Origin of the sequence: Myxococcus sp. AS-1-15 (genome assembly GCF_020037055.1) — a bacterium.
GTDB classification, from domain to species: domain Bacteria; phylum Myxococcota; class Myxococcia; order Myxococcales; family Myxococcaceae; genus Myxococcus; species Myxococcus fulvus.
Map to the genome: position 1 here is coordinate 169552 of NZ_JAIQDF010000008.1, position 113741 is coordinate 283292.

A 113741-nucleotide genomic window follows, 5' to 3' on the forward strand; every position below is an offset into this window, starting at 1 on the left:
TCCTCGCCGCCTGGGTGTATTGACGATACGCCCTGCAAGTTCGTGCACCGGACGGAGTGCGGAGAGGAGACGAGGAGGCGGTGCTGCTATCCGGTCGATATTCCTGGAAGCTGCGTCTGCTTGGGGCGATGGCAGTGCGATCCGGATTGGCCGTAGCGGGTTGGCCTGTAAGTGATTGAGTCGGGCACCTCGAGTGAGCGATTCGAGTGTTCGCCCGGGGTGTCTTTCATGGGCGGGACTGTTCTTCCGGTCGCTGGCTCGCCGCGCGAGAAGCCACGCGGCGAGGAACGGGCGACGCTCAGAAACCGCAGCAGGTGATGTACTGGTCCTGGCACAAAGCGCGGCACGCGGTGTCGCCGTTGCAGCCGGCGACACAGGCGACCCGGGCCGGGCCGCAGTACGAGGGGCACGCGGCCGTGGGGCCCGGAGGCACCAGCTCCTGCGCGGTGTGCGCGGCGACACAGACCTGCTCGCTGGCATCCAGGTTCGTCACCTCGGCACCGCTCGTGGCGACGACGCCCATCAGGCCCACCAGCATCACCACCGCGGACATGAACATCTTGTTCAGCATGGGGCTACCTCCAGGTTGTGTGGAACCGCGCCTGCGCTGCCTCACGTGAGCCCGAGGGACTCACGCGTGACTGGCGTTGCGTGCATTCCAGCACAGAGCCCTGCCCTGGAGGGACGGGTGTCCGGAGACTCAGGCCACCTGGGCGCCGGTGTCGGGCGGGGCGTCGTAGGTGGGGGTGAGGTCGACCACGTTCACGGTGACCAGGTGGTAGACGATGACGTTGCTCACCCAGAAGAACATGGCCGCGTAGTGCACGTAGATGAGCGGCGAGCCCGGCCACACCTGGAGGGGGTGGTCGAACATGTTGGCGGCCATGTAGCCACCGAACCACTCGCCCATGAAGCAGGCCACGGCGCCGATGCCCACGCGCGTCCAGACCTTCACGCGGCGCGGGTAGAACCAGAAGTAGTGCAGGGTCCACAAGAGGCCCACGCACCCGGCCCACAGAATCATGCTGCCGAAGGAGAACCAGTGGTACGGCGACTCCGGGTAGTGCCACCCCCAGTCGCCGTTCATCCATCGCCAGGCCACGTTCTGGGACAGCTCCATGAACCAGAACAGCGGTGCCACGTAGAGCACCTGCGTCATGAGGACCCTGAGGAAGCAGCTCAGCGTCTTCCAGAGTCTCACCGTGGACCCGTCGAGCGAAATCATGCCTTTGTCCCCCCCGTGTCTCGGCCTGGTTGACCGAGGGCCGTGCACTTCACAGAACGCAAGAAGTCGCATGTCTTGAGACGAACGTGGGCGACAACCCGTTGTCTCCTGACGCCAAGCCGGTGCGCGCGGATGCCACGATGCACGGCGTGCCCTGTGTCACGCGCGCGTGAAACCCGAGGGGACGCGGGGGCTTACGGTGTCTCGATGGGAAAGGCGCCGTGCGTCAGAAGCCGCGGCTCAATGCCGTGAACGGCCACGGACCTGCAGTAAGCGCGGAGCAGGGCTGTAGCTCGTGATCGAGTGTCCGCGCCGTGGCGGTTCCGAGGATGGTTGCGCCAGCGCTGCCCGGCTGTCTGCGCGCACTGCCTTGTCGTCAGTGTGGATTGCCCGACAGTTCATCCACTGCTCATGGGCCACGAGTTGGAGAGCCCCAGGAGTGGTAGCACCCCAAATGCACGGTCGGCATGGACCAGGAGCGCTGCCGAGCTCGCTGGCGGAGCAACTTGCCAGGAGCGCATGGAGCCTCATGGGTGACGGGTCCGAGTTGAGAGGTCTCTTCGTGCAGAGCGCTCAAGAGTAGGGACATGGCACAGCGCTACTTCGACCTGAGCATGGACGAATACGTCAAGGGGCGGTGGTACCTCGACGACCCGACGTCAGTGACAGGTCAGGCGTTGGAGGATGTCTGGATGTTCTCGGATGGGCGGCCCATCGCGCCACAGGCGCAGCTGAGAGTGCCCATCTCTCGTCCAGGAATACCGCTCGATATCGAGTTTGCCGGAACAGGGTTGGCACCTGTCGTGAGCGGGCGTGTGGCGTCCATCTTCCGCGAGATGGCACCAGACGATGTGCAGTTGTTCCCGGTGGAGGTCGAAGGAGAGTCGAGCCCCTATTTCATTTTGGATGTCGCTCGGACCATTCGCTGTATCGATGATGCAGCTTGCCGTGAGGTGCAGCTCTACACCGCGGACGACAAGCTGCATGCGGACCGGGTGGGCGAGTACCGGTCGGTCATCGGTCTGCGAATCGACCCAGCGAAGGTCGTGAATGCGCGCGTGTTCCGACCCTGGGGATGGCCTGCGGCCCTGATCGTCGACGAGGAACTCAAGGACGCGCTGGAGGCGAACGGTATCTCGGGAGGACGGTTCGACGAGGTCTGAGCTGCCTGGCAACTCGTCGCCGGAGCGGAGCTCCGTCACGGGTCCACGGGCACCCGTGACACAGGGAAGCGACGTACCCGGTTGGCCTGGGGCGGGAAGCACTCCAGAATCGGCGGCATGAAGCGTCTCTCCCACCTGTGTCGCGCCCCCGCCCGGGCCTTGACCCTCCTCCTCGCCCCCCTGCTGTGTGGCCTCGCCATCGAGGCTCGCGCCGAGGTAGCGGTCCAGCGCACCTTCACCAAGCTCGCCTCCTCCAACGGCCACGGCGCCGTGATGCTCGACCTGGAGCAGAAGAAGGTCTCCCACTTCCGCGAGCACCTCTTCGCCACCGAGGAGCCCGTCATCGACGGTGTGGGCAACGACGTCTTCGTCCGCGGCCAGCCCCAGGTCGTCCACGCGCGCGATGTCCTCTTCGACGCGTTCTTCGGCCTGCGCTCCGGCGGCTCCCAGCGCTGGCTGAGCGCCCAGGACGTGGACCTGGACGCGAGCGGCTACGCCCCCTGGGCCTCCGGTGAGAACGGCGGCACGGGCCTCGCGCGCATGGTCCAGCGCGTGGGTACGCTCGAAGTCACCACCTACGTCTTCGCTCCCCAGTCCGTCCCCCACGCCGCCTTCGTCATGGCCCTGCGCGTGCGCAACACCGGCACCGCGCCCTCCACCGGCGTCAGCGTCTTCTCCCTCCAGAACTTCCACCTGGGCTACGGCCGCCCCGGCGTCATGTCCGACATCGACGAGAACGGCGAGACGGTGGAACTGAGCGGCAACGACTTCGTCGAGAAGGGCTTCGCCGGCGTCGTCGTGGGCCGCCCCCTGGGCGCCGTGGCTCGCAAGGCCGCGTGGATCTCCACCGCCACGGGGGCCGCCAATGGCTACAACGTGGTGCAGAGCGGCGGCGGCCAGGACCTGCAGGACTTCACCGCGCAGCCCTCGGCCGCCAAGGGCTGGGCCACCGCCTACCAGTTCAACCTGGGTGACATCGCCGCCGGCGCGGAGAAGTGGGCCGGCGTCGCCTTCGCGCACTTCGGCAACCCCGAGGGCTCCGCCACCGCGCGCCAGTGGCTGTCCGACTACGTGGGCACCTCCGACGCCAAGGCCCTGGTCGACGCCGAGGTCGCCCGCTGGGCCTCCTTCCAGACCGACACCGTGAAGGTCCCCTCCGGCCTGTCCGACAACGAGGAGACCCTGCTGCGCCACTCCGCCGTCGTGATGCACATGGCCCAGGTCCGCTCCAGCGAGGCCTGGCTGCGCGAGTTCCTCTCCCGCGACGGCGAGCCCCGCGCGACGCGCTTCAAGGCCCCCAATGGCTCACCGGCCACGCTGCCCGGCCTGGTGAAGCACGCGGGCAAGGGCGCGGTGCTCGCGAGCCTCCCGCCCGGACAGTGGACCTACGCATGGATTCGCGACGGCGCCTACGCGGCCGCCGCCATGGCCACGCTGGGCATGAACACGGACGCGCGCGAGGCGCTGTCCTACTACCTCAACGCGGACAGCGGCCGGTTCCAGAACTGGCGCGAGCTGCAGCCGTACTCCATGCCGCCCTACATCATCACGCTCACGCGCTACCACGGCTTCGGCGTGGAGGAGACGGACTTCAACGAGGCGGGACCGAACATCGAGTTCGACGGCTTCGGCCTGTTCCTCTGGGCGCTGCGCCACTACGAGCGCACCACCGGAGACGTCACCCTCGTCGACCAGACGTGGCCCACCGTGTCCACGAAGGTGGGTGACGCGCTGGTGGCGCTCATCGACCCGCAGACGGGGCTCATCCGCGCGGACTCGTCCATCTGGGAGACACACTGGAACGGACGGCAGCGCTCGTGGACGTACACGAGCCTCACCGCGGCGCGCGGCCTGTGTGACGCGGCGGCGCTCGCCGAGCGCGTCGGTGACACCGAGCGCGCCACGCGCTACCGCAACGCCGGTGAGTCCATCCGCCGCGCGATGGCGGAGAAGCTGACGGACCACAACTTCGCGCTCGGCTCCAACCTGGAGGAGGTGCGCTCGGGTCGCGGCTACTGGGACGCGGCGGTGCTGGACGCGTTCGCGTTCGAGCTGTTCGACCCGGCGGGGAAGATTGCTCGCGAGACGATTCGCGGACTGGACCTGCGCCTGTCCTCTCCGGCGGGCGCGGGCTGGTCGCGCAACGATGACCGCTATGACCACACGGGCGGCGCGGACCTGAGCCCCTGGGGCGGCGAGTACGACAGCGCGGAGTGGGTCATCGTGAGCCTGCGCGGCGCCATGGCGAAGCGGATGGCCGGAGACCCGGAGCGCGCGGAGCGGGTGCTCAAGTGGGTGACGGACCAGTCGCTGAAGAACTACCTCGCGGTGTCCGAGACGTATGACGAGCTCAATGGCACCTACAAGTACAACTCCCCCATGGTGGGCTTCGGCGCGGGGGCGTATGCGCTCGCGCTGGCGCACCGCGCGGAGGGCACGGCCGACCCGGCGTGCGGCGCGTACCTGGACGAGAGCACCATCACCAAGACGCCCGACGCGGGCCCTGGCATGCCCGACGCCGGCCCGGGGACGCCCGATGCGGGCAACCCCGGCCAGCCCGACTCGGGTTCGTCCGAGGAGCCCCAGGTGACGGGGGGCGGCTGCAGCGCCACGGGCCCCGGCGCGATGGCGCTGTGGCTGATGCTCTCGCTCGCCGGTGTCACCGCGCTCACGCGCCGTCGGCGGGCCTGAGGCTCGCGTCAGTGCGCGCTCCATTCCGCGCGGATGGAGCGCGGCGAACCCCCCATCAGGGAGCCGCCATGAAGCGCCTGAAGAACCACTACGCCTGTTGGGGTCTGTTCCACGATTGGGATGATGCGCGCGCCGACTTCCAGCGGCGAGCCGTGCTCGAGATTCGTGCAGGCAAGCCGTCGGTGCTCGCTCCGCTCCCGCCCGAGAAGCTCGCCGAGCAGCCTGAGGCGTTGGTGGTGATGATGAATCCGGGCTCATCGGCGCCGAAGCCAGGCTTCGGTTCGCGCGAGCATGCGGGGCTCCTGGTGCCCACCAAACCCGACGCGGTCCAGTACCGGATCATGCGTGTCATGGAGGCCGTCGGCATGACCCATGTGCGGGTCGTGAACCTGTCCGATGTTCGCGCGGCCAAGAGCGCCGACCTGTTCGCGCTCATCAGCAAGGGCGCGACCCAGGCGGACCTGGGGTGCGTATTCGCAGAGGCGAATGCGGCGATTGGCACCGACGTGCTGGGCGCGCCGCTCGTCATCTGCGCATGGGGCTTGGACAAGCGGCTCGCGTCGCTCGCAGTCGAAGCGCAAGCCTGGGTCGACGCCCAAGGTGTCGCGACCGCGGGTTGTCGCAGCGACGAGGAGACGGACTTCCCCGCGTGGCGTTATCCGAAGCCGGTTCGCAACTGGGCACTGGCGCGGGCATGGCTGGAGAGCGTGACGGAGCAAGTCTCGGCGCTGTACGCGTCCACGCCGACTTCCGCTCAATCCTGACGACTTCCTCGCCGAGCCTCGTCGGGTTCGGCGAGGCGGTGCGGTGAGCCGAGAAGCTCAGCGGCGCGAGTCCTTGCGCGCCTGCGTGCGCCGGTTGCGACCCTGGACATGGGACGCGCGCCGCATCGAGCTGAAGCCCTGCTGCTTGCGAGCCCCACCCTTGCGGCGCTGGGCCTTCATCTCGCGCACCGAGCCCGTCGCGGTGCGACCCGCGGCGCTCATGCGGCGCACGGGCTTGCGCCCACCCACGGCTCGCGTCGCCGTGCCCGTGCGCGTCCTCCGCGCGCCGCCCGTGGTCCGCGTCGCCGTCCGAGTCCTCCGCGTACTCCCACCCGCGGCCCTCGTCGTCCTCCGGGCCCCCGTGGCCTTCCTCGTGACACGGGCCCGCTTGGCCATCATCGCCTCCTGGCGGTCCAGCATCGCCAGGCGCTTCTCGAAGCGCATCAGCGCCTGACGGAAGTAGGTGGCCTTGCGCCGCGTGTTCGCGTTGCCCTCGGCGCGCTTGGAGCGCGTGGGCGTGCGCCTGCCCAGGGCCTCGCGCCGCTGACGCGTGGCCAGGCCGTCATACTTGTCCATCAGCCGCCGCGCGCGCTGGATGCGACCTCGCAGCTCGCGGCGGGACAGCTCCATCAGATTGCGGGGCGCGCTGGCGAGCACGAGCTGGGCTTCGTTCTCCGTCAGCAGGGACATCTTCTTCTCGGGCGTCGTACGCAAGGGCCTGCTCCTTCGAGGCAATGTGGACTACCTCGCGCAACGTCGACACGTGTCCCCCGGGCAGCAACCTGCTCTCCAGGGCGATGGCCCCTACTCGAACACCGAGAGCTCCGAGAGCGCGGAGATGGGAATCGTCCACGAGCCTCCTCCCGCGAACACCCGCAGGCGCACGAAGCGCACCGGCACCTCCCCCGTCAGCGCCACCTCGACGAAGCGCGCCGGACGCTTCATGTCCAGCGGCCCATCCCCATAGGGGCTGTCCTCCGCCGTGTGGTCGAGCGCGGTGGAGAAGCTCGGGTCTCGTATCTCGACGTCGTCGTAGTTCTCGTACGGCGCGCTCCCCAGCGTCGCCCAGCTCCCTCCATCCAGGCTGCCCTCCACCTGGAAGAGGAGCTGGGGCGTGGCGCTCGAATGCAGCTCCACCTCCCGGATGACGGCGTGCCGGGGACGGATGGGGGCCTCCCACTGGAGCACCACCTCGTTCACGCCGGAGTCCACCTCGCCCTGCGTGGTGCGCACCTTGCGCAGCAGACCATCCGTGTACGGACACGGCTCGCCCACGGGAGCAGGCGTGCACGCGGCCCCTCGGCTCACGGGGTGCAACGTGCCCACGGGCACGGGGACACGCGGACCCCGCCACTCCACGCGGAACGACACCGAGCTGTCATTGGAGGCCAGCGGGCGGAAGATCCACGTGCCCAGGCTCACCGCGCGCACCTGCGCCTCCACCCCGGCGAAGTCCTCCAGTTGATAGGGATTGGGACGCCAGGGCGCCGCCGCGTCATGGACCTCCCAGAGCCTTCCTCCCGGGCCATGCAGCTGGACCACGGGGTAGGGCGTCCACGGCTCGATTGCCACCAGGTCCGGCGAATCGCCCGACTCCCATTGCATCAACCGCCCCGAGGGCGGCAGCGGCGGCACCGGCGGCGCCGCGTCGAACGACAGCGCGAGCCCTTCCGCGCCCCGCCCCACCGTCAGGTTCGGCGCCCACGGGCGCAGGGGAGGAATCTCCACGTCGTCCTCGAAGACGAAGGACGTGTAGACGCCATGCCCCGCCTCGAGCGGCGCGGCCAGCCGGAAGCGGTACTGCGTCCGCTCGTACTCCCCCTCCTCCAGGGCGTCTCCGTGGAGCACCTCCAGCGTGACCTGGCCCCCACCCTCGCTGCGAGCCTCCGTGTAGGGCTTGAAGCCCTCGTTCTCGGGGTGCTCGTAGCTCGGCTGGCGCGTGCGCTCCAACGTCAACGCGACGTCCGGGCGCGGCGAGCCATCCAGGTGTTGCAGGAGGCCGTAGACGAAGACGGGGTCCTCCGGCTTGCGGTCGCAGCCCGTGACGAGCAGCGCGACGAGGGGCAGGCAACGAAGCAGTCGCGGCATGTCAGTAGGTCCCCTTCGCGCCGAGCAGCGGCAGGATGATGGGAAAGCGCGTGGGCTTGCGCTCGGGGCGCAGGGCCTCGTCGAAGCCGTAGTCGTACGCGAACACCTCCTGCCGCGCGGACACGTTGAGGATGTCCAGGTACGCGTCGAGCGTGAAGTCCTCCATCGCCCAGGACTTCGCCACGCGCAGGTCCACGCGGAAGAACGCGTCCAGGCGCTCGGCCTTGTCGCGGTCCTGTCGCACCCAATCCTGCGTCCCGTCCGCGTCCGTCACCAGGCGCTGCGTCAGCGTGGTGATTTCGCCGGACTCGGGGCGGCCGGTGTTGAAGTGCACCACTGTTCCCACCGTCCAGTTGTTGCCGAGCTTGTAGCTGAGCGCCGCGTTGAGCACGTGCGCCTGCTCGAAGGCGAAGGGCAGCGTGCCCTCCACCGTCTCCACCACGCGGTCATCATCCCCGTACCGGTCGAAGCGCACGCGCCGCTTGCTCTGCAGGAAGCTGTAGGAGACCCAGCCGAACCATTCCCCCCCCAAGGGGTGTCGCGCCATCAGGTCGATGCCGTACGCATACCCGCTCGCGGACGGGTCCGGCGTGTCGAGCCCCCGGCGACGGCGGTTCTCCACCACCTGCCGCAGGTCCAGCTCCACCGTGCGGGTGAGCGGGTTGTAGAAGACGTCGCCGCTCAGCTCCAGGCCCTCCATCGCCTTCCACTCGCCGCCCACGTCGAACTGCAGGCCCTCCTGGAGCCCGTGGCGCAGGCTGGACGTGTCCACCGCGGGCAGGTGCACCAGCACCGTGGGCGTCTGGTGGAAGACGCCCGCGCCGCCCTTGAGCACCAGCGCGTCCGTGAGCTGGCGCCGCACCGTGAGCCTCGGCTCCGCCACCGTGTGGTTGATGCCGGGGGACAGGTGGTAGTTGTCCACGCGCACGCCGGGCTGCACCAGCCATCCGGGCGCGGGCAGCCACGTCGCGGAGAGATACGCGCCGGAGAACAGCGCCAGCGAGGACGGGCTCTTGAGCGGGTCCGTCGTCTCGCCGGGCCGGCTGCCGGGAGGAATGCCGGTGCCCCGGATGTCCGTGGCCGCGCGCCGGTGCTCGAGGTCGCCCCCGACGGCGACCTCCAGCGTGTCGCTCAAGCTCCGCTTCCAGCCCGCGCGCGCCGCGAAGGTGAGCTGTTCGAGCGCGTACTCACCGACGTCCTGGTAGTCGATGGCGCCGCTCGCCGTGCGGAAGGACTCCTGGCCGGTGAACCCCAGCGCATCCGTGCCGAAGGTGAAGCCCACCTCCGCGTCGCCGCCCGCGAGCGGGTGCGTGCCGCGCAAATCCACGCGGTGGAAGCGCGAGACGATGCGGCCGCCCGTCATGCCCACCCAGTCGAGCGAGGGCGAGGAGCCCACGTCGTCCGAGCTGCCCAGCGCGAACAGCCGCAGCCGTCCCTGGCCCACCTTCTGCTCGACGCGCGCCTGGTAGTCCCAGAAGTCGGCGTGGAGCTTCTCCGTCTCCGCCGAGCTGAGCAGCTTGGAGCCCAGCGTCATCAACAGCGCCGAATAGCTGAGGCGCCCCGCGACGCTGACGGAGGTGCCTGTGCTCTCGAACGGGTACTCGATGAAGCCGCCGGCGTTGATGGGGTCCACCGAGGCGGTGACGTGCAGCCGGTCCTCGCGCGGACGGCTCAGCCGGCCATCCACCGCGCCGCCCAGCAGCCGGCCGTACTGCACCGGCGGCGTGCCCGGGAAGAAGTCCACGGTGTCGATGAAGTCCGGGTGGAGCACCGCCGGCCCGAGCATCAGGTGGTACAGCATGGGGATGCGCACGCCGTCGAGGAAGAAGCCCGTGGCCGCGGGCTGGCTGCCGCGCACCACCGGGTAGCTGATGCCCGAGGCGAGGCTGCCCACGCCGGGCATCAACATCACCACGCGGAACGGGTCTCCCAACGTGCCGGGCACCTCGCGCAGCTCCTGCTCGTGCAGCGTGATTCGCGTCACCTCCGTGCGCGGGCGCTCGTCGCGCACCACCGTCTCGTACGGATTCACGCGGCCGGGCTGCAGCCGGTAGATGACCTGGAGCGCCTGCCCCTCCGACAGCGTCTCCTCGAACGTGCCCGGTTGATGTCCCGGCGCGCGCACCTCCACGCGGTGGACGCCGGGCGGCAGCGCCAGCGTGAAGCGCCCGTCCGCGCCCACCGCGCCCGAGGGCTCGGTGGCGCCGTCGACGAAGAGCGTGGCGTCCGCGAGGGGACGGCGCGTGCCCCGGGCCCGCACCTCTCCGGAGAGGCTCGCGGCGGAGCGGGGCACGGGTGCGGGCGGCTCGAAGCGATAGACGAAGGGCAGCCGCACCGCCACCGGCGCGCCGGCGAGCACCGCGGGCGTGAAGCGCAGCCCGGCCGCGGCCTGGCGCGCGGCCTCGGTGAGCCGGGGCTCCTGGGGCGCGGCCACGACCTTCACCCCGGCCACCGCGCCCTCCACGTCCACCAGGAGCTCCAGCGTCACCTCGCCTGGCGTGCCCTCCAGCCCCTCGGGCCACGCGGCCGGGGAGGGCGTGACGAGCGTGGGCGGCTGGAGTCGGGCCTCGCGGCCATCCTCGGTGACACCCAAGCGCTCCGCGTCGTCGGCGGAGAGCACGGTGCCGCCGTCGCTGGCCTGGAGCTGGACCTCGATGGCGCGCGCGTCCGACGCGGGCGAGGGGACGCCCTGGGCGTGCGCGAGGACGGACAGCGTGGTGAGGACGAGCAGCGGGAGGAAGACACCGCGTCTGGAACGCATGAGGCCCCCTTCAACACCCGATGACCGCGGAACTGTCACTCCGGCGAGTCCTCAGGTGGGCGCAGCCTCGCCCCGTCCCTCCGGCGCGTCGAATGGTTTGTTCGATTACGCGGGAAGTCATGCATCCCGCGTGCGGTGGGTCCCTCACGGCGAGTCCTGGTCGCCGGGTACGAGTCCGTCGTCGTCCCGAGGACGGCCGGGGCGCACGTTCGTGCGTCCGCGTGTGTGGCAACTCACGGAGGAAGGGCGCGGGCGTGGGGCGCGGGTGGAGGGCCCGGGAGGGCACCATTACCGTTGAGTCCACGCGGGGCTTCTCGTGGGGAAGGAGTCGGGGCGATGCGCGCGCAGAAGGAGCAGCTGCTCTTCCAGGCGATGGAGCAGGGCCTGTCGGGACGCGTCGACGAGGCCACGGCGTCGCTGGGGGCGCTGGAGTCGATGCTGGACGTGGACGCGGTGCCCGAGGACCTGGGCTACCAGCTCTTCGCCACCGCCGTGAGGCATCGCCTGGCGGGCGCGGGTGCGGGGAGCCGCAATCCCTATCTGCACCCCGACGCGAGCGAGCGGCAGATTGATTTGTTCCGCTCGCTGATGGCCCACATGCCGCTGGCGTCCACGGCCGACGCGCTGGCGAACGCGGTGCTGGAGTCGCTGCTGGGGGGACAGGAGGAGGCCACGTTGGTGGACGTGGGCATCGGCCAGGGACGGCAGGCCGTGCGGCTGTTGCAATCCCTGTCACGACGCGGCGCCCTGCCAGGGCGGCTGACGCTGGTGGGCGTGGACCCGAGCGGGGCGAGCCTCGCGCAGGCGGAAGCCACGACCGCGCGCGTGGCCCGTGAGGTGGGCGCGAGCGTGTGCTTCATCGGCGTGGAGTCCCCGGTGGAGGCGCTGAGCGAGGCGACGTGGGCCCGGCTGCGCGCATTGTCGGGACCCCGGGTGGTGAACGCGGCGTTCGCCCTGCACCACGTGGCGGAGGCGCCGGACAGCCAGGGCCCGGCCCGGGACGCGGTGCTGCGGCAGCTGCGCGCGCTGGAGCCCGTGGCGCTGGTGATGTGCGAGCCGAACACGGACCACTTCCAGGCCGCGCCCCTGGAGCGCTTCGGCCACGCGTGGCGGCACTTCACGCACGTCTTCCAGTTGCTGGACTCCCTGGGCGTGCCGGGCGAGGAGCGCGCCGCCATCAAGCGCTTCTTCGGGCGCGAGGTGGAGGACGTGGTGGGCACCGTGGACGAGTCGGCCCGCTGCGAGCGCCACGAGACGGCGCGCATGTGGATGGCGCGGCTGTCGCGCGCGGGCTTCGAGCCCCTGGAGCTGCTCGAGCACCTGGGCCCCGACGGCGTGCACCCGGCGCTGACGCTGGAGCGCGAGCCGGGCGTGGTGGGCCTGCGCTGGAGGGACGAGGTGCTGGTGGCGGTGCTGGCCGTGAAACCCGCGCCTGCCCGGAGTTGAGGCCCGCGGCCCTCCGCGCGAGGATGGCGCGGTGACGCCGCGAAACGACGGACAGGAGCAGTCGCTGGAGGAGCGCGTGCTGGAGCGCTGCCGGAGCGCGGGCGTGCGGCTGGTGCTGGTGGAGGCGTGCACCGGCGGGCTCTTGTGCGGGCGGCTGACGCAGGTGCCCGGGGCCTCGGCGGTGGTGGAGCGCGGCTTCGTGCCGTACTCCGACGAGTCCAAGGTCGAACAGCTCGGCGTCCCGCTCGAGCTGCTCCAGGCGCATGGCTCGGTGAGCGCCGAGGCGGCGGAGGCCCTGGCGCGCGGGGCGCTGGAGCGCTCGCGCGCGGACTGGGCCGTGGCGGAGACGGGCATCGCGGGCCCCGGAGGGGGCACGCCGCACAAGCCCGTGGGCCTGGCCTTCATCGCGGTGATGCGGCGGGGCGGAGCGGCGGCGGTGGAGCGCCACGTCTTCGCCGGGGGCCGGGCCCAGGTGCGCGACGCCGTGGCCCGCCGCGCCTTCGCGCTGTTGCTCGAGCGGCTGAGCGTCGAATCCTGAACCGGACATCCACCCCGCACTCCCGGGTGTCTGGGCTCTCCACCAGCGGGCTCCTACGCTGTGGGGGCGCGCGACGCGCGTGCTGGTGGCGAAGGAGCCCGGGTGTTCCGAATCGACGTCGACAATGCGCACGCCATCGTGGGCTTCGTCCTGGAGGGCTACATCCGGGTGCCGGAGATGGAGGCCTTCGTGACGGAGCTGGAGCGGGCCACCGACTCGCTCGCCGGCCAGGACATCAAAATCCTGGCGGACCTGCGCGCCTTCCGCCCCGCCTCGCCCGAGGCCGCCAACATGATTCGCCGTGTGCAGGAGTACGGCCTGCGCTCGGGCGTGGTGCGCGTGGCGGAGCTGGTGGAGAGCGAAATCGTCGCCCTCCAGCTCAACCGCGTGGCCCAGAACAGCCGCACGGACCGCATCCTGCGCCGCTTCTGGGAGGAGTCTGCCGCGCGCCTCTGGCTCATCCAGGGGGACGCGGCCGAGCCGCCCCAGCCGCGCCCGTGAGCCGCGCGAAGTCAATGCCTCTCAAACCCCGTTGAATCCCTGACGCTGACAGACGTGTTTTCAGGCGGGCTCGACTTCTACCGCCAGACACGCTCTTTCGAGCCGTTGTCCTACCCTTGTGCTGGCCATTTCTCGTCGCGCGAGGATTCACACGTAAAGCAAATTGACGTGTCTGGGTTGGAAATATATCGAAACATGAATAATGGCTTTTACGTTTGAAATCGTGATTCCATGTGTGTCACGAATAAATGGCCTTTTACCGGAGGTCTTGCGTTTGGCTCATCGAGTCCTGAAGACGATTGGCGTGGCCTGCTTGGGTGTTGCGCTCACCGCGTGTGGCACCACGGAGTCCGCGCCGGACGAGGCGAAGGCGCCCGAGGTGAAGGCGGGGGCGGACATCCAGCAGTCGCTCAAGAAGCTGCCGAGCGCGGGCGTGGCGGGGGCGCACACGGACGGCGTGCCCGACACGCTGGTGGGTGAGCTGGGCAAGGTGGAGCGCACGCTGTCGGCGCTGGGCGTGGGCCAGGCGGCGTTCGCGGCGGCCCCGGCGCTGACGGACATCGCCCCGGTGTTCCGCCTGCGCGCCGACGACCTGTTCCTGCAGCGCGCGCGCACGGACAACCAGGGCAACCAGCACCTGCGCTATCGCCAGACGAAGAACGGCCTGGAGGTGGTGGGCGGTGAGCTGATGCTGCACGTGCGCCCCGACGGCAACGTGTACGCGGCCAACAGCTCCGCCCGTGACGGCGTGGACCTGCCCGCCACGCCCCGCGTGGACGCCGCCGCGGCAGCGAGCGCGGCGGCCCGTGCCACCGCCGGCACCGGCATCGCCTCCGAGGGCCAGCCCCGGCTGGTCTACGTGCGTGACGACGCGGGCACGCTGTTCCTCGCCTGGCACGTGCGCGTGACGGGCACCCAGCCCTCCGGCATCCCCCTGGTGGACAACGTCTATGTCGACGCGCTCGGCAAGGCGGGCGTCGTGGCGCGCCACCCGCTCATCCACACCGCCCGCAACCGCGCGGTGTACACGGCCAACAACGGCACCACGCTGCCGGGCACCCTGCGCCGCGGCGAGCTGGGCGCGGTCACCAACGACGCGCACGTGGACCAGAACCACACGCAGCTGGGCTACACGTACGACTGCTACCAGACGCTGTTCGGCCGCGACTCGTTCGACAACGCGGGCGCGGAGCTGCGCAGCACCGTCCACTACAGCAGCAACTACGTGAACGCCTTCTGGAACGGCAGCCAGATGGTGTACGGCGACGGCGACGGCGTGAACTCCATCGAGCTGGGCAAGGACCCGGACGTCACGGTGCACGAGCTGACGCACGCGGTGACGGAGCGCGAGTCCAACCTCATCTACTCCGGCCAGTCCGGCGGTCTGAACGAGGCGCTGTCGGACACCTTCGCCGCCATCTGCCAGAGCTGGGCGTCCGGCACCTGGAGCACCGCGCCCGCCATCTGGATGATTGGCGAGCAGGTGTGGACGCCGAACACGCAGAACGACGCCCTGCGCTACATGGATGACCCGAGGAAGGACGGCGTCTCGCTGGACCACCTCGACAGCTACACGTCCAGCACCGACGTGCACTACAGCTCGGGCATCCCCAACCTGGCCTTCGCGCTGCTCGCCAAGGGCGGCACGCACCCGCGCGGCCGCACCACCATCAACGTGCCGGCCATCGGCGTCGAGACGGCCGCGCGCATCTGGTACAAGGCCAACACGGACATCTTCACGGAGGGCACCACGTTCCTCCAGGCGAAGACGTGGACCATCCAGGCCGCCGCGGACCTCAACTACAGCCAGGCCATCCAGGACGCGGTGAAGGCGGCCTGGGAGGCGGTGGGGGTCAACGGCGTGTGGACGCCGCCGGTCTCCATCCCGCTGACCAACGGCACGCCCGTGACGGGCATCTCCGGCACGCTGGGCAACGAGAAGTACTACTCGCTGGTGGTTCCGGCGGGGACCACCAAGGTGGTGTTCACCACCACGGGCAGCTCGGGTGACCTGGACCTGTACGTGGGGCGCGGCACCCAGCCGACCACGTCCAGCTACGTGTGCAGCTCCGCGGGCAGCAGCAGCACGGAGACGTGCACCCTCAACAATCCGACGGCGGGCACCTACCACGTCCTGCTCTACGCGTACTCGGCCTACTCCAACGTGACGCTGACGGGCACGGCGAGCGCCACCGTGGGCAACGTGCTGCAGAACAACGTGCCGGTGACGGGCCTGTCCGCCGCCACCAGCGCCAGCGTGAACTACACGATGGACGTGCCGGCCAACACCCGCGTGACGTTCGCCACCAGCGGCGGCACGGGTGACGCGGACCTGTACGTCCGCTTCGGCTCGGCCCCCGGCACGGGCTCCGGCACCTACGACTGCCGCCCGTACCTGGGTGGCAACGCGGAGACCTGCCAGCTGACGAACTCCACGGCCGGCAAGTACTACGTGATGGTGCGCGCCTACTCGGCCTTCACGGGCGTGACGCTGAAGGGCTCCTACTAGCTCCAGGAGCTTCGAGGTTCGGGGTTGGACGGCGACACCCGGGGGGCCATCATGGGCCTTCCGGGTGTTGCTTTTTCCCGGGGCACGCAAGGGAGCATGCGGATGGCACGTGACAGCGCGGCGAAGCCGGGTGGCACCTCGTGGGGCCGGTACGGCTGCGGCGTGTCGCTGCTGGTGTTCGTGCTCGTGCCGGGACTGGTGCTGTTCTTCTCCTGGCTGAGCGCGCGCGTCCTGACGCCGCGCAGGGAGCGGCAGGTGCAGGCGCGCGTCGCGGGGTTCTGCGGCGAGGTGAAGGCGGGCGAGCTGCCCGAGGACGCGCTGGAGCGCTCGCGCTCGCTGGGCTACCCCGTCCGGCTGGAGGGCTCCGTCGCGAAGCGGCTGCGCATCCTCCGCTTCGACGCGCCGGTGAGCCAGATGCTGGGCTGCGAGCTGCACACGGACGCCGCGGGCCGGGTCAGCGCCACGAAGCCCTATGTCATCTCGATGGAGTACGAGGACTTCTGAGCCTCGGGGTCGGTCGGCAGCTCGACGGTGAAGGTGCTGCCCTCGCCGGGGGTGCTCTCCACGTGGATGGAGCCCCCGAGCGCGGTGAGGATTTCGCGCACCAGGTGCAGCCCCAGGCCCAGGCCGCCGTAGGCGCGCACGGAGACGGCGCGCTCGAAGCGCTCGAAGATGTCGGCGAGCCGGTCCTCCGCGATGCCGATGCCCTGGTCCGTCACGCTCACGCGCACCCGCCCGTCGTCCTCCCACGCGCGCAGGGTGATGGGCTTGCCCGGGCCGAACTTGAGCGCGTTGGACAGCAGGTGCACCAGCACCTGCCCCAGCCGCGCGCCGTCCCAGTTCCCCCACAGCGGACCGTCGATGTGCAGCTCCAGCGCGCAGCCGGCGCGCTCCAGCGGCTCGGCGAGCCTGCTGGCCGCGTGGCGGATGAGGTCCGCCAGGTCCACGCGCGACAGGCGCAGGTCCATGCGCCCGGCCTGGAGCCGTGAGATGTCGAGCATCTCCTCCACCAGCGTGGCCAGCTTCAGCGTCTGGCCGTCCAGCGTGCGCAGCGCGCGCACGGCGTGGGGCGGCAGCCCGGGCGGCGTGTGGCGCAGGAGCGTCTGCACCATGAGGCGCAGCGAGGTGAGCGGCGTGTTGAGCTCGTGGGAGGCCACGCTGAGGAACTCGTCGCGCAGGCGCACGGCGTCCTGGGCCTCGCGGTAGAGGCGGGCGTTGTCCAGGCAGACGGCCACGCGGCGCGACAGCTCCTGGGCGAGCCCCAGGTCCGCCTCCGTGTAGCGCCTTCCGGGCGCGCCGGAGACGAAGGTGGCGACGCCCAGCGTCTTGCCTCCGGCGATGAGCGGCACGTGCATGGCGGCGCGTGAGCCGATGTCGCGCAGGGTGTCGATGTACTCCTGGCCATGGCCATGCTCGCGCAGGATGAAGTCGGGGACGTCCTCGCGCAGGAAGGGCTGGCCGGTGCGCAGCGCGTGGACGAGGGCGGGCGGGGACGTCCAGTCCACCGGGTACCGCTCCAGCATCTGCTTCAGCCGCGCCTCCTTGCGCGCGTCCACGTGCGTCGCCGACAGCACCCTCAGGTGCTCGCCGCGCTCGACGACGGTGACGATGCACCAGTCCGCCAGGAAGGGCACCACGCGCCGCATGGCGTTGCCCAGCATCACCTCCACGTCCAGCGACTCGGCCAGGGCCAGCCCCGTGTCCGCCAGGAAGCGCACGGCCCGCTCCGCGCGGCGGCGCTCCTGCACCTCCACGTGGAGCTGCTCGAACAGGCGGCTGTTCTCCAGCGAGATGGCGATCTGCGACGACAGCGTGCGCAGCACGCCCACGCGCTCCGGGGTGAAGGCGCGCGTGGCCAGGTCGTTCTCCAGGTAGAGCACGCCCACCGTGTTGCCGTGGCGCTGGATGGGCACGACGAGCGCCGACTTCACCGCGCGGCGGACCACGTAGGCGTCCCCCACGAAGCGGCCCTGGTGCGCGGCGTCGGCCAGCACCAGCGTCTCACCGGTGTGGAAGGCGTGCTCCACCAACGTCACCGGCACCTGGGGGCTCGACTCCAGCGGGGTGCGCTCCAGGCTGACCGGCTCGGAGCTGGCGCCCACGGCGCAGACCTGGAGGCTGCCGCCCTCGTCCAGCACCAGCGCCCCGCGCGTGGCCCCCGCCGCCTCGAAGCACACCGCCATCAGCTTCTCGAGCAGCCGGTCCAGCACCACCTCGCTCACCAGCGTCTCGGAGGCCTTGAGCAGGGTGAGCAGGTCCAGCGAGGCCCCCGGCGGCGTGGGGCCCGTCGTGATGGCGCCGGGCTCCGTCCAGGGCCGGTCCAGCCGCGTCGCCAGCTCCGGGAACTCCTCCTCCAGCTGCGCCACCTTCGCCTGCGCGCCCCAGCGCACGTAGCAGTCCAGCGCCGCGCGCAGGTACAGCGGCACCAGGCGCCGGTGGCCCTGCTGCTGGTGGAACCGCCCCGCCAGCTCGTGGGCCAGGGCCTCGTCCTGGAGGAAGCCCTCGGTGTGCGCGCCGTCGATGGCGCTGTCGTACAGCCGCATCGCCTCCAGCGCCCGGTCCTCCAGCCGCGCCACCTCCGCCGCCACCAGCTGGTGCTTGTGGCGGAAGTTCTCCGGGCACGTCCGGGCCCACGCCTCCAGCCTGCGCTGGTTGGCCTCCACGTGGGACAGCAGGGCCTCCTTCTCCAGCGGTGTCCGCGACGCGCGCGCCAGGAGCGTCAGCGAGGTGAGCACGTTGAAGTCCACGTTGCGGAAGAAGCCCTGCGTGTAGTGCACGTAGGGCAGGGCCTCGCGCGACATGCGCAGCGCCTCGTCGAGGTCGCCCATCACGTAGGCGACGAACAGCTTCATCATCGCGAGCAGGTAGAGGTTGGTCTGCTCCACCCGGTCCGACGCGAGGTAGGCGCTCTCGTCGAAGTCGTCGTCGTCCAGCCGCGCCGGCGTGCGCGTGCGGCCCTGGAGCGCGCGGATGGCCTGACGGTAGAGCAGGGACACGTCCACCATGCCCTGCACGTTGGCGCGCCGGGAGTAGGAGAGCGCGGTGTCGATGGAGCCGAGGATGCGCACCAGCTCGGTGCCCATCGCCAGCTCCGTGGAGACGACGGTGGTGAGCGCGTAGCTGGTGAACTGCAGGTCACCGCTGGCCAGCCCCGTCGTCACCGCCCGGCGCAGCAGGGACAGGCTGGTGCGCAGGGGCGCGCGCCAGTGGTTGACGTTGAGCGTGAGGCTGATGAGCGCCCGGCACTCCTGCCTGGCGTCGCCCAGCTTGCGCGCGAGCGCCACGCCCAGGTGTCCGTAGGCCTGGGCCTCCTCCACCTCGCCCCGGCTCGCCAGCAGCATGCCCTGCACGGCGTACACGGCCGGGGCCCAGCGCGAGCTGCCATGCTCCAGCGTGAGCGCCAGCGCCAGCGTGTTGAGCCAGGCGAACAGGTCCGGGTCCACGAAGAAGGCGGGCGTGACGAGCTCCGACAGCAGCTGCACGCAGGCCAGGTGCCCGCTGTCCGTCATCATCGGCGCGTCCAGCAGCGCCTCCACCCGGCGCCCGTCCAGGTGCCGGCGCACGCGCGCCTGTCCCTCGGCGAGCGCCTCCGTGTAGCCGTGCTCGGGCAGCTCCACGCCGAACAGGCGCAGCCCCTCGCGGCCCGCGGCGAGCGCCTCCGGGTAGCTGCCCGTCATGAGGTTCGCGAGCACCTGGAGCACGTACAGGTCCGCCTTCTGCGTCGCGGACGCGGCGTGCGTGTGCGCGGTGTGCAGCAGCTCCTCCGCCAGCCTCCCGTTGCCGGAGAGGTACGCGCACTCGGCGGCCTCCCGGTGCACCTGGAAGAGCCGGGCCTGTCGCCGAAGTCCCCCGTCCGAGGGCAGCAGCGACAGGCCGCGGGTGAAGTACACCAGCGCCGCGCCGAAGGCGGAGGCCCCCTTGGCCTTGAAGCCCGCGCGGAAGAACAGCTCCGCCAGCTGCTCGCGCTCCTCGCCGTCGTCCAGCTGGCCGAGGCCCCGGTACAGGTGGTCCACCACCGCGAACAGGCGCTCCTCCAGCGCCTCGCCCCTCGCGCCGTGCCACAGCTTGCGTCCCACGGCCAGGTGCAGCGCCTGACGCTGGTCCTCGGTGAGCAGCGAGTACGCCGCCTGTCGGACGCGGTCGTGCGCGAAGCGGTAGGTGGCCTCGCGCCGAGCGCCGTCCGTCGTCGCCGGCGCGCGCGCGGGCTCGCTCTCGGGGACGAGCAGCCCTTCTCGCAGGAGGCTCCACAGCGCGGAGGCCGCGTCCTGCTCGTCCTCGTCGACGAGCGACGACAGGAGCCCCAGCTCCACCTGGTCCCCCAGGCACGCGGCCACCTCCAGCACGTACTGGGTGCGCTCGGGCAGGCGGCGGATGGCGGCGAGCAGCAGCTCCACCACGTTCTCCGTCACCTCCACCCGGGACAGCCGCTCCAGCTCCCAGGTCCACGTGCCGCGCTCCCAGTCGAAGCGCAGGAGCCCGGATGCGTGCAGCAGGCGCAACAGCCGCGTGAGGAAGAGCGGGTTGCCCGCAGTCTTGCCCGCGAGCAGCCGGGCCAGGGGCGCCACCCGCGCGGGCTCCAGCTGGAAGGTGTCCGCGCACAGCGCGGTGACGGCGCCGACCTCCAGCGGCGCCAGCTCCAGGTCCTGGACCGGCAGCGTGTCCTGCTCCGCGAGCACGTCGAGCAGGCGCGACAGCGGGTGTCCGGGGCCCACCTCCTGCGGTCGCCACGCGCCGATGAAGAGGACGTGTCGCGAGCCCGGGTCCGTGCACAGGCTCTCCAGCAGGTGGAGCGAGCCGGGGTCCGCCCACTGCAGGTCATCCAGGAACAGGATGAGCGCGTGCCGGGGCGTGGCCAGCGACTGCACGAAGGACTGGAAGAGCAGGTGGAAGCGCGCGGCGGCCTCCACCGGTCCCAGCGCGGGCGGCACCGGCTGCGGCCCGAGCAGCACCTCCAGCGCGGGCACCACGTCGGTGATGACGCGCGCGTGCGGCCCCAGCGCGCCCAACAGGCGCTCGCGCCAGAAGTCGCGCGACGGGGGCGACTCCTCCAGCAGCTCGCGCATCAGCCCCTGGAACGCCTGCACGAAGGCGGCATAGGGCACGGTGCCCTGCAGCTGGTTGAACTTGCCGGTGAGCAGCCGGTCTCCAGGGAGCGCGTCGCGCGCCAGCTCGTGCACCAGCGCGGACTTGCCGATGCCCGCCGCGCCCGACAGCAGCACCAGCTCGCTTCCGCCCCGGCGCACGCGCTCGCGGGCCGCGCGCAGCGCCTGCTGCTCGGGCTCACGGCCGTACAGGCGCTCCGGGAGCGACAGCTGGTGGGCCAGGTCCAGCCGCCCCAGCGTGAAGTCCCCGTCGTTCTGACGCCGGCTGGCCTCGAGCAGGTCCGACAGGAGCGAGTCGGCGCCCTGGTAGCGCTCCTCCGGCATCTTCGCGAGCAGCTTGAGGACGATGTCCGAGACGATGCGCGGCACGGCGGGGTTGACGAAGGCGGGCGGCACGGGCGCGCGGGCCAGGTGCGCGTGCACCAGCTCCACCGGGTCCGGGGAGGTGAACGGCGGCAGCCCCGTGAGCAGCTCGTAGAAGGTGGCGCCCAGCGAGTACAGGTCCGCGCGGTGGTCGATGGGCCGGTTCATCCGTCCCGTCTGCTCCGGGGCGACGTACGGCAGGGCCCACTGCAGCTCGCCGGGCAAATCACTGCTGGGGGCGATGCCCGAGACGCGCGTGGCCAGGTCCAGGTCGATGAGCGTCAGGTGCGTGCCGTCGGCGCTCATCACCAGGTTGGTGGGGTTGAGGTCGCGGTGGATGACGTGCTGCTCGTGCAGGCGGGTGAGGATGCCGGTGAGCTGGAGCGCCAGCGCCATGAAGCGCTCCAGGTCCACGGGCTTGCGGCGCAGCCACTCCTGCAGGTTGTGCGGCCCCGCGTCCTCCAGCACCAGCGCGGGCGGGTGCGAGGGCGCGTCCTCCAGCGACACGACCCGCGCGAGGTCGGGCACGGTGTCGCGCAGCCCGGTGAGCAGCGCGTGCTCGTGGCGCAGCATGGGCGCGCTGCCGGCGGCGAGCGGCCCCTGGCGGACCTGCTTGATGATGAGGGGCCGGCCATCGCGTGCCCAGGTGCGGAACACGACGTACCGGCGTCCCCGATGGATTTCCTGAAGGCCTTCGGTGCCCGGCGCCTGCCACATCGTTCGTCCCCGCCGCGAGGCGAGGTCCTCCGTCCGTCCCCCAGGCGCGCGGACGTTTCCACGCGCGGGCGGGCCCGTTCCCTCAGGATTTGGACGAAGGCGCCCCTCGGCACGCGGGAGCGCAGTCGACAGCGGGCAGCGGGGCGGGGCCTCGCGGCATGCCCGGGCGACGAGCGGCTTCAGCTGACGCGGCGCAGCTCCGGCAGGTCCTCCGGCTTGAGCGCCCAGGGCGGCGTCGCGGGCAGCGCGGACAAGAAGCCCGTCTGCACCGCGGGGAAGCCATCCACCTGGGCCGCGTCCGGGAAGAGCGAGCCGGGGCGCACCATGCTGCCCGCGCCGACCAGGCAGCCTCGCCCCAGCCGGCTGCGGTCGCAGAGGATGGCGCCCGCCTCCACCACGGTGCCCGCGCCCACGAAGCAGCCGTGCACCAGGCAGCCCGGTCCGATGATGGCCCCATCCTCCACCACCAGCGTGCCCCCCGGTTGCAGCTGCACCACGGCGTTGGCGTGGATGCGCACGCCCGCGCCGATGCGCAGCGGCGCGTGGGACTCGCCGATGATGCGCACGCCGGGGCCGATGATGGCGCCGGGGCCGATGAGCACGTCGCCCGTCACCTCGGCGGAGGAGAACAGGGTGGCGGTGGGGTGGACGAGCGGGTGCTTGTCTCGGAGGGAGTAGAGCTGTCCCATGGGTGCATCCTCGGCGCGGTCTCTGGCGAAGAAAGGGGTGAGGGGTTGTTGGGGAAGGGTGAGTGAGCCGCCGCGCGAGGCGCGCAGCCGCTCCAGGTCGCCGGTGTCCACGCGCCGCACGACGCGCGCGGGCCGGCCGACGACGACGGAATCCGAGGGCACCCACATGCCGGAAGGCACCAGCGCCCCATCCGCCACCAGGCAGCGGTCGCCCAGCCGGGCGTCCGGTTGGAGGATGGCCCCCGGGCCCACGTCGCACAGGTGGCCCACCGACGCGCCGAGCACCAGGCTGCGCGGGCCCAGCGTCGTCTTCTCGCCCACCACCACGGGATGACGCGCGGTGCCGACGACGGTGGTGTTCTCCCGCAGCGTGGAGCCCGCGCCCAGTTGAACCGCGCCCTCCGGAGAGCAGACCACCGCGCCCTGCGCGAGGTGGACTCCGGGTCCCAGGTGCACGCGCCCCAGCACGCGCGCACTGCTGGCCAGACGGAAGTGCGCGGTGCCCGGACTGGGGACTGACGGGAACAGCGAACGAGAGAAGCTCGGCATCATGAGTGGGCGCAAGCTACACCTCGCCTCGGCGATGAAGGACCGCCCGGAGGCGCTGGAGTGGTGTCGGAGGTGCAACGGCGAACAGCGCGTAACCCGGCCCCGGGTCTGGGGTGGGTGACGGCCATCCACGCCCGCCCGGGCGCGGAGGACAAGGCCGAGCGTGCGCACCCGCCCCGCCGCGAGGCGCCGTGCGGGTCAGCCGGCCGCGCGCCGCGGCGTCCTGGACGCCGTCGCCCCTTCCTGACAGAAGGGCCCGAGGCTCGGCGGGGCGGTCCAGGAGGCAGCACACATGTCGCAGGTGGAGGGGCGGGAGTCCGTGCCGCGAGAGGGGTTCTGGGCGTCGCTGAAGGAGGCCATGCACGGCACGGAGAAGGACCTCACGGGGCTGCCCGTGAAGCGCGCCATCTTCCTGCTCGCGGTCCCCATGGTGCTGGAGATGGTGATGGAGTCCATCTTCGCGGTGGTGGACGTCTTCTTCGTCGGGCGGCTGGGCGCGGATGCGGTCGCCACGGTGGGGCTGACGGAGTCGTTGCTCACCATCATCTACGCGGCGGCCGCGGGGCTGAGCATCGGCGCCACCGCGCTGGTGTCGCGGCGCATCGGTGAGAAGAACCCGGAGCAGGCCGCGCGCACGGCGGTGCAGGCGATTGGCCTGGGCGTGTTCCTGGCCATCCCCCTGGCGGTGGGCGGCGTGGTGTTCTCGCGCTCCCTGCTGGAGCTGATGGGCGGCGAGCCGTGGGTGCTGGAGCACGGCGTGCGCTACACGCAGGTGATGCTCGGCGGCATGGGCACGGTGCTCCTGCTGTTCCTCATCAACGCCATCTTCCGGGGCGCGGGGGACGCGGCCATCGCCATGCGGGTGCTGTGGCTGGCCAACGCCATCAACATCGTCCTGGCGCCGATGCTCATCTTCGGCGTGGGCCCCTTCCCGGAGCTGGGCGTCATGGGCGCGGCGGTGGCCACCACGTTCGGCCGGGGCTGCGGCGTGGTGTACCAAATCTACCGGCTGGCCCGGGGGGGCGGGCGGCTGCGCGTGCGCTGGGAGCACGTGCGGCTGGAGCTGGGCACCATGCTCTCCATGCTGCGGCTGTCGGGCGCGGGCACGGCGCAGTCGCTGGTGAACACCACGAGCTGGGTGGTGCTGGCGCGCATCGTCTCCACCTTCGGCAGCCAGGCGGTGGCGGGCTACACCATCGCGATGCGCATCGTGCTCTTCGCGCTGCTCCCCTCGTGGGGCCTGGCCAACGCGGCGGCGACGATGGTGGGCCAGAGCCTGGGCGCGCGTCAGCCGGAGCGCGGCGAGCAGGCGGTGTGGACGGCGGGGCGCATCAACGCCGTGTTCCTGGGCTCGTTGGGGGTGTTGTTCGTCGCCTTCGCCCAGCCGCTGGTGGGCACCTTCTCCCCGGACCCGGTGGTGGTGGACCACGGCTCGCACGCGCTGCGCATCATCAGCGGGGGCTTCCTCTTCTACGCCTTCGGCATGGTGCTGACGCAGTCGTTCAACGGCGCGGGGGACACCACCACGCCCACGCTCATCAACGTGTTCTGCTTCTGGATTCTGGAGCTGCCCCTGGCGTGGGTGCTGTCGGGGCCCCTGAAGATGGGGCCCTCGGGCGTGTTCCTCTCGCTCACCGTGGCCTTCTCCGTGCTGGCGGTGCTCGCGGCCCTCCTCTTCCGCAGAGGGCGCTGGAAGCTGCGCCAGGTGTAGGCGCCACGTCAGACGCCGTGCGCGCCGCCCGCGGACTCGTCCCAGAAGGACGCCTCAATCTTGTGGCCGTCCAGGTCCTTCACGAAGCAGCCGTAGTAGGGCGCGCCGTACTGCGGACGGGGCCCGGGGGCGCCGTCGTCGGTGGCGCCCGCCGCGAGCGCGGCCTGGTGGAAGGCGTGCACGGCCTCCTTCGATGCGGCGATGAAGCCGAAGTGGGTGCCATTGCCGACGTTGGCGCGCTGCCCGTCGATGGGGGCCTGCACCCAGAACTCGGGGAACTGCTTGCCGTAGGCCACGGCGTTGGGGAAGTCGAGCACCCGCTTGCAGCCGAGGGTGCCGAGGACGGCGTCGTAGAAGGCCACGGCCTTCGCGAAGTCGTTCGTGCCGAGGGAGACGTGGGAGAGGATGCTCGGGTTCGAGTCGCTCATGGGTGCGGCTTTAACCCGGCCCGAGCCTCCTCGCGCGCCCAATCGCTCAGGGGCAGTAGGGGCAGGACGGCATGCCCGGGTTGTCCGCCTCGAACTGGGCGTACACGCGGCAGTTGTCGTCGCGCCGCGACGTCTGGCCCTGGCAGCCGTAGTGGTACGCGGCCTGGCAGAAGGAGGAGGACTGCGGGTCGGCCGAGGGGCCCGAGTACGGGCTGTTGCACGCGCTCGACGTACCGCCGCACTCGTCCGCGTCGTCCTTCAACTCCGAGTAGGAGCAGGAGCTGCCCTCGCCATACGCGGAGCAGGTGCTGTCGGACGGACACCACTTGCAGGCGTTGGCGACGTACTCACTGGCGCAGCCGCCACAGGTGGAGATCTCGGTACAGACGTCGTCCTCGAAGCAGGCGGTGAGTCCGAGGCACGACACGAGGAGCGCGAGCAGGGCGATGGGGCGAAACACGAGGACTCCGGGAGTCGGGGGTGACGCTGGGAGTCTCCCCGGAGCGGTTCGTCCCGGGCAATGAGTCCGAAAACATCCAGGTGCCCCCGAGCCCACGCCTCACCGTGGGGCGAAGAGGCGGACCTTGCGCAGGCGGACGTGGAGTGTCTGGCCCGCGCGCACCTCGAGTGGAGGGGCCACCGCGCGCAGGAGGGTGCTGCCGACGGGGAAGCGGTACTCGGCGGCGTGGCCCAGGAACAGGCGCGCGGACAGGGGCAGGGGCGTGCCGTGCTCGCCGAGCTCCACGTCCTCGGGGCGGACCACCAGGGTGGTGGGGCCCGGCGGGGTGGCGGGAGTCCCGGGTGGCAGCGCGAACCCCGTGCCTCCAGGGGTGGTGTGGAAGTGGCCCTCGCGCACCTCGCCCGTGAGCACGTTGGCGCCGCCGACGAAGCCCGCGACGAACGGGGTGGCGGGCTCGCGGTAGAGCGTCTGGGGCGAGTCGACTTGCTCGAGCACGCCCTGGTTCATCACCGCGATGCGGTCCGACAGCGCGAGCGCCTCGCCCTGGTCGTGGGTGACGAAGACGAGCGTGGTGCCCAGCTTCGCGCGCAGGGTGGCGAGCTCCGCGCGCAGCTCCTCGCGCAGCGCCGCGTCCAGGTTGGAGAGGGGCTCGTCGAGCAGCAGCACGCGGGGGCTCGCCACCAGGGCGCGCGCGAGCGCCACGCGCTGCAGCTGTCCTCCCGACAGCTCGTGGGGCCTGCGCGTGGCCAGGTGCTCCAGGCGGACCTGTCGCAGGGCCTCGCGCACGCGGGTGGCCAGCTCCGCCTTCGGCACGCGGCGCAGCACCAGCGGATAGGCCACGTTCTCCTCGACGGAGCGGTGGGGCCAGACGGCGTAGCCCTGGAACACCATGCCCAGCCCGCGCCGCTCGGGCGGCACGCGCACGCCGGGGCCCGCCACCGTCTCCTCGCCGATGCGGATGACGCCCGAGTCCGGGTGCTCCAGGCCCGCGAGCATGCGCAGCGTCGTCGTCTTCCCGCAGCCGGAGGGGCCCAGCAGCGACACCAGCTCGCCCTCGTGGACGTCCAGGCTCAGCCCGCGCACCACGGGTGTGGCGCCGTAGGCCTTGAACACGGACCGCAACGCAATCGCCGCCATCACCGCGTCTCCGTCGCGCGACGCGACACCAGCGCGAGCACCGCTTGTCCCGCCACCACCAGCGCCACGAAGGCGCACGCGAGCACCGCCGCGGAGGCCGGGTCCGCGTAGCTCTGCAGGTCGAACAGCAGCTTGCCCAGCACCTCCGAGCCCGCGGGCACCAGCAGCACGGACATGGTGATTTCCGTCGCGCACGCCAGGAAGGTCAGGATGAAGGCCACCGTCAGCGCGGGACGCAGCAGCGGCAGCGGCACGTCCAGGAACGCGCGCAGCGGGCCCGCGCCCGACACGCGCGCCGCCTCCGTCAGCGAGGGGTCCAGCTGCGCGAGCGCCTCCGAGGCGTTGCGGGTGCCCAGCGCCAGGTACTTCGCCGCGTACGCGACGAGCAGCAGCCACGGCGTGTGCGCCAGCGCCAGCACGAAGGCCACGCGGTCCACGAGGATGAAGCGCCAGTCGCGCGAGAACGCGACGAGCAGCGCCAGCGCCAGCACCGTGCCCGGCACCGCGTAGGGCCAGACGGCGAGCGCCTCCACGCCCGCGCCCAGGCGACGCCACGCCCGCTGGAGCAGCGCCGCCGACAGCCCCAGGCCACACACCAGCGCGCCCGCGCCCGTCGCGAGCAGCAGGCTCAAGCCCGTGGCGCGCAGCGTGCGCGGCTCGAACAGCACGCCGGACCAGTGCGACAGCGTCAACTCCTCCCACGCCAGCCGGGCCCCGAAGCCCCGCTGCAGCGAGGTGAGCAGGATGGCGCCCAGGGGCAGCAGCACCAGCAGCACGCAGGCCGCCGCCACGCCACCGGTGGCCAGTCTCCGCGCGCGGCCCAGGGACAGGGGCCGTGGAGACAGCCCCTTGCCCGCGCTCAACCGCACGCGCCCCGAGCGCCCCAGCGCCCACGTGGCGAAGAGCGACAGCGGCGTGAGCAGCAGCAGCACGAGCGCGAGCGTGCTGGCGCGTCCCAGGCCCTCGTCGCCCAGCAGGACCAGCTCGTAGATGCGCGTGGTGAGCACCCGCGTGGGCGGCGTCGCGGACACGCCCAGGAGGTACGGCACGCCGAACGACGACGCGGCCATCAGGAACACCATCACCGCGCCGGAGAGCAGCGACGGCATCACCAGCGGCACCGTCGTCGTGAGCAGCGCGCGCAGGGGGGAGGCGCCGCACACGCGCGCGGCCTCCTCCAGCGCCGGGTCCACGCGCCTCAGCGCCGCGGCGCCCGCGAGCAGCACGAGCGGGAGGCCGGACACACCCTCGACGAAGGCGATGCCCACCGGGCCGTGGATGTCGAGCGTGCCCGCGCCCAGCAGGCGATTGAGATAGCCCGCGCGAGGGCTCGCCAATGACAACCACCCCATGCCCCAGATGAAGGCGGGGATGGCGGAGGGCAGGGTGAAGAGCACGGTGAAGGCGCCGCGCAGCGGCAGGTCCGTGCGGAACAGCAAGAGCGACAGCGGCGTGCCCAGGCAGAGCGCGAGCAGCGCCGCGCCGCCGGAGATGGCCAGCGTGTTGAGCAGCGCCCCCGCCTCCGCGCCCAGGCCGCTCATCCCCGCGTCGCCCGTCTGCGCGCCGAGCCCGCGCGCCAGCAGCGCCACCACGGGCCCCACCGCGAAGACGAGCAGCGGCAAGAGCCACGCGCCGAGCCCCACCCACCGCGTGGGCACCCTCATCGCGCGAAGGCCCGGCTGAAGGCTTCCTTGATGGCGCTGCCCCGCGTGAGCCCCTGCTCCAGCAGGGGCGGCGTCCACGGCTGCGTGCGTCGCAGCAGCGCGTCCACGCCCGGCTCCTCGCGAGGGCCCGGCAGCCGGGGGTCCACCGCGTGCATGTCTCCCTTCTCGACGATGAGGCGCTGGCCCTCGGGAGACAGCATCACGTCCACCACGGCGCGGGCGGCCACGGGGTTCGGCGTCCCGGCGAGGATGGCCACGGGGCCGGGGATGGTGACCGCGCCGTCGGTGGGCCAGACGATGTGCAGCCTGCTGCCGCGCGCCCGGGCGGCCAGCGCGTTCTCGAGCAGCAGCACGCCCGCGTCGGCCTCGCCGCTCTCGACCTTCTGGAGCACCGCCGCGTTGCCGCCGGCCACGAGCGCGCCGTGCTCGCGCAGGCCGGTGAAGTACGCCTCGCCGTACCTGGAATGACAGAACACGGCCCACGTGAAGGCGGTCCCCGACGTGAGCGGGTCGCCGATGGCCACGCGTCCCTTCCAGCTCCCATCCACCAGCGCCGCGAAAGAGGTGGGCGGAGGCGGAGAGCCCTCGCGATGCACCAGCACCATGGTGGACACGCGGATGGAGGCGTAGCGGGCATCCAGGTCCACCAACGCGCGCGGGGCCCGCAGCACGTGCACGGACGCATACGGCAGGAGGGCCCCCTCGCGCGCGAGCCGCTCGACGAGGAACGGGTCCGACGCGGAGAGGAGGTCCGCGCGCACGGCGCCCGCGGCGCGCTCGGCCTCCAGGCGACTGGCCACCTTCTCGCTGCCGGCCTGGTACCAGCGCACCGTGACGCCGGGGAGCTTCTCCTTCAGGAGCGGCTCCATCGCGTCCAGCACGTGCTGATACATGGACGTGTAGACCCAGACCTCGCCCGATGGCGCGCCCTCGTGCTTGTTGGCGGCGCCGGACGCGGGCGCCGCGGACTCGATGCGGCACGCGGCGAGCACCGCCAGCGCGACGGCGAGGCCCAAGGCCCGGGCGAGGAGGGGAAGGGACATGGGGGCGGGATTATGCGACACGCCTGCGGAAAGTCCTGGGGGGCGATGTCACGAAAGGACCCACGGGTCGACGACGACAAGGCCAGGTCCAGGGAGGACCCGCATTGCACAACCCGGGATGTGAATGCGACACAGTGGCGCATGTCACGCCGGATGGAAGACGTGGACGTGCGCCCCGAGTCGCTGGACCTGGGGTACCTGGCCCTCTTCGTGGGGCAGCGGATGAACGACCAGGTGCTGGAGGAGCTCCACGGCGCGGGCTTCACCGGGCTGCGCCACTCGCACGGCCATGTCTTCCAGCACCTGCTGGGCGGCGCGCGCTCCATCAGCGAGCTGGCGAAGCTGTTGGGGGTGACGCAGCAGGCGGCGTCCAAGTCCGTCGCGGAGCTGGAGTCGCTGGGCTACGTGGACAAGACGGAGACCGGGGACGCGCGCGTGCGTCAGGTGGCCCTGTCGCCCCGCGGGCTCGCGTCGGTGGAGAAGTCCCGGGCGCTGCGCTCCGCGCTCCAGAAGCGCTTCGAGCGCCAGCATGGCGAAGGCCCGCTGCAGGAGGCCCGCACGCTGCTGGCGGGCATGCTCGTGTCGCTGGGCGGTGAGGACGCGGCGCGCCGCCGCCGGGTGCGGCCGACTCGCTGAGGCCCGACAAGGCGAAGGCCCTCCGCCGTGCCTCGAAGGGGCAGCGGCGAAGGGCCTTCATCCACACCCAGGACTGTCGCGCCGCTACTTGCAGGACCGCGGCGGCATGGCGTCAATCCAATCGGCGATGAGCTGCGAGCCCACGTCATGGCGCAGGGCGCGGCCAATCTCCGGCATCATCTTCCCCGACTCCTCGGTGTGCAGCCGGTACCAGAGGATGGACGTGGAGTGGTCTCCGGGGACGATGTCGAACTCACCGCCCACGCCGCTGCCCGCGGAGCCCGGGCGCTTGCAGTAGCCCAGGCTGAACTCGTCCGTCGTCTTGATGTCCAGGAACAGCCGGCTGGTGATGCCCGGCTGCGCCTTCGGGTTGTGGCAATGCGCGCAGTTGATGTCCAGGTACGTGCGCGCCCGCTCGGCCACCGTGGCCTCCGTGGCGTCGAACGCGTTCGGCGCGCGGGGGATGTTGGCGGAAGGCAGGTTGCCCAGCTTCCCCAGCGCCGCCAGGTGCTGGAGCTGGTTCACCGGCTGCCCGTCGTAGACGTGCTCCCGGTTGAGGTAGCGCGCCTTCACGCCGATGGGCACCAGGTACTGGTTGTCCTGCGCGTCCACCTCGTGGTGGCACTTCTGGCACTGGTTGCGCTGGGGTACCAGGTAGTTGAACGTCTTCTTCACGCCCTCGGCGTCGATGAACTCGAAGTTCTCGAATACGTAGCCGCCGACGACCTTGGTCGCCTCTGTCAGCGCGTCGTTCCAGACGTAGGGATACGCCTCCCAGCCGCTCGGCTGTCGCACCAGGATGCGTGTCTCCAGCGGGCGCACATTCTTGTCCGGCTCCCGGAAGTCCGCCGGGTACGCGAACGTCTTGGTGATGATGGTCCCCACCGGCAGGTCCAACACGTCGTTCGCCGAATACAGCGCCTTCTTGCCGTCCGGCACGTACAGCGTGCGGGACTTCAGCGAGTAGTCGGAGAACAGCGGCGTGGTCAGCTCGTACGGGATGTTGCCCGCCACGGGCTGGAAGTCCCCCGTCGCCGGCGTGCCCGTGAAGAGCTTCAGGTCCGACAGCTTGTTCGGGATGACCACCGTGCCCGGAGGCCCGGCGTCGGGCGTGCCCGCGTCGGGGGGACCCGCGTCCGGCACCCCCGCGTCGGGGGGCCCCGCGTCCGGGCCCGAGTCCGGCGCACCCGCGTCCGGCGTGCCGGCATCCCCTTGCGAGGGATTGCCCGCGTCCGGCGTGGGCTCGTTGCCCGGTGGGTCCTCGTCACCGGAGCAGGCGGCCACCGCCGCGGCGAGCAGCACCGCGGCGAGGCCCAGATGTTTCGTGTACGGCGCGCGCATGGCGACGGGCGTCCTCGGTCCGCTCACTTCAGGGGAGGTCCAGCGCGGGCGCGAAGCCGCGGCAGTTGAACGGCTCGGCGCCCTGGTCGTAGCGCGCCGTCGCGGCCCACGCCGCCGCCGGGTTGGGCGTCTGCGCCGTCAGGTACGCCTGCACCGACTGCAGGTCCAGGTCCACCACCGCCTGCTTCGTCGTGGCCGGCACCGTGTTGTTGTAGAAGCACAGGTTCAGCGCGTTGGGCTCGCGGCCCTCGGCGCGCGGCGCCGGGTCGATGCCGTCCCACAGCACGTGCTCCACGCGCTCCACGCCGTGCACCGCCTTGCCGTACGCGTACAGGTTGAACATCAGCGCGCCCAGCGGGCGCTTCTGCAGGTCCGGCTGGCCGTTGTCCACGTTCGCGCCGCTGCCACCCAGGAACGTGTTGTCGTGGATGGACACATCGCCCGTGTTGAAGTTGAAGAAGCCCGCCGACCACAGGATGGGGTTGGGCTCGATGGCCAGGCCGCTGAGCACCGCGATGTCCACGGAGCCGTTGTCACCCCACGTGTTGCCCACGAACTCCACCCGGCGCGACGCCAGGATGAACGTGCCCGTGCCCGCCGGCACCTGCGACACCGTGCTGCTGCTGGCCGTCACCGACGCGAAGTTCGGCCGGTTGTTGCCCGTGATGGTGTTCTTGGTGATGAGGATGTCGGTGCCCTTGATGGGGTTGCCCGGCAGGTCGAACACCACCAGGCCCGTGGTGTTGTCGATGGCCGTGTTGCCCTCCACGTAGGCGAAGCGCGTGTTCTCGATTTCGATGCCCGCCACGTTCTTCTTCGCGATGTTGCGCCGGACGATGGTGTAGCGCGTCTGGCCCACGTAGATGCCCGCGTCCGCGGCGTTGTACGCCTCGCAGTCCTCGATGAGCACGTAGCGCGACTTCACCGGGTAGATGCCGTACTTGCCGTTGTTCTCGTCGTTCTCCACCGCCCACTCGGTGCGGATGCGCTGGATGAACACGTTGGACGAGTTCTCCACGCGCAGCGCGTCCTTCTTCGCGTTCCACAGCGCCACGTCCTTCACCGTGAACAGCTTGCCCACCACGTCCAGGCCGTTGGTGTTGGCCACTGCGTTGGAGAAGTCCAGCACGGTGCTGGCGGCGCCGCCGGTGCCCTCGCCCTGCGCGCCCCGACCCGCGCCGACGATGGTGATGCCGTCCTGGCGGATGGTCACCGCGTTGTTGAACTTGAACGTGCCCGCGCCCAGCTGCACCGTGGTGCACGGCTGCAAGTCATTGACGGCGTTCTGCAGGTCCTGCTCCTGACCCGGATTGAAGGTCAGCGTCTTGCGCTGCGCATCGGTACACGAGAACTCGGCGGGCCACACGTCACCTGAGTCCGGCGTGCCGGAGTCGGGCGTGCCGGCGTCCGTCGCGGGCTCTCCCGGGCTCGGGTTGGGGCTCGCGAACTGACGGTCCTCGTCGTCGTCCGAGCAGGCGGGAAGGGCCAGCAGACTCAGCGCGGCGACGAGCACGGCACGTGACAGACGGTTCATCAGGGTTCCTCCAGGAGTCGGCCATGCCCCCCTCGTGTCTCGACGGGGAGCGGAGCGGGGCGGGGCCAAGGGATGGCGCGAATCCTCATCCCGCCCGCGCCCGACCTCAAGGGTGAGGTGAGGATTTCCTTCGCGCCTGGGTTTCGTGACGCGCTGCGATGTGCAAGGAATGGCAGGCTGTATTTTTCTCGGGTCGGAGCTTCGTCCACGTGCTGCCCTACTTCCCCTTCGAGCAGGACGCCTACGCCATGGCACTTGGAGTGCGCGCCTTGCGTCCCGGTGAAACACTCATCGAGGTAGACGCAGCGCATTATCGCGCTGAGCTGGCGTTGAAAGCCTCGCTGCTCGGCGAGGACCCGCACGCGCGCTTCCAGGCGCAGCCGGGCACCGGGCCCCAGCAGTGGGAGGTGTTGCGGCTCTTGCTGTCGCGCATGGCCGAGCAGACACCGGAGTCGTTCACCCTGCGGGTCGACGACGACGGGCGCTGGCATTGGCACAACACGCTCACGGGCGACGCGGCCTCCTTCACGCCGGGCCAGGAGGACGGCCTGCCGTTCGCGCCGCTGGATTGGGTGGGGAGGCAGGTGCAGGAGGACCTGCTGGTGCTGGACGGCACGCGCGAGGGCTGCCCGCTCATCGCCGGACAGCTCTGCTTCCCCTCTGGCTGGAGCCTGGGGGAGAAGCTGGGCAAGTCCCTGCTCGCGGTGCACGCGCCGGTGCCGGGCTTCGCCGAGCAGATGGGCCGCGGCACGCTGAAGCTGCTGGAGGGCCTCAAGCCGGGCCGCCCCGTCACCCGCTGCAACTGGGCCGTCACCGTCACCGACAGGCTGTGCATGGAGCCGCGCTCCTTCCCCGAGTGGCGCCACCTCTTCGAGGGCCTCACGCCCGACAACGCCGGGGAGCGCTGCTTCCTGCGCCTGGAGCGGCAGACCTTGAGCCGCCTGCCCCAGACGGGCGCCATCCTCTTCACCATCCACACCTACGTGGCCCCGGTGGCCGGCGAGGTGCCCACGCCCGAGCGCCGCCAGCGCCTGGCCCGCGTGCTCGCCACCGTCCCGGACGACCTGAGCGGCTACAAGCGCCTGGGCCCCCTGCGCGAGCCGCTCCTCGCGTACCTGCGCCGCCCTGGCGCTTGTTGACGCTCGAGCCCGGAGTCCCTTCGCGTTCGTAGGGCCTCGGGATGGTGGGTGGAGAAATATCCTACCCGGATGAAACGAGGGCGGCGGATGGGCGTCGCGGTGCGGCGCCAAGAGGAAGGACGCGCGTTTCTGTAGTAAGTCGCCCCTCCGGAACGAGAGATTGGCGGCGCGCTTTCGCCGCCGCGGCCACAAGCGAAGGAAGGGCAAACACATGCGGAAGATGTGTCTGGTTGCGATGATGCTGAGCCTGACGGCGTGCCAGCCGCAGGGTGCGAAGGACGGGGGCGCCACCGCCACGGCGACGGCGGGCGCGGCGGCCAACCCGCAGACCGAGGACCAGAAGACGCTGTACGCGCTCGGTCTGTCCATCGGCAAGAGCATCAGCGTGTTCGACATGACTCCGGAGGAGCTGGAGTACGTCAAGGCGGGCCTCAACGCCCAGGTGAAGGGCGACAAGCCCGCGGTGGAGCTGGAGACGTACGGGCCGAAGCTCCAGGAGCTGGCGCGCGCGCGCACCACCGCCAAGGCGGAGAAGGAGAAGGAGAAGTCCAAGCAGTTCCTGGACGAGGCCGCCAAGGAGTCCGGCGCCACCAAGACGGAGTCCGGCCTGGTGTTCAAGGACATCACCCCCGGCACCGGTGAGTCCCCGAAGGCCACGGACATCGTGAAGGTGCACTACAAGGGCACGCTGCCCAACGGCACCGAGTTCGACAGCTCCTACAAGCGTGGCGAGCCCACGCAGTTCCCGCTCCAGGGCGTCATCAAGTGCTGGACGGAGGGCGTGCAGAAGATGAAGGTCGGCGGCAAGGCCAAGCTGGTGTGCCCGTCCGACATCGCCTACGGCGACCGCGGCGCGCCCCCGAACATCCCGGGCGGCTCGGCGCTGGTGTTCGAGGTGGAGCTGCTGGAGATCGTCAAGCCGCCCGAGGCCCCCCCCGCTGGCGCGCCGGCCGCTCCCGCGACGCCTCCGTCCGCCGAGCAGAAGAAGTAGTCCCGCCCGCTCCAGTCATTGGAGCGTGGGCACATGGAGGGCTGGCGGGGATGCTCCCTGCCGGCCCTCTTCGTTTGCAGTCATGCGAGCGCCTCAGGGCGCGAAGGAGCGTTCATGCACCGTCACCTGCTGTGGTTGGGTGTGTTGTTGCTGGTCTCAGGCTGCACGCGGGGCAAGCCGGTGGAGGTGCGGCGCGAGCCCTCTCCCACGGGCGCGGTCTCCGAGGCGGAGTTCAAGGCCATGCACACCCTGCGCGACGACGCGCCGCCCGAGCTGAAGGGGCAGGAGGTGGAGGTGGCCGGGACGAAGATGTACCTGAGCCTGCCCGAGGGCGCGAAGGGGCCCCTGCCGGCGGTGCTGGTCCTCCATGAGTGGTGGGGGCTCAACTCGCACATCAAGCACTGGGCGGACCGGCTGGCGGCCAACGGCTACGCGGCGCTGGCGGTGGACCTGTATGGCGGCAAGGTGGCCACCACGTCCGAGGAGGCGCTGGCGCTGGTGAAGGCGGTGGACCACGCGCGCGCGGGGCAGACGCTGGTGGCGGCGCACAAGTTCCTCCAGGAGGACGCGCGGGTGAAGGCCACGCGCACGGGCAGCCTGGGGTGGTGCTTCGGCGGGAGCATGTCCCTGCGCACGGCGATGCTGGTGCCGGAGCTGGACGCGGCGGTGATTTATTACGGCAGCCCGGTGACGGACGTGAACGAGTTGTCGACCATCCGCGCGGCGGTGCTGGGCATCTTCGGGACGCGGGACGCGTCCATTCCGTTGGAGAAGGTGGCGGAGTTCCGCGCGGCGCTGGACCAGCTGGGGATTGCCCACCGCATCGTCGAGCTGGATGGGGAGCATGCGTTCGCGAACCCCTCGGGGGCGCGCTACGACGAGCAGTCGGCCGCCAGGGCGTGGGCGGAGACGTCGATGTTCCTGGAGCACCACCTGAAGCGCTGAGTGGGAGTGTCCAGCGGTCCACACGAGCGAGCCCGGACGCGACACGGTGTTGCGTCCGGGGCCCCGGGTCGGCTTGAACGCGCGCGCGTCAAATCATCGGAGGCGTGGCGTGCCGAGGCTGGGTGTGAGCGTGGTGGTGGTCCTGGGGCTGGTGCTCGTCGGGAGCGGGGCCTGGGCGTCCCGGGCGACGGTCCCCGTCGAGGGGGTCTGGCGTCGGCCGGACGGAGGGCTGGTGCGGGTGGCGGGGGAGGGCACGGCCCCGTTCCTGATGGACTTCGCCTCGCGGCGGCGCTGGCGGTTGGAGCCGAGGGAGCCCGGGGTGTGGGCGCTCGCGGGAAGCCGTCCGGAGGCGCGCGTCACGTGGCGATCGCCGGAGCTGGTGCTCACGGGGGTGAGCGCGGAGCCGATGTCGCTCGCGCCGGTGCCGGTGCGCACCGAGGCGGTGACGGTGTCCGTGGAGGGCGCGGAGCTGCCGGCGACCCTGTGGCTGCCGGGGACGGGAGTGCCCAGGAACGCGGTGGTGCTGCTGCACGACGTGGGGCGGGGCTCTCGCGCGGCGCTGGAGCCCTATCCGGCGCTGCTGGTGGAGCATGGATTCGCGGTGCTCACCTACGACGCACGTGGGACGGGGCTTGGCGCGCAGGGTCGTGATGGCCGCGCCACCGATGCCACACGCGAGAGCGCGAGTGCCACGGGAGCAGGGCCGGCTCGAGGTGATGTCGGCCGAGCCACCGATGCCACACGCGCGCCGGGGCTGAAGACGCAGGGCGATGACAAGCGCACCACCGATGCCGCTCTCCAGCCGGGACTGAAGAGGCCGGGCGATGACGGCCGCATTGCCGAAGACGCTCTCCAGCCGGGGCTGAAGGCGCAGGGGGATGACGGCCTCGCGGCGGTGCGGCTGCTGCGGCAGCGGCTGGGCCCCTCGGTTCGGGTAGGGCTGATGGGCTTCGGGCAAGGCGCGTGGACCGCGGTGAACGCGTCGGCGCGCGCGCCGCAGGAGGTGGGCTTCCTCATCCTCATCTCGGGCGGAGCCGGCGCGGTGTGGAAGCAGGAGCAGCACCGCATGCGCAACGAGGGCCGCAAGCGCGGCCTCACCGGGCCGGAGCTGGTGGACCTGAACGAGTTCCTCGAGGTGCTCCACGACGCGCGCCTGTACGAGGACGGCGGTGAGGCCCGTGCACGCAAGACGCTCGACTTCCACTTCCAGCGCGCGAAGCGCAAGCGCTGGCTCGCGGTGACGCCGCTGTCGTCACTCGGAGACGTGACGGTGGAGCGCTTCCTGGAGCGCCAGCGTCCGCTGTGGCACGACGTGCTGTCCTACGACGCGGCCGAGGACCTGCCACGCGTGCGAGGCCCCGTGCTCGCGCTGCTGGGCGAGCGCGACGAGACGACCCCCGCCGCGCTCACGGCGCGAGCGCTCAACCAGGGGCTGTCGAAGCGCGCCGGTGCGAACGACCGCGCACAAGTGAAGGTCATCGAAGGCGCGGACCACGCTCTCGCCGTGGTCACGCGTGAGTCGCCCGCCGTGGAGACGCTGTCCCGGCAGGCGCTGGACACCCTCTCCGCATGGCTGCGCGCCCTGGCATCTCAGTAGGGCTTCTGTCCCGTGTAGTTCCCCGGCGGCGCGTAGTTGCAGACCCAGTACTGCCACGTGGGGAACCTGCTGCCGAACGGCGAGTTCTCCGTGCAAGTCACGGTGGCGCAGCCCACGCGCTTCGTGTCGCGCCACACCACCTGCGTGTAGTGGCCGCACTGCTTGCCCGACGCGCACGAGTTGTTGGCGTAGTTGTAGTCGACGGCCTCATCGCTCCAGCCCTTCACCACCTCCAGCGTGGACATGGAGTTGGGCGTGGCCGCGGTGATGTTCTCACCGTAGGGGCCGCGGTTGGGGTTGTGCCCCCACTGGCACTTCGCCGCCCACGCCTTCGCCACGTCCTCCGCGCCCGTGTCCCAGCCGAGCGGCTCCAGCGCGGGGCTCGGCGTGGGCCTGGCGGAGGCCCGCGTGGCGTTGTGCCCCGTCAGCATGTCCTGAGCGAACTGCGACAGCGACCCGGAGCCCGAGTCGGGCGTACCGGAGTCCGGGCTGCCCGAGCCCCCTCCATCCGGAGTCCCCGCATCACCCGAAGGCGTGTCGTCATCGTTGTCATCATCGGAGCCGCAGCCGGTGGTGAGGCAGGGCACGAGCAGACCGAGGGCCAGCAGACGTCGGACGGAGGAGCGGTTCATCCCGCGATTATCGACGGCGCCACGAGCCTCCGGAAGGTGTACGCACCCACGTACCCTCCCGCGGCGACACCGCGTCTCAGTAGGGCCGCTGTCCCACGAAATTTCCGGGCGGCGCGTAGTTGCAGACCCACAGCTGCCACGTGGGGAAGTCGGCCCCGAAGGGCGAGTTCTTCTTGCACGTCACGGTGGCGCAGCCCACGGCCGTCGTCTTGCGCCACACCACCTGCGTGTAGTGCCCGCACACCTTGCCCTTCTTGCACGTGTTGCGAGCGTGGTCGTAATCGGAGACCTCGTCCGCCCAGCTCTTCACCACCTGTGGCGTGGTCCACGCATCCGGCGTGGCGGCGGCCAGGTTCTCGCCGTACTCACCCCGCTCCGGGTTGTGCTCGAACTTGCAGGCCCTGGCCCAGGAGGCGGCCTGGCGAGCGGCCTCGTCGGACCAGACGAGCGGCGGCAGCGCGGGCTTCGGCGTGGGCCGCGCCTGGGCGCGCGCCTGGTTGTGGGCCTCCACCATGTCGCGCGCGAAGTCCTTCGCCGTGGGCTGCGCGGGCCGGGTCTGCGGAGCGCTCCGGGTCTGCTGTCCCCGGGGCGCGCTGGCGGAGGCCCGCTGGGACGGCGCGGCCTTGCGCGCGCTGGACTTCGAGGCCGACGCGCAGCCGGGAGGAAACACGAGCAGGAGCAGGACGACTGCGCGGAGCACGGAAGACGGACGCATGCCGAGGATGATGCGTCAGGACGTCCGTCCATGCATGGTGACGTTTTGCGTCCATGCCGCGAGGTCGGGCGCTACCCCCCGAATCCCGGCAATTCTCCCGTACCGTCCGAGCCAAAAGTCGTGATTCCTGGGACGCCCATGGCCCGCATCATGGAGATGTAGAGGTTGGCGATGGGCAGGCCCGTCGCGCGCAGGTGTCGGTTGGTGCCCACCGCGCCGCCACACCGGCCGGCGATGAGCACGGGCAGGTTGCGATGGATGTGCCCGTTGCCGTCCTCCAGCTCGCTCGTGAAGTAGACCATCGAGCTGTCGAGCAGCGACGCGCCGCTGGCATCCCGGCTCTCCTTCAACCGGCGCACGAGGTAGGCGTACTGCTCCACCTCCCACCGGTCGATGCGTGAGAGCGCGTCGAAGTTGGCCGGGACGAACTGGTGGTGCGAGTACGCATGGTGTCCGCCGCTGAGCCCGAGGAAGCCGTACACCTTGTTGCTGCGCGCGTTGGCGAGCATGAAGGTCGCCACGCGGGTGAGGTCGCATTGGAAGGAGAGGACGATGAGGTCCATCATCGCCTTCGTCTTGGCGCGAGGGTCCTCGTTGTCGACGGGCGACACCTGGGCGCCGCACACGGGCACCTGTTGCCCCAGGACCTCCAGCTGCTTCTCCAAATCTCGCACGCTGGTGAAGTACTCCTCCAGCTTGCGCTGGTCCGTCACGCCGAGCTGCTTCTGGAGCGACGTGGCGTCCTCGCGCACGAAGTCGATGATGCTCAGGCCATAGGCGCGGCGCTTCTCCACCTGGGCCTGGGTGGAGCCGGGGTCCATGCCGCCGAAGAGCCGGTCGAAGACGGCCTTGGGGCGCACCTCCTTGGCCATGGGCGTGCGAGGCCCGGCCCAGGAGATGTTGTTGGCATAGGGGCACGCATAGCCGGAGTCACAGTTGCCGATGCCGCGCCCCGCGTCGTTGCCCAGCTCCAGCGAGGCGAAGCGCGTGGCCTTCCGCTGGGCCAGGTGTCGGGCGATGACCTGGTCCATGGAGATGCCCGCGCGGAAGTCGGTGCCCTCCGTCTTGACGGCCTTCATGCAGGACAAGAGCGCGGCGGTGCCCGCGGCGTGGTGGCCGTCGCCGTCGGGCCTGCCCGCGTCGTTGGTGAGCCCGCTGATGACGAGCACGTCGCTCTTCACCGTCGCCAGGGGTTGGAGCGTGGGCGTCAGCTCCCAGGCGGCGCCCGTGCCGGCGGGCAGCCACTTCTGCATGTGGATGCCATTGGGCACGTAGAAGACGGCCAGGCGGCGAGGGGCCAGGGGCGCCTCGGCGGCGTGGGCGGTGGAGACCATGCGCTCGAGCAACGGGAGCGCCATCAGCGCGCCCGTGCCTCGCAGGAAGGTTCGACGGGAGAGTGGCCGCTTGTGGCTCATGGCGTCTGGGCCTCCGTGTCGCCGCGCCGGGAGGTGAACGAGTCACTGAGGACGATGGCGAGGATGTAGTCGACGAGCCGCCCGCCGCTGGCCTCCGCGGAGGCGGAGATTTCGCGCACCACGCACGCGTCGGCCTCGGACATGCCCCGGCCGAGCGCGTACGTGAGCAGGTGCTCGGTGATGCACGCGGGCAGCTTCGGGTCCTCCTTGACGAAGCGCCGCATGTCCGCGCCACCGTTGAGCACGGCGCCGTCGGGCAGGTCCCCCGTGGCGTCCACCGGCGCGCCGCTGACCTCGTTGAGCCGCCAGCGGCCGATGGGGTCGTAGTTCTCCAGCGCGAGCCCCAGCGGGTCCATCATCCGGTGACAGCCCTGGCACTGCGGCAGGCTGCGGTGCAGCGCCATGCGCTCCTTCATCGTCATGAGCGGATTGACCGGAGGCGGCAGTCCCTCGACGTTCGGCGGCGGCGGCGGCGGCGCGGAGCACAGCAGCTGCTCGAGCACCCACACCCCGCGCTGCACGGGCGAGGTGCGGTCCGGATTGGAGGTGACGGTGAGCAGCGAGCCGTGGCCGAAGATGCCCTGGCGCTCGGGGTGCGCGGACAGGTCCACGCGCTTCGGCGTGGCGCTGCCGGGCAGCGGCAGTCCGTAGTGCGCGGCGAGCGCGTCGTTGACGTAGGTGAACGGCGCGTCGAGCAGGTCGCGCAGCTTGTGGTCACCGGTGAGGAACTCCTGGAAGACGAGCTCCGTCTCCTGGCGCATGGCCTGGCGCAGGTCCTCGTTGAAGGTGCCGTAGAGCATCGGGTCCGGCTCGGCGGAGGCGAGCGCGCGGGTGAAGAGCCACTGTCCGGCGAAGTTGCTCACCAGGGCCTGGGCCTTGGGGTCCGCGAGCATGCGGCGCACCTGGGCCTCCAGCTGCTCGGGCGTGGAGAGCTGTCCCTGCTCCGCGGCCTGGAGGAGCGCCTCGTCGGGCATGCTGCTCCAGAGGAAGTAGGACAGGCGGCTCGCCAGCTCGAAGGCGTCCAGCCGATGGGGCGAGAGGGACGTGGCCTGCGGGTCCTTCTCCACGCGGAAGAGGAAGTGGGGCGAGACGAGCACCGTGCGCAGGGCGAGCTTCACGCCGGCCTCGGGCGGGTCTCCGTGTCGCTTCGCGAGCGTGAGCGCGCCGAGCAGCCGGTCCACCTCCTCGGGTGTCACGGGGCGGCGCCAGGCGCGGCGGGCGAAGCGCGAGAGGATGTCGCGTGCGCAGGGCTCTGGGTTCGTGGCGTCCAGGGTGCAGGTGCGCACGGTGCCCTGGGCCCAGGCGTTCTCCACGAGCTTCTCCGCCGCGGTGGCGTACTTCTCCAGCAGCAGGGGCGAGAGGCTGAGGACGTCGGCGTTGTTGTCGAAGCCGTAGCCGTGGTCATCGGCGGGGAAGTCGCGCGCGGGGCGGGTGGTGTCGCCGAGCAGGTCCCTCACGGTGGCGTCGTACTCGGCGCGGTTGAGGCGGTGCAGGGTGACGCGGCCCGGGTCCGCGGAGGTGTTCTCGCAGCCCTCGGCGTGGGTGGGCGGCGGCTCGGGGAGGACGCGGGCCTTGGGCAGCGAGTCTCCCTTGCAGGCGGCGAGCAGCAGGAGGAGGCCCGTGCTCGCGCGGGCGCGCCAGGGGCGTCGCCTCCGTTCGTGAAACCTGGAAGTCACTGCACCTTCCCCCTTTCACCGAGCCGCCCGAGGCGGAGTTCGGTGAGGGCCGAAGCAAATCCCTCTCCAGCGCGAGGCGGTGGGCGGTGAACGCGGGGGCCGTCCCGAGGGGAGGGTGAGGGGGTGGGCAGTGCCCTGCCATGGGTCGGAGGAGGGCGGTCGAGGGGAAGCGGGGTGCCGTTGGTGGGCGTGCGGGAGGGTGGTGGAGGGAGCAGGTTGAGGTGGAGGGGCATGGATGCCGCCCCGGGCGTTCCGGTAGAGGAGAGGCGCCATGACTTCACCGCGTGTCGATGCCGTCGCCGATGACTTCCTGTTGCTGGTGGAGGTGTTGCCGGAGGGGCTGCGGACGGTGGTGGGGGCGCTTGCTCCCTCGGAGGTGTTGGAGGTGGTGTTGGACCTGGGGCGGGTGCCGGAGGCGCGGCTGGTGGACCGGGTGGTGCGGCTGCGCGAGACGCCGGTGGGGGTGGAGGACCTGCGTCAGGTGATGGAGCGGGTGGGGGCGCCGGGGGAGGACAACCGCGCGGGCATCGAGCGGACGTTGCATCGGGTGTCGGCCATCCGGAACCGGCGGGGGCAGGTGGTGGGGCTGACGCTGCGGGTGGGGCGGGCGGTGTTCGGGACCATCGACATGTTGAAGGACCTCATCGGCTCGGGGCGCAACCTGCTGTTGTTGGGGCGGCCCGGGGTGGGGAAGACGACGAAGCTGCGCGAGGTGGCGCGCGTGCTCGCGGATGACCTGGGCAAGCGGGTGATGGTGGTGGACACGTCCAACGAGATTGGTGGGGACGGGGACGTGCCGCATCCGGGGATTGGTGGGGCGCGGCGGATGCAGGTGTCGCGGCCGGACCGGCAGCACGACGTGATGATCGAAGCGGTGGAGAACCACATGCCCGAGGTCATCATCGTGGATGAAATCGGGACCTCGGCGGAGGCGTCGGCGGCGCGGACGATTGCCGAGCGGGGCGTGCAGTTGGTGGCGACGGCGCACGGCAACACGCTGGAGAACCTGGTGTTGAACCCGACGCTGTCGGACCTGGTAGGTGGGGTGCAGACGGTGACGCTGAGCGACGACGAGGCCCGGCGCAGGCGCACGCAGAAGACGGTGAGTGAGCGCAAGTCGCCGCCCACGTTCGACATCGTGGTGGAGATGGTGGGCCGTGACGAGGTGCGTGTGCACGGCGACACGGCGGAGGCGGTGGACCGGCTGCTGGCCGGCAAGGACGTCGGCGGCGAGCGACGAAGGCAGGACGCGCAGTCGGGGCGCGTGGAGGTGGAGCCCGCGAGGCAGGTCACGGTGGCTCCGGAAGGAAGAGCCGCGTCGAGCACGGAAGAGGAACCCGAGGGACCGGCATCCGAGGGCGTCTCTGTGTCAGGTGAGACGCCCGAGCACGGGGGGCCCTTCACTCCGCCACCTGACGAACTGCCGGCACCGAGTCCGGAGCCGCGCGCGCCGGAGCCCGCGAGCCCCAGGCAGACGCGGTTCTCCTCGCGGTTCGTCGACGAGCACCAAGAGGAAGGGGCCGCGCCGGCGGCCCGCCCCACGCGCATCTATCCGCACGGCGTGGGCCGCGAGCTGTTGCAGCGGGTGCTGCGCGAGATTCCGGTGGAGGTGCGACTGGTCAGCCGGCTGGAGTCGGCGGACCTCGTCGTCACGCTGCGCTCGAACGCGAACGACCCGAGGATGCGTCGGGTGGTGGCGAAGACCGGCGCGCGGGTGGAGTCCGTGAAGCGCAGCAGCTCCGCGGAGCTGCGTCGGATGTTGAAGGGCTTCTTCAACGTGCTGGAGGGCGTGGACGCGGAGGAGGTCCGCGAGGCGGTGGCCGAGGCCGAGGCCGCCGTCCAGCGCGCCCTGCGCGAGGGCGTCCTGGTGGAGCTCGCACCGCGCCAGCCCCGCGTGCGCAAGCTCCAGCATCGTCTGGTGAGCCGCTACCGCCTGGAGGCGGTGAGCCACGGCAGCGAGCCCTCCAGGCATCTGGTCATCTACCCGCTGGGCGCGGAGCTCGACGCCGCGCTCGCGGAGGAGACGGAAGGCGGCGCGTGAGCGCTCAGCGTCCGTCCCAGAAGACCCGGTCGCCGTACTCCCAATCGAACGGCACGCCCGTCTCACCCAGCACGAAGCGCACCAGCTGGGGGAAGGCGTTCTCGGCGCGCACGTCGTTGGCGAGAATCAGCACACAGCGGCGCGCGCCGGGCAGACACACGAGCGTGTTGCCGGTGCTGTCATTGTGCCCGCCCTTGTAGAAGCCGCGCCCCTGCGGCCCCTCGAACAGCACCACGCCGAGCCCCGCGGCCAGGTCCTTGCGGCGCTGCTCCACGGGCAGCTCGGCCTGGAGCGAGGGGAACTGGCTCTTGGTGGTGATGGCGAGCTGCGGCGAGGTCAGCTCGGCGAAGGACTGTGACGACAAGCCCTCACCGCGCACCAGCGCCGCGGCGAAGCGCGCCAGGTCATCGATGGTCGTGTCCATGGAGCCCGCGGCGCGCACGGTGCTGCGCTCGTCGTGCGGCTCCACCGCGCCCTCCATCGTCCACCCGTCCGCGAGGTTCTTCGCGAAGTCCGGTCTCCACACCATGCTGGTGTTGACCATGCCGAAGCGGTCGAACACGCGCTTCTGCATCTCCGCGCCCAGGTCCAGTCCGAGTCCCCGCTCCAGCACGAACTGCAACAGGATGAGCCCATCCCCCGAGTACGCATACCGGCTGCCCGGGTCGAAGTGGAAGCGCAGCCGCTGGTCGGGCTCGAGGAAGCCGAAGTTGGCGAAGCCCACGCTGTGGGTGAGCGGGTGGCGCGGCGTGATTCGCTTCCAGCGCTCGTCATCGGCCAGGTGCGACCACGTCGAGTAGCGCTGCTCGTCCGGGTACTCCGGGAGCGGCTTGTCGAGGTAGCGCGAGATGGGCGTGTCGAGCTGGAGCTTCTTCTCGTCCACCAGCTGCAACACCGTATAGGCGAAGACCGTCTTGGTGATGGATGCGCCATACATCACGGTGTCCGTCTGGAGCGGCTCGCCCTGGGCGTTGCGAGCGCCGTAGGCCCGCGTCACCACCACGCGCCCGTCGTCAATCACCGCGATGGCCAGCCCCTTGGCGCCCGTCGCCGCCATGGCGCGAGCGACCTCGGCATCCAGCGCGGCCGTGTCAGGAAGGGAAGGAGGCGCCTGACGTGAAGCGGACGTCGTGGCACAGCCGCTGGTGACGAACAGACCCAGGACACACGCATGCAGCAGTTTCATCGAGATGAGCTCCGGACCGAGGCGTCTCCGCCCTCGAAGTCGAGGCTCAATCTACCGGCGCCACCGGGCTCCTTCAATTGTTCCGAGGAGACTTCGGTAACCCGATTACCAAGACATGCGGTTCATCCCCGAGGGGCTGTCACCTGTCGGCATCCAAAGGTCTTGAGGTCTTCCGTCACCGTGTAGCACTCTTGTCCCTGTGGGCAGAGTTGCTCGCCGAAGTCGCAGGCTCGGTAGCAGACACTACGGCCTTGGCTGCCGGCACCACAGACGGACCCAGGGGGACAGCTGTGGGCCTTGAAGGGACTGCAGCTCTTGCGACACTCGAAGATGGCGACCTCGAGACGCGCGTCGACCTCACAGATCTCACCCTCCGCGCACCCCGTATCCAGGCAGTTTCTTCCGATGCGGGTGAAGCATGCCGGCGCGGCGTCGAGTTCGAGGCACTCCTGGCCCTGCGGGCATTGCCCTTCACGACATGACGGCATGCAGCCAGGGCCACCCGGTGTTGCGACGCAGCGCTGCCCCGAGGGGCAGCTCCCCAAGGTGTTCAGTTCACAAGGGCGTCCGCACTTGCCCTGGACACAGCGCAGCCCCCTGTCGCACATCTGGGAGAGGTCACTCGACAGGTGGTGACACGCCTCGCCCTCCTTGCGCGTGCCGGAGGACATGCAGCGATGGATGGGCGCTCCAGAAGAGACGTTGCTGGCAAGCCGGCAGACCTCTTCCTGGGCACAATCCTCATCGCGCGCGCAGTTGGAGGACTGACAGCTCATGATGCTGTCGCGAGGTTCGAACACGCAGCCTTGCCCCGTGGGGCAGTCAGAGCTGTTGGCGCAGCGCCGTGATTCGGTGGCCAGCGCGGCGTCTTCCGCTTGCTGGTCGGGGCCGAGAAGGCTGTCCGCGCCTGGCGTGGAGGAGGGCTCGGACGGACGAGGGGCTGACACCTGCTGGGTCGCTGGAATCGCGCTGACGGTCGCCGAGGATGCTTGTCGCCGCGCGTCTCGCACCGCCCCTTTCTCGGCATGGAGAGGTGGCTTCGGGCCGAACGGCACAGACGGTGTTGGCTCTGAGGTTGAAGATGCAGCTGTGGCAGGGCTCTCGATGTGGGGAACACCGAATCGCCAGTTCGTGGCAAAGCCGGCAACGATGGTGATGCCAACCACGCACAATGTCAGGCGTACCATCGTTGCCTTCATGATTCAGTGGATTCCTTGCTTACGGCGTGCCGCCATCAGGAGTGACGATCTTGCGGCAGGTGCAGTGCAGGCCCGTGCCGTTCTGGTAATCCACGCAGTAGACTTGGTAACCAGCCGGGCACGTGAAGTGATAGGTGGGGTCACTGCCGCCGCCCCCTCCCGTGCCTGTCCCGCCGCCCCCGCTCCCTCCGCCGGAGCCACCCCCGCCAGGGTTGCCGTTGTTGGCGCACCCTTGCTCAAGGAACTCACAATGCATTGCATCCGCAGGTGCGCTCGTCAGCGAGACTGCGATGGGAAGCAGCCCCAACGCAGCCGCCATGAGCGACGCCGCGACGTGCGACTTGATTTGACGCATATGTCCCCCTCTTCATTGCCCCAGGATGGGCGGGCGAAGGGTACATCTGCGTTGATGATGTCTGCAATTGATTTGTTGTGAGGCTTCAGGGTGGGGAAGGTGTCAACCCATTGGATGGGGAGCCCATGGTGACACGGGCTCCCCGGGGGATGCGTGTTACTTCCCGGCGTCGACGTAGGCGCGGTACGCCTCGAAGCCGTAGTCACGGCCGAGGAAGTCCTTCACCAGCTCGGCGGCGGGCTTGGCGCCGCCCGGCTCCAGCACGGTGCGGCGGTACTTCATCGCCGTCTCGCGGTCCAGGTAGCCCTTCTTCTGGAACTCCGTCTCCAGGTCCTTCGCGATGACGGAGGACCACAGGTACGTGTAGTACGCGGCCGAGTACCCATCCAGGTGGCCGAACGCGAGCTCGAAGTGCGTGCCCGGGCGGTGCTCGTGCTTGAACGGGCTGAGCTTCGTCTGCTGCTCCACCAGCGCCGCGGTGGTGTCGAAGCCCGGCTTGCGCGAGTAGTAGTCCAGGCTCACCGCGGACAGGAACAGCTGCCGCCGCGCCCACAGGCCCTTGCCGAACTCCTTCGACGCGCGCAGCTTCTCGACCATCTCCGCGGGAATCGCGGCCTCCGTCTCGTGGTGCTTGGCGAACTCCTTGAGCACCTCGGGGTTGCCCGCCCACTGCTGGAGGAGCATCGACGGCGTCTCGACGAAGTCCCACTCGGTGCGGATGCCGGAGATGCCGCTCCACTGCTGCTTGCCGGAGAACACCGCGTGCAGCAGGTGGCCGAACTCGTGGAAGAACGTCTCCACCTCGTCGTGCGTCATCAGCTCGCCGGGGCGCGCGAAGTTGCACACCAGGGTGCCCTCGGGGAGCCGCTTGCCGGCCTGGCCCTGCGCCAGGTCGAACTGGGCCGCGTGCTTGTACTTGTCGTCACGCGGGTGCATGTCCAGGTAGATGCGGCCCAGCAGCGTGCCGTTGTCGAGCACGTCGTAGGCCTCCACCTCCGGGTGCCACACCTTGGCGTCCGCCGCGCGCTGGTAGGTGATGCCCCAGATGCGCGAGGTGATGTCCATCACGCCCGCCTTCACCCGGCTGTACTCCAGATACGGGCGCACCTGCTGCGAGTCGAACCCGAAGCGCTCCGCGCGCAGCCGGTCCTCGTAGTAGTCCTGGTCCCAGGGCTCGAGCGTCTTGGCGCTCGGGACGTCCTTCTTCTTGCGCGCCAGCAGGTCCGCGAACTCCTGCTTCGCTCTCGCCTGGGTGGCGTCCGCCAGCCGGTCGATGAACTCCGACGCGGCCTTTTGCGTGCGGGTCATCTTGGTCTCGGTGGTGTACGCGGCCCAGGACTCGTAGCCCAGGAGCGTGGCCAGCTCGTGGCGCTTGGCGATGAGCTGCTGGAGCACCTCCTGGTTCGCCGGGAAGGCGCGCTGGCGGTAGGTGCGCCAGAGCTTCTCGCGCGCCTTGCCGTCCTTCGCGTACGTCATGAACGGGAAGTAGTCGGGGTAGTTGGTGGTGATGACCACCTTGCCGTCCTTCCCGGCCGGGTGGGACTTCACGTAGTCCTCGGGCAGCCCGGCGAGCTCCTTGGGCGTGAGGGACACCTGGCGCACGCCCTCGGCGATGTTCTTGCCGAACTGCTGGCCCAGCTTGAGCAGCTCCTCGTTGAGCGACTTCACCTTCGCGCGCGTGGCGTCATCGCGGTCCACGCCGGCGCGGCGGAAGTCGAGCAGCGTGCGCTCCATCCAGTACTTCGTCGGCCCGTCCGCCTGGGACAGGTCCACCGCGGACAGCGCGTCATAGACGCCGCGGTCCTGGGAGATCTCCACGTTGAGGGCGTCCACGCGCTGCTCGCACTCGCGGGCGGCGTCGCGGAAGGCGGGCAGCGGGTGGACCTCGCGCGCGAGGCTGGAGCGGTTCGCGGCGGCGATGAGCGAGCCCGTCGCCTCGTCATACGCGGCGAGCACGGCCTGGGCGTCCTTGCGCGCGTCCAGCTTCTTGAGCGCGGTGATTTGGGCCTGGGCGCGCTCGAGGTCGGCGGTGCAGGCGGCGGTGAAGGCCTCGGCGGTGCCGGCGAGCACGTCCGACGTCCGGGGCGCGGGCAGCGGCGCCGGGGTCTTCTCCGGAGCCGGCGTGGCGGGCGCGGTGGCCTGCTCAGGCGGGGTGGTCGGCTCGGTGGCCGCGGTGCCATGCGTGCAGCCGGCCGCCGCCAGGGCCGCCGACAGGGTGAGCGCAGTCAGTCTCTTCAAGGCAGATTCCTCCGGGATTCCAACACAAACGCCCGAGCGTCATGCCACATCCCGGCCTGCCGTGCTCGCCCGTCGCCCGGGCCTGCTGACATTCTCGGACGACCTTCCAACACAAGGAGGCCGCGGTGAGGGATGAGGACTGCATCGAGCTGATGCGCTGGGCGGGCCCGCGTCTTCGCCTGCGGCTCGAGGGTTTCCGCCGGGTGCGAGGGCAGGTGTGCAAGCGCATCGGCCGCAGGCTCGCGGCGTTGGGGCTCACGAGCGTGGCCGAGTACCGCGCCCGGCTGGAGTCCGACGCGGACGAGTGGGCCGTGCTGGACGCGCTCTGCCGCGTCACCGTCTCGCGTTTCTACCGCGACGCCGAGGTCTTCGATGTGCTGCGGGACACGCTGCTCCCCGCGCTGCTCGGGTCCACCTCCGTGCTGCGCGTGTGGAGCGCGGGCTGCGCTTCGGGGGAGGAGCCCTACACGATGAGCGTGCTCTTCCGGCTCGGGCTGTCACCACGCTTCCCGGAGGCACGATTGGAGTTGCTCGCCACGGAGGCCGACACGGTGCTGCTCGCGCGTGCGAGCCGGGGTTGTTATCCGCGCGGCTCGCTCCGGGAACTGCCGCGCGCGTGGGCCGCGGAGGCGTTCCCCGGTACCGACGCGGAGGCTTGTCTCGCACCCGCGTTCCGCGAGGGGCTCACCTTCGTCCAGCAGGACTTGCGGGCCCGCATGCCGGAGGGTCCCTTTCACCTCGTCCTGTGTCGCAACGTGGCCTTCACCTACTTCGCGCCGGCGCTTCAGCGAGAGGTGCTCGCGGGGCTCGTGGCGCGGCTCGCGCCGGGAGGGCTGCTCGTCACGGGCGTGGGGGAGTCGGTTCCGGAGGACGGCGCGATGCTGGAGCGCGTTGCGGGCTCACTGCCCATCTTCCGTCGTGTTGAACAGTGAAGCCGGGTCGGTGCACACCCGTGAGACATGCGAGATGTTTCACGCGTGAGATGTGACGCACCCGGCCTTGAGTGAGTCGTGAGCGCCCGGTACCACCGCGAGACTTTCGGGGTCGAGTCAGTCCCCTGGCCGGAGGGATGCAACGGTATGCGCAAGGTGCTCTGTGCGGTCGCGACGTTGATGCTGTGGGCCTGTGGTGGCGCGAGCGGGAGCTCGCAGGTGAAGCAGGAGGGCCTGTCGCTGGCAGCCGAGACGGGAGACACGCGAGGCACCTTCGTGAAGGACGGCGGCGCGGTGTCGTTCCAGGCGCTCGAGGTGGAGCCGGGGGTCTACCGGTTGGAGGTGCGGCTGCGCGGGATGACGCTCGCGGGGTTGCTGGACCCGGCCAGCGGCGTGTCGACGATGGATGGCTTCGCGGACGAGGGCGCGGCGGACACGCAGCTGACGGACGCGGACCGGGAGCTGCTCAAGTCGCTCTACGACGCGCTGAGCGCCGAGCTGCCCGCGGGTGACGCGGCGGCGCCCGAGGCGATGTACCTGCGGCGCGCGGTGGGCCTGTGGGCGCAGCATCCCTCCACGGTGGAGCTCCAGCGCACGGTGATGGGCGAGCAGGGGCGTGGCTACACGATGTTGTGCAGCTATGCGCGCTGCAACGGCAAGTTCACGGGGAGCTGCGGGGGTGTGTACAACTGGTATTCGTACGCGAAGCACGACTGCAACAAGGGTGGGTTCAGCTTCGCGGGCAACCAGCAGATCGCCCAGCTGGGCGACCACACGTCGTGCAGCGGGGATGAGTTCTACCTGAGCGGGAGCACGTGGCTGTGCGGCGAGCCGGACCACTGGTCGCGCCCGAAGGTGATGGGCAACTGCTTCGGCCGGTGTGGTGGGGGCTGTGGGGGTGACACGCAGTACACGCTGGATGCGACGAACCACGACGGCTGCGTGCGCAACGGCCACATGCTGGCGAGCGCGTGGTGTGACGACCAGTTCGTGTCCGCGGCGGACGACGAGCTGTTCGCCTCGAACTGCTACTGAGCCATGCGTTCGGGTCGTGACGTGGGTGTGTGGGTGGGCGGGGCCGTGCTGGCCCTGCTCGCGTGTACGTCAGCCGCCTCGAAGACGGAGGCGGCGGAGGCGACGGTGACGCGTTTCTTCGAGGCGTTGCCGTCGGGGGACTGCGCGGTGCTGGGGCCGATGCTGGCCACGGGAGGGGGCATGCGGCCGTGCGAGGAGGCGGTGTCGGAGATGCATGCGCACGGATTGATGCTGGTGGGTATTGTGGAGTCGAAGTTGGACGGCCGGGATGCGGACGTGGTGCTGGTGCGGGCACGGGTGGCGAGGAATGGGAATGTGGGCAAGGAGCCGTGGCTGCTCCGGGTGGAGCGGCAGGGCGGCGGCTGGCGCGTGCGGTTCTGAAGAAGGCGGGCGATGAAGACTCGATACCGACTGATGCTGGCGGCGGCGGTGGTGCTCGTCGTGGCCGTGGGGGTGGGGCTGATGGGGCAGGGGACGGCCCCGGTGTCGCGGGGCGTCGAGCAGGCGGAGCTGGTGCCGGTGCCCCTCCCGTCGTCGCCCGAGGCGCGCACGGTGGAGGGGGCTCGTCCCGAGCCCGTGGTGCCGGCTGGGGAGGCGACGCCTCCGGCGACGGTGGTGGCGCTGGGGCCGGGGGATGTGGCGCCGGAGCCGGAGGTGGCGAACCCGCCGCCGCAGCAGAACGACGAGATTGTCCCGGAGCAGCCGCAGACGGCGCAGTGGAAGTTGGAGAAGACGCAGCACATCGCGGCGGTGTTGGGGCGTGACGTGGAGCGGCTGGAGCGCGAGCGGGAGCTGGCGGAGTCGCGGGGGGACCTGGAGCGGGTGCAGCAGACGGAGATGCTCATCCAGCGCCACCGAGGCCGGCTGGTGAGCCTGGGGGAGGAGATCCAGGCGCTGAGCAAGGAGGCCGCGGCGGAGGCCTCGAGGCAGTGACGCCCGTGGTGGCTCGAGGAGGGAGCGCATGACGCGCGGCGTGTGGCTCCTCCTGCTCGCGCTGGGACTTGCCTGTACTCCGGTCTCGGAGGATGCGGCGACGCGGGTCGGCGGGGTGTCACGCATCGTGGATGGGACGCCTGCCCCGGAGGATGTGGCCACGGTGGTGCTGCTCGCGCGTCGTACGCGGTGCAGTGAGCCGGCGCCGTTGTTGCTGTGCTCGGGTGTCCTCATCGCGCCGGACGTCGTGCTCACGGCGGCGCATTGCCTGGACCTCTTCGGGCCCGAGGGCGCGCACGAGGTCTTCCTCGGCCGGGAGTTGATGCCGAGGCCGAGTGAGGAGGGGCGCTTCGTGCGGGTGGCTCGCGCGATCATTCATCCGCGGTATGAGCCGAAGACCCATGCGTACGACGTGGCGCTGCTGCGGCTCGCGAGCCCGGTGAGCGTGTCGCCCGCGCCGCTGCCGTCGGGTGACGTGGTCCCGATGGCTGGCGAGTTGGTGCGCGCGGTGGGCTATGGAGACACGAAGGATGTGGAAGAGCCCTCGGGTCAACGACGCCAGGGGACCCTGCGGGTGACGGACGTCGAGCCCGCGTCCTTCCGGGCGGGACCGGCACCAGGCATGAGCTGCGTGGGAGACAGTGGCGGGCCGGTGTTCGCTCGTGACGACACGGGGCGGGACGTGCTCGTGGGCATCACGGTGAGCGGTGACGTCGCCTGTCGGGAGGAGGCGGTCAACGTGCGAGTGGACGCGTTGATGGTCGACTTCATCGAGCCCTTCCTCGCGCTGCCAGCGCCTGCGCAAAGCACGACGCTCTCTCCGGAGGCCCTGTGCCTGGAGGACTGTGAGAACGACGCCCAGTGCCCTTCCGGGCTCACGTGCGTCGTCACGGAGGGGACTGGGGGCCGGTGCCTGCTGCCCGCGCTCCGAGAGGGCGACTTCGGAGCCACCTGCACGGAGGACACGGCCTGTGGGGTTGGTGGTCTCTGTGCGCGGCTGGAGCCGGAAGGAACGGTCGCCTGTCGCTGCTTCACGCCCTGTGTTCCGCCACCGGACCCCGAACCCGAGTCACCGCGAGAGCCTTCCGGAGGCGGCTGTTCGACCACTTCCGGGCTCGCGATTTTCTGGGTCCTGCTGCTCGCGGGAGTCAAGCGGCGGCGCTGATTTTCTCTCGGGGTTCATTCGGCGGAAGCCCCACTTTTCGAGCGAAGAAGCTCGGTCCCGAGCCGCGTGTCTGATATTGTCTGGAGGTGCAAAACAGCGGAGAGGAATTGCGGCGGGCCATCCGCCGGCGGCCAGCAATGTACGTTGGCGACACCATGGAATTCGGCCTGGGGCAGCTCGTCGAAGTCCTGCTGTTGCTGGGGTTCCTCGGGGCGCGGAACGGGGGTGTGAGGGACATCTCCGTGGAGTTGCTGGCGGATGGCGCCTGTCGCGTCACCTTCGACCACTGGCCCTGGCCCGCCGGGTCCCGGGAGTCGGCGCTGTCGAGCCTCGAACGCTGGTTGTCTTTCGAGGGCATCGACTGGAGCACGCCACCTCCGCTGGGCTTGCCCCGAGGCGTCATCTCCCTGCCCCCCTACGTGGAACTGGGACTGGTCAATGCGCTCGCGTCCCGTCTGGACGTCATCGCGTGGGAGGGGGCCCACCATTGGCGGCGCTGCTACCGCGAAGGGCTCGCGGAGCCGGAGTCCTCCAGGAGCCTGATGGATGCGCCCTCTCCGCGCCACGCGGAGCAGGGGCTGTGCATCACGTTCACCCCGGATGCCTCCATCTTCGAGCCCGGTTCTCGCATGCGCTCCCAGCACATCCTGGAGCGGGTCCAGATCCTGTCGGCCATGCTCCCAGGCGTCACCTGGCGCCTGCGAGATGCCCTCGTGGGCCGTGAGAGCTGCTTCCGGCGGACGCGAGGGCTCGCGGACCTGTGCGACGAGCTCGTGGACTCCCGAGGGCTTCTATCGCCGCCGTGGAGCTTCGAGGGGCAGGTGGGGTCGACCCAGGTGGGCCTCGCTCTCCAGTGGGGGGCCTTCGAGGGGGCTGGAGTGCGGTCCTGGGCGAACATCCATCGCTGTTACGAGGGTGGAACCCACCACCAGGGATTCCATCAAGGTCTGCGCAAGGCGCTGCGCTCCAGGATGAAGGCACGAGGTTCCAGCCAGGAGGCCTGGGCGTTCCCCGAGGAGGCCCTGGTTGCCCACCTCACGGCGGTGCTCAGCCTCGGCTTGCCCGAGCCCGTCTGGAAGGGACCCACCCGGGCCCAGCTCGCCAATCCCGAATTGAAAGAGGGCGTGGCCCAACTGGTCGCGACCTGGGTGGAGGCTGCGCTTGCCCAGGACTCCCAGGTGGAGGCCCGGGTCCTGGCGCTGTCGGGAGCCCCCTCGAATGCACTCCGACCCTGACTCATTTGGCGGCTGGATTCGACGACGGCCGGGGATGTACGTCGGCGACACCGGAATGCGTGGCCGGAGCTCGCTCGTCGATTTCCTCCTGACGCTGGGGTTCATCGCGGCCAGGGATGGCGGTGCACAGGAGCTCTCCGTCTCACTGCGCGCGGACGGCTCCTGCCGCTTCCACGTCGGCCTCTGGCCGTGGAAGCTCTCCTGTGGCACCTCGGTCGCCCAGCTCGAGACGTGGCTCACCCCACAGGACGTCCTCACGGACAAGGACGGAGAGCCTCCGCCGGGCACTCCCTCCGGGGGGCTCTGGCAGTCACCCTTCGTGGACCTGGGGATGCTCTGTGCGTTCTCCTCCCCGCTGGACGTCATCGTCTGGACCGAGGAGGACACCTGGTGTCGCCGTTACCGTGAAGGGCTCGTCGAGCAAGGGCACTCGGATGACACCGCTCCACGAACCTCGAAGTCCGGGCTGTGCATCACCTTCACGCCGGATGCTTCCCTGTTCGAACCGCCTCCTTGCTTCGATGTGCCTCGCCTGCGTGAGCGCATCGAGGCGCTGTCCGCGTTTCATTCCGGCGTCACCTGGACGCTGCGAGACGAGGCCACTGGCACCGAGGCCCGGTTCCTCCGGGAGGAGGGGCTCGCGGATCTGTGTCGGGACCTCGCTCCGTCTCCACTCGGCTCCCAGAACCCTCTGTGCTTCCAGGCGAAGGTGGGGAAGACCTCCCTACAGCTCGCGCTCGTCTGGACGGAGGGCCCGGGTCGGGGAGTGGTGGCGTGGGCGAACCTCTTCGCACGCAACGATGCCGGGCCTCATCGGGTCGGATTCCGTCAGGGGATGCGTGAGGCCATCTCCGCGCGCCTGGCGCGGCGAGGTGTCGCGGCGCGCGCCCGGCGCTTCGACGCCACGGCCTTGTTCGAACACCTCACCGCCGCGCTCCACATCCAGGTGGAGAAGACGGACTGGTACCTGATGACCCGAGAGCGACGCGCCAGCGCGGAGGTCCAGTCCACCGTCACCCAGCTCGTCGCTCAGCGGGTGGAGCAGGCGCTCGCCGAGGACCCGAAGCTGGAGGAGTTCGTACTGAAGGTCGCGGGCCTTCGCTCTCGCTGAACCCCACCTCTTCACGCATGACTCCGGGCTCCCACCTCCCTGGCTCACGGCCGGGTTGTGAAGAGCTTGGAGCGTATCGAGGACTCCTTCATGGACCACGAGTTCACACCGGATGATCTCCGCCGAATGATTCGTCGGCGTCCCGGGATGTATGTCGGAAACCGGGACGAGTTCGGGCTGAGCATGGTCCTGGAGCACCTCCTGGTGCTCGGGTTCAACGCGGGCAGGGCGGGGCGCGTGCGAGCCATCTGCGTGGACCTGCTCGCGGACGGTGCCTGCCGGGTCTCCTTCGACGGTTCGCCGTGGCCGCTGCTCCCCTGGACCGCGCCCCTCGAGAGCCTCGAGCCCTGGTTCACGGTCGACGCGTTCGCGTCCAGAACGAGGGCCGCTTCCCCCGTGCTCGGCACTCCCTCGGGCATCCACTGCCGGGACTCGGAGGTCTATCTCGGTGCCATCAACGTCCTCTCCTCGCGGCTCGACGTCGTCGCGTGGTCGAAGGGCCAGACGTGGCGGCGCCGCTATCGGGCAGGTGTCGCCGAGGAGGGCATCCTCCCGTTCGTGCCGAGCGAGGCCTCCGGCACGGACTCCGGAGTGCACATCACCTGCACCCCGGATGAATCGCTCTTCACCTCCACCGTTCGCTTCTCCTGGAGCGGGCTCCAGGAGCGCGTCCATGTGCTGTCGGCCTTCCATGCCGGCGTGTCCTGGACCCTGCGGGACGAGGCCACGGGCACCGAGGCGCGCTTCTTCCGTGAGCGCGGACTCGCTGACCTGTGCGCCGAACTGGCGGACACTTCGTTCATCCAGGAGCCCTGGACCTTCGAGGGACAGGTGGAGGATGTGCGGCTCCGGGTCGCGCTCGGCTGGAGACATCGTCTGAGCCGAGGTCTGTCGTCCTGGGTGAACCTCCAGCGCTGTCTGGTGGGCGGACCGCACCACCGGGGATTCCTCGTGGGGATGCGCAGGGCGTTCGTCGCACGCCTGCGGCGCCTCGGCCGTGAGCGCGATGCACAGACCTTCTCGGACGGGGCATTGCTCGAACACCTCACGGGGGTGCTCGACCTGCGCATCGCGCCGGACATCCTGGGCAACCCCAGCAAGCATGTGTTCGCCCCGCCCGAGGTCGAGGCTCCCGTCGCGCGGCTCGTCGAGGACTGGGTGACGCGCGTGCTCGCCGAGGACCCGAAGCTGGAGGCCACGTTGTTCAGGTTCGCGGGATGCGAACGCGCTGGAGGGAACGAACCCTGAAGAGCGATGGAGAGCTGTGTCTTCCGATGAAGCCAGTCGACCTCAAGTGAGCCCACACCCGGTCCGAGCAGAACCAGGGGGCCACCATCACGAGGAAGAAGAATGAGCGCGCCCGAGTGAGGAAGCCGGAATCTCTGATTACGAATCAGGTGCCGCACCCGCGGCGTCACCCCCATGGAAGTGGAGGTGGACGGAGTTGAACCGTCTTGAGGAGCGTGTAGGACCTTCTCGAACGGGCGCGCTCGAAGCAGAAGGACGGTGACGCGTCACCGTCCCTGACGGCCCACCCCTCACCCACAGGTGCCCGAGGGGCCACACGTCTCCGGCGGGATGCAGATGGCGGCGCAGATGTTGGGCGAGGGGCACGTGCCGCAGTACACCGAGCGATGTTGGCCGCATGAATCGACGGCCGTCACATGCCCGCAGGAGCCGAAGCTCTGCATGCACAGCGACGAGTCCGGCTCGCCCGTGCAGGTGGGCAGGGTGGACTCGTGCGAGCTCTCCGTGGACGACGAGAGCGCCGCGTTGGACATCCGCACGGCACCGCAGGCGCACAGCATCAACAGGGGCAACAGGAGGAGGCGCTTCATCGTAAGGACCTCGGGGACCCACGGGGACACTGCGACTTCCGCACGAGGACTGCGATTCCAGCAGAGACCCATCACCCGCCTCCCTCGCGCGCCGGAGCACGGGCCATCCCCACGCTCCATCAGTGCAACCCCGTGGCCACCCGACTTGCGAACCCCACCCGTGTGGACCCAGGACCACACACGGAGCTGGCCCACCCCTTGCTCTACACTCGGGGCTCCAACGCAGACCCCACCGTGGCGTGGTCCACGGGCCACACACCCATGTCCTCGGCCATGACCCTGTTCACCGTGTCGCGTCACCACGGCCTCGTCCCCGCCACGCTGTGCAGCGTCCTGGCGGTGGGCCTGCTGGCCTTCCGCCTCGACTGGAGCGAGCGCGCCAGCTTCGCCTTCCTCACCTGGAACCTGTTCCTCGCCTGGGTCCCCTATGTCCTGGCCCTGCTCGCGCGGGTGCTCATGGTGCGGGGTCACGGCAAGGGCTGGGTGCTGGCGCCGCTCGCCCTGGGGTGGCTCGCGCTGTTCCCCAACGCGCCCTACCTCCTCACCGACTTCATCCACCTGCACCAGCGGCCCGTCGTCCCGCTCTGGTTCGACGCGGCCCTCCTGGCCCTGTTCGCCGCCACCGGGTGGATGCTGGGCCTGCTGTCCCTGGAGGTCTGGAAGCAGTGGCTGGAGGAGCGCCACGGCCGCCGCACGGCGTGGGCCTTCGTCGGCGTCACCTCGCTCCTGTGCGGGTACGGCATCTACCTGGGCCGCGTGGAGCGGTGGAACAGCTGGGACGTGCTCACGGACCCCGGGCGCCTGTTCGCCTCAATCATCGCCCACCTGAAGGACCCCTGGGCCTTCCCGTACCTGCCCCACCTCACCGTCTTCTTCGCCCTGGTGTTACCCGTGTCCTACGTCGCCTTCGAGGCGCTCGTCCTCCGGCTGCGCCGTCAGCGCGCCACCCCCTGAAACACGAACACCGCCCACGCTCCGGCCAGGGAGCGCGGACGGCGTGTCGATGAGAGGGCCTTCGGAAGCGGCGCCTCAGCCGCCGTGGATGCGCGAGCGTTTACGCGGACCTCCCCGGTGCTTCACGTTCATCTCGCTGGGGGCCTTCTTGCGCCCGTTGAGCGAGGTGCGTCGCCGGTTGCTCTTGGGCGCGTGGTCCTCGGCCGCCGGGCCCAAGGTCACGCGCGCCAGGTTCCGGGTTCGCCTGAGCGCCGCCGCCTCGTCCCGGGGCAACGTCTTGCGGCCCTTGGACGCCTGCACGCTGGCCTGCGCCTCGCCGGCCGAGGCCACCCGCCGCTTGTTCTTCACTCCCGCCATCTTGGTCCGGACCGCCATGTCGCCCTCCTTCCCTGGAGAGGTAAGGACGGCTCCACGGCTTGTCCAACCCGGAGGCCAGGGGCTCGAGGGCCCCACCCGTGACGCCCGCCTGGCCGCCCGCGAGGGCTCCCCCGAGGGAGAGGGCCCGGCCACGGGGTCGACCCGGAGCCGTGGGGCCCGCTGCCCTCGGCGGAAAGAGGATGCCGCGCTTTACGTCGACGAGCGCTTGCCGCGCCGGGGAGGCCGCGTGCTCGTGGTCGTCTCGGGCGGGAACAGCCAGCCCTCCTCGCTGTGCGAGGCGGTGTTCGTCTGGGTCGACTCGCTGGGCTCCAGGTGCTGGCCCCGGCAGCCGCGGCACCAGGACTGGGGCCGGCGCTCGCCGCGCATCACGCGGAAGCCGAAGTCCTGCTCCGTGGGGCCCACGTGGTCGCAGCGCGGGCAGCGGCTCAGCGACGTGACGCCAATCTCCTTGGCCTTCTGGCGGCCATGCTCCACCACCAGCGCCAGCGCCGCGGCGAAGCCCAACCGCTTCTCGGAGGCGACGTGGAAACGACGGGCGCGCTTGCGCCCACCCCGGCCGAGCACGGGCATGAGGTCCATCCCCCCGAGCAGGTTGCGCTGCTCGAGCACACGCGACGACGAAGAGCTGTCCTGGGTTGATCGGCTCACCCGACAACTCATAGCGGAGGGGTCTGACACGCCCTTTCAGAGGGGAGATGCCTGCCTGCCCTCACGCAAACCCTACTGAACGAAAATCCAGTGAGTCCGCGCACTTGGGCCTCCCCGAGAGCAGCCAGGCGAGCTCGGGGAGGCCTGGTGGGCCGTGGGGCTACTCGGCGTCGGCCATGCCCCCGCCGCTGTCGGTGGCGGGGAAGACGGGGGTGCCGCCGGGGAGGCTCGGGTCGTGCGGCAGGCTGCCTCGGGGGCTGCGCAGGTAGACGAAGGGCGTGGCGAACAGGAAGTTGGAGACGCGCGACGTGTAGATGTCCGCGTAGCGCTCCACCTGGCGGGCCAGGTGGCTCTTGTCGTTGCCGGCGCGGGTGAGCAGGCCCCAGATGGGGTTGGACAGCTCGGTGGCGGCGCGGGCCATGGGGCCCAGCTCCGCGTCCAGCGCCTCCAGCTCCTCGCGCAGCGTGCCCAGCTTCGCCACCAGCTCCTGCTCGGTGGGCGAGTCCGTGCGCGGGCCGTAGTCGCCGCGGCGGCGCTGCAGCTCCAGCCGCAGCTGGCAGCTGTCCCACTCCAGCCGCTCCTTGAGGACCATGCGCTCGGCGAGCCGGGCCTCGGTGGGGCGGAACGACGCAATCGCGCGCACCTCGTCCTCCAGCTCGCGGAGGATGAGCGCCGTGCGCCAGCGCAGCGCGCTCTTGGACACGTGTACGTCGCCGAACATGTGGTCGCCCACGTAGAGGACCTCGTCGCCGCTGATGCCCAGGTGGCGCTCGAGCTCCACGGCGCTGCCGCCGAAGTACGGCTTGCCCTCCTTGAACGGCCCCGAGTGCGGACGCAGGAGCGCCTCGCCGTTGGTCTCCACCACCTCGAACAGCGCCGAGCGCGTGGTGAAGAACTCCGGCTTGCGCGCGGAGACGATGACCACGTCGAACAGCTGCCGCCACGTCATGCCGGCGGGCAGGTGCTTGTCGAAGGCGAAGTGCATCATGGGTTCGGTGTAGGCCCACTCGCTGTTGGTGATGAGCAGCAGCTTCTTGCCCGCGTTGCGCTGGTCCAAAAGCGCCAGCGGCGTCTCCGGGTCGTCGATGACGTAGCGCTCCGGGTCCGCGATGATTTCGGCCTTGAGCCGGCCCTGCATGTGCGTGGCGTCCAGGTTCTTGCGCACGTGCTCGTAGAGGTCCGCGTAGCCCATGGGCCCGGGCAGCTGCCCCGCGTCCAGCCGGTCCACCAGCTGCGCGTAGAGGCACGCCTCCGACAGGGAGAAGAGCGTGTTGAGGAACACCCACCGCCGCTCGTGCAGGTCGATGACGACGTGCGAGTACTCGTCGCGCTGGGTGATGAAGTCCAGGGTGCGCGTGCCGTGCAGCGCCTTCTTCACGAACCCGAAGCGGTTGGCCTTGAGCAGGTTGCCCTTCTCGGTGTCGATGATGAGGCCGCGGATGGCGAGCGCCGGGTCGAACTGGAGGTCACCCACGGGCCAGCCCTGCGCGACGAGCCTGTCCCGGATGTGCTCGTACGCGCGGCGCTCCCACGCCTCCACCCGGTAGTGGATGAGCGTGTAGTCCATGTCGTAGCCCACGGCCTTGATGGCGCGCAGGTTGAGGGTGCGGTTGCAGAACAGGCCCCGCTCGGGCGGGGGACCAGCAGGTTGCGAGCGCATAGGAGGCTTGGATTGCCCCGTCTGGAGGCAAAAGTCGATGCCTCTGTGCGGGCCCGTCCGCTGCCTCGCACCACCGGGTGGCGATGGCCCCATTCCCAGGCGTGTCGGATGCACGGCACTCGCCCCCGGGGGCCAGGGAGAGAGCGTGACTTCCTTGACTAGTTTGGTCGACCTCTCAACCCCTGAAGCGAGGTCCGTGCATGGCCTGGATGATTCGCGGTCTGTTGGTGAGCGCGCTGTTCGTGGTGGGGTGCAGGCACTCGGCGCCCGCCGTCACGCCGGAGCCGTCGACGCCGGTGGCGCTGAGCTGTGACGAGCGGCAGTCGGAGCTCTCCCGGGAGGCGGACCAGCGGGCGTCGCCGTATGGCATCGAGCAGCACCTGGCGAAGAACTTCCCGGAGGGCTCGGTGTCGTGGCTGATGAAGGATGCGCAGTATCAGCAGTACGTGGTGCAGACGGGGGCGACGAACTTCGGGCGCTGTGACGACAGCGGCTGCTACCTGTTCGCGGCGCCGTCGTCGGTCATCCGGGACGCGGTGAGGAAGGCGTCGTCGGGCGGGACGCATGACCCGGCGGTGCTGGGGCAGGCGCTGGGGCTGCCGGCGAAGAACTTCGAGGGTCCGCTGCGGATGATGACGTTGGATTTGCGCGCGTCGGCGCCGTGCGTGCGGCTGCCGGTGGACAGCGACCCGGGCGCGTGGAAGTGCCAGTCGGAGCAGGACACGGACTGCTTCAAGTTTGGCGGCTACACGTCGGGCGGGTTGCCGGAGGTCATGATCATCAACGCGCCAGTGTCCCAGGCCGTCGTGACCGAGGTGCCGTGAGCGCCGAGCACGTCATCCACCAGAGCCCCTTGCTCTACCGCGTGCTTCGCGAGGAGGGCGGGGGCCTGGTCATCGAGGTCGTCGTGGGCGGCGTCGCGATGACGGCGGTGCGCGTGCGCCTGACGGCCGAGGAGGCACGGGCCTTCGGCCGTGAGGGCCCCGCGTACAGTGACAGGCTGGCCCGGGACATCATGGCGCGGCCGTCCTTCGGGGGCAGGTCCTACGACGCGCCCGGGTGAACGTTCCCCTCGCGCGCGCGGGTGATGGAACTCCATGGGGTGATGGGCAGGTTGGCGTGTGGCCATGGGGAGGGGACGGATGCGCGGGGTCGCCTGGATGTTGATGGGGTGTTCGCTCGTCCTCGCGAGCGGGTGTGCGTCCTCGCATCGCGCCGCCACGGACAGCGCGGCGCGGGGGCACGCGGACGTCGCGGCGTCCTCGAAGGACCCGCTCCCCTCCTGGACGGAGGGCCCCACGAAGGCGGCGCTCCTGGACTTCGTGGAGCGGGTGACTCGCGAGGGCGGACCGGACTTCGTGCCCGCCTCCGAGCGCATCGCCGTGTTCGACAACGACGGCACGCTGTGGTCCGAGCAGCCCCTCGTGGCCGAGCTGGCCTTCGTCATCGACCGGGTGAAGGCGCTCGCGCCCCAGCACCCCGAGTGGCGCACGCGCCAGCCCTTCCAGGGCGTGCTCGAGGGTGATGTGGAGTCGGTGAAGGCGAGCGGCAAGCGCGGGCTGATGGAGCTGTTCGCGGCCACGCATGCGGGCATGACGACGGAGCAGTTCGAGCGGACGGTCTCGGACTGGCTCGTCACCGCGCGCCACCCCACGCTGCATCGCCCGTACACGGACCTCGTCTACCAGCCGATGCTGGAGCTGTTGTCATTCCTGCGGGCGCGGGGCTTCAAGACCTTCGTCGTCTCCGGTGGGGACGTGGGCTTCATGCGCCCCTGGATGGAGCAGGTGTACGGCGTGCCGCGCGAGCAGGTGGTGGGCAGCCGGGTGAAGCTGCGCTACCAGGCCACCGGAGGCGCGCCCTCGGTCCTTCGACTCGCGGAGCTGGACCTGCTCGATGACGGAGCAGGCAAGCCCGTGGGCATCGAGCAGGGGGTGGGACGCAGGCCCCTGGCGGCCTTCGGGAACTCGGATGGGGACTTCGAGATGCTCGAGTGGACCACCTCCGGTCCGGGGCCGCGCCTGGGGCTGCTCGTCCACCACACCGATGCCGAGCGCGAGTGGGCCTATGATCGGGAGGCCCGCGTGGGGAAGCTCGCCCGGGGGTTGGACGAGGCGCCTGGACGGGGCTGGCTCGTCGTGGACATGCGGCGTGACTGGAAGGTCATCCATCCGTTCGAGCGCGCGACGCCGCGGTGAGGGCGGGCCGCAAGGGCTGCGGAGCCTCGTCGGGGCGCGCGCAAGGCTTGCGGCGCGGCTGGGGGGAGGCATGGGGGCCCCACGTGGCATGGTTTCTGTACTGCTTGCTCCCCACACTCCTTCTTCTGGGAAGTGCGTCGCGATGAGCGCGGCGGCGGTGCCCGGCGAGGGTCGCGGGAGGCGAAGATGGACAGTCTGGCTCGTGAGGCGCGTGACGCCCTGGTGCAGCGCGGCGAACGGCTCCGGTCACGGACGCGTCTCGTGGCCGTCCGGGGAGCGGACGAGCTCCTGTCCGAGGCGGAGCGCCAGGAGCTGCTCGACATCGAGGCGGCGCTCACCCGCATCGCGGTGGGACAGTTCGGCCGCTGCGAGCGGTGCGGAGGCGCCATGGGACGCCACCGCCTGCGCGCCATCCCCGAGGCCCGCTTCTGCATGACGTGCTCGGCCCTGGGCCGGTGAGTCCGCCCCGTCAAAGTTCGGGGAAGCTCACCGGGCCCAGGTGCAACGGGGGCGAAGTGGTGTCCTCGCGCAGCTCGAGGAGGTAGCGGCCGCGGAGCTCGATGGATTTGGCCTCGGTCTCCAGGACGAGCAGCACATCGGTGTCCTGGTCTCCGAGCGGACGTGACTGCCAGACGAGGAGCTTCCGGACGTGACGTCCCGTCGCGGTGATGAGCGCCGCTTCTCGCGGAGTCCACGGCGAATGCCCTCCAACGGAGGCGAGCAGCAGCACCACTGCGACCCGTGAGCTCGTCCGGTGTGCGTATGCGGACGTCGAGGTCGACAGGATGGGCGTGGTGGGTGCGACGATGGGGCCGAGCGGACGTGTGGCGAGGCCCCGAACATCGAGTGCTCCGGCGATGTACATCACGCTGAATGGCCCTCGCGAGGGTGTGTCGGAGGATCGCGTGGAAGGGGCTTGAACGCTCGGGGCCTGCGGAGCGGAGACGTCAGGCTCGATGGCGCGCTCCTGAAGAGGGGAGCCTCCCGTGTTGGAGGCGTGGAGCAGGACGAGCCAGGTCACGAGGCGCAAGCGCCTGGCTTCATCACCAATCCTTCCCACGAATCTCCCGGAAGCGCTCCACGACGCGGACGTGCAGGAGGTTGAAGATGACCGCGTGTTCCTCGTCTCCCCCCGGAAGCCTCTGCCGCCCCACGTCGCTGAACTCGTAGAACACCATGCAGACCGGATACACATCGTCGCCGACACGCATCTCCCGGATGCGGCCATAGACGCGCTCGTTGGTGAAGATGATTTCGGTGACGAGTTGTGCGCCCGCGGGGAGCTTCTTGAATTTGCGGTGCACGTTCGTCATCAGGTACCCCTCCTTCACCGTGATGTTCCGGAAGGGCGTGCCGAAGTTCTCTCCGATGGAGCCCTCGAACTGGTCCCCCTGGTCGAGTCCGAAGCGCTCGATGGTCTCATCCGCGCCCGCGGGGCACTCGGCCACGGGAGGGATGGGCCGATGCTGCACGTAGGGCGTGCTGCTGGAGCAGGCGAGCCCGGTGCAGGCCAGGGCCACCTTGGACAGGCGGGCGAGTGACAACGCGCGAGGCTTCGCGGGGGGAGCGGGAGGCTTCATCACGGGAGTGGGGTCCTGGAGTGGCGGCGCCACGGGGGCGACGGTCACGGGGATGGGATTCGCCCGGGGCGAATCGGTGACTGACTCACTGTGATGCGATTCCGCATGTCTGGCTATTTTCTGACCTCCCAGGGAGTCGATTTGTTGGGTGACTCCTGGAGTTGTCTGTCTCCAGCCGTGGAGGAACCACCCCACCGCCAGGAGCAGGAGCACCGCGGGCAGGGCGAGAACCCGGGGGTGTAGGAGACGGGTTCGCAGGCGCTGGACACGTGCGCGCGCCGGGGAGGGGGGCTTGCGCGGGGGCGCGGGTGTGTCCGTGCCGAAGAGCGGCGTGTCCCAAGCCTCGGCGGTGAAGCGGCTGGGCGCCAGGGCGGAGGCAAGCTCCGCGCCGCTCTGGAAGCGTTGCTCCGGGAGCTTCTCGAGGAGTCGCAGGATGATGGCGTCGAGCTCGGGAGGGATGCGCGGGTTCAGCTCCGACGGGGCGGCGGGTGGCTGCGAGGTGATGGCGGCGCACAGCACGTCCGCGGGCCAGTCCGGAGGGAAGGGGTAGTGGCCCGTGGCCGCGCGGTAGAGGCACACGCCCAGGGCATAGAGGTCATCGGTGGCGACGGACAGGTAGCGGGCGTCCGGGTGGCGCCAGTGGCGCTGATGGAAGCGGATGGCCTCGGGGCTGCGCAGGTGGCGCGTGCCTGGAGGTAGGGGACCCGTGGTCAGCGTGGGCGCGCCGATGTACGCGCTTGCGCCCAGGTCGATGAGGACGGGGTCTCCTTCGGTGTCTCGCAGCAGGATGTGCTCCGGCTTGAGGTCCCGGTGCAGCACGTCCCCGGCGTGCAGGGTGTCCAGCGCCAGGGCGACCCGGCGGAAGGTCTCCGCCAACTGTCGGAAGGAGGGGTTGTGCCGCTCCGCCCAGACGTGGATCGGTGGCCCGGGCACCCAGTCCATGACGAAGTAGAAGTGGCCCGTGACGATGTCCGGCCAGCGGCCGCAGGCGTGGACCGCGACCACGTTGGGGTGGACGGCCCGGTCCAACAGGAGCGTCAGCTCGCGCAGGGCCCGGCCCTCGGCGGTGTTGCGAGTGAGCTTGAGGGCGAAGTAGCGCCCCGGCGAGTCCACCGGCTCCACGCGGTAGACGACGCCGTAGCCGCCCACGCCCAGTCTCTCGAGGATGCGCCAGCCTCCCGTCAGGACGAAGCCCGGGGGCAGGGCTTCCGGGGGCATCGACGATGGATGCGGAATCATGGACGTCAGAGGTCTCCTGGACTCTGACGAATCTAGCAGGTTGAATACCCCTCGGGTGGCCTGCGGCCCTGGCCATCCCACGGGTCACCCAGGAGTCAGGGCGCGGGGCGCTGCTGGGAGACGTGTGTCAGCGGGGGCTCGCGGTGGTTTCGCGCATCATCACGACCTTTGGGTAGGCGACGAAGAACCCCAGGCGCTCCATGTTCCGCTGTGAAGGACTGGCGGGCAGGGTGCTGCTCGACGCCAGGGTGCAGCCCTGACGGGTGGCCCAGTCGAGGCGGGTGGCGATGAGGGCCTGCTGGAGTCCTCGGCCACGGAACCGCTCGCGCACGCCGGTGCCGGACAGGGTGGCCACGCCGTCGTGTATGGCCACGGTGCCGCCTCCCGCGGGCTCACCGTCCACGAGCGCGAGGAAGCACGTGGTGCCGGGCATGGTCGCGGTGCCCAGCATGAGCGAGGACTCCTCGTCGGAGACCTCGTCACGTCCCATGAAGCCCTGGGCCACGGTGCGAGAGAAGACCTGGGCCTCACCGGGGCGGAGCGGACGAAGCTCGACGCCGGGTGCGGTGGGAGGAGGCGGGCTCGCGGGCAGGGCGCGCACGAAGACCTGCTGGAACTCACCGACGCGGTAGCCACGACGGGCCAGCTCCTGCGCGAGCGACGGGTCGGCGAAGGGGAGCAGGTCGAGCTGGAGGAGACCACCCTGTTGTCCCAGGTGGGCCTCCACGCGGTCGAGGGACTCGGCGCTGACGGGGCCTGAGAGTCCGAGCGCGAGCGCCTGGGTGAGCGGCGAGTTGGCGCCATTGAAGAGGGCGAGACCGCCTGCGATCTCGAGGATGCCGTGTGTCGGTGTGGCGGCGCGGTTCTGCGCGGCCTGGGCCAGCTCCACGCGGCGGACCAGCGCGGCGTCCACGGTGGGGCGAGAGGAGGGGAGTGACATGGGGCCACCCTCGTCCACGTCGTGTCGGGGCGTCTATCAGGTTCCTGCTTCGTCTATCGGGTTCGCGCCATTCGTCGAGTCCGTCACCTCGCGACGGAAGCGGGCGGGCGTGAGCGCGTGGCGCGCGCGGAACAAGGCGGTGAAGTGGCTCTGGCTGGAGAAGCCCGTGGCTTGCGCGATGTCGCTCAGCGGGAGCGCGGTGGTGGCGAGCAGCTCTCGTGCGCGTTCCAGGCGCCGGGTCAGGACGAACTGGTGTGGCGTGTTGCCGGTGGTTCGTTTGAAGCCTCGCGAGAAGTGGGACGGGCTCAGGTCGACCACGGCGGCGAGGGACTCCAGGCCGAGGGCCGTGTCCAGGTTCGCCTCGACGAAGTCTGTCACGCGCCGGAGCTGCCAGGGCGCGAGTCCCACGGGCTTCGCTCCGGACCTCGGGCGCTGGCCGTCGAGACGCAGCAGTCGCAGGCCCAGCACGGTGGCGAGCGCGTCCACTTCGAGTCGCGAGGGTGGACGTCCCTCGTGCAGTGCCTCGCCGCTGGCGCGCAGCAGCTCACGGAGCACCGGGTCCGTCAGTCGTGATGGGCCCACGGAGCACAGGGCGTGCTCCAGGCCATGTTCTCCGGCGAGCGAGGACAGTCGCTCGGGGGGGAGGAAGAAGGACACCACCCGCGCGCCCGCGTCCCAGGCGAAGGCATGCGGCAGGTCGGAGCCGACGACGCCCACTTCCTCGCGGACGAGTCGCACGTCCACCGCGCGGTCGACGGAGCGCCAGCGCCCACGGACAGCAGGACGGCCGAGGGGCATGAGCAGTTGCAGCGACCGGTGTTGATGCTCGCCCGTGTCCATCTGCTGGTGGCGGTAGAGGGCAACGCCCATTCCCTGCCACGCCACGGTGAGCGGCTTGTCGGCTCTGTGCTCCATGCGTCGGTCGACTCCGCCTATCGAGCAAACTCCGCTGGAAGCTCCCAGGCAAAAACAACGACACACCCGGCTTCGTGATTCACGACCACGCGATAGCTGCCTTCAGGAAACTCCGCGACATCCCCTGCGGCGAACTGGACAGCCTGCGTGCCGAATTCCATCTGGCAGTGCCCAGCCAGCACGTAAACCGTACCGGCCCGCATCGAGCCACCAAAATCCTCTACCGATGAATACCGATCAACGCTCACCCGATACTTCTTCGCGGGCAAGTGCAGCGCACGCACACTCTCTTCCGAGAGGGGTTGGTTGGAGAGTTCGGACCAGCGTCGCACCGTGACCTGTTTCGATTCCATCCTGCACCTCACTGCGGAAAGGTCATGCCAATCTTGGCGAACGCAGCCCGAGTTGACGCCACGTTCGGCAAGCCGCTGTTCTCAGTGGCAGCGAACTCCGTGCCCTGGAGGCAAGCCTACATCGACTCCGTGGATACCCGAGCTTTGACGAACGGGCCATGGATGGGAGACAGCGAAGAATGTCGACTGCGAGGACTCATTGATTCGGATCGAGTTCGAGACTGGGGCGGTGCTCGAGTTGGATCTCGAGCACCTGGTCGGGGCGGACCTGCGCGGGCTGTCGCTCCACCGGGCGCTGCTCGGCAAGCTGAACCTCTCACGCGCGAACCTCCGAGAGGTCGACCTGCGCTCCGCTTCCCTGGACGAAGCGGACCTGTCCGAGGCCAACCTCGAAGGTGCTCGGCTCATGGCCGCGGGGCTTCGTCGCGCGACGTTGATGCGAAGTCGCCTGCACAGGGCCTGGCTCAACGGCGCGGACCTTCAAGGTGCGGACCTGCGGGACGCGGACCTGAGTGAAGCGGACCTCGGCGGCGCCAACCTGTCCGGCGCGGACCTCCGGGGTGCGGACCTGCGGACTCATCGCCTCGACCTCGCGAAGCTGGACGGCTCCGTGTCCGATGCCACGGCGAAGTGGCCCTCGGGTTTCGACCCCGTCGCGCACGGAGTCCTCATCCGGTGACGCGGCCGTGTCCCAGGCGAGCGACGGCCCCCCTGGTGGCACCCCGCACCCTGTCATCCACAGGTCGCCCGGCAGGCCACCCGCCGAGGGGGCGGAAAGAACCCGTGCGCCCGGGCGTGTCTACGGGTATAGACAACCCCCTCATGTGTCCCATGGTGAAGACGGAAGACCTCATCGACGCCCAGGGCGTGGCCGGCCTGCTGCAGCTTCGCCACACCAACAGCGTCAGCACCTATCTGCGCCGCTACCCGGACATGCCCCGCCCCATCCTGGACCTGGGCACCGGACGCCCACGCTTGTGGCTGCGTCCCCAGGTGATGCGCTGGCTTCGTGCCCGCAGGTCCGACACGGCTTCCATCGGAGTTGAGAGATGACCACCGCCATTCCCCGTACCCCTCCCGCCGTCCTGCCCGGCCCCAATGACACCTGCTGGTGCGGCAGCGGCACCAAGTACAAGAAGTGCCACCGCGGCGCCGACGCCGTCGAGGCGCGCAAGAAGGGCCCCGACGTCGCGCGCAAGGGCATCCGCCCGGGCCTCATCAGCCCCCGCCGCGACGTGCCCCTGCACATCCCCCGCCCCGACTACGCCGTGTCCGGCCGCCCCCAGCGCCGCCCGAGCGACTCTGAAATCCGCTCGCCGGACGTCATCGCGCGCATGCGCAGGGCCTGCAAGGCCGCCGCCGAGGTGCTCCAGGAAGTCGCCTCCCACGTGCGCCCCGGCATCACCACCGACGAGCTGGACGCCATCACCCACGAGGCCTACATCCGCCGGGGCGGCTACCCGAGCACGCTCAACTACCACGGCTTCCCCAAGTCCCTGTGCACCTCGGTCAACGAGGTCATCTGCCACGGCATCCCCGACAACCGCGCGCTCGAGGACGGCGACATCGTCAACCTGGACATCACCATCTACCTGGATGGCGTCCACGGCGACTGCTCGGCCACCCACTTCGTGGGCAAGGTGGACCCGGAGAGCGAGCGGCTGGTGCGCGTCACCCGCGAGTGCATGGAGCTGGGCATCGCCGCGGTGAAGCCTGGCCGGCCCATCAGCGACATCGGCCGCGCGATTGAAGACCACGCCACCAAGAACGGCATGAGCGTGGTGCGCGCCTACTGCGGCCACGGCATCGGCGAGACGTTCCACACGTCCCTCCAGATTCCGCACTACTACGAGCCCGAGGCCGACACCATCATGCAGCCGGGGATGATCTTCACCGTCGAGCCGATGATCAACCTCGGCGGCTGGGGCCACCGCACCTGGGACGACGGGTGGACCGCCGTCACCGCCGACGGCAGCCGCAGCGCCCAGTTCGAGCACACGCTGCTCGTCACCGAGCAGGGCCCCGACATCCTCACCGTGGCCTGAAGTCCCGAGCGCCCCACGGTAGACCGTGGGGCGAAGCCACCGTGTGACGGGCGACAGTCCTCCACGGTGGCCGTCACCGGCCGGACGTCCCCTCGAAACCTCTCGGCGCTTCGCGCGCGCCCGGCGCTATCCACGCGCTCCAGGCCCGAGGTCCCGAGAGGTACACCATGTCCCTCGATATCGCCGTCGACGCCGACCGTCTCAAGAGCGTCCAGGACGTCCTCCAGGTGTTGGAGGACTCCTTCCAGGTCGACTTCATCCCAGGCATCTTCAAGAAGCTGGACGAGAAGCTCCTCGTGGAGCGCGCCGCGTTCCGGACGAACACAGTCGCTCAGCGCTACGAGCTGGACGTCTACTTCGGGCTGAAGGGCCCCGAGGCGAGCGCCCGCTCACCGTTCCTCAAGGTGGGCATGTGCATCACCATCCAGTCCGAGGTCGCTGTGCGCGGCCGCCGCCCGGCCCGCTACGACGGCACGCTGGAGGTCCCCCTCACCGAAGACGCCATCACCCACGTGCCGTTCGCGCTCTACCTGCGCCGCGCCGCCCGGGGCTCGCTCACGACGCCTCCCTCGGAGTGAGCGCACTCACCCGCCGCAGGGCGAGAGTGACGTCCCCAAGCAGAAGCGCGCCGACCTCAGCGCTTGCACCACCACCTGGCCTTCGTGGTTCAGGGGCACGCTGCTCCCGTGCTCCAGCACGTAGTCCCGAGGGTCCGACTCGAAGGTGAGCCAGAGCCGGCCCTCGGTACACGTGAGCAGCAGGCCCTCGTCCCCCTGGATGCGCCGACTCCAGAGCGACCCCTCGTGCAGCCCCTGTCCGCCCGTCTCCACTCCGGGGCGAGCCTGGGGCTTCAGGTGATTCCACAGCGAGCTCCAGAAGCCTCGCCGCGCCGACATGAGCTTGGACTCCATGGCACCACGACCTCCTCATCGCCCACCATGCGCCCCGCCGACGAAACAGAACAGAGGCAGCAATCCACCATTGTGACCAGTACAGTTGAAGTCCAAGGAACTGTACTGGTCCGTCCGGTGGGCAGGTGTGTCTGGGCAGCGGAGGCCGGGCCCGTTACCGATACGGATTGGCGGGAGACGGATTTCGCATCGGGGACGGCATGGGCGCGCTGGCACACAAACCGAAGTTGTACGAGCAGGTGGCGGAGCGGCTGGAGGACGCCATCAACGCGGGCACGCTGCGCGCGGGAGACAGGCTGCCCTCCGTGCGTCAGCTCAGCCTGCGTGAGCAGGTGAGCATCTCCACGGTGCTCCAGGCGTATCTGCACCTGGAGTCGGTGGGGCTCATCGAGACGCGGCCGCAGTCGGGCCACTACGTGCGCCGGCGCGAGCGTCCCCGCCTCGCGGAGCCGCAGGTGTCCCGTCCCGCGACGAGCGCCACGCCCGTCACGGTGAGCGCGCTGGTGTCGCGCGTGTACCAGTCGATGCGCGACCCGAACCTGGTGCAGATGGGCGGCGCGTGGCCGTCCACGGAGCTGCTCCCCACGCGCCGGCTGTACCGGGAGCTCAACGCGCTCACCCGCGAGAGGGGTGACGCGGGGATGCTGTACGACGTGCCTCCGGGGTGTCCGGAGCTGCGGCGGCAGCTGGCGCGGCGCTCGCTGGACTGGGGCGCGGCGCTGTCGCCCGAGGACTTCATCATCACCGTCGGCGCCGCGGAGGCCATCCACCTGTGCCTGCTCGCCGTGGCCCGGCAGGGGGACACCATCGCGATTGAATCACCGGCGTACTACGGCACGCTCCAGGCCATCGAGTCACTGGGGCTGCGCGCGCTGGAGATTCCGTGCTCACCGCGCCACGGCATGGAGCTGGATGCGCTCCAGGCGGCGCTGGAGCGGCGGCGCGTGGCGGCGGTGCTGGTGGTGCCCAGCTACAGCAACCCGGTGGGCAGCTGCATGCCGACGGCGAACCGCCAGCGACTGGTGGCCATGCTCGAGGAGCGCGGGGTGCCGCTCATCGAGGATGACCTGTACGGTGACCTGCACTTCGACGAGCGCAGGCCGCGCACGTGCAAGTCGTTCGACACGACGGGCAACGTGATGCTGTGTGGCTCGTTCTCGAAGACGCTCGCGCCGGGCTTCCGCGTGGGGTACGTGGCGCCGGGTCGGCTCCGGGAGCGGGTGGAGCTCCTGAAGTTCTCGCACACGGTGGCCTCGCCCACGCTGCTGCCGCTGGCGATTGCGCGCTTCCTGGAGGAAGGCGGGTATGACCGGCACCTGCGCGCGCTGCGGCGCCGGCTGTCGGAGCAGGTGGCGCGCATGGCGGAGGGCGTGGCTGAGCACTTCCCGGAGGGCACGCGCGTGGCGCGGCCAGCGGGGGGCTCGCTGTTGTGGGTGGAGCTGCCGTCCACGGTGGACTCGCTGGTGCTGCACGGACGCGCGCTGGATGCGGGCGTGAGCATCGCGCCGGGGCCCATCTTCTCGCCCCGGCCAGACTCGTACCGGAACTTCATCCGCATGTCGTGTGGACAGCCGTGGACGCCGCGCATCGAGGGCGCGATGGCCACGGTGGGCCGGCTGGTGCGTACCCTGATGTGAGGTCAGCGTGCGAAGAGCAGGCCCGCGCCCTGGCGTGAGGCCTTGTCCAGCGCCTGCGTCACGGCGTCGAGCGCTCGCGCGGGGTCTCCGCGCCGGGTGATGCGGCGCAGGCGGGAGGTGAAGCGGGCCCAGCCGCTGACGGGCTGGTAGGTGGGGGCGCCGTGGAGGTGCTCGCGCAGGCCGTCGCGCAGTTGGCGCACCTCGGCGTTCGTCCAGTAGCCGAGGTTCGGGTTGATGCGCCGCAGGTCGTCGGTGGCGCCCTCCTGCTGGGGGACCCGGCCCCAGACGGTGTGGCGCCAGAGGTGGTGGAGCGTGTCCGGGCAGGCCGCGCGGACGACGGCCTCGGCGGCCTGGAGGTCGTCGGCGTCGGGGCGCTGCGAGGTGGCCTGCTCCAGGCGCTCGCTCCGGGGCTCCTTGTCGGTGTGGACCAGGTCCTCGGCGAGCACGTCGAGCAGCTCCAGCACCTCGTCACCGAGCGGCTCGGGCAGCCGCGTCAGCGCGGCGCCGCCGTGCTGGGAGAGGTGGTCGATGAGCGCGAGCAGCACCTCCTCGTCCTCCATCGCCTCGGGGTCCTCGCGCACCACCGCGGCGCGCAGGGACGCGAGCCGGGACGGCGTCAACACACCGGCGAGGCCCTCGGCGGGAATCAGGAAGAAGGTGACAGGGGTGCTCATGGCCCTTGTCTATACCGCCCGCGCTCAGAGCGACGAGAAGATGTCGCCGAGGGTGGCGATCATCGACTCCGAGTCGCGCACCTGGAACGTCGCGGCCTGGACGCTCGCGGCTTCGATGCGGTCGACGCGGAGCATGCGCACCGCTCCGCGCAGGTGGTCCCAGACGAGCAGGTACCACGCGGGCCAGCTGAGCAGGAGGTAGTGGGGCTCCACGACGCGCACCGTGCTCGTGTCGCTCGCGCGGTAGGTCAGCTCCAGCGCGCGCTGCTCGAAGAAGGCCTCCTGGAGGGGACGCAGCACCGCGGCCCGGGGGGGCTTCCAGGTCGCGCTGATGCTGCGCGCGGTGGGGCCCACGAGGATGCGCTGGCGCAGCTTGCCGACGCGGGCGCGCTCCTCGGGTGGGAACGACGCGGCCAGCTTCTGGCGCAGGCTCTTGAGCGTCGAGAGCAGGAGCGGGGACTCGAGCCGCTCGGCGAGCGCCAGGGCGAGCAGCAGGTCGAGCAGCTCCTGGGCGTTGAGCTGCACGCGCCCGAGCCCTGTCCTCGGCGGGACGCGGATGCCGCCGCCCCGGCCCGCGTCCGACTCGATGGGGACGCCGCGCGCGGAGAGCCGGGACAAGTCCCGCCGGACGGTGCGCACGCAGACGCCCAGCTCCTCCGCCAGCTCCGGGGCCGTCCAGGACGGGCGGGAGGCAAGGAGGCCCAGGACCCGGTCCAGACGGTCGGTGACGGGCTCGCGCTTCAAAGGTGACTCATTCTGTCACGTTCTGGGGCCATGTTCATGGGGTCGCGAACGAGCGCGGCCAGGACACACGGAGACAAACGCCATGACCCACACCTTGCGCGGAATGTGCACCTTCAACCTCTGGGCGGATGACCTCCAGGCGGCGACGCGCTGGTACGCGGAGCTGCTCGGCATGCAGCCCTACTTCCGCAGCGAGGACGTGGGGTGCGGGCCCGGGTATGTGGAGTTCCGCATCGGCGACTACCAGCACGAGCTGGGCATCATCGACCGGAGGTTCGCGCCGCCGGGGCTCGCCACGGCTCAGGGCGGGACGGTGGTCTACTGGCACGTCGACGACATCGCGGGGACGCTCGCGCGGGTGCTCGCGATGGGGGCGCAGCTTCTGGATGGCGTCACCGAGCGCGGGCCGGGCTTCGTCACGGCGTCGGTCACCGACCCGTTCGGGAACGTGCTGGGCCTGATGTTCAACCGCCACTACCTGGACGTGCTGGGAGGCGCCCATGGCCAGCGCTGAAGGAGGGGCGCCGGTGATTGCGTTCCGGGGCGCGGCGGAGTTCGAGGCCTGGCTCCAGACGCACGTCGATGCGTCCGCGGGGGTCTGGTTGAAGCTCGCGAAGAAGGGGACGCAGATTGCCTCGCTCACCGATGACGAGGCGGTCGACGTGGGGCTGTGCTTCGGATGGATTTCGGGGCAGCGCAAGTCGCTCGACGCGCGCTTCTACCTGCAGAAGTACGTCCCGCGCCGGCCGCGCAGCCGCTGGTCCTGTGTGAACGTGCGCAAGGTGGAGGCACTCACGCGCGCGGGTCGGATGCGGCCCTCGGGGCTCGCGGAGGTCGAGGCCGCGAAGGCGGATGGGCGCTGGGACGCGGCCTACGAGTCGCAGAAGAACGCCACGGTGCCGGAGGTGCTCACGGCGGCGCTGGCGGCGAGCCCTCGGGCGGCGCGGGCGTTCGAGGCGCTCGGCAGGACGCGGCGGTACGGGCTGGTCCTCAAGGTGCTGACGGCGAGGACCCAGAAGGGGCGCGAAGGCCAGGTCCGCCGCGTCGTCGCGGAGCTCGACGCGGCGGGGTGAGACTTCAGTCCGCGGACATGGCCACGCCGGGCGACACCTTCGACGCGCGGCGGGCGGGCAGCCAGCTCGCCAGCGAGACGACGGTGAGCAGCAGCAGCGGCACGGCGAGGAAGGTCAGCGGGTCCGTGGCGCTCACGTCGTACAGCAGGCCCTCCAGCAGCCGCGACAGCCCGAGCGCCAGCGCGAGCCCGACGCCCAGGCCCAGCGCGCACATCCGCAGGGCCTGCTTCATCACCAGCCGCACCACGTCCGAGGGCAGCGCCCCCAGCGCCAGGCGGATGCCCAGCTCCCGTCGACGCTGCGCCACGCTGTACGCCATCAACCCGTAGATGCCGAGCGAGGCCAGCGCCACCGCTGACACCGCGAAGGCGAGCAGGAGCACCCGCTGGAAGCTCCGGTCCGCCACCGAGCGCTCCAGGCCCTGCGCCAGCGTCGTCGTCTTCGGCAGCGTCAACTGCGAGTCGAGCTGGCGCATCTCGCCCTTCACCAGCGCCGTCACGCGCTCCAGCGGGAGCTTGCTGCGCACCACCACGGACGTCATGGCCCAGGGCGTCTGGGCGAGCGGTGCGTACAGCTCCGGCTCCGCGGGCTCGTCCAGCGCGCGGGCGCGGACATCCCCCACCACGCCCACGATTTCACGCTCCTTGAGCGGGCGGCCGAAGGCGATGACGACCCGCTTGCCGATGGCGTCCTCGTTGGGGAAGTGGCGCCGCGCGAAGGACTCGTTCACCACGACCACCGGCGGCGCGTCCGCGGTGTCCTGCCGCGTGAAGTCCCGCCCCTGCTTGAGCGGAATCCCCAGCGTGGCGAAGACGCCATCGCTCATCGCCCGGTACCCGGTGACGAGCTTCTCCCCCGAGGGGGAGGGCTTGCCCGGCAGCTCCATCGACAGGCCGATGGCGCCGCCCGTCACGATGCCCGGCGTCACCAGCGACGCGGCCTCCACGCCCGGCTGCGCGCGAACCTGCTCCAGCAGTCGCTCGTAGAAGGTCGCAATCGTGTCCCGCGGGTAGCGCGCGGCCGGGAGGTTGACGCCCATCAGCGACACGCCGTCGGGCCGGTAGCCCGGGTCCACGTCGGCCAGCCGCTGCGCGCTGCGCACCAGCAGCCCCGCGCCCACCAGCAGCACCAGCGCGAGCGCCACCTGCGTGGACACGAGAATCGCGCGCCAGCGCAGCGCCGCCTTGTTCGCGCTCGTGCCGCGCGTGCTCTGGAGCAGGCCGCCGAGGTTGGCCTTGAGCGCGGTGCCCAGCGGCGCGAGGCCGCACATCAGCGACACCGCGAGCACCAGCGCCGCCGTGTACACCAGCGCGCGTCCATCCACGCGCACCGCCTGCACCTGACGCACGGACTCCGGCAGCATCGCGCTCAGCATGTCCGTGCCCCACAGGCCCAGGAGCAACCCCAGCGCGCCTCCGGCCAGGGCCAGCAGCGAGCCCTCCGCCAGCAACTGTCGGGCGAGCGCGCCCTTGCCCGCGCCCAGCGCGGTGCGCACGGCGAACTCCTGCTGCCGGGTCATCGCGCGGGCGAGGAGCAGCTGCGCCACGTTGACGCAGGCGATGAGCAGCAGCAGCGCCACGGCGCCGAGCAGCAGGAGCGCGGGGCGGCGTGTCTTCTGGGACAGGCGCTCCTGGAGGCCGCGCACGCTCACGCTCGCCTGGGTGTTGGTGTCCGGGTACGTCTGCGACAGGGCCCGCATCACGCCCTGGGCCTCCTGGTGGGCCTGCTCGGCGTTGAATCCCGGGGCCAGCCGGGCCACGCCGGAGAGCAGGTGGGTGCCGCGGCTCTCCCAGTTGGAGCGGACGAAGTCGCGCGCGGACAGCGGGGCCCACAGGCCGACGGGCTCCTGCGAGTCCTCGCGAGGGAAGTCGAAGCCCTCGGGCATCACGCCGACGACCTCGTAGGGATTGCCGTCCAGCTCCATCGTGCGGCCGAGCACGCCCCGGTCCGCGCCGAAGCGTCGGGTCCAGAGGCCGTGCGAGAGCACCACGGCGCGCGGGCCGTTGAGCTGGAACTCGGGGGTCTCGAGCGCCCGGCCGAGCAGGGGGCGCACGCCGGCGACGCGGAAGAAGTCCTCCGACACCGCCGCGCCCTCCACCCGCTCGGGTTCCTGGTGGGGGCCGGTGAGGGTGAAGCCGCCGGTGTCGTAGACGGCGAACGCGGCGAAGGCCTTCACCTTCTGGCGGAGGTCCTCGGAGTCCAGGCGGGACAGGGCGTTGTCGGCGTCGGGCTCGCGTGGGTCGAAGCCCCACACGGAGACGAGCTGCTCGGACTGGGGGAGGGGGAGCGGCCGCAAGAGCAGCGCGCTCACCACGCTGAAGAGCAGCGTGTTCGCGCCGATGCCGAAGGCCAGCGCGAGCACGGTGGCCAGCGTGAAGCCGGGGCTGCGGCGCAGGGAGCGGAAGCCGTGGCGCAGGTCCTGGAAGAAAGAAGGCATGGGCGACCTCAGAGCCAATCGCGTGCCAACGCCCCATCCGCCTCAAGGGCGCGATGTGACGACGGGCCCGCCGTGCCCAGGGTGTACCCGTTGTGCGCTTGTGGGACGAGCCCTGTCCGGAGGTGACACGTCCTCGCGGGGGACCTGGGCTCCCTCGCCTCCTCGCTGGAGGGCAGCCCAGGGGCCTGGATGGCGGGACTACGCCATCTTCTCGCGCAGGTAGCCCTCCAGCTCGGAGATGGCGACGCGCTCCTGGGCCATGGAGTCGCGGTGGCGCACGGTGACGGTGTCCTTGGTGGACGCGTCCTTTCCGTCCCCCAGCGTGTCGAAGTCCACCGTGACGCAGAAGGGCGTCCCGATTTCATCCTGCCGCCGGTACAGCTTCCCGATGGCGCCCGTGTCGTCGTACACGACGCGCATCGAGCCCGAGGACTGGAGCCGGCGGCGGATGCCCTTCGCCACGTCCACGATGCCCGCGTGGTTCTTCTTCAGCGGCAACACCGCCACCTTGATGGGCGCCAGGCGCGGCTTGAAGTGCAGCACCGTCCGGTAGAACTCGTCGACCACCGGGTCCACCTGGCCGCGCAGCTTCTTCGCCACCTCGATGCTCTCCGCCCCCGGCATCGACAACAGCCCCGTGATCGACGCGAGCCGCTCACCCAGCGCGCCCGCGATTCGCTCACCCTCCGCCAGCAGCGCGTTCTTCGCGTCCGCGGTGAGCTTCTCGTTGCGGCTCACGGACTTGAGGAACGTGCCCAGCGCCTCCTCCACCGGCTTGAGCCGGTCCGCGGGCGCGGGCTTCACCTGCTCCTCCGCGTACGCCTCGCTCAGCACCGCGAGCACCCCGCGGTCCACGCCCGCCGACGGCTCGATGACGAACGGCACCACGTGCTGCTTCGTCTCCGCGTCGAAGTACGTGAGCTTCTCCGTGCTGTGACTGTTGGGCGCCACGCGTGCCTTCAGCCCGAGCGAGCCCTGGTCCTTGCTGTGCGAACCCAGGTCGTAGTCCGTCCGGTTCGCGATGCCCTCCAGCTCCTCCAGCCCGTGCGGGAAGCGGTAGAGCAGGTCCACCGTCGCCTTCGCGTAGTGCGCCAGCTCGGTCGCCTTCTGGTGGTACGGCACCAGGTTGTCCTTGGACAACCCCACCGACAGCCACCAGTTGATGCGGTCCTCCACCCACTTCTGGTGCCACGCCTCGTCCTCGCCGGGCTTCACGAAGAACTCGATCTCCATCTGCTCGAACTCACGCACGCGGAAGATGAAGTTGCGCGGCGTGATTTCGTTGCGGAAGGACTTGCCCATCTGCGCGATGCCGAAGGGCAGCTTGCGCGACGTCGAGTCGAGCACGTGCTTGAAGTTGAGGAAGATGCCCTGCGCCGTCTCGGGGCGCAGATAGGAGAAGGACTCCGGGTCCGGCACCGGCCCCACCTGCGTCTTGAACATCAGGTTGAAGGGGCGCGGCTCGGTCAGCTCCGCGCTGCCGCAGCTGGGACACTTGCCGGCGATCTGGTCCGCGCGCCAGCGCATCTTGCAGCCCTTGCAGTCCACCATCGGGTCCACGAAGGTCTCTTCGTGCCCCGAATAGCGCCACGTGAGCTTGTTCATGAGGATGGAGGCGTCGATGCCCTCCATGTCCTCGCGCTCCCAGACGTTGGCGCGCCACCAGGCCAGCTTCAGGTTGTTCTTCAGCTCGACGCCGAGCGGACCGTAGTCGTACGTGCCCTGCAGGCCCCCGTAGATGGCGGAGCCCGGGAAGATGAAGCCCCGGCGCTTGGACAGGGAAACCAGCTGCTCCATCGTCTGTGCGGCCATCGGCGTACGGCTCCTTCGTGAGCGGTGAGCCCCGGAGGCTACACCGTTCCCGACACCGACGAACCCTAGACGCGGATGGGCGGCTCGATGAGCGCCGGAGGCGTGGCCTTGGCGTCATCCGGCTCGTACGCCGGTGCATGCGGCCCCGCATGCGTGCGCTTCCACCGGCGCGGCACCCGCTCGATACCCACCGGGTAGACGGTGAGCTGTCCCTTCTCGTCGATGTGCAGGCGCAGGAAGTTCTTCCAGTCCGGCAGGGCCAACGAGATGAACGCCTCGTTCGAGTGGGCCCCGAACAGGTTGACACTCAGCCACAGGTACAACCCCATGACGAAGGGGCCCACCAGGAAGCCACCCAGGAAGGTGAGCGCCGAGGACACCAGGAACTTGCCCGCCAGGTGCGCCCAGCCCGCCGTGCAGTTGAGGCCGTCCGGCGTCAGGTCCGGGCAGATGCCCATCCCGCTCACCGCCAGGTACGTGCCTCCCCACGCGACGAAGAACGCCGCGAGGATGTGGGCCACGCCGTGCAGCGTGCCCGCGAGCCACCGGAACTTCCCGAACGCGGCGTCGGCCAGGCCGATGAGCCCGCCGATGGTGCCCAGGCCCAGCACCATGGTCCACGGGCGGCTCACCATGCTGTTGGCCACGGCCATGATGACGTCGCCCAGCTGGGAGAAGCCCAGCGAGCCCACCTCCGCGTACGCGGCCAGCGCGAGCAGCAGGTACAGCGCGCCCGTCATCAGGCCGAACAGCGGGCTGTAGCGGATGAGGAACAGGTTCTTCCTGGCGAGCGCGCGTGAGGTGCGCTCGTCGGGGAAGCTCTTCTCCAGCCGGTAGCCGTCGCGCAGCACGTGCGCCTTGGGCGCGTGCGTGGGGTGCATGAAGGCGCCGCCGCCGCCGGCCGTGATCTTCTGCCGGCCCGCGGGGTCCTCGTGGCGGCGGTAGTGGTGCAGGTCACCCGCGAGGAAGATGCTGATGCGCCGGCCGAGCACCTTCTCCTGGAGGTACTCCAGGTTGTTCTCCAGGTAGCTGCCCTTGCGCCGCTGCGTGGCGGCGAGAATCCACGCGGGCTCCGCGTTGCACAGGATGACGCGGTCGTCGGGGCCCATGCTGTCGGCCACCTGGCGGAAGTACTCCACCTGGGGAACGTCGATGTCGCTGTTGAGCTGCACGTCCGTGCCGATGAGCCACCAGCGATGCGGCAGCTTGAGCGCGAAGTAGCTGCGGCTCTGCCGCGTGCGTCGGCCCGCAATCCAGCGGTTGGCGCAGAACAGCCGCATGAAGGCGGACAGGCCGTCGTACCAGTCGTGGTTGCCCGGGATGACGAACAGGTCCGGATTGGGCGCGACGGAGCGCCGCATGGCGGCCTCGTACGGCTGGATGAGGCGCTCCTCGTAGGCCTCGCGGCTGGCGCCGGGGTACACGCCGTCGCCGCCGAAGATGAGGACGCGGCCACGCTCGGTCTCGAACTCGCCGACGCGGGGCTGGCCTCGCACGGGGAGCTTCAGCTCGGGCAGCGCGAGCAGCCGCGCCACCGTGTACGTGGAGTCCCAGCCGTCGCCGGTGTCGGAGACGTAGTCGAGCCAGAAGTCTCCCTGGGGGCGCGTCTCCTCGGAGTAGTCGAAGTAGGGGACCTGTGGGCGCACCACGGCCTCGATGAGGCGATGGTCCGCGCGGGCGCCGAAGACGGCGGCGACGACCGCGTCCAGGCCCGTGCGAATCAGCTGCGACGGGTGCAGCCAGCGCACCATGGGGGCGTGGCGCTGGGGATGGGTGGCCGTGCCGCTGTCGGAGATGAGCGCCGTCTCGTTGCGGGAGGGGACGAGGTGGGGGCGCTCGACCGAGGGTTCATCGGAGGGGGCGTTCCGCTGGCGCGCCGCCGAGGACTCGCGCTCAGCGGCCATGAGGGGCGCTCTCCCGGGGGCCCTGCATGAAGCGCTGCTCGGGGCCCGGGCCCGCATAGACCTGCACGGCCTTGAACGGCACACCGGGCGACACCACGCGCGCGGAGTGCTTCGCGCCCGCGGGGATGTAGACGGCGTCACCCTTGCTCACGCGCAACGTCTGCCCGGACACCGTCATGTCGGCGGCGCCGTCCTCGATGTAGAGAATCTCCGCGCTCGACTCGTGCGTGTGCTCGGGGACCTCGCCGCCGGGCTGGAGCTCCAGCAGCGTCAGCGACGCGGCGGTGGCGCCGGTGGACTCGTTGAGGAAGAGCGTCGCGCGGCCCTTGCCGTTCGCGATGAGGTGGCGCGGGGCTTCGGTGGCGGTGACGCGGTGGCGCACCGTGGGCTTCGCGTCCGCGGGGCGCGGGCCCGGCGCGGTGGTGCTCTGTGCAGCGGAGCCGGGAGCGGTGGTGCTCGGCGTGGAGCCCGGCGCGATGATGCTCGGCGTGGAGCCCGGCGCGATGGTGTTCGGCGTGAAGCCAGGTGTGGAAGTGCCCGGCGCGGTGGTGCTCGGCGCAGCGGAGCCGGGCGCGGCGGACCAGCGTTGCGCGTTGATGCTCGGTGCGGCGGTCCTCGGCGCCGCGGTCCAGTGCGGCGGAGTGACGTTCTGCGTGGACGAGGTCGGGACAGAGGTGTCGGACGCGGCGAGGTCCGGCGTGGCAGCCCCGACAGCCCACCGCTGCGCGGTGATGCTCGGCGCGGCGGTGCTCGGCGTGGCGGCCCAGGCGGGCGCGGTGACACCCGGTGTGGACGCGGCCCGGCCGACGGCGCTCGTCGTGGTGGCCGCGACGGACTCGACGGACTCCGGGCTCGCGACCCAGCGTCGCGCGGTGATGTTCGGTGAGACGGTCCACTCGGGCACGGAGCTGATGCGAGCCCCCGTCATGGCCGAGGTCTCCGAGGCGGCCTCACTCGCCCAGGCAGGCGGGTTGATACCGAGGCCCGTGAGGGCCAGCGCGGACATCAGGAGTCGTGGACTCATCGTGTTGCTGGATTATCACGACACCGGCCCCTGGCTGGAGGGCAGGCAGGCGGTGTTCTTCGTTCCCTCATGGCCGCGAGTGGGGCACCCTCCCCTCCATGCCGGACCTCAGCCCCAAGGACTTCCCCGTCGTCGTCCCCTTCACCCTGCACTGGAGTGAAATGGACGCGTTCGGCCACGCGAACAACGCTCGCACCTTCACGTGGTTCGAGACCGCGCGCATCGCCTACCTTGCCCGCATCGGCATGACGGGCCCCTCGGGCGCCGGCGAGACGCGCATCCAGGGCGGCGTCGGCCCCATCCTCAAGGCCACCCAGGCCGAGTACGTGCGCCCCGTCGTCTTCCCCGTGCGCCTGGTCGCCAGCGCCCGCGTCTCGCGCATCGGCAACACGTCCGTCACGCTGGAGCACGCGGTGTTCGGCGAGGAGGACGGCACCCTCTACACGAAGGGCACCGCCGTCATCGTCACCCTCGACTACGTCAAGAACGAGCCGGTGCCGCTGCCCGCCCCCGTGCGCGCCGCCATCGAGGCGCTGGAGGGGCGGACGTTCGGCCCATGAGCGCTCCGGCCGTCACCAGGACGCACGTCGTCGAGGAGCGCGCGCATGGCTGAGTCCGTGCTCGAGTTCTACCAGGGGCTCGCCGAGGAGTATCACCTGCTCTTCGCCAACTGGGCCCAGACGGTGGAGCGCCAGGGCGCCGCGCTGGACGCGCTGCTGCGTCGGTGTGGCGCGCCGCCGCCGCGTCGGGTGTTGGATTGCGCGTGTGGCATCGGCACGCAGGCGCTGGGGCTCGCGGGACGCGGCTACGCGGTGCACGCGACGGACCTGAGCCCCGCCGCCGTGGCCCGCGCCGAGCGCGAGGCGCGCACCCTGGGCGTCACCCTCACCACCGGCGTCGCGGACATGCGGACGTTGGACACGCAGGTGTCGGGGATGTTCCAGGTGGTGCTCGCGTTCGACAACGCGGTGCCGCACCTGCTCACGGATGAGGACCTGGACGCCGCCGCGCATGCGATGGCCTCCAAGCTCGCGCCCGGGGGCCTGCTGGCGCTGAGCGTGCGCGACTACGACGCGCTGATGGCCGACCAGCCGCGCTTCACCTCGGAGCGGGTGCTCGACGCGCCCGAGGGCCGGCGCATCCTCTTCCAGGTCTGGGATTGGGCCGCCGATGGCAGGACGTACACGGTCCACCAGTTCATCCTGCGCCCCGAGGGCAAGGGCTGGCAGGCCACGGAGCACACCGGCGTGTATCGCGCGCTCCAGCGGGTGGAGGTGGAGCGCGCGCTGACACGGGCGGGGCTCGTCGACACACGGTGGTATTCGCCGGAGGAGACGGGCTTCTATCAGCCCATCCTCACCGCGCGCAGACCGTGAGGCTTCAGCCGCTGCGGCGAGCCTCGGCGGGGGCGTTGGGGTGGCGGGTGAGCAGCATGCGCAGCTGCGGCTGCCTTCGCACGGCTTCCTGCTTGAGCAGGTGGGCGATGAGGGCCGGCGGCGCGGCGCTCCAGCGCGCGATGTTCTGGATGAGCATGGGCGAGCGGTAGGTGCGTCCGCACAACATCGACGCCGTCTTGCCGTCCACGGACATGCCGATGAGCGACGCGAGCGCGCGACCCTCGGTGTTGAGGATGAGCTCCACCTTCTCCTCCGAGGGGCCGGTGGTGAAGCGCTGACGGAGCACCTCGCGCGACGAGCGCCGCGTGGACTCGGGCACGTCGCGGTCCACCGTCACCTTGTACAGTTCCATCAACCGGCGCGCGCTCCAGAGCCTGCGGAACAGGCTGGCGGGCAGCTGCGGGTTGCGCACGAGCCAGCGCCGCACGCCCACGTCCGCCGCGAAGGCCGCGCGGGCACAGAGCGACTCCAGGCCCACGGGGTTCCTGTGGTTGCGCGCGATGAGGCGCGCGTGCGCGAGCCCGACGCGGGGATTCTCCATCACCGCCTTGATGACGGAGGGCAGCGGGTCGAAGCACAGCGCGGACAGCTCCGGGTCCTGCGCGGTGTGCGCCAGCGCGACGCGCTGGTCTTCGGGTTGCGGATGCAACCGCGTCTCGAAGAGCTGGCGGAAGTTGCCCAGCGCGACCTCGGGCACGTCCTCGGCGTCGGCCTCGGAGTCTGGGGGCTCGGCGGGGACGACGTCGGACTCGGAGGTCTCGAGGACGTCGGATTCGCCCGCATCGGCCTCCTGGGGAAGCAGGTCCAGCGTGGGCAGCTCCTCGTCCGGCGGCGTGTGGGGCGCGGTGGGCGCGAGTGGCTCGTAGCCGGGGCTCACGGAGGGGGCCTGTGCCCGTGGCATGCCGGGAGGGTTGATCCCAGGGGCCGTGGCGAGGGGCAGCAGGGCGCCCTGGGAGACGAGCCGGGTGAGGATGCCCTGGAGTCGCTCGGGAGCCAGCCCGGTGAGCGCGGGGAGGTTCCTGGCCGCCGTGGCGCCGTCGAGCCGCGAGAGCACGAAGCCCTCCTCCGGGCTGAGCACCAGCGTGCGCAGGTCCACCGTCGGGTTCGGCTTGGGAATCCAATCCGTCATTGCTCCCGAGTCTCCCACGACCCGTGGATGAGGTGGAGGGGCCGCTGTCCTCGACATGTTTCGGTGCGCGACGGGCGGAAAACTGCGGGGTCGACGGCCGCGAGACGTCCGATTCCGTTCAGCCTCCCCGAGCCCGCCTGGCTGCCTGGCGGCCCTGCCCTCGGGGGCCGGAGCGGGCGCGGGAGGGCACTTCCTGACGCGCGGCGGGTTGACGCCGGGCCCCTGCCTGGACACAACTTCACTTCATGTCCAAGCCCACCCTCCAGACCTATGCCGAGTTCTGGCCGTTCTACCTGCGCGAGCACTCGCTGCCGGTGACGCGCCGGTTCCACTTCGTGGGCACCAGCCTGGGCGTGGCCACGGGCATCGCGGCCATCGCCATGGGGCGCGCGGCGCTGATTCCGGCGGCGCTGGTCTCGGCATACGGCTTCGCGTGGTTCAGCCACTTCTTCATCGAGAAGAACAAGCCGGCGAGCTTCAAGTACCCGCTGTGGTCGTTCATCTCGGACTTCCGGATGGCGGGGCTGATGGCCGTGGGGCAGCTCGACGCGCACATGGAGCGCGCCTTCGCCAACGGTGCGCAGGGCACGGGCGCCAACAGCATGGCCCCCGCGTCCCGGCCGGCGCCCCAGGCGGCGGCGCAGCAGGTCCGCTGAAGTCCTTGGGGCCCGTCGTCGACGGGCCCTGTCTTCCGGGTGGATGACGGCGGGTGCGTGGGTCCTCGGGGGCCTGTGCCCGTGCGTGTCGTCCCCGGGTCGAACGTCGGGAGGACGCCGCCCCGCACACGAAGCGCGGGCGCTCCAGCCGAGTTGCGCTAGATTGGCCGGGCCCTTTACAGCAACCACTCTTCTTCACCTGGGGCGCGCCTGGCGCCCCCTCTCTTCGCGAGTCGCTCGACCCATGGGACGCATTTTCGAGACACGCAAGGCCACGATGATGGCCCGCTGGAACAAGATGGCGAAGGTCTTCACGCGCATCAGCAAGGACATTGCGATCGCGGTGAAGGCCGGCGGGCCCAACCCGGACTCGAACTCCACGCTGCGGCGGGTGTTGCAGAACGCGCGCGCGGCGAACATGCCGAAGGACAAGGTCGAGGCGGCCATCAAGCGCGCCAGCGGCCAGACGGCGACGCAGTACGAAATCGTCCTCTACGAGGGCTACGGGCCGCACGGCATCGCGCTGCTGGTGGAGACGGCCACGGACAACGTGGTGCGCACGGTGGCGAACGTGCGGATGCACTTCAACCAGAACGGAGGGAACATGGGCACCACGGGCAGCGTGGGGTTCATGTTCAAGCGCATGGGCGTGTTCCGGTTGAACCCGGAGGGCCTCAACCAGGAGGAGCTGGAGCTGGAGCTCATCGACCACGGGTTGCAGGAGATGGGCGAGGGCACGGGCGAGAAGGGGGAGAAGCAGCTCATCATCCGGTGTGACTTCGCGGACTTCGGCAAGCTCCAGGCGGCCATCGAGGCGAAGGGGCTGGCACCCATCTCCGCCGACTCCGAGTACATCGCGGAGAACCTCATCGAGCTGCCCGAGGACAAGGCCACCGAGGTGCTGGAGCTCGTCGACGCCCTGGAGCAGGACGACGACGTCCAGCGCGTGTTCCACAACCTGGGCTGAGCCGTCGTCGCGGCCCGGGACGCGAGCGGGCGCTCGTGATGAGCGCCCCCGTCTCCGGGCCTTGTTCCACTTGCCTCGAGTGTGTTCGTACGACTCGACGCGAGAGCGCTGTCATCAGCTCCCCTCGACGAGGGATGACACAATGACAGCCGTGCTTCCCAGCATCCGTGTGGCGGACGAGAACGGCGAGCCGGTGGTCCGGGAGGGGCTGTCTCTTTGCTTCTTCATGCGCCACTCCCATCCCGTCGTGGCCGACAAGGTGTGGCGCGCCCTGGAGCTGTATCGCCGCTCCATCCCGAGTGATGCACTGGGGTGGTATGGCTCGGACGACGGCGACACACTGCCGTTGGATGTGGATGGCTGGCGCCACATCCACCATCAGATGGTGGAGCGGGCCTGGGGTGTCGAGTGGCTGGTGGAGCTGACGGAGTTCTCCAGCGGGCCCGGTGGCTACCAGTTCGAGTACGACGGTCGGAGGCTCGAGGACCCGCTCTTCTTGGGAGATGCCGACGCCACGACCGGCCTCCGCTTCTGCCTCCCCTCCGAGTATCTGACGTCTCGGGGCGTGGCTGCCGTGCGTGACCTCGCGCGCGACATCGCCCGGGAGCTGCCTTTCAGCTTCGGCTATGCCAGCCCCGCGCTGGTGGCTCGTCCCGGTGCGTGGTTCTCCGTGCGTCGGCAGCTCCTCGAGCTGCTTCAGCGCCACCCTGGGTTGGACCTCCTGAACCTCACCGACACCAGCCGACGCATCGGCGTCCGAGCCCGAGGCGCCTATTGGCTCACCTTCCTGGGGCCGACGTTGCTCGACCAACTCGGGGGCGCTCCCGAACTGGCCCGGCGCCTCGACCTTCCAGGCGTCTCGCTCGCTCCACTCGATGAGGAGCGATGGATGCTTTCGCTCGGCGAGTGTCCCGACTCCATGGACTCGGCGACCCAGCCCGTACCTGTTCCGTACCGAGAGCTGTCGCGACTGTTGGAGCCTTTCCTGCTCGAGGAAGGTGGCTCGTGGCCACCCTGGGATGCGAATGCTGTACGGCGCTGGCTGCGTCGACACGGCGCTTGAGGACAGCGGGCAGGCGACTCCTTGGATGTCAGAAGGCGAGCCGCCTGCCTCCTGTCGACCTCACCGCGCCACGTCGTACGTCTTGCGGATGACCGTGCCGCCGCGGTCGATGGACACCACCACGCGCTTCGCCGTGTCGAGCTGGGCGTAGGCCTCCAGCGCCTTCTCCGGCGTCTCCAGCGTGATTCCATTGATGCTCTGCACCACGTCCCGCTCCTGGAACCCGAGCTTCGCGTAGATGGAACCGGGCCGGACGGCGAAGAGCTTGAACCCCACCGCCTTGCCGTCCTTGAACGAAGGCACGAACCGCGCGTCCCCGCTCTGCGTGCACGTCTTCTCGTGCTCCGCCTTCGGGTTGCGCCGCACCGAGTACGTGTTCTCCCCCGTCGCCTTCACCTCGAGGTCCTCGGGCCCGTGAGAGAGCGCCTGGACGAAGTTCGGCGCCGCCTGGGGAACATCCACCGGCGGACTCGCCAACGAGACGAACGGCGCGCTCGCCAGGATGATGGCACTGCCCCACTGACACATCTGCTTCCGGAATGAGCAACTCATCGTGTCCTGCCTCCTTCCCCATCGCGGGGAGTGAGCAGGACAAGAGCAATCACGATGCCAGGGCTCGTCTTCACTCTGAGGGCCGCGTCGGCAGAGGTGACGACGCACCTCCACGCCGGCCTGTCCTGTCAGCCCTCCACGCCCGCACGATGACAGCCTGTCGTGACAGCTTGTCACTCGCGCCGCATAGGCCCTCAGTCCCGATAGGCCACGGTGCCTGCGGACCCACCCGCGTCACGCTGGTCCTGCAGCCAGACCTCGGGGCCGAGCGTCTCCAGTGCCTCCACGCTCGATTCGTCCAACAGGTTCTCCGTGAGGACCAGCATCTCCAGATGCGTGAACGCGCCCGCGTTCCCCAAGAGCGCCGTCGCACCCACGCGCGTCATCGTGCCCAACGACAGGTCCAGCCGCGTGAGCCGCCGCAGCACCGGCGCCGACGGCAACGCCTCGCACACCGCATCCGTGAACCCCGCGTTGCACAGCCCCAGGTGCACGAGCCTCGGCATCCCCGTGCCCTCCAGCAGCGGCCGCACGTCCTCGAACGACACGTCTCCTCCGTGCTCGGGCGACCCGAACCAGAGCACCAGCTTCTCCAGCTTCGGCCAGCTCGCCGACAGGATGGACCGCAGGGATTCGCGCGACAGCCCCGAGGTCTCGAGGGTCAACTCCCGCAGCTCCGGCAGGTGCATGGCGCCCAGCACCATGTTCCCCCGCAGCGTCAGCGTGCGCAGCCTCGGCAGCGCCGCGTACAGGGACGACACATCCCCGAGCCGCACGCGCGAGAGGCCGAACTCGTTCTCCAGCACGTCCGCGACCTTCAGCTCCCGCAGCGTCGCGGGCGCGTGTCGCACGATGTGCTGGAGGATGCCCTCTTAGTGATTCGAATCCGCGTCGTTGTCGAGCAGCCCCACCGTCAACGCACGCAAGAAGCGAGCGGAGGGATGCGTGAGCAGCTCCGTCAGCACCCGAGGCACGTCCAGCGAGTAGGCGTGGTTGCTCCCGAGCCACGCCCGCTGGATGAAGCCCAGGTGCCAGTGCCAGTACACGCGGCCGCTCGACAGTCCCGAGTAGCGTGAGGGATGGAGGCTGTCCCGGAAGTACAGCTCCCCGAGCAACCTCTGCGCATGGCGCTCCAGGAAGTCGCCGACCTGCTTCTCCAGTTCCTTCTTCTCGGGCCCCGTGGCGAGCAACGCCGCATGCTGGAGCGCCACCAGCTCGCCGCGCGGGGCTCCGTGCGCCTGCAGCCAATCCCCATAGACGAGATAGCCGTCGTCGTCCTCCGGCTCACGGAGGATGGCGGCCTCCAGCTCCGGCTCACGAAGCTCCGGGGGCACATCGTGCCCCGGAGCAGGAGCCGGCGTGACCGGGTCGAATCCCGAGAAGAAGTCATCCAGCACCTGGATGACCCGTTCCAGCACCTTCCCGTAACTGGGTTTCGACATGACTCCCCACACCTGTGCGTCCGCTCCCCGAGGAGAACGGACGCGAGCCCCGGGAGTCGCGTTACGGGACGTACCAGAACGCGCCGTAGCCGTTCACCCGCGAAGTCATCGAAATCTGGCGGTCGGCCTTGGTGGTGCTGCATTCCTCGCCCGGCTTGCACTTGGTGATCTCCGCGAGCACGCCGGTGTACTCGATGACGTAGTCATCCGGATTGATGGAGTAGCCGATGGGCGGGCAGGTCACCCCGGGGTTCGAGCACTTGCACTTGCCCGTCTCCAGGTTCCCCGCGGCGTCAACGGTGCACAGCTGGTTGTTGATGCGCTGCACGAGATTGATGAGGTTCTGCCGGGTGTAGTGGACGCGGAAGAAGCGCAGGTCCGAGAACTGGGAGTTGGTGCTCGTCGCGCCCGTGTAGCGCACGGTGGACAGGTCCGTGTTGCACAGGGCGTTGCCGGTGAACCAGGCCCCGTTTGGATAGTCGTAGAGGATGGTGGCCCGGCCATGGGCGGGACAGGGCGACGTGGGGATGTTGTTCGCGTAGGCCCCCGCGAGCACGCCGATGGGACGCAGGTTCGGATGCGAGGTGTCGCGCAGGTACGCGAACATGCTCAGCTGCGCGGCGCCCGAGTTGTAGACGTCCCCGGGGCCTGGGTTGCTGATGCCGTTCCACGTCGTGCCCCCGTCGGGCGAGTTCCAGCCCGTGACCAGGGGCACCGCCATGTTCCCCTGGAGCACCAGCTCCGTGGGCCACATCCCGAGCACGCCGTTGCGCGCCGTGAAGAGCTTGAAGGGGCGAGGGCGGTTCGCCGGGCTCCACGCGTAGCCGAACATGTCGTTGTAGCCGCCGCCCTCCACGTGCGTCCTGGGCGACGTCCACGTGTTGAGCAACATGCCCGCGTCGTGGCAGTACACCTGGGCCGCGGGAGTCCCCGACGCGGACTCGGGCTGCTGTCCCCGCTGCCACGCGGAGAAGGGCGCGGGGACGCTCAGGCCCGTGAAGGTCCCCACGTTGTAGGACACCGGCGTCGAGGCGATGTTGCCCTGCCAGCGCATCAGCATGGACCACGCGTCCTGCCGCACGCCGTTGTTCGGGTCCAGGTACTGGCCTCCCGTGGTGAACAGCGGCGCCACCTGCGTGTGGCACACCGTCGGCGTCATGGGATGGAAGTCCGCCGCGCTCGCGCTGCCGGTGGTCAGCAAGACGAGCGTGGCGGGAAGGATTCGCTGGAGCTGCATGGTGGTTCCCCCTCTGGAGAGGTCCCTCCACGGATGCGGAGGGACCTCTTCTTGGGGTACGCGCCACACGCTCCGTGATTTCCAGGAGCGGACTATTTGGTGAAGGAGATGGGGCCGCTGGAGAGCGTGGCGTTGTTCGCCCCGTCCACCGCCCGCACCCGCCACGTGTGGCTGCCCGCCGCGAGGCCCGTGAGCGTCGTCTGCTCCGTGCCCACGCCGTACACCTCGAACTCCCACAGCGAGTACCCGTAGCCCGTGCCGCGCTCGATGCCGCGCATGCGGACGTATCTCCCCACGCCGCTCAGCCCCGTCAGGTCATCCTGCCCGCCGTTGCCGTTGGTCTCCGTGTACACCGTGCGCCACGTGGCCCCGTCCACCGACGCGTCGATGGCGTACTGCTTCCCGTACGCCGCCTCCCAGAGCAGGTTCACCCGCTTGAGCGAGTACACCGCGCCCAGGTCCACGGTGATGGACTCGGTGTTGGGAGCGGGCACGTCCGTGCGGCTGGCCCAGCGTGTCGTCGTGGCGTTGCCGTCCACCGCGTCGTTGGGGCTGCCGAACTCCGACGACGTCGCGGACACGTTCTTGCCGAGCGCCAGGTTCGTCGTCGTGCCCACGTACGCCTTGGGCGTCACGTCCGGCGTCCTGTCCACGCCGTCCACCACCAGCACGTACTTCGACACGCCCGCGCCCACGTCCGTCGTCTGCTCCCAGATGAACGTGGTGGAGGCTCCTGGCACCGACGCTCCCGCCGAGGGCACCAGCGCCGCGAAGGCCGCCGGGGGCGCCGTGTCGTTGAGCGTGAAGGTCGCCGTCGCCGACTGCGTGACGCCGCCCGCCCAGTTGTACGCGCGCACGAACCAGGTGTGCTGGCCGTTGCCCAGCGCCGCGTTGATGACCGGCGCGGAGTTCGTGCGCGTCGTGGCCACGGGGAACGGGCTGCCGTCGAGGAACACCTCGTAGCGGTGGATGCCCGTCTGCGGGTCGCTGCTCGCCGTCCACGTGAAGTTCGGCCGCGTGGTGAGGGTGGAGCCCGGCGCCGGCGTCAGCAGCGTGAAGGCCGTGGGCGGCGTCGAGTCCGACAGCCCGAAGCCCTCGATGCCCGCGCCGTACTGGAACAGCGGGTTGCCGTAGATGGGCAGCACCGGCAGACCCTGCGCGATGCGCGAGCGAATCTCCGCGCGCTGCGCCGCCGTGGCCCCCAGGTCGAACGGGAGGTCCCACTGCTCCAGCTGGTTGTTCTCCACGTCGGTGCCAATCTGGTCCAGCGAGCGCGGCAGCTGCCAGGGCAGCTTGCCTCGCGGGAACACGTCACCGAAGAGCACGTCCGCCACCGCGGGCCCGCCCGAGTCTCCGGGCCGGTACGCCACGAGCAGCGCGTTGGTCTGCGGCACCACGTTGGTGAGGATGTACGGACGCGGCAGGATGAGCACCGTCGTCGTGGGGATGTTGCGCGCGCGGAAGCCCGTGATGAGGCCGTACTGGTTGCCCCACTTGGCGTCATGTGCCGGGCCGATGGGGTCTCCAGGCAGGTAGGGCTTCTCCTTGTCCCACTCGGTGCCGTGGGTGAAGTAGCTCTCGCCCACCACGACGATGGCGGCGCTCGGCGTCACGCCCGCGGGCGCGTTGTCCTTGTACACCGTGATTCCGGCCGCCTCGGCGCGCTGCTTGATGGCCTGGTAGATGGTCAGGTCCCCGAACTCCGTGCCGTGGAAGTCCGAGCGCCACGTCACCATGCATGGCCCCGCATCCGCGCACGGCCCCGCGATGACGATGCTCGAGCCCGCGCCGAGCCGGATCGGCAAGGCACCATCGTTCTTCAGCAGCGTCATCGCGTTCTGCGCCGCGCGGCGCACCAGCGCCTTGTGGTCCGCCGTGTGCCACTCGGACGTGCCCGCGGGCCCCCGGCGGTACGGGTCCTCGAAGATGCCCAGGCGGAACTTCAGGTCCAGGATCCTGCGCACCGACTCGTTGATGCGGGCAATCGGCACCGCCGTCTCGAAGTCGCCCATCTGCGCGGGGTTCGCGCCGCCCATGACGTCCGAGCCCGCCGTCGCCGAGCGCACCCACGCCCCCGACGGCAGCCAGTCCGAGCAGATGACGCCCTGGTAGCCGAGCTTCACGCGCAGGTAGTTGAGGATGCCCACGCTGTCGCCCGCGCCGTAGCCCTCCGGGCCGAGCAGCCAGCTTCCCGCGTAGCCGGGCATGATGCCGCTGGTGCCGGCCTCCAGCGCCGCGTGCCACGGACGCATGTGGTAGTGGATGGTGGTGCCGTCGTAGGTGATGCCGGCCTCACCGCCCGCGCCCTGGCCGGGCCAGTGCTTGGTGGTGACCCAGATGGAGTGCGGGTTCACCTCGGGGCCACCCTGCAGGCCCGCGATGAGCGCGCGGGTGATGCCCGCCGCCAGGTCCGCGTCCTCGCCGTTGCCCTCCTGGATGCGCGGATAGAGCACCTTGGTGCCCACCTCCGCCAGCGGCGACAGCGTGCCCCGGCTGCCCACCGCGAGCTGCTCGCGGCGCTGCATGTCACCCAACTCGTAGATGGTGTCCAGGTCCCGCGAGGCCGCGAGCGCCGGCTGTGTGGGCCAGCTCGTCTTGAAGCCGTGGATGGAGTCGCCCGCGTCGATGTTCGGGATTCCCAGCCGCGTCGCCGCGGAGGCCCGCTGGAAGGCGACGATGTCCGTGGGGCTCAGCGGCCCCATGGTGAAGCCCGCCTCAGGGAAGGTCTTCGCCTCGTAGAACATCTGCAGCGCCTTCTCGCGCGGGGTCATCCGCGCCATCAGGTCATTGACGCGCGTGGCGATGGGGTTGCGCCAGTCCTCGTACGGGTCGATGACGCCGTTCTTGTTCAAGTCGCGCATGCCGTTGATGAGCGCGACGCCGTCGTCCGCCGTCTCCACGACGGGCAGGTACAGGCTGAAGGTGCGCAGGTCCGAGCGGCTGGTGGCGCCGCTGGCTTGCGTGGCCACCACGTACCACTTGTACGTCCAGCGGTCGGGCAAGTCGCGGTCCAGCGTCCACGACGTCGCCGTGGTGGTGGTCATCAGCGTGTAGCGGTCCAGCAGGCTGCCCGCCGCCATCCAGTCGTAGTCGTCACGGCTGATGTTCAGGTAGACCTTGTAGTTCGCCGCGCCGGAGACGGCGGCCCACTGGAGCGTGGGGCGGCGCGTGCTCGTCACCATGGCGGCGTTGGCCGGCGCGACGAGCGCGAACGCCCCCGACACGGGCGGCGGCGCGGGCGCGACATACGGGTCCGGGATGATGGTGCGGTCGCGGTCGGGGCCGGTGCCCGTCGAATAGATCTCCACCCTCCACTCGGCGCCCTGCACCGCGAGCGCGGTGACGCTCTGTCCGCGCAGCACCGTGCCGTTGGCCGCGGTGACGACCAGCCGGATGTCCGTGTTGGGCGCGGTGGGGGAGAACTGGTTCTTCGACAGCGTCACGGTGGTGTTGGGCGCGAAGGTGATTTCGTACGTGAAGGGACCGGGCGGGTTGCGCACCGATGGCGTGGTGTTGCCCTCCTCGGGCGTCGGCGTGACGCTCACCGGCGCGGGCGAGACGTTGATCTTCGCGTACGCCAGCTCCGGGAACATCAACTTGATGGTCTGGTTCGTCGTCTGCGGCTGCGGCTCCTGCGGGCCCTGGCCGGGCGCGTAGATTTCGAAGTCCCAGAGGGAGATGCCGTAGCCGGTGCCCTTGGTGAGCGCGCGCACGCGCACGTAGCGGGCCGAGCCCGACACCGTGACCTCCCGCCGCCCCGGCGCGCCGTCGGTGATGTTGGACGCGAGGGGCGCCCAGGTGGAGTCGTTCGTCGAGCCCTCGACGACGTACGTCGCCGCGTAGGCGCCCTCCCAGTTGAGCACCACCTTGCCCAGGGTCTGCGCGCTGCCCAGGTCCACGCGAATCCACGGCTGGGCCTCCACCTCCGACGAGGACCAGCGCGTCGTCGTGTTGCCGTCCACCGCGTAGCCGGGCGCCAGGTGCGCCGCGTTGGCCTCCACGCTGGACGCCGTGGCGGGGCGGTTCTTCGCCAGGTCTCCGGTGGTGGAGGTGCCGCCGCCGTAGATGGCCAGCTCCCACAGCGAGTACCCGTAGTCGATGGCGCCCCGCTGCGTGCAGAGGATGCGCACGTAGCGGCCCGTGCCCGTCACCGTCAGGTCATCCGTGCCGCCGTCGCCGTCCGTCACCGCGCGGATGTCCGTCCAGTTCGTCGCGTCCGTGGACGTCTGCACCGTGTAGGCACGCGCGTACGCGGTCTCCCACGTGAGCACGACGCGGTTGATGGAGGTGCTCGCGCCGAGGTCGACGTAGAGCCACTCGTTGTTGGTGAACGCGCTGCCCCAGCGCGTGCCGCCGTCTCCGTCCACGGCGTAGGTGCCCCCGAGCCCGGGCTCGGAGGACGACGTCACCGTGGGCCGGTTGAGGGCGAGGTTGCCCGCCTGGGCGCTCGCGTCCGAGGCGAACCCCGCCACACCCACCACCACCGCCACGGCGCATGCTCGCGTCAGCGCATTCCTGACACGGTGCAGTGCCTGCAAGAGAGGAGTTGGTAATCGCATGGAATGAAAAGCGGGCCGCTGGAGAAAGTGGGGGAGGGGATGAACAAACGCATACCGGGATGGGGCTGCGTCCGAGCGGTCCTTTCCTTTCGCGGCTGATTCTATTTCTTCGGACGAAAAAGAAAGTCAAACCGGGACCGGATAACGCGTTAAGTCGAGAAATGCCCGCGGCGCGCGCATGCAGGATTTCCATCAGGGTGTGTGGCCGCCGCGTCGCGTCGCGGACAGTGAGCCCGAGGGTGCGCGGACGTGGCGCGTGCGGCTGTCGGGTACCGACGGCGTCGCGGCGCGAGGGAGCTCCTCGGCGCCCCGCGCTCATCGCTGTCCCGAGACGTGGAGTGGAGGGCTCGCCCCGGGGCGGGAGCGCGGCGAGGCGGGCCGCGCTCCCGGACCGGAGGGCGCTGCTCAGGGCGACTCGTGCTGCTTCGCCCACGCGGCGACGTCGGGCGTGCGCTGCTGCACCCAGGCGCGGAACTCGTCGCCCTGGGAGCGGTACTGCTCACCACCGCCCGCGCCGCCCGAGGGCGGGTGTCCGAAGAACAGCGTGTGCACCTCACGGCCGAGCGTCGCCATGTCGACGCCGTGGGCCTTGGCGAGCCGCTCGAGGAACTCCTGGAAGTGCGCTCCCTTCATCTTCATCGCGCTGGCGGCCTGGGCGAGGCTGTCCAGGTGGAGGGCGTCCTGGGCCACGTCCGGGTGCGCGGTGAGGAAGGTCTGCACCTGCTCGGGTGACATGCCCGCGCCCTGCACCAGGCGGCTGTCGAGGAGGTCGGGGCCCAGGTGGATGAGGCCCTTCGCGAGTCCCGGGGCCATGCCGCTGGCGGTGAGCAGCTTCACCTGCTCTTCGCGCAGGCGCGCGTCCGCGGGGTCCAGGTACTTCAGCCCGAGCCCGCCGAGGAACAGCGCCGCCCCCAGGATCTGGAAGCCCGGCGCCATGCCGAACAGCGAGGCGCCCGCCATCAGCGCGCCGCCGAGCGCCTGGGCTCCCGAGGAGGCGGCCTTCCACCCGTCGCCCTTCCGCAGGAACTGGAGGCTCTGCATCGCGTCGCCGGCCGCGCCCAGCACCGCGCCCAGGGCGGACACCTTGCCGAAGGCCGAGACGGCCGAGGACCAGCGCGCCGTGTTGCCGAGCACGCTGGTGATGACCGTGGCCCCGTCGCCCGTGACGCTCAGGCCGTCGCCGACGACCTTGAGCCTCGACGCGAGGTCCGCCTGGCTCCAGCCCGTCGCGTCTCCGACGAACGCGGTGGTGGTGACGAGCATGCCCAGGGTCCGCAGCGCCTGCCCGCGAGGGGAGTCCGGCGCGAACGGCAGGCCCGTCTCCTGGTCCGTGAGCAGCGCCTTGAGCGACTTCGTCGTCTCGCGTACCTCCGCGTCGGTGGAGCCGGGCTTGATGTCGCGCAGCAGCCGGAAGTACGACTTCATGTCGCTCGACTTCATCCCGAACACGTCGGCGTAGCGCGCGAGCCCGTCGAAGATTTTGCGCGCCTCGGCGGGCGACCTGTCGCCGGCGGAGATGAGGGCCACCGTGCCCGCGCTCTTCACCAGCGCGAGCGCGAGCTTCTCGTCGAAGTCCTTGCCGTCCTTCAGCGCGCCCACCACGTCGAGGAAGAGCGGCTTGTCCTCCGCCTTCGCGGTGAGCTGCGCGGCGAGGTACTCGGCGCCGCCCTTCGTCTCGGCCAGTCGGGGGAGCTCACGCGCGAGCGCCTTGACGCGCGCATCGTCCGAGCCCACGGGCACGCCATCCGGCGCGGCGGTGGAGAGCAGCTTGCCCAGGCGCTCGTGCTCCGCGAGGTCCTGCTGGACGGTGCCCTGGCGCAGGTACGTGTCGATGAAGGCCTTCTGCTGCTCGGGCGTGAGGACGGCGGCGGGGCCGCTGAGCAGCTCGGTGAGCCGCTGCTGGTGCAGTTGCGCCTTGTCCGCCGCGGCGGCGAACTGGCCGCGGATGCCGTCGAGGGTGCTCCACAGCGTCTGGTGCAGCGCCGCCTGGGCCGTGCCGTAGGAGGGCGCGGTGCTGCCCGGAGGGATGACCTCGCCGCGACTGAAGGAGCGCTCGATGTCGAACGCGAGCCGTGAGCCGAGGCCGAAGTTGATGGACGTGCGCACCGCGCTCGTCAGCGACATGTTGACGAGCGTGGGCGGCGCGTCGCGCGTGAAGGCCTTGCCCACGCGTCCGGCCGTCGGGTCCTTGAGGTGCTCGGTGGCGCGCGCGAGGGCGTAGTACGTCTCGTGCTCGATGCGCGTCTCCTCGTTCGCGAGCTTCTCGAGCACCTTGCGGTCATTGAGGTCCGGCGGCTTCTGCGCGCCGGGCGGATGGAGCTTGCGGTTCGTCTCCGGGGACACGCCGGCGAAGAGCTGGCCCATCTTCGCGAGGGACGGCTCCGCCGCGCGGACGAAGGCCTCCTGGTAGACGGGGTCCGGGTTGCTGGCGATGAGCCGCTCGAACTGACGCGCGCCCTGCTCCAGGCTCGTCTGGAGGGTGGCCTCCAGCGCCTTCGCGTCCTGGGCCGCGCGGGTCTTCACGTCCGTGCCGGAGCCGCCGACGGTGCTCACGCCGGGGTTCGGGAGGAAGGGCTCGGGCCTCGGCGCGGGGACGTCGCGGGCGGCGTCCTCCAGGCGCTTCGCCACCGCCGCGCCCACGCTGCCTCCCGCGCGTGCACCCGCGTCCGCGGCCGGGTTCGTGGAGGCACCCTGGAGCGCGGTGAAGGACGGCTGTCCTCGCGTGGGCGAGAAGAAGACGCCCAGCTGCTCGCGCGTCATGGCCACCGGGCCGCCGGTGTGGAGCGGGTCCGCGACCAGGTACTTCCCATCCGAGGTCTTGCCGAGAATCGCGTTGAGGTGGCCGATGTCGCCGGAGCCCATGCGCTCGGGGAACTGCTCGCGCCAGGCCGCGTTCGTCCGACCGTTGGCGACCACGGGGTTGCCCGCGGCGAGCTGGCGGTCCAGCTCCTCCCAGCCCTGGCCGTAGCGCGCGTCGAGCCCCGCGCCCTTGACGCCGTCGCTCACCATGGTGCCGCCGGTGAGCTCGCGGTCACGGTCGAGCTGCGGCACGCGGGTGCCGTCGGAGGCCTTCACGTAGGTGAACTCGCTCTCGCGGCGCGGGCTCATCAACGCGCGCGCGTAGTCGACCTGTTGCTCCTTGGTGAGTCCCGCGGGCATGTGGCCCGTGTACGCGAGCGACATGGCGAGGCTCGCGGGGCCGCAGTTGGTGCTGCCGCGAGGACCGGTCGGGTTGTACTCGGAGGTGAACTGGGTGATGAACGCGTCCTCGGCGGACATGGCGGGGCGGCGCGCGCCGCCGGAGGACTTCGCTTCCGTGAGGGCCTTGCCGAGCGCCTCGCGCGTCCTGCCCGCATAGTCACCGGAGGCCGTGAGGCCGTGCTCGGCCTGGAAGCGCTCCAGCGCGGCCTCAGTCTTCGGGCCGAACTGTCCGGGGCCCGTGGCCACCTGCTCCTCGGTGAGGTAGCCCAGCTTCACCAGCGCGTCCTGCACCGCCTTCACGTCGGGGCCGGTGTCGCCGCGCTTCAGGTCCCGGAGCGGGAGGGGTGCGGGCTCCTCCTCCTTCTCTTCAGGAGGTGGCGGTGGAGGCGGCGGCGGTTGGAGCCGCTCGCGGTGGACCGCGCCGCCGTTGTCCTCCTCGAAGCTGGAGGTCGAATCGAAGCCCTCCGCGCGAGAGGACTCCTCCTTGACGACGTTGTTCTCGGTGCGGGTCTCGGTCCGGGCTGTTTCAGTTGCGCCTTCGGATGAGACGGATTGCGTCGGGCGTGATGAGCCGTCGACACGCATGTTGTGACTCCCCCTCTGATACATCACCGGGACGTGGTGTCCCTGGCTGGATTATCCGCTGGCGTGACGCGGTGTTGCGTCTCGTCACGCCGTCCCGGCGGAACATACCGGATGCGAAGCCGATACGGATGAATCACGAAGCCATTGCGGACACGTGTGTGGCTCCAATGAATCTCGGTTCGTGAGAGCGTGTGTATTCGTCACGGTGGGTCGACGGGACCCACCGGTCCCACGCTCGTTGACGGGTTCTGCCGCGGGTTCCAGAGTCCAGAGGGACGACACACGTGGAGGCGTCCCATGACCATCACCCTGAGAATCGTCGAGCCACCCGACTCGTTGCCGGATTGGTATCCGCCGCTCGACCCGGAGCATCCGGTCGACTACCGCCTGCGGTACGTCGAGCTGGACATGCTCATCGAGGCGATGATTTTGCTCGGGGTCGTGGCCGAGGAGCCTGCGGACGGGTCGGAGCTCCTGGCGATGGACCGGTTCGGTGAGGCGGGCAACCAGTTCGACCCCGATGAGTGCGTGCGCATCTCGCGGAGCATGCGCCGCTTCATGCAGGAGGAGGTGCCCTCGGAGTTCTTCGCTACGCTCCAGGAGCGCTGGAACGACACGCAAGCGGAGCTGCGTCAGGCGGTCGAGGCGCGCGGCGAGCTCGTGGTCTCCGGGTTCGAGTCGTTCCCGCACGATGGCAAGTCGCTGCGCAACGCCTTGCTGCACTGGGGCGCGTTCACCGCCATCGCCGCCGACAACGGCGGATTGGAAGTGGTGGAGTAGCTCGCGACGCACATGTTCCGGGGGGACGTTCATGTCGAAACGCTTGGTTGGGATGGTGCTGCTCCTGCTGTCTGGCTGTACGTCGGCGCCGCAGTTCGCGCGCGGTGACGAACTGTTCGACACGGGCGTGGAGGACTCGGCGGAGAGCTGCGCCAGCTCGGCTGGGCACGACGAGGACCACTGTCATGCCCCAGCCTGCGATGATGAGGGCTGCGGCCTCTATCGCTGTGAAGACCTCGCATCGCCTCCGTATGCGTTGCGTGTCGCGCCTGGCCAGGCTGCCTCGGGCGCCACCGCACGCATCCAGCGCTACTGGGGCGGAGCCATTCCTCTGCCGGGGCGAACGCCGGTGTTCATCATCCCGTGGTATCGGCGTGAAGAACTGCCGAGCGCCACGTCCGTCCGGAAGGCCATCGCGGAGTGGAAACGACGGCCGAAGGAGCGACACCACATCTTTCCCAGGGCCTTCCAGCCGTACTTCGCCACCATCGGCATCGAGATCCACAAGTACACCCTGCTGGTCGCCGTGGAAGAGCACCAGCGGGTTCATGCAGGCGCCAACGGAGGTCCCTGGAACCGCGACTGGAGAATCTGGATCGACGAGAACCGGGACACCGCATCGCGCGCAGACCACTTCCGTCAGGGAGGGAAGATGGTGGAACGTTATGGGTTGGTGGGCATGCCCATGACGTACTGGCAGCGACTCTCGTTGCTGACCGCATCCGGAGAGTGAATGCGCTACTACACGCTGCGAGAGGAGCTCAGCGCGGGCTCCAGATGGACAGGGGGCTATGACTTGGGGCGTCCGTGGCAGCTGCCTGGAGTCGAGTGCCCCACCTGTGGCGCCACGTGGGGTGGAGGTGGCTACGATTATCCGACTGTCGACCTGTCAGCGCTCGCGGGCTCCAAGGACTACGCGCGTCCGCGGTGCGTGCCCTGGGCGGAATTCACGAGCCTGCGGGAACGGGTGCTTCCCTTGTTGCCACCCGGTGCCACGGTGGGCCCCGGCTCGGGATTCGGGCCGCTGACGGGCCGGGCTCGGGGGCGCTTCGCGCCTGTTGTCGTCCACATGCCTTGGCTGCTGCTGATGCACCCAGACGTGATGGCGAAGCTCGAAGGGCTCACGGGGGCTGTTCCGGTCCCCACGCGCTTCAAGGGGGCGCGCAGCGTGGAGTTGGTGGAGCTCGAGGTCCTGCCCGGCGGGAGAATCGTCGGAGCGGAGGCTCACGAGCCCTGTGGAACTTGTGGCCGGACGACCTTCGCGCGGCCTCCGCTCGGCAAGCTGCGCGTCACCGCGCTCCCCGATGTCGACTTCGCCCGGCCCAGCGCGAGCCTCGTGGTCTGCAGCGAGCGCGTCATCGAGAGGCTCGCGCCGGAGTTGAGCGAGTCGGAGGTGGTCGCTGTCGACGTCGGGGCCTCGGAAGAAGGCACCACCGCGCGACCTGGCTGAGGCTCCGTCGGGAGGCACGCGAGGTGCCTCCCGGGGCTTCACGTCACGGGCTCAGGCGCTGACGCCCACGCCGATGGGGCAGCTCACGCCCGTGCCGCCCAGGCCGCAGTACCCGCCGGGGTTCTTCTCCAGGTACTGCTGGTGGTAGTCCTCGGCGTAGTAGTACGCGGGCGCGGGGAGGATCTCCGTGGTGATGGTCCCCACGCCCTTCGCCGCGAGCGCCTTCTGGTACGCGTCCCGGCTGGCCTCCGCGATGCGCTTCTGCGATTCGCTGGTGTAGTAGATGCCCGAGCGGTACTGCGTCCCCTCGTCGTTGCCCTGACGCATGCCCTGCGTGGGATTGTGGTTCTCCCAGAACACCCGCAGCAGCTGCTCGTACGAGAGCTTCTTCGGGTCGAACACCACGCGGACCACCTCGTTGTGGCCGGTGAGCCCGCTGCACACCTCGCGATAGGTGGGGTTGGGCGTCAGCCCGCCCGCATACCCCACGGACGTGCTGTACACGCCCGGCGTCTGCCAGAACTTCCGCTCCGCGCCCCAGAAGCACCCGAGCCCGAGGATGGCGACTTCATACCCCTCCGGCACCGGCCCCTTCAGCGGCGTGCCCAGCACCTCGTGCTTGGGCGGAACAGGCATCTCGTCCGTCCGGCCAGGCAGCGCCTCCGCCGGGGACGGCATCCTCAGCTTCTTGGTCGTGTCGAAGAACATGCCTGGAGGAATAGCGCTCCCGCCCTCCGGTTTCACCCCCATGGGGAGCGGGCGGCCTGACGGGCGTCACTTGGGGAAGCAACCCTTCCGCCGAGGTAGGACGACCTGCCCTCTTGAAATAGGGTCTCCCACCGCCATGCGCCTCCCCATCGCCGCCGCCCTCTGCTGTCTGGTCCCCTCCGCCGCGCTCGCGGCTCCGGACCCCCGCTGCCAGGGCACCCCCAAGGCCCGCGCCGCCCGCTTCTCCGAGGACGCCATGAAGGGCTCAAGCCCCCAGGCCCGCCACGCCGCCTACGTGCAGGCGTGCGCGCTGGACGACGTCGTCGCGCTCACCCAGGCGCTGGTGCGCTTCAAGACCGTCAGCAGCGAGGCCCCCGCGCCGAAGAACCCCGGCATCGCCGCCATGGGCCGCTTCCTCCAGAAGTGGGCCAAGGCCCACGACATGGCCTGGCGCGCCGTGGGCGCCAATGAGGTGTTCGAGCTTGCCTGGGGCAAGGGCGCACCCGCCCTGGGCCTGGTCTTCCACGGCGACGTGGTGCCCGCGCCCGCGCACGAGTGGAAGCGCCCGCCCTTCGAGCCCTACGTCCAGGACGGCCGCCTGTACGGCCGAGGCGTCGAGGACGACAAGGGGCCGCTGGCCTCCGCGCTGGTGGCGCTCGACTACGCGCGGCAGCTCGGCATCGAGCCCCGGGGCAAGGTGCTCGTCATCATCGGCAACGGCGAGGAGAGCGACTGGACGGGCATGCTGAAGTACGCGGCCATGGAGCCCAAGGCCCCGCACGTCATCTCCGTCGACTCGAGCTTCCCCGTCGTCGCCGCGCAGTCCGGCTTCGTCGCGTGGAACCTGTCGGCGCCCGTGGGCCCCGCGCGCAAGTCCTCCAGGTTCGCGCTGCGCCCCGTGGACGCCAAGGGCGGAGAGTTCCTCACGCAGGTCCCCGGCACCGCCACGCTCAAGCTGCTCCCGGGCGAGGGCAGCTCGCTGCCCGTCGCGCTGGAGACCGTGCGCGCCGCCGTCGCCGACGAGCAGCGCACGCGCTCCTGGCTCAAGGCCGACGTGAAGGAGGAGGGCGGCGCGGTGCTGCTCACCGTGCACGGCAAGGCGGTGCACTCCTCCGTCGCCAACGAGGGCGTCAACGCGCTGTGGGGCCTGTCCGCCGTCTCCTCGCGCCTCATCCTGGAGGACAACGGCATCGCCGCCATGCTGCGCGTGCTGTTCCTGCGCTTCGAGGGCGACCACCACGGCCAGAAGCTGGCCGTCGAGTACTCCGACGCAGCGCTGATGGGGCCGCTGCTCGTCGCGCCCACGATGCTGCGCGTGGCCGACGGGAAGGTGAACCTGGGCGTCAACATGCGCCGCCCCCGCGGCCAGGACGCCGCCCGGTTCAACGCCGCGCTGGACCAGGCCGCCCTGCTCGTGGGGCAGGACTCGGACGGCCGCGTGACGGAGGCCGGCGAGCGCTACGTGGGTGACCCGCACGTGGCCGACACCACCGGGCCGCTCGTCACCACGCTGATGGCCATCTACAAGCGTCACCGCGACGACCCGGACGCCGTCCCCACGTCCGTGCGCGGCGGCACCTACGCGCGCCTGTTCCCCAAGGCCGTGGACTTCGGCCCCGGCTTCCCCGGCGACGAGTACACCGGCCACGCGCCCGATGAGTCCATCTCGCTGGAGAACCTGGACCTCACCACGCGCATGCTCGCCGAGGCCGTGTACCTGCTGGCCGTGGCCCCCGAGCCCGTCTCCGCGCCGGGGAAGTGACGCCCGTCAGGCGGTGCGACGCGGCCAGTACACCCGGAACGTGGTGCCCTCCTCCCGCGAGGAGCGCACCTCCACGCGGCCTCCGTGCGCGCGCGCGATCTGATGGACGATGTAGAGCCCCAGGCCCAGGCTGCGCTGCTTCTGGTACGACGATGAGGCGCCCACCGACGGCTTGAACGGGTCGAAGAGGCGAGGCTGCAGCTCCGCCGGAATCGGCTCGCCCTGGTTGTGGACCTCCATCAGCACGACGTCCGCGCCGCCTCGCACCGACGTGGCCACCGGTGAGTCGAGCCCGCCGTGCTGGAGCGCGTTGGCCACCAGGTTGCCCAGCACCTGCGCCACGCGGTCCGGGTCCCACTGGCCCGAGGTGTCGCCGGACGACTCGAACAGGAGCCTGCGCTCGGGGTGGCTCACCTGGAGCTCGTCCAGTGTCGCCTGGCAGATGTCCGCCAGGTTCATCGACTGACGCGAGACGGGGATGCCCGAGCCCAGCTTGCTGCGCGCGAAGTCGAGGATGTCTGTAATCATCCGCCCCATGCGCCCGGCGGACTTGCGGATGCGCTCCACGGCCCGACGCTCGGGCGCCTCCAGCTCCTCGGCGCGCGCGAGCTGGAACGCGGACGCGCTGATGGCGTTGAGCGGGTTGCGCAGGTCATGGCCCAGGATGGCGAGCAGCTGCTCGCGGAAGTCCACCGCCCGCTGGAGCGCGGCCTCCGTCTGCTTGTGCTGGGTGATGTCCACCACGGCGCAGCCCAGGCCCAACAGCCGCGAGCCCAGGGGCGCGAGCACCGGGTAGAACGTCGCCTGCCACACGCGCTTGCCGCGCTGGGGAATCAGGGACGGGGGCGTGGCGAACTCGAACCCGTTCAGCGGCTCACCCGTGCGCAGCACGCGCAGGAGCAGCGGCTCCAGCAGGTCCGCCAACTCCGGGGGCTGCATCTGCCGGAAGGTCCTCCCCAGGTGCGCCTCGGGCGGCGCGCCGTTGATGTCCGCGAGCGTCTGGTTGATGCGCAGGTAGCGCAGGTCCAGGTCCAGGAACGCCATGCCCAGGGGCGCGGCCGCGAGGAGCGCGTCCAGCAGCGCCAGCGAGCGCTGGGCCTCCACCCTCGCCTCGCGCTCCAGGTCCTGGATGTCGCGCTGGCGCTCCACCGCGAAGCGCCGCACCGTGCGCACCACGGCGTGGTCCAGGGCTTCTTCCATCCGCTCCAGCTCACCCACGTCGAGCGGCCGGGGCTGTCCTTCCAGGCGCCGCAGGATGCACTTGCGCAACAGCGCGTACTCGGCCGCCACCTCGCCCACGTCGAAGCCCTGCTCCAGTCGCACCGTGGCGTGCTCGTCCGACAGCGGGTCGGCGCGCTCGTGCTCCCCGTGCTCCAACGCGTCCGCGAGCGAGGCGAGCAGCAGGGGCATGTGGTCCAGGAGCCACGAGGGGCGCTGGGGGTTCTCGGCGTGGAGCGCGCTCATGGCCTCCAGCCAGTCCGAGAGCACCCCGTGGTGGTGCGCGCGCAGGAACTCCGAGGCCCGGCGCGGCGACTCGCGCTCGGCTCCACCGTGCTCCGCGGCGCCTGTGTCCGGCCCCAGCATCACCGACCTCCCGAGTCCCCATCCGGTCATCCCGCCACGAATCTGGGCACGAGGGTCTTCAGGGGTATGTCCGCCCTGGGGGGCTGGCGGGCGTCGGCTTCCCGAGCGCCGTGTTGGACTCCCGGGGACGCACCGGGCCGCGCTGCGCTCGCGGCCGACGCGCCCCGTGGGGCCAGGGCTTCGTCCGTCGTCCGCTCATCGCTTCGCCCTGGAGGATGAGGTCCGGGGCTGTGGCGCCGCGCGGGCTCGGTTAGGGTGGATGACAGATGCGCACCCTCCTGCTCACCCGCTCCGATGTGTCCCGAAACCTCCAGGCGCTCTCCCTGTTGGAGGACCTGCGAGAGGCCTTCCGCACCGATGCCCTGGCTCGCACGGTGGCCCCCCAGCGCATCCGCGCGCCCCTGCACGCCGAGGGCACGGTGATGGCGCTGTTGCCCGGCAGCCTGCCCGGCGTGCCCGCGTACACGGTGAAGGTGCACTCGAAGTTCCCGGCGAGGACGCCGGCCATCCAGGGTGTGCTGCACCTGCACGACCTGGTGACGGGCGAGCTGATGGCGGTGATGGACTCCGGGCACCTGACGGCGGTGCGCACGGGGGTGGTGGGGGCGCTCGCCGCGGACGTGCTGGCGCGACCGGACGCGAGCCGGGTGGCCATCCTCGGCGCGGGGGTGCAGGGCGGGATTCAGCTCAAGTCCCTGCGGCTGGTGCGCTCGCTGTCACACGTGCGCGTGTTCGACGTGGACGCTGGCCGGGCCAACGCGTTCGCCACCCGGATGTACAAGGACTTGAGCCTGCCGGTGCGGCCGGCGGAGTCGGTGGCGGAGGCGGTGGAGGACGCGGACATCGTGGTCGCCGCGACGTGGAGCCGCGAGCCCCTCTTGCGCTCCGGGATGGTGCGGCCGGGCACGCACATCACCACGCTGGGCGCGGACGAGCCGGGTAAGGCGGAGGTCTCCGCGGAGCTCTTGCGTGAGGCGCGCTTCTTCTGTGACCACCGGGGCCTGGCCGTCTCGCAGGGCGCGGTGGGCAACGTGGGGTTGGGTGAGGAGGTCATCCGCGCGGAGCTGGGCGAGGTGCTCGCGGGCTTGAAACCCGGGCGTGTGTCGGCGGAGGACGTGACGGTGTTCGGCGCGGTGGGGCTGCCGTTCCAGGACCTGGCCGCCGCGTGGCACGTGTACCAGGCGGCGACGGGGGATGACGCCATCGGCGGGGTGGACTTCAGCGCATGAGTGCCTGGGGCGCGCTGATGTCGCGGATGGGGCTCACGCGGCCGGAGCTGCGCGCGTGGGCCTGGTACGACTGGGCCAACTCCGCCTACGTCACCACGGTCGTCGCCGTCGTGTTCCCCATCTATTACAAGTCCGTGGCGGCCAAGGGCCTGCCGAGCGACGTGGCCTCCAGTCGCTTCGCGCTCGTCACCGCGCTGGCGCTGGGCACGGTGGCGGTGCTGTCGCCCGTGCTGGGCGCGCTGAGCGACAGGGCGGGGCGGCTCAAGACGCTCCTGGGGGTGTTCCTGACGTTGGGCGTGGTGTCCACGGTGGGGCTGGCCCTGGTGGGGCCCGGCGATTGGAAGTGGGCGCTGGGGTGCTTCGGCATCGGCAACGTGGGGCTGACGGGGTCCATCGTCTTCTCCGATGCGCTGCTGCGCCACGTGGCCCGGGACGAGGAGCTGGACCGGGTGTCCACCGCGGGCTACGCGCTCGGCTATCTGGGCGGGGGTGTGTTGCTGGCGGTGCAGCTGGTGATGCTGGTGAAGCCCGCGTGGTTCGGGCTCGCGGACGCGGCCTCGGCCTCGCGCGTGGCGTTCCTCACCGTCGCGGTGTGGTGGGCGGCGTTCTCGGTGCCGCTGTTCCTGCGCATCCCCGAGCCCCGGCCCACGGGGGGCGCGCAGGTGCCGCGGCTGTCATTGGGTGGGGTGTTCGCTCAGCTGGTGGAGACCTTCCGCGCGCTGCGCCAGTACCGCGAGGCGTTGCTGCTGCTCGTGGCGTACCTGCTCTACAGCGACGGCATCGGCACCATCATCCGGTTGTCGACGCTGTATGGGACGGAGCTGGGCATCGGCCAGGGGGCGCTGATGGGAGCGCTCCTGATGACGCAGGCGGTGGGGGTGCCGTGCGCGGTGCTCTTCGGCCGCGCGGCGTCGCGGGTGGGGCCGAAGCCGGCGCTGATGTTCTCGCTGGCGGTGTACGTGGTGGTGACGTTCCTGGGTTACTTCATGCGCTCGCCGGTGCACTTCTTCGCGCTGGCGCTGCTGGTGGGCATGGTGCAGGGCGGCAGCCAGGCGCTGAGCCGTTCGATGTTCGCGCAGATGATTCCGCGTCACCGCGCGGCGGAGATGTTCGGGCTCTTCAGCGTGTTCGAGAAGGTGACGGCGGTGGCGGGGCCGCTGGTGTTCGCGGCGACGGTGGAGCTGACGGGCTCCAGCCGGCAGGCGGTGCTGTCGCTGCTGGTCTTCTTCGGCTCGGGCGCGCTGGTGCTGTGGCGCGTGGATGTCGCGGAGGGCAAGCGCGCGGCGCGCGAGTCCGAGGCTCGCGCGGGCTGGAGTCAGGCCCCGCTGACGGCGGAGGCGGCCGAGGCGGTGCGCGCGGAGTAGCGCTGGGTGCCATGGGAGTGGATGGAGATTCCTCACGCCTGGACCTGCCACGTCGTTCAAGTCGGGGAGCGCTGGCGGTACCTTGAAGTGAACCCCGCATTCCCTCACCACCACTGACCCTCCACCGGCGCGGCGCGAGTCGCCCGGTCGACGTGTGTTCTTCGTGGCTCATGCGGGGCACGCAGCGGAGGCGTGTATGCACGAGAGGCGAAGCTGTCTGGCGGCGCTGCTGTTGTTGCTGTCGGGGGCCTCTCGGGCAGACGAGGTCGAGGCACCGGCACTACCCGAAGAACTGGGGGAAGAGGCGCGATGGACGAACCTGCTGCGCGTCGAGGCCATGCCGTGGGCGCTGATGACTCGCGGTGGCGCGGGGACGGAGGAGGGATTTCTCCAGATAGAGCCCACCTTCGTCTTCGAGTACGGCGCGGAGTTTGGCGTCAACCTCGGGGCTCCCGTGCGGTTGCGCCTGTGGGGGCCAGATGGCGGCGGGGTGTTCCGGCGCGAGGACTGGGACTCCCTCTCCGATTGGGGACAGCTGGTGCGGAGTCTCAAGCTGGGCTCGGACAATGCGCCCTGGGCGCTGTGGTTCGGCGAACTGGAGAGCTACACCCTGCTGACGGGCCACCTCGTCCGGCGCTACGCCCACCGCGCGAACCCGGACTACCACCCCGTCGCAGGTGTCGTCACAGGGTCCCTGGGGCCTGTCTACGTGGAGGCGTTCTCCTCGGACATGCTGGGGGCGCGGCTGATGGGGGGCGAGGTTGAACTGGATGTCGAGCATGTGCTCTTCGGCAAGCCCGAGCAGCGGTCGCGCTACACGTTGAGCGTGTCCGCCGTGCACGACTGGGGGCGAGCTGGAGGGCGCGCGCCCCCGGTGACGTTGGCGCACCTGGATGCCGTGGCCGTGTTCTGGGTACGTCCGGCATTTGAGGCGCACGCTTTCGCGGGCTGGGGAGGCAAGCCGGGAGACTCTGACGCTTGGGGTGTGGTGGCCGGGTTGGGCATGGAGTCCATCACGCAGACGGTGGACCTGTGGTTGAGGCTGGAGGCAAGGCGCCAGCATGGCGGCTTCCGGCAAGGTTTCTTCGGCGTGGATTACGAGCTGGCGCGCTTCCAGGCGGCGGGGCCGGACGGGGGTCCACTCGCGGATGCGCCCTTCCCCCATGGCTACTCGGTCTTCGGCGAGGCGGAGGTCGGCTGGGATGCCGTCCAGTACGGAGGGCTTCGGAAACACCTGAAGCTGTCGCTGGGGGCGGAGGCGTTCTCCTGGGGGCGCGTCGACGTCGATGGGCGTGTGGCGGTGCAGCTCTTCGAACGTGCGCTGGACCTGTCGCTGAAGGGCCTCGTCGTCGGAGCTGGGAAGCCCGGGGCGCGCTATCTGGGAGCGGCGGAAGTCCGCTGGAGGTTTCTCGGCGGGAAGCTCTACGCGATGGGGACAGGCGGCACGCTGCTGTTTCCCACGTCAGCAGGAACGCTGCGACCAGGGGCATTCGCGTCGGTGGGCCTGGGGGTGGACAATGCGCGCTGACGCCCTGCTCGTGACAGTGGCGCTGCTTGCCACCGGCTGCGCCTCGCTGACGCAGGTGTCAGCGCACCCGGGGATGACGCGCGAGTCTCTTGGGGAGAGGCCTCGCGAGCCCCAGCTTCACACATCGGCTGGACCCTCGGGTGACGTCCGAACCCGGCACCGTCGAGGGTTTCGTGTCAGCACGTCGAACGATGTGAGCCCCACCGTGGGGAGCGCTGTGGTGCCCCCTGCGTCGCGGGTGGATGCGTGGGAAGCCTTGCTGACGAACGCGGGGATTGAGGAGCGGGACGAGCGGCCGATTCCAGGCGGCCCTCTCACCCCTGCCCAGGCGGTGCGACTGCTGAGTGCACTGCTCGGCAAGCCCGTGTCCCTGGGCCAGTTCCCGTCGCGACTCGCGGTGGGCCATGTCCTGCGCGGTGTGGTGGCGCACGGGGAGATGTCGCGCGCCGAGTTGGTGCGACAGGTCGAGCGATTCAAGCATCTGGCGGTGCTGCGTCCTGACGGATGCATGGCGTGGGTCGTCACTGGGAGAACACAGCAGCGAGTCGCTCCCATCGAATGGAAGGACGGCGCGTTTCGCGCACATCAGTTCGAACTGGGGCGCTTCTATGCGGGGCAAACTGGCGTTTATCGCCTGCTGGATGACGGGTTGCGGGAAGTGGATGGCCGCCCGCTGGCGGAGGTCTACGACGACGCGGACTACGTGGGCCGCACGCTGGACGGAGCTGAATCGGCGCTCGTGAAGCTGGCGCTCTGCATCGGCCATTTCTTCACGTACCCGCTGGACAGCATCGCCGCGCTCAAGCACCTGCCCGCCGGTGTGGCCGCGCTCATCGAGGCGTCCCCGGAGTACTTCGAGCGCTTCCGGCATCTGCCCCAGGGGGAGCAGATCGAGGCGGAGCTGGCTACGAACCTCCTCGTCGCGACCGGGACGGCTGGGGCGACGACGCGCACGGTGACCGGAGCACTGGCGGGAGCGGAAGCCACGGTGCCGGTGTTGTCGCTGTCCGTTCAGGGGGCGCTGACCCTCGAGCGCGTGGCGGTTCCAGTTGGGCGCGCGGCGGCAGTACTCGGAGGGGGGCCTGGGGCAGCCGTCATCCTTCAACGGGCAACCACGGCGGTAAATGACGGTACGCCAGCCCAGGAGCCAGGACACTGGGGGCCCGCGAAGGAGGCCATGAAGCCACCTGCCCGGCGCTATCAGGAGCAGATCACGGGTCACTCCGCCGACGATGCCTATTGGGTCGGAGGGATGAGTACGCCGGCCGGAGGTGTGAGGTTCGATGGATTCAAGAAGGGCGTGCTGTTGGAGGCCAAGGGCCCCGGGTATGCGAAATTCTTCGATGAGATGGAGCCCAAGGAATGGTTCCGATATTCCGGAGCACAGGGGCTCGTCGACCAGGCACAGCGGCAGACCAACAAGGTCCGCGGTCTGGGCATCCCGATTGAATGGCATGTCGCCGAAGCTCAGGCCGCCGCCGCGTTCCGACGGCTCTTGGAGGGTGCGGGTATCGAAGGCATAAAGGTCCTCCACACTCCCGCCCTCTGAGGAGAACACCATGGCCAGAACACCCGAGGCCGCTCCCCGTCCCGAGGCCTACTACGCCGGCGCCTACTGGGGGCCTCGGAAGGAGTCCCCAGAAGATTGTGCTTTGCACACGGCAACCCTGCTCAACCGCCTGGCGGAGTGCGACCCGCTTCTCGCGCACTGGTACAAGCCAACCAAGTCCCGCGCCTTGGCGGCCATGGTCTCGTTGATGCCGCCAGACATGCCGACTCTTGCCGAGCAGTTCCGGCGAGGCGTCAACCGCGAACGAGGAGGCCCGGTCATCGAGCAACTGGGCTTCAGCTTCTGGTTCGACAATGGAGGGTCAGCGGGAGATTGCGCAGCGCTGCGCATCACCTCGGGCGCCTATTCGGAGGCCGTCCCCAACTATTGCACGCTGACGCTCCCCAAGCGCGGGCCGAGCGCGGAGCGGATGCTCACGCTTCCTGTACTGCCCCGAGTGGTGGGCAGCATGGCCTCAGCCTGGGATGCGGACTGGGCGCTGGCTACGTCGTGGGAGCACCGCGAGACGCTCCCTGAAGGAACCAGGACAGGGACCTTCGTCGGTTGGGTCACATACCTGTCCCTGCGACGTGGGAGGGTGCCACCCCTGCCAGCTCCCGTGCGCATCGAGCCGATCGAAGGCAAAGGAACACTCGTCATCCTGACTCCAGAGCGCTTCACGGCGACGAACCCGGAGCATGTTGCGCTGGCGCAGCACGTGCGCGAGGTGCTGACCGCGGCTGGGCTCCTGCAGCCTGTCACTCCCTGAGTCTGGAAGAGTCAGGCTGCCATTGATGGCGCGGCGGGCGAACGGTCTCCGCGCTCAGTGCTGCACGTGGGCCACTTCGCGGGGCGCGGAGAAGAGGCTGTCGCGGCCGTGGTGGAGCACCACCTCGCCGTGGAGCACCTCGCTCACGTCGTCGAACGACACCGCGAAGTCGTGACGACGCAGCAGGCCCTTCTCGACGATGAGCTCCTTCTCCGTGATGTCGACGATGTGGCCGATGACGTGGCCGTCATTGCCTCGGACCTTCATGCCCTTGTGAATCTCTGCGCGGGTGAACATGGGAGCTCCCTGGGGGCGTGGGAAGTACCCCTCGACGTGAAGCTGGGGCGCCACCCCGCACCGTGCACCACCGGACGTCGTGACAGACCTCCCGGTCTCCTGGTGCCGCGCCGTGCGCCCGCCCGGCGGCCTGCTTCCCGGCTGGATACGCAGCATCACCCCGTGGTCGCTCGCCGGAGCGTGCCCATCTTGGCCCGGGGAGGTGTGCGCATGGTCGTCGGCTTCATGGCATCGCGGACGGGACGTTGGCTTCGAATCGTGACCGGGTCCTGTCTGGTGCTGGGGGGACTGCGCGCGGGGTCGGCGAAGGGCGCGGGGCTGGCCCTGCTGGGGCTCGGCCCCCTGGTCGCCGCCTCGCTGGACCTGGTGCTGATGGGGCCCCTGTTCGGCCTGCCCCTGCGCGGCGAGGACATCCGCCGCGAGCTGGGCGTGAACGAGGAGGCCTCGCTGCTCAACGGCCACCGCCGCGCGGCCTCGTCACGCGCGGCGATGCTGCTGCACTGAGCCTCAGCGGTTGCCCACCTGGAACGGGATGTCGAGCGTGCCCAGCGACTCACCGCTGTTCGCGTCGACGGGCCGCGCCTCCAGCACGACGCCGCTCTCGCGGCCCGTGACCACCTGGAAATAGATGAAGCCCTGCACCGTGCCGCCGTCGCCCAGCGTTCCCTCGGGCAGCGCCTGACGGAGCATGTCCTGCGTCGGCAGCGGCTCCTCGCACTGGTACGCGTAGGGGCCCGGGCCGTACGGCCCATAGAACGGATAGAACGGGCTGCCCCAGCGTGGACCGAAGCGCGAGCCCCACCGGAGCCCTCCGCCCATGTACACCCATGAGCGCCCCGAGCCCCCCGTGCCCTCGTCCATCGACGAGAGGGCCGGCTGCCTGAGCGAGAAGGGCGCCAGCGCGGAGTAGCGGAAGCGCGACTCGGTGCCCACGAGCGAGAAGTCCTCGTAGCGGATGCGCAGCGTCCTGCCGCTCTGGTTCTCCAGCCGGATGTAGACGGGCGTGAGGGTGCGCTCCAGGTTCGCCGGCGAGCCCTTCCACGCGGAGGCGTCCGCCACCAACCGCACCCCCGCGCCCTCCGCGACGGCCGAGTCCTGGTCCGCGGGCAGCACCTGGGCCTGCGTGGTGGGCTTCAACGTGTTGGTATTCGAGGCACAGCCCGCTGCCACCAACAGGGCGACGAGCGGCACGAGCGCGCGCATGGGGTGTCTCTCCTTTGCTGGAAAGGTAACCCTCGCGTGCCTCACGCCGCCCGAGGGAGCGGCGCCACCCCGGAACGCCGCCGAGCGCAGAGGGGCCTCACTGACTGGCGGGCGGCGTGGGCTCCGCGGCCGCGTGCGGCCACGCGGGGGACGTCAGGCTGCTCCA

98 protein-coding genes (1 of these 98 running past the window's edge) are annotated in these 113741 nt (G+C 70.4%); 50 read left to right on the plus strand and 48 right to left on the minus strand.

What is annotated here, in order from left to right; translation table 11 throughout:
- Positions 1–298 precede the first annotated feature (298 nt).
- Positions 299–571 (minus strand): hypothetical protein, encoded by a 273-nt coding sequence (locus tag K8625_RS22310; protein WP_223750396.1) that lies wholly within the window; start codon positions 569–571, stop codon positions 299–301.
- A 129-nt stretch (positions 572–700) separates the two neighbouring features.
- On the minus strand, positions 701–1225 hold the full coding sequence (locus K8625_RS22315) for a hypothetical protein (protein ID WP_223783830.1): 525 nt from the start codon (positions 1223–1225) through the stop codon (positions 701–703).
- Positions 1226–1812: 587 nt separating this feature from the next.
- Between K8625_RS22315 and K8625_RS22320 the strand changes: the two genes are divergently transcribed.
- The 3 genes from K8625_RS22320 (at position 1813) to K8625_RS22330 (ending at position 5843) form a co-directional block, all read left to right on the plus strand.
- Positions 1813–2388, plus strand: coding sequence for an imm11 family protein (locus K8625_RS22320; RefSeq protein WP_223783831.1), 576 nt, complete (start codon positions 1813–1815; stop codon positions 2386–2388).
- Between the two features lie 117 nt (positions 2389–2505).
- The gene (locus K8625_RS22325; protein ID WP_223783832.1) at positions 2506–5079 is read left to right on the plus strand and encodes a glycoside hydrolase family 15 protein; all 2574 of its coding nucleotides are present in this window, start codon (positions 2506–2508) and stop codon (positions 5077–5079) included.
- 68 nt (positions 5080–5147) lie between these two features.
- Positions 5148–5843, plus strand: coding sequence for a hypothetical protein (locus K8625_RS22330; RefSeq protein WP_223783833.1), 696 nt, complete (start codon positions 5148–5150; stop codon positions 5841–5843).
- A 57-nt stretch (positions 5844–5900) separates the two neighbouring features.
- Here the strand turns inward: K8625_RS22330 and K8625_RS22335 are convergent, their stop codons facing one another.
- From K8625_RS22335 to K8625_RS22345, 3 genes are all read right to left on the minus strand, one after another.
- Positions 5901–6557 (minus strand): hypothetical protein, encoded by a 657-nt coding sequence (locus tag K8625_RS22335; protein ID WP_223750391.1) that lies wholly within the window; start codon positions 6555–6557, stop codon positions 5901–5903.
- A gap of 90 nt (positions 6558–6647) precedes the next feature.
- Positions 6648–7931, minus strand: coding sequence for a hypothetical protein (locus K8625_RS22340; protein ID WP_223750390.1), 1284 nt, complete (start codon positions 7929–7931; stop codon positions 6648–6650).
- 1 nt (position 7932) lies between these two features.
- Positions 7933–10692 carry a TonB-dependent receptor domain-containing protein gene (locus K8625_RS22345; RefSeq protein WP_223783834.1) on the minus strand — a complete coding sequence of 920 codons (2760 nt, stop codon included), beginning with the start codon at positions 10690–10692 and terminating at the stop codon, positions 7933–7935.
- A 336-nt stretch (positions 10693–11028) separates the two neighbouring features.
- Between K8625_RS22345 and K8625_RS22350 the strand changes: the two genes are divergently transcribed.
- The 5 genes from K8625_RS22350 (at position 11029) to K8625_RS22370 (ending at position 16190) form a co-directional block, all read left to right on the plus strand.
- Positions 11029–12138 (plus strand): GRAS family protein, encoded by a 1110-nt coding sequence (locus K8625_RS22350; RefSeq protein ID WP_223783835.1) that lies wholly within the window; start codon positions 11029–11031, stop codon positions 12136–12138.
- Positions 12139–12169: 31 nt separating this feature from the next.
- Positions 12170–12676 carry a CinA family protein gene (locus K8625_RS22355; RefSeq protein WP_223783836.1) on the plus strand — a complete coding sequence of 169 codons (507 nt, stop codon included), beginning with the start codon at positions 12170–12172 and terminating at the stop codon, positions 12674–12676.
- 102 nt (positions 12677–12778) lie between these two features.
- The gene (locus K8625_RS22360) at positions 12779–13177 is read left to right on the plus strand and encodes an STAS/SEC14 domain-containing protein (RefSeq protein WP_223783837.1); all 399 of its coding nucleotides are present in this window, start codon (positions 12779–12781) and stop codon (positions 13175–13177) included.
- A 274-nt stretch (positions 13178–13451) separates the two neighbouring features.
- Positions 13452–15686 carry a M4 family metallopeptidase gene (locus K8625_RS22365; RefSeq protein WP_223783838.1) on the plus strand — a complete coding sequence of 745 codons (2235 nt, stop codon included), beginning with the start codon at positions 13452–13454 and terminating at the stop codon, positions 15684–15686.
- Between the two features lie 102 nt (positions 15687–15788).
- Positions 15789–16190 (plus strand): hypothetical protein, encoded by a 402-nt coding sequence (locus K8625_RS22370; RefSeq protein WP_223750384.1) that lies wholly within the window; start codon positions 15789–15791, stop codon positions 16188–16190.
- Here K8625_RS22370 and K8625_RS44215 read toward each other — a convergent pair.
- Both K8625_RS44215 and K8625_RS22385 read right to left on the minus strand, forming a co-directional pair.
- Entirely contained in the window at positions 16157–21868 is a 5712-nt protein-coding gene (locus K8625_RS44215; protein ID WP_305070912.1) for an AAA family ATPase, read from the minus strand. The genes K8625_RS22370 and K8625_RS44215 overlap by 34 nt on opposite strands.
- Positions 21869–22047: 179 nt before the next feature.
- Complete coding sequence (locus tag K8625_RS22385) at positions 22048–23121, minus strand: gamma carbonic anhydrase family protein (protein ID WP_223750382.1); 1074 nt, start codon at positions 23119–23121, stop codon at positions 22048–22050.
- Positions 23122–23398: 277 nt separating this feature from the next.
- Between K8625_RS22385 and K8625_RS22390 the strand changes: the two genes are divergently transcribed.
- Positions 23399–24817: an MATE family efflux transporter gene (locus tag K8625_RS22390; RefSeq protein WP_223783839.1), complete on the plus strand. Its 1419-nt coding sequence runs from the start codon at positions 23399–23401 to the stop codon at positions 24815–24817.
- Positions 24818–24825: 8 nt separating this feature from the next.
- Here the strand turns inward: K8625_RS22390 and K8625_RS22395 are convergent, their stop codons facing one another.
- The 5 genes from K8625_RS22395 to K8625_RS22415 all read right to left on the minus strand — a co-directional run bounded on the left by K8625_RS22395 (position 24826) and on the right by K8625_RS22415 (position 29549).
- Positions 24826–25245: a VOC family protein gene (locus K8625_RS22395; RefSeq protein WP_141327056.1), complete on the minus strand. Its 420-nt coding sequence runs from the start codon at positions 25243–25245 to the stop codon at positions 24826–24828.
- 46 nt (positions 25246–25291) lie between these two features.
- Positions 25292–25705 (minus strand): hypothetical protein, encoded by a 414-nt coding sequence (locus K8625_RS22400; RefSeq protein WP_141327058.1) that lies wholly within the window; start codon positions 25703–25705, stop codon positions 25292–25294.
- Between the two features lie 99 nt (positions 25706–25804).
- Entirely contained in the window at positions 25805–26842 is a 1038-nt protein-coding gene (locus K8625_RS22405) for an ABC transporter ATP-binding protein (RefSeq protein ID WP_223783840.1), read from the minus strand.
- Positions 26842–28506: an iron ABC transporter permease gene (locus tag K8625_RS22410; protein ID WP_223783841.1), complete on the minus strand. Its 1665-nt coding sequence runs from the start codon at positions 28504–28506 to the stop codon at positions 26842–26844. The genes K8625_RS22405 and K8625_RS22410 overlap by 1 nt, the downstream gene beginning before the upstream one ends.
- On the minus strand, positions 28503–29549 hold the full coding sequence (locus K8625_RS22415; protein WP_223783842.1) for an ABC transporter substrate-binding protein: 1047 nt from the start codon (positions 29547–29549) through the stop codon (positions 28503–28505). The genes K8625_RS22410 and K8625_RS22415 overlap by 4 nt, the downstream gene beginning before the upstream one ends.
- A gap of 141 nt (positions 29550–29690) precedes the next feature.
- On the opposite strand from K8625_RS22415, the gene K8625_RS22420 reads away from it, so the two are divergent.
- On the plus strand, positions 29691–30185 hold the full coding sequence (locus K8625_RS22420) for a MarR family winged helix-turn-helix transcriptional regulator (RefSeq protein ID WP_223750377.1): 495 nt from the start codon (positions 29691–29693) through the stop codon (positions 30183–30185).
- A gap of 84 nt (positions 30186–30269) precedes the next feature.
- Here K8625_RS22420 and K8625_RS22425 read toward each other — a convergent pair whose 3' ends face one another.
- Both K8625_RS22425 and K8625_RS22430 read right to left on the minus strand, forming a co-directional pair.
- A complete protein-coding gene (locus K8625_RS22425; RefSeq protein ID WP_305070696.1) occupies positions 30270–31526 on the minus strand; it encodes an SO2930 family diheme c-type cytochrome in 1257 nt (418 codons plus the stop codon).
- A 28-nt stretch (positions 31527–31554) separates the two neighbouring features.
- The gene (locus tag K8625_RS22430; protein WP_223750376.1) at positions 31555–33060 is read right to left on the minus strand and encodes a parallel beta-helix domain-containing protein; all 1506 of its coding nucleotides are present in this window, start codon (positions 33058–33060) and stop codon (positions 31555–31557) included.
- Between the two features lie 209 nt (positions 33061–33269).
- Between K8625_RS22430 and K8625_RS22435 the strand changes: the two genes are divergently transcribed.
- The 4 genes from K8625_RS22435 to K8625_RS22450 all read left to right on the plus strand — a co-directional run bounded on the left by K8625_RS22435 (position 33270) and on the right by K8625_RS22450 (position 37732).
- Complete coding sequence (locus K8625_RS22435) at positions 33270–34199, plus strand: DUF3445 domain-containing protein (RefSeq protein WP_223750375.1); 930 nt, start codon at positions 33270–33272, stop codon at positions 34197–34199.
- A 211-nt stretch (positions 34200–34410) separates the two neighbouring features.
- A complete protein-coding gene (locus tag K8625_RS22440; protein ID WP_223750374.1) occupies positions 34411–35190 on the plus strand; it encodes an FKBP-type peptidyl-prolyl cis-trans isomerase in 780 nt (259 codons plus the stop codon).
- A 114-nt stretch (positions 35191–35304) separates the two neighbouring features.
- A complete protein-coding gene (locus tag K8625_RS22445) occupies positions 35305–36135 on the plus strand; it encodes a dienelactone hydrolase family protein (RefSeq protein WP_223783843.1) in 831 nt (276 codons plus the stop codon).
- A 109-nt stretch (positions 36136–36244) separates the two neighbouring features.
- Positions 36245–37732 carry an alpha/beta hydrolase gene (locus tag K8625_RS22450; RefSeq protein ID WP_223783844.1) on the plus strand — a complete coding sequence of 496 codons (1488 nt, stop codon included), beginning with the start codon at positions 36245–36247 and terminating at the stop codon, positions 37730–37732.
- Here K8625_RS22450 and K8625_RS22455 read toward each other — a convergent pair.
- The 4 genes from K8625_RS22455 to K8625_RS22470 all read right to left on the minus strand — a co-directional run bounded on the left by K8625_RS22455 (position 37726) and on the right by K8625_RS22470 (position 42170).
- Complete coding sequence (locus K8625_RS22455) at positions 37726–38364, minus strand: CAP domain-containing protein (protein WP_223783845.1); 639 nt, start codon at positions 38362–38364, stop codon at positions 37726–37728. The genes K8625_RS22450 and K8625_RS22455 overlap by 7 nt on opposite strands.
- A gap of 76 nt (positions 38365–38440) precedes the next feature.
- Positions 38441–39079, minus strand: coding sequence for a CAP domain-containing protein (locus K8625_RS22460; RefSeq protein WP_223783846.1), 639 nt, complete (start codon positions 39077–39079; stop codon positions 38441–38443).
- A 71-nt stretch (positions 39080–39150) separates the two neighbouring features.
- Positions 39151–40494, minus strand: a complete 1344-nt coding sequence (locus K8625_RS22465; RefSeq protein ID WP_223783847.1) for a DUF1552 domain-containing protein — start codon at positions 40492–40494, stop codon at positions 39151–39153.
- Complete coding sequence (locus K8625_RS22470; RefSeq protein ID WP_223750368.1) at positions 40491–42170, minus strand: DUF1592 domain-containing protein; 1680 nt, start codon at positions 42168–42170, stop codon at positions 40491–40493. The genes K8625_RS22465 and K8625_RS22470 overlap by 4 nt, the downstream gene beginning before the upstream one ends.
- A 271-nt stretch (positions 42171–42441) precedes the next feature.
- On the opposite strand from K8625_RS22470, the gene K8625_RS22475 reads away from it, so the two are divergent.
- A complete protein-coding gene (locus K8625_RS22475; protein WP_223783848.1) occupies positions 42442–44211 on the plus strand; it encodes a R3H domain-containing nucleic acid-binding protein in 1770 nt (589 codons plus the stop codon).
- 4 nt (positions 44212–44215) lie between these two features.
- Here the strand turns inward: K8625_RS22475 and K8625_RS22480 are convergent, their stop codons facing one another.
- Positions 44216–45397 (minus strand): serine hydrolase, encoded by a 1182-nt coding sequence (locus K8625_RS22480; RefSeq protein WP_223783849.1) that lies wholly within the window; start codon positions 45395–45397, stop codon positions 44216–44218.
- Between the two features lie 1710 nt (positions 45398–47107).
- Entirely contained in the window at positions 47108–49189 is a 2082-nt protein-coding gene (locus tag K8625_RS22485) for a M3 family metallopeptidase (protein WP_223783850.1), read from the minus strand.
- Positions 49190–49314: 125 nt separating this feature from the next.
- Between K8625_RS22485 and K8625_RS22490 the strand changes: the two genes are divergently transcribed.
- The 8 genes from K8625_RS22490 (at position 49315) to K8625_RS22525 (ending at position 56848) form a co-directional block, all read left to right on the plus strand.
- Positions 49315–50121 carry a CheR family methyltransferase gene (locus K8625_RS22490; protein ID WP_223783851.1) on the plus strand — a complete coding sequence of 269 codons (807 nt, stop codon included), beginning with the start codon at positions 49315–49317 and terminating at the stop codon, positions 50119–50121.
- A 147-nt stretch (positions 50122–50268) separates the two neighbouring features.
- A complete protein-coding gene (locus K8625_RS22495) occupies positions 50269–51156 on the plus strand; it encodes a hypothetical protein (protein WP_223783852.1) in 888 nt (295 codons plus the stop codon).
- Positions 51157–51159: 3 nt separating this feature from the next.
- Positions 51160–51537, plus strand: a complete 378-nt coding sequence (locus K8625_RS22500) for a hypothetical protein (RefSeq protein ID WP_223751230.1) — start codon at positions 51160–51162, stop codon at positions 51535–51537.
- Positions 51538–51549: 12 nt separating this feature from the next.
- A complete protein-coding gene (locus K8625_RS22505; RefSeq protein WP_223783853.1) occupies positions 51550–52089 on the plus strand; it encodes a hypothetical protein in 540 nt (179 codons plus the stop codon).
- A gap of 28 nt (positions 52090–52117) precedes the next feature.
- Positions 52118–53254: a trypsin-like serine protease gene (locus K8625_RS22510; protein ID WP_223783854.1), complete on the plus strand. Its 1137-nt coding sequence runs from the start codon at positions 52118–52120 to the stop codon at positions 53252–53254.
- Between the two features lie 155 nt (positions 53255–53409).
- Positions 53410–54489 (plus strand): DNA gyrase subunit B, encoded by a 1080-nt coding sequence (locus tag K8625_RS22515; protein WP_223751227.1) that lies wholly within the window; start codon positions 53410–53412, stop codon positions 54487–54489.
- A 55-nt stretch (positions 54490–54544) separates the two neighbouring features.
- Positions 54545–55600, plus strand: coding sequence for a DNA gyrase subunit B (locus K8625_RS22520; protein ID WP_223783855.1), 1056 nt, complete (start codon positions 54545–54547; stop codon positions 55598–55600).
- Positions 55601–55726: 126 nt separating this feature from the next.
- A complete protein-coding gene (locus K8625_RS22525) occupies positions 55727–56848 on the plus strand; it encodes a DNA gyrase subunit B (protein ID WP_223783856.1) in 1122 nt (373 codons plus the stop codon).
- A gap of 290 nt (positions 56849–57138) precedes the next feature.
- Here K8625_RS22525 and K8625_RS22530 read toward each other — a convergent pair whose 3' ends face one another.
- Entirely contained in the window at positions 57139–57438 is a 300-nt protein-coding gene (locus K8625_RS22530) for a hypothetical protein (RefSeq protein ID WP_223751224.1), read from the minus strand.
- A gap of 261 nt (positions 57439–57699) precedes the next feature.
- Between K8625_RS22530 and K8625_RS22535 the strand changes: the two genes are divergently transcribed.
- Positions 57700–58392, plus strand: a complete 693-nt coding sequence (locus tag K8625_RS22535; RefSeq protein WP_223783857.1) for a DUF1361 domain-containing protein — start codon at positions 57700–57702, stop codon at positions 58390–58392.
- Between the two features lie 75 nt (positions 58393–58467).
- Here K8625_RS22535 and K8625_RS22540 read toward each other — a convergent pair whose 3' ends face one another.
- From K8625_RS22540 to K8625_RS22550, 3 genes are all read right to left on the minus strand, one after another.
- Complete coding sequence (locus K8625_RS22540) at positions 58468–58767, minus strand: hypothetical protein (protein WP_223783858.1); 300 nt, start codon at positions 58765–58767, stop codon at positions 58468–58470.
- A gap of 192 nt (positions 58768–58959) precedes the next feature.
- Entirely contained in the window at positions 58960–59418 is a 459-nt protein-coding gene (locus tag K8625_RS22545; protein WP_223751222.1) for a hypothetical protein, read from the minus strand.
- Positions 59419–59578: 160 nt separating this feature from the next.
- The gene (locus tag K8625_RS22550) at positions 59579–61078 is read right to left on the minus strand and encodes an HAD-IG family 5'-nucleotidase (protein WP_074958174.1); all 1500 of its coding nucleotides are present in this window, start codon (positions 61076–61078) and stop codon (positions 59579–59581) included.
- A 200-nt stretch (positions 61079–61278) separates the two neighbouring features.
- Between K8625_RS22550 and K8625_RS22555 the strand changes: the two genes are divergently transcribed.
- The 4 genes from K8625_RS22555 (at position 61279) to K8625_RS22570 (ending at position 63735) form a co-directional block, all read left to right on the plus strand.
- Positions 61279–61902 (plus strand): hypothetical protein, encoded by a 624-nt coding sequence (locus K8625_RS22555; protein ID WP_223783859.1) that lies wholly within the window; start codon positions 61279–61281, stop codon positions 61900–61902.
- On the plus strand, positions 61899–62141 hold the full coding sequence (locus K8625_RS22560; RefSeq protein WP_223783860.1) for a hypothetical protein: 243 nt from the start codon (positions 61899–61901) through the stop codon (positions 62139–62141). The genes K8625_RS22555 and K8625_RS22560 overlap by 4 nt, the downstream gene beginning before the upstream one ends.
- Positions 62142–62220: 79 nt before the next feature.
- Positions 62221–63276, plus strand: coding sequence for an HAD family phosphatase (locus tag K8625_RS22565; RefSeq protein WP_223783861.1), 1056 nt, complete (start codon positions 62221–62223; stop codon positions 63274–63276).
- A 261-nt stretch (positions 63277–63537) separates the two neighbouring features.
- A complete protein-coding gene (locus K8625_RS22570) occupies positions 63538–63735 on the plus strand; it encodes a TraR/DksA C4-type zinc finger protein (RefSeq protein WP_223751218.1) in 198 nt (65 codons plus the stop codon).
- Positions 63736–63745: 10 nt separating this feature from the next.
- Here the strand turns inward: K8625_RS22570 and K8625_RS22575 are convergent, their stop codons facing one another.
- From K8625_RS22575 to K8625_RS22595, 5 genes are all read right to left on the minus strand, one after another.
- Complete coding sequence (locus tag K8625_RS22575; protein ID WP_223751236.1) at positions 63746–64141, minus strand: DUF2381 family protein; 396 nt, start codon at positions 64139–64141, stop codon at positions 63746–63748.
- A 178-nt stretch (positions 64142–64319) separates the two neighbouring features.
- Positions 64320–66095, minus strand: a complete 1776-nt coding sequence (locus K8625_RS22580; protein ID WP_223783862.1) for a serine/threonine-protein kinase — start codon at positions 66093–66095, stop codon at positions 64320–64322.
- Between the two features lie 127 nt (positions 66096–66222).
- Complete coding sequence (locus K8625_RS22585; protein WP_223783863.1) at positions 66223–67035, minus strand: GNAT family N-acetyltransferase; 813 nt, start codon at positions 67033–67035, stop codon at positions 66223–66225.
- A gap of 36 nt (positions 67036–67071) precedes the next feature.
- On the minus strand, positions 67072–67950 hold the full coding sequence (locus K8625_RS22590) for an AraC family transcriptional regulator (RefSeq protein ID WP_223783864.1): 879 nt from the start codon (positions 67948–67950) through the stop codon (positions 67072–67074).
- Between the two features lie 17 nt (positions 67951–67967).
- Positions 67968–68303, minus strand: coding sequence for a hypothetical protein (locus K8625_RS22595; protein WP_223783865.1), 336 nt, complete (start codon positions 68301–68303; stop codon positions 67968–67970).
- Between the two features lie 199 nt (positions 68304–68502).
- On the opposite strand from K8625_RS22595, the gene K8625_RS22600 reads away from it, so the two are divergent.
- From K8625_RS22600 to K8625_RS22615, 4 genes are all read left to right on the plus strand, one after another.
- Positions 68503–68982 carry a pentapeptide repeat-containing protein gene (locus K8625_RS22600; RefSeq protein WP_223783866.1) on the plus strand — a complete coding sequence of 160 codons (480 nt, stop codon included), beginning with the start codon at positions 68503–68505 and terminating at the stop codon, positions 68980–68982.
- Between the two features lie 152 nt (positions 68983–69134).
- The gene (locus K8625_RS22605; RefSeq protein WP_046718637.1) at positions 69135–69356 is read left to right on the plus strand and encodes a hypothetical protein; all 222 of its coding nucleotides are present in this window, start codon (positions 69135–69137) and stop codon (positions 69354–69356) included.
- Positions 69353–70348, plus strand: a complete 996-nt coding sequence (gene map, locus K8625_RS22610) for a type I methionyl aminopeptidase (protein WP_223751212.1) — start codon at positions 69353–69355, stop codon at positions 70346–70348. Before K8625_RS22605 ends, map begins: the two co-directional genes overlap by 4 nt.
- Before the next feature lie 167 nt (positions 70349–70515).
- Positions 70516–70926 carry a hypothetical protein gene (locus K8625_RS22615; RefSeq protein ID WP_223751211.1) on the plus strand — a complete coding sequence of 137 codons (411 nt, stop codon included), beginning with the start codon at positions 70516–70518 and terminating at the stop codon, positions 70924–70926.
- Between the two features lie 6 nt (positions 70927–70932).
- Here the strand turns inward: K8625_RS22615 and K8625_RS22620 are convergent, their stop codons facing one another.
- Positions 70933–71259, minus strand: a complete 327-nt coding sequence (locus K8625_RS22620) for a DUF2917 domain-containing protein (RefSeq protein ID WP_223751210.1) — start codon at positions 71257–71259, stop codon at positions 70933–70935.
- A 200-nt stretch (positions 71260–71459) separates the two neighbouring features.
- Between K8625_RS22620 and K8625_RS22625 the strand changes: the two genes are divergently transcribed.
- The gene (locus K8625_RS22625; RefSeq protein WP_223751209.1) at positions 71460–72896 is read left to right on the plus strand and encodes a PLP-dependent aminotransferase family protein; all 1437 of its coding nucleotides are present in this window, start codon (positions 71460–71462) and stop codon (positions 72894–72896) included.
- A gap of 2 nt (positions 72897–72898) precedes the next feature.
- Here K8625_RS22625 and K8625_RS22630 read toward each other — a convergent pair whose 3' ends face one another.
- Both K8625_RS22630 and K8625_RS22635 read right to left on the minus strand, forming a co-directional pair.
- Positions 72899–73570 (minus strand): hypothetical protein, encoded by a 672-nt coding sequence (locus K8625_RS22630; RefSeq protein ID WP_223783867.1) that lies wholly within the window; start codon positions 73568–73570, stop codon positions 72899–72901.
- Between the two features lie 24 nt (positions 73571–73594).
- Positions 73595–74314: a YafY family protein gene (locus tag K8625_RS22635; RefSeq protein ID WP_223783868.1), complete on the minus strand. Its 720-nt coding sequence runs from the start codon at positions 74312–74314 to the stop codon at positions 73595–73597.
- An 82-nt stretch (positions 74315–74396) separates the two neighbouring features.
- Between K8625_RS22635 and K8625_RS22640 the strand changes: the two genes are divergently transcribed.
- Both K8625_RS22640 and K8625_RS22645 read left to right on the plus strand, forming a co-directional pair.
- A complete protein-coding gene (locus K8625_RS22640; protein WP_223783869.1) occupies positions 74397–74828 on the plus strand; it encodes a VOC family protein in 432 nt (143 codons plus the stop codon).
- A complete protein-coding gene (locus K8625_RS22645; protein ID WP_223783870.1) occupies positions 74815–75387 on the plus strand; it encodes a YdeI family protein in 573 nt (190 codons plus the stop codon). The genes K8625_RS22640 and K8625_RS22645 overlap by 14 nt, the downstream gene beginning before the upstream one ends.
- Before the next feature lie 4 nt (positions 75388–75391).
- On the opposite strand, the gene K8625_RS22650 is transcribed toward K8625_RS22645, so the two are convergent.
- The 4 genes from K8625_RS22650 to K8625_RS22665 form a co-directional block, all read right to left on the minus strand.
- Positions 75392–77824 (minus strand): ABC transporter permease, encoded by a 2433-nt coding sequence (locus K8625_RS22650; protein WP_223783871.1) that lies wholly within the window; start codon positions 77822–77824, stop codon positions 75392–75394.
- 198 nt (positions 77825–78022) lie between these two features.
- Entirely contained in the window at positions 78023–79636 is a 1614-nt protein-coding gene (locus K8625_RS22655; protein WP_223783872.1) for a glycine--tRNA ligase, read from the minus strand.
- 65 nt (positions 79637–79701) lie between these two features.
- Positions 79702–81387 (minus strand): metallophosphoesterase, encoded by a 1686-nt coding sequence (locus tag K8625_RS22660; protein WP_370641951.1) that lies wholly within the window; start codon positions 81385–81387, stop codon positions 79702–79704.
- A gap of 142 nt (positions 81388–81529) precedes the next feature.
- Positions 81530–82564, minus strand: coding sequence for a cupin domain-containing protein (locus K8625_RS22665; RefSeq protein WP_223783874.1), 1035 nt, complete (start codon positions 82562–82564; stop codon positions 81530–81532).
- Positions 82565–82662: 98 nt separating this feature from the next.
- On the opposite strand from K8625_RS22665, the gene K8625_RS22670 reads away from it, so the two are divergent.
- Positions 82663–83124 (plus strand): thioesterase family protein, encoded by a 462-nt coding sequence (locus tag K8625_RS22670; RefSeq protein WP_223751200.1) that lies wholly within the window; start codon positions 82663–82665, stop codon positions 83122–83124.
- Positions 83125–83169: 45 nt separating this feature from the next.
- Positions 83170–83940 carry a bifunctional 2-polyprenyl-6-hydroxyphenol methylase/3-demethylubiquinol 3-O-methyltransferase UbiG gene (locus tag K8625_RS22675; protein ID WP_223751199.1) on the plus strand — a complete coding sequence of 257 codons (771 nt, stop codon included), beginning with the start codon at positions 83170–83172 and terminating at the stop codon, positions 83938–83940.
- Positions 83941–83944: 4 nt separating this feature from the next.
- Here the strand turns inward: K8625_RS22675 and K8625_RS22680 are convergent, their stop codons facing one another.
- On the minus strand, positions 83945–85090 hold the full coding sequence (locus K8625_RS22680; protein ID WP_223783875.1) for a hypothetical protein: 1146 nt from the start codon (positions 85088–85090) through the stop codon (positions 83945–83947).
- 245 nt (positions 85091–85335) lie between these two features.
- On the opposite strand from K8625_RS22680, the gene K8625_RS22685 reads away from it, so the two are divergent.
- The 3 genes from K8625_RS22685 to K8625_RS22695 all read left to right on the plus strand — a co-directional run bounded on the left by K8625_RS22685 (position 85336) and on the right by K8625_RS22695 (position 87776).
- Positions 85336–85746, plus strand: coding sequence for a DUF962 domain-containing protein (locus K8625_RS22685; RefSeq protein WP_223751197.1), 411 nt, complete (start codon positions 85336–85338; stop codon positions 85744–85746).
- 244 nt (positions 85747–85990) lie between these two features.
- A complete protein-coding gene (locus K8625_RS22690) occupies positions 85991–86713 on the plus strand; it encodes a YebC/PmpR family DNA-binding transcriptional regulator (RefSeq protein WP_141324285.1) in 723 nt (240 codons plus the stop codon).
- Positions 86714–86855: 142 nt separating this feature from the next.
- Entirely contained in the window at positions 86856–87776 is a 921-nt protein-coding gene (locus tag K8625_RS22695; protein ID WP_223783876.1) for a type VI immunity family protein, read from the plus strand.
- Between the two features lie 60 nt (positions 87777–87836).
- On the opposite strand, the gene K8625_RS22700 is transcribed toward K8625_RS22695, so the two are convergent.
- The 6 genes from K8625_RS22700 to K8625_RS44220 all read right to left on the minus strand — a co-directional run bounded on the left by K8625_RS22700 (position 87837) and on the right by K8625_RS44220 (position 99352).
- A complete protein-coding gene (locus K8625_RS22700; protein WP_223751195.1) occupies positions 87837–88328 on the minus strand; it encodes a hypothetical protein in 492 nt (163 codons plus the stop codon).
- A gap of 194 nt (positions 88329–88522) precedes the next feature.
- Positions 88523–89179, minus strand: coding sequence for a hypothetical protein (locus K8625_RS22705; protein WP_223783877.1), 657 nt, complete (start codon positions 89177–89179; stop codon positions 88523–88525).
- Between the two features lie 21 nt (positions 89180–89200).
- Positions 89201–89770, minus strand: a complete 570-nt coding sequence (locus K8625_RS22710) for a TIGR02996 domain-containing protein (protein ID WP_223783878.1) — start codon at positions 89768–89770, stop codon at positions 89201–89203.
- Between the two features lie 61 nt (positions 89771–89831).
- Complete coding sequence (locus K8625_RS22715) at positions 89832–91007, minus strand: hypothetical protein (RefSeq protein WP_223783879.1); 1176 nt, start codon at positions 91005–91007, stop codon at positions 89832–89834.
- A 92-nt stretch (positions 91008–91099) separates the two neighbouring features.
- Positions 91100–95566: a discoidin domain-containing protein gene (locus K8625_RS22720; protein ID WP_223783880.1), complete on the minus strand. Its 4467-nt coding sequence runs from the start codon at positions 95564–95566 to the stop codon at positions 91100–91102.
- 405 nt (positions 95567–95971) lie between these two features.
- Positions 95972–99352 carry a peptidoglycan-binding protein gene (locus K8625_RS44220; protein ID WP_305070913.1) on the minus strand — a complete coding sequence of 1127 codons (3381 nt, stop codon included), beginning with the start codon at positions 99350–99352 and terminating at the stop codon, positions 95972–95974.
- Between the two features lie 297 nt (positions 99353–99649).
- Here K8625_RS44220 and K8625_RS22735 point away from each other — a divergent pair, with 297 nt between their 5' ends.
- The 3 genes from K8625_RS22735 to K8625_RS22745 are packed head-to-tail and all read left to right on the plus strand — an operon-like array spanning position 99650 to position 101582.
- The gene (locus K8625_RS22735; protein ID WP_223783881.1) at positions 99650–100132 is read left to right on the plus strand and encodes a hypothetical protein; all 483 of its coding nucleotides are present in this window, start codon (positions 99650–99652) and stop codon (positions 100130–100132) included.
- Between the two features lie 52 nt (positions 100133–100184).
- The gene (locus K8625_RS22740; RefSeq protein ID WP_223783882.1) at positions 100185–100865 is read left to right on the plus strand and encodes a TIGR02269 family lipoprotein; all 681 of its coding nucleotides are present in this window, start codon (positions 100185–100187) and stop codon (positions 100863–100865) included.
- Positions 100866–101582 carry a double-CXXCG motif protein gene (locus tag K8625_RS22745; RefSeq protein WP_223783883.1) on the plus strand — a complete coding sequence of 239 codons (717 nt, stop codon included), beginning with the start codon at positions 100866–100868 and terminating at the stop codon, positions 101580–101582.
- 51 nt (positions 101583–101633) lie between these two features.
- On the opposite strand, the gene msrA is transcribed toward K8625_RS22745, so the two are convergent.
- Entirely contained in the window at positions 101634–102290 is a 657-nt protein-coding gene (gene msrA, locus K8625_RS22750; RefSeq protein ID WP_141324280.1) for a peptide-methionine (S)-S-oxide reductase MsrA, read from the minus strand.
- A gap of 136 nt (positions 102291–102426) precedes the next feature.
- Between msrA and K8625_RS22755 the strand changes: the two genes are divergently transcribed.
- Positions 102427–104052, plus strand: coding sequence for a Sapep family Mn(2+)-dependent dipeptidase (locus K8625_RS22755; RefSeq protein WP_223783884.1), 1626 nt, complete (start codon positions 102427–102429; stop codon positions 104050–104052).
- Positions 104053–104058: 6 nt separating this feature from the next.
- Here K8625_RS22755 and K8625_RS22770 read toward each other — a convergent pair whose 3' ends face one another.
- Positions 104059–105636: an ATP-binding protein gene (locus K8625_RS22770; protein ID WP_305070709.1), complete on the minus strand. Its 1578-nt coding sequence runs from the start codon at positions 105634–105636 to the stop codon at positions 104059–104061.
- A gap of 266 nt (positions 105637–105902) precedes the next feature.
- On the opposite strand from K8625_RS22770, the gene K8625_RS22775 reads away from it, so the two are divergent.
- From K8625_RS22775 to K8625_RS22795, 5 genes are all read left to right on the plus strand, one after another.
- On the plus strand, positions 105903–106865 hold the full coding sequence (locus K8625_RS22775) for an ornithine cyclodeaminase family protein (RefSeq protein ID WP_223783885.1): 963 nt from the start codon (positions 105903–105905) through the stop codon (positions 106863–106865).
- Positions 106862–108229: an MFS transporter gene (locus K8625_RS22780; protein WP_223783886.1), complete on the plus strand. Its 1368-nt coding sequence runs from the start codon at positions 106862–106864 to the stop codon at positions 108227–108229. The genes K8625_RS22775 and K8625_RS22780 overlap by 4 nt, the downstream gene beginning before the upstream one ends.
- A 196-nt stretch (positions 108230–108425) precedes the next feature.
- Positions 108426–109757: a hypothetical protein gene (locus K8625_RS22785; RefSeq protein ID WP_370641943.1), complete on the plus strand. Its 1332-nt coding sequence runs from the start codon at positions 108426–108428 to the stop codon at positions 109755–109757.
- A gap of 256 nt (positions 109758–110013) precedes the next feature.
- Complete coding sequence (locus K8625_RS22790; RefSeq protein ID WP_223783887.1) at positions 110014–111306, plus strand: Tox-REase-5 domain-containing protein; 1293 nt, start codon at positions 110014–110016, stop codon at positions 111304–111306.
- A 10-nt stretch (positions 111307–111316) separates the two neighbouring features.
- Positions 111317–112075, plus strand: a complete 759-nt coding sequence (locus K8625_RS22795; RefSeq protein ID WP_223783888.1) for an immunity 52 family protein — start codon at positions 111317–111319, stop codon at positions 112073–112075.
- Positions 112076–112129: 54 nt separating this feature from the next.
- On the opposite strand, the gene K8625_RS22800 is transcribed toward K8625_RS22795, so the two are convergent.
- Positions 112130–112372 (minus strand): hypothetical protein, encoded by a 243-nt coding sequence (locus tag K8625_RS22800; RefSeq protein ID WP_046716841.1) that lies wholly within the window; start codon positions 112370–112372, stop codon positions 112130–112132.
- A gap of 258 nt (positions 112373–112630) precedes the next feature.
- Between K8625_RS22800 and K8625_RS22805 the strand changes: the two genes are divergently transcribed.
- Positions 112631–112876 carry a hypothetical protein gene (locus K8625_RS22805; protein WP_223751183.1) on the plus strand — a complete coding sequence of 82 codons (246 nt, stop codon included), beginning with the start codon at positions 112631–112633 and terminating at the stop codon, positions 112874–112876.
- 3 nt (positions 112877–112879) lie between these two features.
- Here the strand turns inward: K8625_RS22805 and K8625_RS22810 are convergent, their stop codons facing one another.
- Both K8625_RS22810 and K8625_RS22815 read right to left on the minus strand, forming a co-directional pair.
- Complete coding sequence (locus tag K8625_RS22810; RefSeq protein WP_223783889.1) at positions 112880–113575, minus strand: hypothetical protein; 696 nt, start codon at positions 113573–113575, stop codon at positions 112880–112882.
- A 97-nt stretch (positions 113576–113672) separates the two neighbouring features.
- A protein-coding gene (locus K8625_RS22815) for an NmrA/HSCARG family protein (RefSeq protein ID WP_223751181.1) crosses the window boundary here: on the minus strand, positions 113673–113741 show its 3' end. Its footprint extends 858 nt past the window's final position; 69 of the gene's 927 nt are visible here — the last part of the coding sequence; its start codon lies off the right edge, out of view — the gene reads right to left on this strand; it ends in the stop codon at positions 113673–113675.

Excerpts from the sequence above, each read along its gene's own strand:
- K8625_RS22680 (WP_223783875.1), bottom strand. The coding sequence starts at position 85,090 with ATGACGGATTGGATTCCCAAGCCGAACCCGACGGTGGACCTGCGCACG.
- K8625_RS22540 (WP_223783858.1), bottom strand. The coding sequence starts at position 58,767 with ATGGCGGTCCGGACCAAGATGGCGGGAGTGAAGAACAAGCGGCGGGTG.
- K8625_RS22690 (WP_141324285.1), top strand. The coding sequence starts at position 85,991 with ATGGGACGCATTTTCGAGACACGCAAGGCCACGATGATGGCCCGCTGG.
- K8625_RS22650 (WP_223783871.1), bottom strand. The coding sequence starts at position 77,824 with ATGCCTTCTTTCTTCCAGGACCTGCGCCACGGCTTCCGCTCCCTGCGC.
- K8625_RS22525 (WP_223783856.1), top strand. The coding sequence starts at position 55,727 with ATGATTCGTCGGCGTCCCGGGATGTATGTCGGAAACCGGGACGAGTTC.
- K8625_RS22500 (WP_223751230.1), top strand. The coding sequence starts at position 51,160 with ATGCGTTCGGGTCGTGACGTGGGTGTGTGGGTGGGCGGGGCCGTGCTG.
- K8625_RS22395 (WP_141327056.1), bottom strand. The coding sequence starts at position 25,245 with ATGAGCGACTCGAACCCGAGCATCCTCTCCCACGTCTCCCTCGGCACG.
- K8625_RS22340 (WP_223750390.1), bottom strand. The coding sequence starts at position 7,931 with ATGCCGCGACTGCTTCGTTGCCTGCCCCTCGTCGCGCTGCTCGTCACG.
- K8625_RS22645 (WP_223783870.1), top strand. The coding sequence starts at position 74,815 with ATGGCCAGCGCTGAAGGAGGGGCGCCGGTGATTGCGTTCCGGGGCGCG.
- msrA (WP_141324280.1), bottom strand. The coding sequence starts at position 102,290 with ATGTTCTTCGACACGACCAAGAAGCTGAGGATGCCGTCCCCGGCGGAG.
- K8625_RS22655 (WP_223783872.1), bottom strand. The coding sequence starts at position 79,636 with ATGGCCGCACAGACGATGGAGCAGCTGGTTTCCCTGTCCAAGCGCCGG.
- map (WP_223751212.1), top strand. The coding sequence starts at position 69,353 with ATGACCACCGCCATTCCCCGTACCCCTCCCGCCGTCCTGCCCGGCCCC.
- K8625_RS22405 (WP_223783840.1), bottom strand. The coding sequence starts at position 26,842 with ATGGCGGCGATTGCGTTGCGGTCCGTGTTCAAGGCCTACGGCGCCACA.
- K8625_RS22505 (WP_223783853.1), top strand. The coding sequence starts at position 51,550 with ATGAAGACTCGATACCGACTGATGCTGGCGGCGGCGGTGGTGCTCGTC.
- K8625_RS22675 (WP_223751199.1), top strand. The coding sequence starts at position 83,170 with ATGGCTGAGTCCGTGCTCGAGTTCTACCAGGGGCTCGCCGAGGAGTAT.
- K8625_RS22575 (WP_223751236.1), bottom strand. The coding sequence starts at position 64,141 with ATGTACATCGCCGGAGCACTCGATGTTCGGGGCCTCGCCACACGTCCG.
- K8625_RS22735 (WP_223783881.1), top strand. The coding sequence starts at position 99,650 with ATGACCATCACCCTGAGAATCGTCGAGCCACCCGACTCGTTGCCGGAT.
- K8625_RS22410 (WP_223783841.1), bottom strand. The coding sequence starts at position 28,506 with ATGAGGGTGCCCACGCGGTGGGTGGGGCTCGGCGCGTGGCTCTTGCCG.
- K8625_RS22530 (WP_223751224.1), bottom strand. The coding sequence starts at position 57,438 with ATGAAGCGCCTCCTCCTGTTGCCCCTGTTGATGCTGTGCGCCTGCGGT.
- K8625_RS22740 (WP_223783882.1), top strand. The coding sequence starts at position 100,185 with ATGGTGCTGCTCCTGCTGTCTGGCTGTACGTCGGCGCCGCAGTTCGCG.
- K8625_RS22555 (WP_223783859.1), top strand. The coding sequence starts at position 61,279 with ATGGCCTGGATGATTCGCGGTCTGTTGGTGAGCGCGCTGTTCGTGGTG.
- K8625_RS22785 (WP_370641943.1), top strand. The coding sequence starts at position 108,426 with ATGCACGAGAGGCGAAGCTGTCTGGCGGCGCTGCTGTTGTTGCTGTCG.
- K8625_RS22565 (WP_223783861.1), top strand. The coding sequence starts at position 62,221 with ATGCGCGGGGTCGCCTGGATGTTGATGGGGTGTTCGCTCGTCCTCGCG.
- K8625_RS22710 (WP_223783878.1), bottom strand. The coding sequence starts at position 89,770 with ATGTCGAAACCCAGTTACGGGAAGGTGCTGGAACGGGTCATCCAGGTG.
- K8625_RS22350 (WP_223783835.1), top strand. The coding sequence starts at position 11,029 with ATGCGCGCGCAGAAGGAGCAGCTGCTCTTCCAGGCGATGGAGCAGGGC.
- K8625_RS22755 (WP_223783884.1), top strand. The coding sequence starts at position 102,427 with ATGCGCCTCCCCATCGCCGCCGCCCTCTGCTGTCTGGTCCCCTCCGCC.
- K8625_RS22715 (WP_223783879.1), bottom strand. The coding sequence starts at position 91,007 with ATGCAGCTCCAGCGAATCCTTCCCGCCACGCTCGTCTTGCTGACCACC.
- K8625_RS22620 (WP_223751210.1), bottom strand. The coding sequence starts at position 71,259 with ATGGAGTCCAAGCTCATGTCGGCGCGGCGAGGCTTCTGGAGCTCGCTG.
- K8625_RS22640 (WP_223783869.1), top strand. The coding sequence starts at position 74,397 with ATGACCCACACCTTGCGCGGAATGTGCACCTTCAACCTCTGGGCGGAT.
- K8625_RS22510 (WP_223783854.1), top strand. The coding sequence starts at position 52,118 with ATGACGCGCGGCGTGTGGCTCCTCCTGCTCGCGCTGGGACTTGCCTGT.
- K8625_RS22330 (WP_223783833.1), top strand. The coding sequence starts at position 5,148 with ATGAAGCGCCTGAAGAACCACTACGCCTGTTGGGGTCTGTTCCACGAT.
- K8625_RS22370 (WP_223750384.1), top strand. The coding sequence starts at position 15,789 with ATGGCACGTGACAGCGCGGCGAAGCCGGGTGGCACCTCGTGGGGCCGG.
- K8625_RS22660 (WP_370641951.1), bottom strand. The coding sequence starts at position 81,387 with ATGGTGCGCTGGCTGCACCCGTCGCAGCTGATTCGCACGGGCCTGGAC.
- K8625_RS22695 (WP_223783876.1), top strand. The coding sequence starts at position 86,856 with ATGACAGCCGTGCTTCCCAGCATCCGTGTGGCGGACGAGAACGGCGAG.
- K8625_RS22455 (WP_223783845.1), bottom strand. The coding sequence starts at position 38,364 with ATGAACCGCTCCTCCGTCCGACGTCTGCTGGCCCTCGGTCTGCTCGTG.
- K8625_RS22605 (WP_046718637.1), top strand. The coding sequence starts at position 69,135 with ATGGTGAAGACGGAAGACCTCATCGACGCCCAGGGCGTGGCCGGCCTG.
- K8625_RS22325 (WP_223783832.1), top strand. The coding sequence starts at position 2,506 with ATGAAGCGTCTCTCCCACCTGTGTCGCGCCCCCGCCCGGGCCTTGACC.
- K8625_RS22665 (WP_223783874.1), bottom strand. The coding sequence starts at position 82,564 with ATGAGTCCACGACTCCTGATGTCCGCGCTGGCCCTCACGGGCCTCGGT.
- K8625_RS22520 (WP_223783855.1), top strand. The coding sequence starts at position 54,545 with ATGCGTGGCCGGAGCTCGCTCGTCGATTTCCTCCTGACGCTGGGGTTC.
- K8625_RS22670 (WP_223751200.1), top strand. The coding sequence starts at position 82,663 with ATGCCGGACCTCAGCCCCAAGGACTTCCCCGTCGTCGTCCCCTTCACC.
- K8625_RS22515 (WP_223751227.1), top strand. The coding sequence starts at position 53,410 with ATGGAATTCGGCCTGGGGCAGCTCGTCGAAGTCCTGCTGTTGCTGGGG.
- K8625_RS22430 (WP_223750376.1), bottom strand. The coding sequence starts at position 33,060 with ATGAACCGTCTGTCACGTGCCGTGCTCGTCGCCGCGCTGAGTCTGCTG.
- K8625_RS22615 (WP_223751211.1), top strand. The coding sequence starts at position 70,516 with ATGTCCCTCGATATCGCCGTCGACGCCGACCGTCTCAAGAGCGTCCAG.
- K8625_RS22475 (WP_223783848.1), top strand. The coding sequence starts at position 42,442 with ATGACTTCACCGCGTGTCGATGCCGTCGCCGATGACTTCCTGTTGCTG.
- K8625_RS22415 (WP_223783842.1), bottom strand. The coding sequence starts at position 29,549 with ATGTCCCTTCCCCTCCTCGCCCGGGCCTTGGGCCTCGCCGTCGCGCTG.
- K8625_RS22585 (WP_223783863.1), bottom strand. The coding sequence starts at position 67,035 with ATGTCACTCCCCTCCTCTCGCCCCACCGTGGACGCCGCGCTGGTCCGC.
- K8625_RS22440 (WP_223750374.1), top strand. The coding sequence starts at position 34,411 with ATGCGGAAGATGTGTCTGGTTGCGATGATGCTGAGCCTGACGGCGTGC.
- K8625_RS22580 (WP_223783862.1), bottom strand. The coding sequence starts at position 66,095 with ATGATTCCGCATCCATCGTCGATGCCCCCGGAAGCCCTGCCCCCGGGC.
- K8625_RS22420 (WP_223750377.1), top strand. The coding sequence starts at position 29,691 with ATGTCACGCCGGATGGAAGACGTGGACGTGCGCCCCGAGTCGCTGGAC.
- K8625_RS22445 (WP_223783843.1), top strand. The coding sequence starts at position 35,305 with ATGCACCGTCACCTGCTGTGGTTGGGTGTGTTGTTGCTGGTCTCAGGC.
- K8625_RS22685 (WP_223751197.1), top strand. The coding sequence starts at position 85,336 with ATGTCCAAGCCCACCCTCCAGACCTATGCCGAGTTCTGGCCGTTCTAC.
- K8625_RS22745 (WP_223783883.1), top strand. The coding sequence starts at position 100,866 with ATGCGCTACTACACGCTGCGAGAGGAGCTCAGCGCGGGCTCCAGATGG.
- K8625_RS22800 (WP_046716841.1), bottom strand. The coding sequence starts at position 112,372 with ATGTTCACCCGCGCAGAGATTCACAAGGGCATGAAGGTCCGAGGCAAT.
- K8625_RS22590 (WP_223783864.1), bottom strand. The coding sequence starts at position 67,950 with ATGGAGCACAGAGCCGACAAGCCGCTCACCGTGGCGTGGCAGGGAATG.
- K8625_RS22780 (WP_223783886.1), top strand. The coding sequence starts at position 106,862 with ATGAGTGCCTGGGGCGCGCTGATGTCGCGGATGGGGCTCACGCGGCCG.
- K8625_RS22310 (WP_223750396.1), bottom strand. The coding sequence starts at position 571 with ATGCTGAACAAGATGTTCATGTCCGCGGTGGTGATGCTGGTGGGCCTG.
- K8625_RS22775 (WP_223783885.1), top strand. The coding sequence starts at position 105,903 with ATGCGCACCCTCCTGCTCACCCGCTCCGATGTGTCCCGAAACCTCCAG.
- K8625_RS22810 (WP_223783889.1), bottom strand. The coding sequence starts at position 113,575 with ATGCGCGCGCTCGTGCCGCTCGTCGCCCTGTTGGTGGCAGCGGGCTGT.
- K8625_RS22390 (WP_223783839.1), top strand. The coding sequence starts at position 23,399 with ATGTCGCAGGTGGAGGGGCGGGAGTCCGTGCCGCGAGAGGGGTTCTGG.
- K8625_RS22625 (WP_223751209.1), top strand. The coding sequence starts at position 71,460 with ATGGGCGCGCTGGCACACAAACCGAAGTTGTACGAGCAGGTGGCGGAG.
- K8625_RS22480 (WP_223783849.1), bottom strand. The coding sequence starts at position 45,397 with ATGAAACTGCTGCATGCGTGTGTCCTGGGTCTGTTCGTCACCAGCGGC.
- K8625_RS44215 (WP_305070912.1), bottom strand. The coding sequence starts at position 21,868 with ATGTGGCAGGCGCCGGGCACCGAAGGCCTTCAGGAAATCCATCGGGGA.
- K8625_RS22770 (WP_305070709.1), bottom strand. The coding sequence starts at position 105,636 with ATGCTGGGGCCGGACACAGGCGCCGCGGAGCACGGTGGAGCCGAGCGC.
- K8625_RS22345 (WP_223783834.1), bottom strand. The coding sequence starts at position 10,692 with ATGCGTTCCAGACGCGGTGTCTTCCTCCCGCTGCTCGTCCTCACCACG.
- K8625_RS22595 (WP_223783865.1), bottom strand. The coding sequence starts at position 68,303 with ATGGAATCGAAACAGGTCACGGTGCGACGCTGGTCCGAACTCTCCAAC.
- K8625_RS44220 (WP_305070913.1), bottom strand. The coding sequence starts at position 99,352 with ATGCGTGTCGACGGCTCATCACGCCCGACGCAATCCGTCTCATCCGAA.
- K8625_RS22700 (WP_223751195.1), bottom strand. The coding sequence starts at position 88,328 with ATGAGTTGCTCATTCCGGAAGCAGATGTGTCAGTGGGGCAGTGCCATC.
- K8625_RS22315 (WP_223783830.1), bottom strand. The coding sequence starts at position 1,225 with ATGATTTCGCTCGACGGGTCCACGGTGAGACTCTGGAAGACGCTGAGC.
- K8625_RS22320 (WP_223783831.1), top strand. The coding sequence starts at position 1,813 with ATGGCACAGCGCTACTTCGACCTGAGCATGGACGAATACGTCAAGGGG.
- K8625_RS22795 (WP_223783888.1), top strand. The coding sequence starts at position 111,317 with ATGGCCAGAACACCCGAGGCCGCTCCCCGTCCCGAGGCCTACTACGCC.
- K8625_RS22630 (WP_223783867.1), bottom strand. The coding sequence starts at position 73,570 with ATGAGCACCCCTGTCACCTTCTTCCTGATTCCCGCCGAGGGCCTCGCC.
- K8625_RS22425 (WP_305070696.1), bottom strand. The coding sequence starts at position 31,526 with ATGCGCGCGCCGTACACGAAACATCTGGGCCTCGCCGCGGTGCTGCTC.
- K8625_RS22465 (WP_223783847.1), bottom strand. The coding sequence starts at position 40,494 with ATGAGCCACAAGCGGCCACTCTCCCGTCGAACCTTCCTGCGAGGCACG.
- K8625_RS22535 (WP_223783857.1), top strand. The coding sequence starts at position 57,700 with ATGTCCTCGGCCATGACCCTGTTCACCGTGTCGCGTCACCACGGCCTC.
- K8625_RS22495 (WP_223783852.1), top strand. The coding sequence starts at position 50,269 with ATGCGCAAGGTGCTCTGTGCGGTCGCGACGTTGATGCTGTGGGCCTGT.
- K8625_RS22720 (WP_223783880.1), bottom strand. The coding sequence starts at position 95,566 with ATGCGATTACCAACTCCTCTCTTGCAGGCACTGCACCGTGTCAGGAAT.
- K8625_RS22550 (WP_074958174.1), bottom strand. The coding sequence starts at position 61,078 with ATGCGCTCGCAACCTGCTGGTCCCCCGCCCGAGCGGGGCCTGTTCTGC.
- K8625_RS22460 (WP_223783846.1), bottom strand. The coding sequence starts at position 39,079 with ATGCGTCCGTCTTCCGTGCTCCGCGCAGTCGTCCTGCTCCTGCTCGTG.